General features: G+C 59.7%; 86 protein-coding genes, 1 tRNA gene and 2 pseudogenes (1 of these 89 running past the window's edge). 54 read left to right on the top strand and 35 right to left on the bottom strand.

Annotation, left to right across the window (positions count from 1 at the left end; translation table 11 throughout):
* From rplL to FYJ85_RS09300, 18 genes are all read left to right on the top strand, one after another.
* Positions 1-355, top strand: partial view of a 50S ribosomal protein L7/L12 gene (gene rplL / locus FYJ85_RS09385; RefSeq protein WP_106054171.1) — the 3' portion only. Its footprint begins 35 nt before the window's first position; 355 of the gene's 390 nt are visible here — the last part of the coding sequence; its start codon lies off the left edge, out of view; the stop codon is at positions 353-355.
* 364 nt (positions 356-719) lie between these two features.
* A complete protein-coding gene (gene rpoB, locus FYJ85_RS09380) occupies positions 720-4,541 on the top strand; it encodes a DNA-directed RNA polymerase subunit beta (protein WP_106054172.1) in 3,822 nt (1,273 codons plus the stop codon).
* A 21-nt stretch (positions 4,542-4,562) separates the two neighbouring features.
* Positions 4,563-8,957, top strand: a complete 4,395-nt coding sequence (rpoC, locus tag FYJ85_RS09375) for a DNA-directed RNA polymerase subunit beta' (protein ID WP_418393309.1) — start codon at positions 4,563-4,565, stop codon at positions 8,955-8,957.
* Positions 8,958-9,148: 191 nt separating this feature from the next.
* Positions 9,149-9,553 (top strand): 30S ribosomal protein S12, encoded by a 405-nt coding sequence (gene rpsL / locus FYJ85_RS09370; RefSeq protein ID WP_106054173.1) that lies wholly within the window; start codon positions 9,149-9,151, stop codon positions 9,551-9,553.
* A 40-nt stretch (positions 9,554-9,593) separates the two neighbouring features.
* Positions 9,594-10,064 carry a 30S ribosomal protein S7 gene (rpsG, locus tag FYJ85_RS09365; protein ID WP_106054174.1) on the top strand — a complete coding sequence of 157 codons (471 nt, stop codon included), beginning with the start codon at positions 9,594-9,596 and terminating at the stop codon, positions 10,062-10,064.
* Positions 10,065-10,082: 18 nt separating this feature from the next.
* Positions 10,083-12,197: an elongation factor G gene (gene fusA, locus FYJ85_RS09360; RefSeq protein WP_106054175.1), complete on the top strand. Its 2,115-nt coding sequence runs from the start codon at positions 10,083-10,085 to the stop codon at positions 12,195-12,197.
* A gap of 3 nt (positions 12,198-12,200) precedes the next feature.
* Positions 12,201-12,524: a 30S ribosomal protein S10 gene (rpsJ, locus tag FYJ85_RS09355; protein ID WP_106054176.1), complete on the top strand. Its 324-nt coding sequence runs from the start codon at positions 12,201-12,203 to the stop codon at positions 12,522-12,524.
* 79 nt (positions 12,525-12,603) lie between these two features.
* On the top strand, positions 12,604-13,260 hold the full coding sequence (gene rplC, locus FYJ85_RS09350) for a 50S ribosomal protein L3 (RefSeq protein ID WP_106054177.1): 657 nt from the start codon (positions 12,604-12,606) through the stop codon (positions 13,258-13,260).
* Positions 13,261-13,273: 13 nt separating this feature from the next.
* Positions 13,274-13,909: a 50S ribosomal protein L4 gene (rplD, locus tag FYJ85_RS09345; protein ID WP_106054178.1), complete on the top strand. Its 636-nt coding sequence runs from the start codon at positions 13,274-13,276 to the stop codon at positions 13,907-13,909.
* 11 nt (positions 13,910-13,920) lie between these two features.
* Positions 13,921-14,202, top strand: coding sequence for a 50S ribosomal protein L23 (gene rplW / locus FYJ85_RS09340; protein WP_106054179.1), 282 nt, complete (start codon positions 13,921-13,923; stop codon positions 14,200-14,202).
* 19 nt (positions 14,203-14,221) lie between these two features.
* Positions 14,222-15,052 (top strand): 50S ribosomal protein L2, encoded by an 831-nt coding sequence (rplB, locus tag FYJ85_RS09335; protein WP_106054180.1) that lies wholly within the window; start codon positions 14,222-14,224, stop codon positions 15,050-15,052.
* Positions 15,052-15,315 (top strand): 30S ribosomal protein S19, encoded by a 264-nt coding sequence (gene rpsS, locus FYJ85_RS09330; RefSeq protein ID WP_106054181.1) that lies wholly within the window; start codon positions 15,052-15,054, stop codon positions 15,313-15,315. The genes rplB and rpsS overlap by 1 nt, the downstream gene beginning before the upstream one ends.
* Positions 15,316-15,466: 151 nt before the next feature.
* The gene (gene lpdA, locus FYJ85_RS09325) at positions 15,467-16,864 is read left to right on the top strand and encodes a dihydrolipoyl dehydrogenase (RefSeq protein ID WP_106054182.1); all 1,398 of its coding nucleotides are present in this window, start codon (positions 15,467-15,469) and stop codon (positions 16,862-16,864) included.
* Between the two features lie 19 nt (positions 16,865-16,883).
* On the top strand, positions 16,884-17,564 hold the full coding sequence (locus tag FYJ85_RS09320; protein ID WP_158704109.1) for an IspD/TarI family cytidylyltransferase: 681 nt from the start codon (positions 16,884-16,886) through the stop codon (positions 17,562-17,564).
* Positions 17,561-17,965: a YraN family protein gene (locus FYJ85_RS09315; RefSeq protein ID WP_154418112.1), complete on the top strand. Its 405-nt coding sequence runs from the start codon at positions 17,561-17,563 to the stop codon at positions 17,963-17,965. Before FYJ85_RS09320 ends, FYJ85_RS09315 begins: the two co-directional genes overlap by 4 nt.
* Entirely contained in the window at positions 17,958-18,671 is a 714-nt protein-coding gene (locus FYJ85_RS09310; RefSeq protein ID WP_154418111.1) for a phosphoribosyltransferase family protein, read from the top strand. Before FYJ85_RS09315 ends, FYJ85_RS09310 begins: the two co-directional genes overlap by 8 nt.
* Positions 18,672-18,725: 54 nt before the next feature.
* Positions 18,726-18,802, top strand: a tRNA-Val gene (locus FYJ85_RS09305).
* A gap of 559 nt (positions 18,803-19,361) precedes the next feature.
* A complete protein-coding gene (locus FYJ85_RS09300; protein WP_154418110.1) occupies positions 19,362-20,618 on the top strand; it encodes a hypothetical protein in 1,257 nt (418 codons plus the stop codon).
* Positions 20,619-20,661: 43 nt separating this feature from the next.
* Here FYJ85_RS09300 and FYJ85_RS09295 read toward each other — a convergent pair whose 3' ends face one another.
* Entirely contained in the window at positions 20,662-21,480 is an 819-nt protein-coding gene (locus FYJ85_RS09295) for a helix-turn-helix domain-containing protein (RefSeq protein ID WP_106054187.1), read from the bottom strand.
* 122 nt (positions 21,481-21,602) lie between these two features.
* Between FYJ85_RS09295 and FYJ85_RS09290 the strand changes: the two genes are divergently transcribed.
* Positions 21,603-23,813 carry a pyruvate formate lyase family protein gene (locus FYJ85_RS09290; protein ID WP_154418109.1) on the top strand — a complete coding sequence of 737 codons (2,211 nt, stop codon included), beginning with the start codon at positions 21,603-21,605 and terminating at the stop codon, positions 23,811-23,813.
* Between the two features lie 10 nt (positions 23,814-23,823).
* Positions 23,824-24,717 (top strand): glycyl-radical enzyme activating protein, encoded by an 894-nt coding sequence (locus FYJ85_RS09285; protein WP_206213071.1) that lies wholly within the window; start codon positions 23,824-23,826, stop codon positions 24,715-24,717.
* Positions 24,718-24,727: 10 nt separating this feature from the next.
* On the opposite strand, the gene FYJ85_RS09280 is transcribed toward FYJ85_RS09285, so the two are convergent.
* Positions 24,728-27,064 carry a protein kinase domain-containing protein gene (locus FYJ85_RS09280; RefSeq protein WP_154418106.1) on the bottom strand — a complete coding sequence of 779 codons (2,337 nt, stop codon included), beginning with the start codon at positions 27,062-27,064 and terminating at the stop codon, positions 24,728-24,730.
* 146 nt (positions 27,065-27,210) lie between these two features.
* Between FYJ85_RS09280 and FYJ85_RS09275 the strand changes: the two genes are divergently transcribed.
* Positions 27,211-28,059 (top strand): ATP-binding protein, encoded by an 849-nt coding sequence (locus FYJ85_RS09275; protein ID WP_106054191.1) that lies wholly within the window; start codon positions 27,211-27,213, stop codon positions 28,057-28,059.
* Positions 28,060-28,109: 50 nt separating this feature from the next.
* Here the strand turns inward: FYJ85_RS09275 and FYJ85_RS09270 are convergent, their stop codons facing one another.
* Positions 28,110-29,405 carry an acetylxylan esterase gene (locus tag FYJ85_RS09270; protein WP_206213070.1) on the bottom strand — a complete coding sequence of 432 codons (1,296 nt, stop codon included), beginning with the start codon at positions 29,403-29,405 and terminating at the stop codon, positions 28,110-28,112.
* A 174-nt stretch (positions 29,406-29,579) separates the two neighbouring features.
* Here FYJ85_RS09270 and pepT point away from each other — a divergent pair, with 174 nt between their 5' ends.
* From pepT to FYJ85_RS09250, 4 genes are all read left to right on the top strand, one after another.
* Positions 29,580-30,803, top strand: a complete 1,224-nt coding sequence (pepT, locus tag FYJ85_RS09265) for a peptidase T (RefSeq protein WP_154418102.1) — start codon at positions 29,580-29,582, stop codon at positions 30,801-30,803.
* A 578-nt stretch (positions 30,804-31,381) separates the two neighbouring features.
* A complete protein-coding gene (locus tag FYJ85_RS09260) occupies positions 31,382-32,116 on the top strand; it encodes a prepilin-type N-terminal cleavage/methylation domain-containing protein (protein WP_154418100.1) in 735 nt (244 codons plus the stop codon).
* 24 nt (positions 32,117-32,140) lie between these two features.
* Positions 32,141-36,265 carry a glycoside hydrolase family 2 protein gene (locus FYJ85_RS09255; RefSeq protein WP_154418098.1) on the top strand — a complete coding sequence of 1,375 codons (4,125 nt, stop codon included), beginning with the start codon at positions 32,141-32,143 and terminating at the stop codon, positions 36,263-36,265.
* Between the two features lie 330 nt (positions 36,266-36,595).
* Complete coding sequence (locus FYJ85_RS09250; protein ID WP_206213069.1) at positions 36,596-37,705, top strand: LacI family DNA-binding transcriptional regulator; 1,110 nt, start codon at positions 36,596-36,598, stop codon at positions 37,703-37,705.
* 23 nt (positions 37,706-37,728) lie between these two features.
* Here FYJ85_RS09250 and FYJ85_RS09245 read toward each other — a convergent pair whose 3' ends face one another.
* Genes FYJ85_RS09245 through FYJ85_RS09235 form a run of 3 tightly spaced genes read right to left on the bottom strand, consistent with a single transcriptional unit; the run spans position 37,729 to position 41,636 of the window.
* Positions 37,729-39,789, bottom strand: a complete 2,061-nt coding sequence (locus FYJ85_RS09245) for a hypothetical protein (protein WP_154418094.1) — start codon at positions 39,787-39,789, stop codon at positions 37,729-37,731.
* Between the two features lie 21 nt (positions 39,790-39,810).
* Complete coding sequence (locus tag FYJ85_RS09240) at positions 39,811-40,476, bottom strand: type II secretion system protein (RefSeq protein ID WP_206213068.1); 666 nt, start codon at positions 40,474-40,476, stop codon at positions 39,811-39,813.
* On the bottom strand, positions 40,473-41,636 hold the full coding sequence (locus FYJ85_RS09235; protein ID WP_154418092.1) for a sialidase family protein: 1,164 nt from the start codon (positions 41,634-41,636) through the stop codon (positions 40,473-40,475). The genes FYJ85_RS09240 and FYJ85_RS09235 overlap by 4 nt, the downstream gene beginning before the upstream one ends.
* 224 nt (positions 41,637-41,860) lie before the next feature.
* Between FYJ85_RS09235 and FYJ85_RS09230 the strand changes: the two genes are divergently transcribed.
* Entirely contained in the window at positions 41,861-42,766 is a 906-nt protein-coding gene (locus FYJ85_RS09230) for a helix-turn-helix domain-containing protein (RefSeq protein ID WP_106054198.1), read from the top strand.
* On the opposite strand, the gene aroC is transcribed toward FYJ85_RS09230, so the two are convergent.
* The 3 genes from aroC to argB are packed head-to-tail and all read right to left on the bottom strand — an operon-like array spanning position 42,726 to position 45,224.
* Positions 42,726-43,781, bottom strand: a complete 1,056-nt coding sequence (gene aroC / locus FYJ85_RS09225) for a chorismate synthase (RefSeq protein WP_106054199.1) — start codon at positions 43,779-43,781, stop codon at positions 42,726-42,728. The two genes, FYJ85_RS09230 and aroC, sit on opposite strands and share 41 nt — an antisense overlap.
* The gene (locus FYJ85_RS09220; RefSeq protein ID WP_154418090.1) at positions 43,778-44,335 is read right to left on the bottom strand and encodes a shikimate kinase; all 558 of its coding nucleotides are present in this window, start codon (positions 44,333-44,335) and stop codon (positions 43,778-43,780) included. Before FYJ85_RS09220 ends, aroC begins: the two co-directional genes overlap by 4 nt.
* A gap of 1 nt (position 44,336) precedes the next feature.
* Complete coding sequence (argB, locus tag FYJ85_RS09215) at positions 44,337-45,224, bottom strand: acetylglutamate kinase (protein WP_106054201.1); 888 nt, start codon at positions 45,222-45,224, stop codon at positions 44,337-44,339.
* A gap of 317 nt (positions 45,225-45,541) precedes the next feature.
* Between argB and FYJ85_RS09210 the strand changes: the two genes are divergently transcribed.
* Together FYJ85_RS09210 and FYJ85_RS09205 are read left to right on the top strand one after the other, a co-directional pair.
* Positions 45,542-52,315 carry an Ig-like domain repeat protein gene (locus FYJ85_RS09210; protein WP_154418088.1) on the top strand — a complete coding sequence of 2,258 codons (6,774 nt, stop codon included), beginning with the start codon at positions 45,542-45,544 and terminating at the stop codon, positions 52,313-52,315.
* Positions 52,316-52,451: 136 nt separating this feature from the next.
* Complete coding sequence (locus FYJ85_RS09205; RefSeq protein ID WP_206213067.1) at positions 52,452-54,191, top strand: nitroreductase family protein; 1,740 nt, start codon at positions 52,452-52,454, stop codon at positions 54,189-54,191.
* 45 nt (positions 54,192-54,236) lie between these two features.
* On the opposite strand, the gene FYJ85_RS09200 is transcribed toward FYJ85_RS09205, so the two are convergent.
* Complete coding sequence (locus FYJ85_RS09200; RefSeq protein WP_154418084.1) at positions 54,237-54,539, bottom strand: hypothetical protein; 303 nt, start codon at positions 54,537-54,539, stop codon at positions 54,237-54,239.
* 194 nt (positions 54,540-54,733) lie between these two features.
* Between FYJ85_RS09200 and FYJ85_RS09195 the strand changes: the two genes are divergently transcribed.
* The 5 genes from FYJ85_RS09195 (at position 54,734) to FYJ85_RS09175 (ending at position 62,505) form a co-directional block, all read left to right on the top strand.
* Positions 54,734-56,704: a polysaccharide lyase family 8 super-sandwich domain-containing protein gene (locus tag FYJ85_RS09195; protein ID WP_154418082.1), complete on the top strand. Its 1,971-nt coding sequence runs from the start codon at positions 54,734-54,736 to the stop codon at positions 56,702-56,704.
* Between the two features lie 2 nt (positions 56,705-56,706).
* On the top strand, positions 56,707-57,042 hold the full coding sequence (locus FYJ85_RS09190) for a hypothetical protein (protein ID WP_154418080.1): 336 nt from the start codon (positions 56,707-56,709) through the stop codon (positions 57,040-57,042).
* Positions 57,043-57,300: 258 nt separating this feature from the next.
* On the top strand, positions 57,301-58,314 hold the full coding sequence (locus FYJ85_RS09185; RefSeq protein ID WP_154418078.1) for a LacI family DNA-binding transcriptional regulator: 1,014 nt from the start codon (positions 57,301-57,303) through the stop codon (positions 58,312-58,314).
* A 330-nt stretch (positions 58,315-58,644) separates the two neighbouring features.
* Positions 58,645-59,373, top strand: a complete 729-nt coding sequence (locus tag FYJ85_RS09180; RefSeq protein ID WP_154418076.1) for a prepilin-type N-terminal cleavage/methylation domain-containing protein — start codon at positions 58,645-58,647, stop codon at positions 59,371-59,373.
* A gap of 90 nt (positions 59,374-59,463) precedes the next feature.
* On the top strand, positions 59,464-62,505 hold the full coding sequence (locus tag FYJ85_RS09175) for a DOMON domain-containing protein (protein ID WP_154418074.1): 3,042 nt from the start codon (positions 59,464-59,466) through the stop codon (positions 62,503-62,505).
* 49 nt (positions 62,506-62,554) lie between these two features.
* Here FYJ85_RS09175 and FYJ85_RS09170 read toward each other — a convergent pair whose 3' ends face one another.
* A complete protein-coding gene (locus FYJ85_RS09170) occupies positions 62,555-62,935 on the bottom strand; it encodes a YgdI/YgdR family lipoprotein (protein ID WP_154418072.1) in 381 nt (126 codons plus the stop codon).
* A 579-nt stretch (positions 62,936-63,514) separates the two neighbouring features.
* Between FYJ85_RS09170 and FYJ85_RS09165 the strand changes: the two genes are divergently transcribed.
* Positions 63,515-65,095, top strand: a complete 1,581-nt coding sequence (locus FYJ85_RS09165) for a glycoside hydrolase family 5 protein (RefSeq protein ID WP_154418070.1) — start codon at positions 63,515-63,517, stop codon at positions 65,093-65,095.
* Positions 65,096-65,150: 55 nt separating this feature from the next.
* Positions 65,151-66,695, top strand: coding sequence for a glycoside hydrolase family 5 protein (locus FYJ85_RS09160; protein WP_206213066.1), 1,545 nt, complete (start codon positions 65,151-65,153; stop codon positions 66,693-66,695).
* A gap of 139 nt (positions 66,696-66,834) precedes the next feature.
* Here FYJ85_RS09160 and FYJ85_RS09155 read toward each other — a convergent pair whose 3' ends face one another.
* From FYJ85_RS09155 to FYJ85_RS09145, 3 genes are read right to left on the bottom strand one after another with little or no spacing between them, the layout of a single operon-like run.
* Positions 66,835-68,361: a glycoside hydrolase family 5 protein gene (locus FYJ85_RS09155; protein ID WP_206213065.1), complete on the bottom strand. Its 1,527-nt coding sequence runs from the start codon at positions 68,359-68,361 to the stop codon at positions 66,835-66,837.
* A 14-nt stretch (positions 68,362-68,375) separates the two neighbouring features.
* Complete coding sequence (locus FYJ85_RS23065) at positions 68,376-69,098, bottom strand: prepilin-type N-terminal cleavage/methylation domain-containing protein (protein ID WP_106054214.1); 723 nt, start codon at positions 69,096-69,098, stop codon at positions 68,376-68,378.
* A 16-nt stretch (positions 69,099-69,114) separates the two neighbouring features.
* On the bottom strand, positions 69,115-70,152 hold the full coding sequence (locus tag FYJ85_RS09145) for a GntR family transcriptional regulator (RefSeq protein ID WP_158704120.1): 1,038 nt from the start codon (positions 70,150-70,152) through the stop codon (positions 69,115-69,117).
* Positions 70,153-70,341: 189 nt separating this feature from the next.
* Here FYJ85_RS09145 and FYJ85_RS09140 point away from each other — a divergent pair, with 189 nt between their 5' ends.
* Positions 70,342-71,862 carry an alpha-L-rhamnosidase-related protein gene (locus FYJ85_RS09140; protein WP_154418062.1) on the top strand — a complete coding sequence of 507 codons (1,521 nt, stop codon included), beginning with the start codon at positions 70,342-70,344 and terminating at the stop codon, positions 71,860-71,862.
* A gap of 74 nt (positions 71,863-71,936) precedes the next feature.
* Here the strand turns inward: FYJ85_RS09140 and dxs are convergent, their stop codons facing one another.
* Positions 71,937-73,781, bottom strand: a complete 1,845-nt coding sequence (gene dxs / locus FYJ85_RS09135; protein ID WP_154418060.1) for a 1-deoxy-D-xylulose-5-phosphate synthase — start codon at positions 73,779-73,781, stop codon at positions 71,937-71,939.
* A gap of 165 nt (positions 73,782-73,946) precedes the next feature.
* On the opposite strand from dxs, the gene FYJ85_RS09130 reads away from it, so the two are divergent.
* Genes FYJ85_RS09130 through FYJ85_RS09120 form a run of 3 tightly spaced genes read left to right on the top strand, consistent with a single transcriptional unit; the run spans position 73,947 to position 76,342 of the window.
* Positions 73,947-74,483, top strand: a complete 537-nt coding sequence (locus FYJ85_RS09130) for an ABC-type transport auxiliary lipoprotein family protein (RefSeq protein WP_206213064.1) — start codon at positions 73,947-73,949, stop codon at positions 74,481-74,483.
* Positions 74,483-75,304 carry an MlaE family ABC transporter permease gene (locus tag FYJ85_RS09125; RefSeq protein WP_154418056.1) on the top strand — a complete coding sequence of 274 codons (822 nt, stop codon included), beginning with the start codon at positions 74,483-74,485 and terminating at the stop codon, positions 75,302-75,304. Before FYJ85_RS09130 ends, FYJ85_RS09125 begins: the two co-directional genes overlap by 1 nt.
* A gap of 18 nt (positions 75,305-75,322) precedes the next feature.
* Entirely contained in the window at positions 75,323-76,342 is a 1,020-nt protein-coding gene (locus FYJ85_RS09120) for an MlaD family protein (RefSeq protein ID WP_154418054.1), read from the top strand.
* A 140-nt stretch (positions 76,343-76,482) separates the two neighbouring features.
* Here FYJ85_RS09120 and FYJ85_RS09115 read toward each other — a convergent pair whose 3' ends face one another.
* Positions 76,483-78,114, bottom strand: a complete 1,632-nt coding sequence (locus FYJ85_RS09115; protein ID WP_177994438.1) for an alpha-L-rhamnosidase-related protein — start codon at positions 78,112-78,114, stop codon at positions 76,483-76,485.
* A gap of 123 nt (positions 78,115-78,237) precedes the next feature.
* Between FYJ85_RS09115 and FYJ85_RS09110 the strand changes: the two genes are divergently transcribed.
* On the top strand, positions 78,238-79,143 hold the full coding sequence (locus tag FYJ85_RS09110) for a helix-turn-helix domain-containing protein (protein WP_206213063.1): 906 nt from the start codon (positions 78,238-78,240) through the stop codon (positions 79,141-79,143).
* On the opposite strand, the gene FYJ85_RS09105 is transcribed toward FYJ85_RS09110, so the two are convergent.
* From FYJ85_RS09105 to FYJ85_RS09065, 9 genes and pseudogenes are all read right to left on the bottom strand, one after another.
* The gene (locus FYJ85_RS09105) at positions 79,089-79,832 is read right to left on the bottom strand and encodes an HAD family hydrolase (protein ID WP_206213062.1); all 744 of its coding nucleotides are present in this window, start codon (positions 79,830-79,832) and stop codon (positions 79,089-79,091) included. The two genes, FYJ85_RS09110 and FYJ85_RS09105, sit on opposite strands and share 55 nt — an antisense overlap.
* The gene (locus tag FYJ85_RS09100; protein WP_106054224.1) at positions 79,829-80,845 is read right to left on the bottom strand and encodes a phosphotransferase; all 1,017 of its coding nucleotides are present in this window, start codon (positions 80,843-80,845) and stop codon (positions 79,829-79,831) included. Before FYJ85_RS09100 ends, FYJ85_RS09105 begins: the two co-directional genes overlap by 4 nt.
* Positions 80,846-81,088: 243 nt before the next feature.
* Positions 81,089-82,834: pseudogene (locus FYJ85_RS09095) on the bottom strand (30S ribosomal protein S1); the annotation flags it as partial.
* Between the two features lie 282 nt (positions 82,835-83,116).
* Positions 83,117-84,553 (bottom strand): MATE family efflux transporter, encoded by a 1,437-nt coding sequence (locus FYJ85_RS09090; protein WP_154418048.1) that lies wholly within the window; start codon positions 84,551-84,553, stop codon positions 83,117-83,119.
* A 186-nt stretch (positions 84,554-84,739) separates the two neighbouring features.
* On the bottom strand, positions 84,740-86,272 hold the full coding sequence (locus FYJ85_RS09085) for a glycoside hydrolase family 5 protein (RefSeq protein ID WP_106054227.1): 1,533 nt from the start codon (positions 86,270-86,272) through the stop codon (positions 84,740-84,742).
* 16 nt (positions 86,273-86,288) lie between these two features.
* Positions 86,289-86,990 (bottom strand): prepilin-type N-terminal cleavage/methylation domain-containing protein, encoded by a 702-nt coding sequence (locus FYJ85_RS09080; RefSeq protein WP_106054228.1) that lies wholly within the window; start codon positions 86,988-86,990, stop codon positions 86,289-86,291.
* Positions 86,991-87,008: 18 nt separating this feature from the next.
* Positions 87,009-88,133 (bottom strand): glycoside hydrolase family 5 protein, encoded by a 1,125-nt coding sequence (locus FYJ85_RS09075; RefSeq protein WP_158704123.1) that lies wholly within the window; start codon positions 88,131-88,133, stop codon positions 87,009-87,011.
* A gap of 32 nt (positions 88,134-88,165) precedes the next feature.
* Positions 88,166-89,050, bottom strand: coding sequence for a glycoside hydrolase family 130 protein (locus FYJ85_RS09070; protein WP_206213061.1), 885 nt, complete (start codon positions 89,048-89,050; stop codon positions 88,166-88,168).
* 315 nt (positions 89,051-89,365) lie between these two features.
* Positions 89,366-90,172, bottom strand: a complete 807-nt coding sequence (locus FYJ85_RS09065; protein ID WP_158704124.1) for a helix-turn-helix domain-containing protein — start codon at positions 90,170-90,172, stop codon at positions 89,366-89,368.
* Positions 90,173-90,430: 258 nt separating this feature from the next.
* On the opposite strand from FYJ85_RS09065, the gene FYJ85_RS09060 reads away from it, so the two are divergent.
* From FYJ85_RS09060 to FYJ85_RS09035, 6 genes are all read left to right on the top strand, one after another.
* Positions 90,431-92,143 (top strand): acetylxylan esterase, encoded by a 1,713-nt coding sequence (locus tag FYJ85_RS09060; RefSeq protein ID WP_154418044.1) that lies wholly within the window; start codon positions 90,431-90,433, stop codon positions 92,141-92,143.
* 18 nt (positions 92,144-92,161) lie between these two features.
* Positions 92,162-94,339, top strand: a complete 2,178-nt coding sequence (locus FYJ85_RS09055) for a WD40/YVTN/BNR-like repeat-containing protein (protein WP_154418042.1) — start codon at positions 92,162-92,164, stop codon at positions 94,337-94,339.
* A 2-nt stretch (positions 94,340-94,341) separates the two neighbouring features.
* Entirely contained in the window at positions 94,342-95,808 is a 1,467-nt protein-coding gene (locus FYJ85_RS09050) for an NPCBM/NEW2 domain-containing protein (protein ID WP_154418040.1), read from the top strand.
* Entirely contained in the window at positions 95,805-96,416 is a 612-nt protein-coding gene (locus FYJ85_RS09045) for a type II secretion system protein (RefSeq protein ID WP_154418038.1), read from the top strand. Before FYJ85_RS09050 ends, FYJ85_RS09045 begins: the two co-directional genes overlap by 4 nt.
* A gap of 67 nt (positions 96,417-96,483) precedes the next feature.
* A complete protein-coding gene (locus FYJ85_RS09040; protein ID WP_106054236.1) occupies positions 96,484-97,173 on the top strand; it encodes a prepilin-type N-terminal cleavage/methylation domain-containing protein in 690 nt (229 codons plus the stop codon).
* 78 nt (positions 97,174-97,251) lie between these two features.
* Positions 97,252-99,132 (top strand): right-handed parallel beta-helix repeat-containing protein, encoded by a 1,881-nt coding sequence (locus FYJ85_RS09035; RefSeq protein WP_154418036.1) that lies wholly within the window; start codon positions 97,252-97,254, stop codon positions 99,130-99,132.
* A gap of 706 nt (positions 99,133-99,838) precedes the next feature.
* Here the strand turns inward: FYJ85_RS09035 and FYJ85_RS09030 are convergent.
* The 4 genes from FYJ85_RS09030 to FYJ85_RS09015 all read right to left on the bottom strand — a co-directional run bounded on the left by FYJ85_RS09030 (position 99,839) and on the right by FYJ85_RS09015 (position 102,189).
* Positions 99,839-100,252 (bottom strand): type II toxin-antitoxin system VapC family toxin, encoded by a 414-nt coding sequence (locus FYJ85_RS09030; RefSeq protein WP_154418034.1) that lies wholly within the window; start codon positions 100,250-100,252, stop codon positions 99,839-99,841.
* On the bottom strand, positions 100,249-100,515 hold the full coding sequence (locus FYJ85_RS09025; protein ID WP_154418032.1) for a DUF6364 family protein: 267 nt from the start codon (positions 100,513-100,515) through the stop codon (positions 100,249-100,251). The genes FYJ85_RS09030 and FYJ85_RS09025 overlap by 4 nt, the downstream gene beginning before the upstream one ends.
* Positions 100,516-100,759: 244 nt before the next feature.
* A complete protein-coding gene (locus FYJ85_RS09020) occupies positions 100,760-100,972 on the bottom strand; it encodes a hypothetical protein (RefSeq protein WP_154418030.1) in 213 nt (70 codons plus the stop codon).
* Positions 100,972-102,189 (bottom strand): ATP-binding protein, encoded by a 1,218-nt coding sequence (locus FYJ85_RS09015; protein WP_154418028.1) that lies wholly within the window; start codon positions 102,187-102,189, stop codon positions 100,972-100,974. Before FYJ85_RS09015 ends, FYJ85_RS09020 begins: the two co-directional genes overlap by 1 nt.
* A 719-nt stretch (positions 102,190-102,908) precedes the next feature.
* Here FYJ85_RS09015 and FYJ85_RS09010 point away from each other — a divergent pair.
* The 6 genes and pseudogenes from FYJ85_RS09010 to FYJ85_RS08985 form a co-directional block, all read left to right on the top strand.
* Positions 102,909-104,030, top strand: coding sequence for an MGH1-like glycoside hydrolase domain-containing protein (locus FYJ85_RS09010; protein WP_154418026.1), 1,122 nt, complete (start codon positions 102,909-102,911; stop codon positions 104,028-104,030).
* A 62-nt stretch (positions 104,031-104,092) separates the two neighbouring features.
* Positions 104,093-105,739 carry an acetylxylan esterase gene (locus FYJ85_RS09005; RefSeq protein WP_206213060.1) on the top strand — a complete coding sequence of 549 codons (1,647 nt, stop codon included), beginning with the start codon at positions 104,093-104,095 and terminating at the stop codon, positions 105,737-105,739.
* Between the two features lie 2 nt (positions 105,740-105,741).
* Complete coding sequence (locus FYJ85_RS09000; protein WP_154418022.1) at positions 105,742-107,970, top strand: family 78 glycoside hydrolase catalytic domain; 2,229 nt, start codon at positions 105,742-105,744, stop codon at positions 107,968-107,970.
* 178 nt (positions 107,971-108,148) lie between these two features.
* On the top strand, positions 108,149-108,547 hold the full coding sequence (locus FYJ85_RS08995) for a hypothetical protein (RefSeq protein ID WP_154418020.1): 399 nt from the start codon (positions 108,149-108,151) through the stop codon (positions 108,545-108,547).
* A 177-nt stretch (positions 108,548-108,724) separates the two neighbouring features.
* A complete protein-coding gene (locus FYJ85_RS08990; protein WP_154418018.1) occupies positions 108,725-108,883 on the top strand; it encodes a hypothetical protein in 159 nt (52 codons plus the stop codon).
* Positions 108,883-109,344 (top strand): annotated as a pseudogene (locus tag FYJ85_RS08985) (AAA family ATPase); the annotation flags it as partial. The gene FYJ85_RS08990 and the pseudogene FYJ85_RS08985, both read left to right, overlap by 1 nt.
* A gap of 112 nt (positions 109,345-109,456) precedes the next feature.
* Here FYJ85_RS08985 and FYJ85_RS24400 read toward each other — a convergent pair.
* The 6 genes from FYJ85_RS24400 to FYJ85_RS08955 form a co-directional block, all read right to left on the bottom strand.
* Positions 109,457-110,005, bottom strand: a complete 549-nt coding sequence (locus FYJ85_RS24400) for a tyrosine-type recombinase/integrase (RefSeq protein WP_420856469.1) — start codon at positions 110,003-110,005, stop codon at positions 109,457-109,459.
* Positions 109,932-110,711, bottom strand: coding sequence for a phage integrase SAM-like domain-containing protein (locus FYJ85_RS08975; RefSeq protein ID WP_154418012.1), 780 nt, complete (start codon positions 110,709-110,711; stop codon positions 109,932-109,934). Before FYJ85_RS08975 ends, FYJ85_RS24400 begins: the two co-directional genes overlap by 74 nt.
* Before the next feature lie 430 nt (positions 110,712-111,141).
* A complete protein-coding gene (locus FYJ85_RS08970; RefSeq protein ID WP_154418010.1) occupies positions 111,142-112,482 on the bottom strand; it encodes an ATP-binding protein in 1,341 nt (446 codons plus the stop codon).
* A 207-nt stretch (positions 112,483-112,689) separates the two neighbouring features.
* A complete protein-coding gene (locus FYJ85_RS08965; RefSeq protein ID WP_154418008.1) occupies positions 112,690-112,902 on the bottom strand; it encodes a DUF3791 domain-containing protein in 213 nt (70 codons plus the stop codon).
* Positions 112,889-113,383, bottom strand: a complete 495-nt coding sequence (locus FYJ85_RS08960) for a DUF3990 domain-containing protein (RefSeq protein ID WP_168963405.1) — start codon at positions 113,381-113,383, stop codon at positions 112,889-112,891. Before FYJ85_RS08960 ends, FYJ85_RS08965 begins: the two co-directional genes overlap by 14 nt.
* Positions 113,383-113,601, bottom strand: a complete 219-nt coding sequence (locus FYJ85_RS08955; protein ID WP_154418006.1) for a DUF3791 domain-containing protein — start codon at positions 113,599-113,601, stop codon at positions 113,383-113,385. The genes FYJ85_RS08960 and FYJ85_RS08955 overlap by 1 nt, the downstream gene beginning before the upstream one ends.
* A gap of 363 nt (positions 113,602-113,964) precedes the next feature.
* On the opposite strand from FYJ85_RS08955, the gene FYJ85_RS08950 reads away from it, so the two are divergent.
* On the top strand, positions 113,965-114,609 hold the full coding sequence (locus tag FYJ85_RS08950; protein ID WP_154418004.1) for a YagK/YfjJ domain-containing protein: 645 nt from the start codon (positions 113,965-113,967) through the stop codon (positions 114,607-114,609).
* 18 nt (positions 114,610-114,627) lie between these two features.
* The gene (locus FYJ85_RS08945; RefSeq protein ID WP_154418002.1) at positions 114,628-115,296 is read left to right on the top strand and encodes a hypothetical protein; all 669 of its coding nucleotides are present in this window, start codon (positions 114,628-114,630) and stop codon (positions 115,294-115,296) included.
* Positions 115,297-115,343: the final 47 nt, after the last annotated feature.

The following is a 115,343-nucleotide window of genomic DNA, read 5'->3' as shown; positions in this document are numbered from 1 at the left end:
GTATGTCGAGAATATGACCGTTCTGGAGCTTTCCAAGCTGGTCAAGACTCTGGAAGAGCGTCTCGGCGTGAGCGCTGCGGCTCCGGTCGCGGTTGCCGCCGCGGCTCCGGCTGCCGCTGCCGCTGCCGCCGAAGAAGAGAAGACCGAGTTTGACGTGATCCTCGCCGGTTTCGATGCCGCGAAGAAGATCGGCGTCATCAAGGTCGTCCGCGAACTCACCGGTCTCGGTCTCAAGGAGGCCAAGGATCTTGTCGAAGCCGCTCCGAAGCCGCTCAAGGAAGCGATTGCCAAGGACGAGGCCGAGAAGATCAAGAAGCAGCTCGAAGAAGCTGGCGCCAAGGTCGAAGTCAAGTAACTTTGCCTGGTTTTTCACGGCGGGGACGGATTTTTCGTCTCCTGCCGTTTTTCCGTCTCCGGACCGCAGGGTCCGCTTTCCGGTGGGACATGGTTTGATGTGGTCTTTTGTTGAAGCGGTTCCGCCACTGATTCGAGCCGGTGGATTTTTCGGCTCGCATCTTCTTTGAATTTCTGAAAAAAATCGAATATTTCCGAACTGCCGGTATGGTTTTTTCCCGGCAGGTCGGATTCTTTGTGTTTTGGCTATGGCGTTTTTCAGCAGGTTTGTGCTCAGACGGCCGGAACCGGCGGGCACCGGTTCCGAAAATCTTCTGAATTTTACAGATATTTTTTATTTTCACCTATAAAACAACAGGCAGGGTATGGCAAAAAGAATTAATTTTGGGAAACTCCGGGATGTTCTGGATGTGCCGGATCTGATCGGTCTCCAGGTGGATTCCTACCGCGACTTTCTGCAGCGGGACGTTCCGCCGGCCGAGCGGAAGAATCAGGGGCTCCAGGAGGTTTTTAACGAAATTTTCCCGATCGAGAGCTTCGACAAGCAGATGTCGCTCGAATTCGTCTCCTACGAGATCGGCAATGCCAGCGAGCTCAAGGGCGATGTCGTGGACTGCATCAAGGACGGCAAGATCTACGATGCTCCGCTCTATGTCGATTTTCTGCTGAAGGTCAACGGCGCCGAGATTCCCGAACGCGTCTATATGGGCGATATTCCGATCATGACCGAGCAGGGCACGTTCATCATCAACGGAGCCGAGCGCGTGATCATCAGCCAGCTGCACCGTTCCCCGGGCATCTGCTTCGAAAAGACCCGGCATACGTCGGGGCGGACGCTTTATTCGTACCGGATCATTCCGGACCGCGGCTCGTGGATGGATGTGCAGTTCGACATCAACGACTTCATTTTCATCTACCTCGACCGTCGCCGCCGCCGCAGGAAGTTCTACATCACGACCTTCCTGCGCGCGATCGGCTATCCGACCAACCGCGATATCCTGTCGGAGTGCTACGAGGTCAGGAAGTACACGGTTTCGCAGCTGCTGAAGCAGAAGGATCTCTCCGGCTTCTACACGATCGACGACATCACCAGCGATGACGACATCGTGGTGATCGATGAGCTCGTACAGCTGACTGAAAACCACCTGAAGCAGCTGATCGATGCCGGGATCAAGGAGGTCGAGCTCGCTTATGTCGCCGACGGCGACAACTACCTGATCGGCTGCATGCGCAAGGACCAGGTCCGCAACGAGGAGGACGCGCTGAAGGAGATCTACCGCCGCATGCGTCCGGGCGACCCGACCAACATCAACAATGCGAAGCTGCTGATCAAGCGGCTCTTCTTCGACAACCGCCGTTACGACCTCGGCGCGGTCGGCCGTTACAAACTGAACGAGCGGCTCAAGCAGGATATTCCGCTGACCCAGCGCGTGCTCGACCCGAAGGACCTGATGGCGGCGACGAAGATGCTGATCAAGCTGCGTCACTCCGGCGGCCAGGTCGATGATATCGACCACCTCGGCGCCCGTCGTGTCCGCACGGTCGGCGAACTGCTTCAGAACCAGTGCCGGGCCGGCCTGCTGCGTACCGAGCGCCTGATCCGCGAGCGCATGACGTTTGACGAGCAGAATGTGACGCCGTCGAAGCTGATCAACCCGAAGGCGTTCGCCGGCGTGATCCGCGACTTCTTCGCGCGCAGCCAGCTCTCTCAGTTCATGGATCAGACCAACCCGCTGTCGGAGCTGACCAACAAGCGCCGTCTCTCCGCACTGGGGCCGGGCGGTCTTTCGCGCGACCGCGCCGGTTTCGAAGTCCGCGACGTGCATCCGAGCCATTACGGCCGCATCTGCCCGATCGAGACGCCGGAAGGCCCGAACATCGGTCTGATCTCCTCGATGTCGCTTTATGCGGTCATCGACGAATACGGCTTCCTCGAAACCCCGTACCGCAAGGTGGTGGACGGGCAGGTCACCGACCAGATCGACTACCTGACCGCCGACAAGGAGGAGCAGTACGTCATCGCGCAGGCCAACGCCCCGCTCGATGAGAACGGCCGTTTTGTCCGTCCGACGGTCATGAGCCGCTACAAGAGCGAAAACGAGGAGCATCCGCGCGAAGAGGTTCAGTATATGGACGTTTCGCCGAAACAGCTCGTCAGCGCCGCGGCCGGCATCATCCCGTTCCTTGAGCACGATGACGCGAACCGCGCGCTGATGGGGTCGAACATGCAGCGCCAGGCGGTTCCGCTGCTGATGCCGGATTCACCGCTGGTCGGGACCGGCCTTGAGGCGCGCATTGCCCGCGACTCCCGCGCGGTGGTGGCGGCGAAGGCCGACGGCATCGTCGCCGAGGTGGTCAGCGATCACATCGTCGTGACGCCGGACGGCAATCTGCCGGCCGCCGATGCGCCGAAGGATTCGTACCAGTATTACCGGCTTTACAAATATCTGCGCAGCAACGCAGGCACCTGCGTGAACCAGCGGCCGATCTGCTTCCGCGGACAGGCCGTCAAGAAGGGCGACATCCTCGCCGACGGTGCGGCCACGCAGGACGGGGAGCTCGCGCTCGGCCGGAACGTGCTGGTCGCCTACATGCCGTGGTGCGGTTACAACTTCGAGGACGCGATCATCGTTTCGGAACGTCTCGTCAAGGAGGACGTCTACACCAGCGTCCATGTCGACGAGTTCGAGATCACCAGCCGGGAGACCAAGCTCGGCCCGGAAGAGATTACCCGCGACATTCCGAACGTCAGCGAGGATGCGCTGCGCAACCTCGACAGCCGCGGCGTCGTTTACGAGGGCGCCGAAGTGGTACCGGGCGATATCCTGGTCGGCAAGATCACGCCGAAAAGCGAAACCGAGCTGGCGCCGGAAGAGCGTCTGCTCCGGGCGATTTTCGGAGAGAAGGCGGCCGACGTGAAGGATTCGAGCCTGACCGTGTCGAGCGGCAAGGGCGGCATCGTCATGGACATCCGCACCGAGTACGCCAAGGACCCGGCCCGCTCTTCGATGACCCGGACCGAGGCGAAGCGTCAGGAGAAGATGATCAAGAACGATTACCGCGACATCTACAACGGCCTGATCGACGACCTGACCGCCCGGCTTTCGGACGTGATGCTCGGCGTGAAGCTGCCGTATCCGATCTTCGATATGTCGCCGGCCCGCGAAAATGCGGTGCTGATCAGCTCGAACCGGAAGGTCACCAAGAGTTCGATCCAGAAGCTTGCCGCGCATTACGACTGCTGGGGCATGGAGGACTGCGAGCTCAAGAAGACGCTGACCGGAATCATCGACACGTTTATTCCGCAGTTCGAGGAGAACGAGGAAAAGCGCCGCCGGCTCGGCGACAATATGGAGTATGCGGACGCCGAGTCCGGCGTCATCAAGCGCGTCAAGGTCTACGTCGGCTGCAAACGCAAGCTGCAGGTCGGCGACAAGATGGCCGGCCGTCACGGCAACAAGGGTATCGTGTCGCGGATCGTTCCGGTCGAGGACATGCCGTTCCTCGAGGACGGCACGCCGGTCGACATCATCCTGAACCCGCTCGGTGTGCCGAGCCGCATGAACATCGGCCAGGTGCTCGAGACGCACCTCGGCTGGGCGGCCAAGATGCTCGGCATCAAGGTGGCGACGCCGGTCTTCGACGGTATTCCGGAAGAGAAGATCGTAGAGCTCATGAAGGAGGGCAACGACGCCTTCACCGCGAAGGAGGGGCAGGATTATCACTGGGGCTTCCGCAAGGACGAAGCCGGCAAGTGGGTCTACGACGGCAAGGCCGATGTCTATGACGGCCGTACCGGCGACAAGTTCGATCAGCGTGTGACCGTCGGGCATGTGTACATGCTGAAACTCGACCACCTGGTTGCGAATAAGATCCACGCCCGTGCGGTCGGTCCGTATTCGCTGGTCACGCAGCAGCCGCTCGGCGGCAAGGCGCAGCACGGCGGCCAGCGGTTCGGGGAAATGGAAGTGTGGGCGCTCGAAGCTTACGGCGCGGCCCACAACCTGCAGGAGATGCTGACGGTGAAGTCGGATGACGTCGCCGGACGCGCCCGGATCTACGAGTCGATCGTGAAGGGCCAGAACGTTCTGGAGGCCGGCCGGCCGGAGTCCTTCAACGTGCTGCTGAAGGAGATGCAGAGCCTCGGGCTCGACATCCGTACCGTGAAGAAGACGGGCGAACATTAATTCGAGGAGGAATTTACCTTGATTGACAATACTTATGCTTACCGGGAGCTGCTGGGCAAGAGCTCGGCGTCTTCATTCGGTGCGGTTTCGATCAACGTTGCGTCGCCGGAAGTGATCCGTTCGTGGTCGTTCGGCGAGGTCAAGAACCCCGAGACCATCAACTACCGCAGTTTCAAGCCGGAAAAGGGCGGTCTCTTCTGCGAACGCATTTTCGGACCCACCCGCGACTGGGAGTGCAACTGCGGCAAATACAAGCGTGTGAAACACAAGGGGATCGTCTGCGACCGCTGCGGCGTGGAAGTGACCCAGGCCAAGGTGCGCCGCGAGCGCATGGGCCATATCGAGCTGGCCGTGCCGGTTTCGCACATCTGGTTCTTCAAGTGCATGCCGAGCCGCATCGGCCTGGTGCTCGACATGACCGCGAAGTCGCTCGAGCACGTGATCTACTATGAAGAGTACGTCGTGACCGATCCGGGCGATACGCCGCTCAAGGTCGGCCAGACCATGAACGAGATCGAATACCGCCAGGCGGTGGACGATTACGGCGACGCTTTCATGGCCGACATGGGCGCCCCGGCGATCAAGACGCTGCTGGAGCGCGTCGACCTGCCGATGCTGAAGGCCGAACTCGAGGTCAGCCTCGAGGGAACCCGCAACAAGGCGATTCGCAAGAAGCTGGCCAAGCGGCTGCGTCTCGTGGAAGGATTCATGAGCAGCAATTCGCGTCCGGAGTGGATGATTCTGACCGTTCTGCCGGTCATTCCGCCGGATCTGCGTCCGCTGGTTCCGCTCGAAGGCGGCCGGTTTGCGACGAGCGACCTGAACGACCTCTACCGTCGCGTCATCAACCGCAACAACCGCCTGAAGAATCTGCTTCAGCTGCGCACGCCGGAGGTCATCATCCGGAACGAGAAGCGCATGCTGCAGGAGGCGGTCGATTCGCTGATGGACAACGGCCGCCACGGCCGCGCGGTCACCGGCGCCGGAAACCGCGCCCTCAAGAGTCTTTCGGACATGCTCAAGGGCAAGCAGGGCCGGTTCCGCCAGAACCTGCTCGGCAAGCGCGTCGACTACTCGGGCCGTTCGGTCATCGTCGTCGGTCCCGAGCTGAAGATTCATCAGTGCGGTCTGCCGAAGAAGATGGCGATGATTCTGTTCGAGCCGTTCATCATCCGCCACCTGAAGGGACGCGGCTTCGCGCACACCGTCCGCGGCGCCAAGAAGATGATCGAGCGCGGCGAACCGGAGGTGTGGGACATCCTCGAAGAGGTGACTCTCGGCCACCCGGTCATGCTGAACCGCGCGCCGACACTGCACCGTCTGTCGATTCAGGCGTTCGACCCGGTCCTGATCGAAGGATCGGCGATCCGTCTGCATCCGCTGGTCTGCACCGCATACAACGCGGACTTCGACGGCGACCAGATGGCCGTGCACGTGCCGCTGTCGAACGAGGCGCAGATGGAGACGAAGCTTCTGATGCTTGCGCCGAACAACATCTTCTCGCCCGCGAACGGCAAGCCGATCGTCTCTCCGACGCAGGACATCACGCTCGGCAGCTACTACCTGACCTGCGAGCCGCGCAACAAGGAGAAAGCGAAGCTCTATCGCGACTTCTTCGAGGTGCTGTACGCGATGCAGTGCGGCTTCATCAAGATTCATGACGCGGTGCGCATCCCGAACCCGGACTACGGCAAGGATACGATCTACGGCGACAAGGAGAGTAAATTCCTCCTGACCACGCCGGGCCGCTGCCTGTTCCATGAAATCTGGGATACGCGTCTCGGGTTCTTCAACCAGATTGCCAAGAAGAAGGACCTCGGCCGCCTGATCAGCGATTCGTACAACATCGCCGGGCATGAGGCGACCATCAAGCTGCTGGATGATCTGAAGGACCTCGGCTACCGCCATGCGACGCTGGCCGGTCTCTCGATCTCGATTGCGGACTTGCAGGTTCCGGACAAGAAAGAGGAGATCATCGAAGGCGCCCGCACACAGATCGACAGTGTGCTCGACCAGTACAACAACGGTCTGCTGACCGAGGGCGAGCGTCATAACAAGGTCATCGACATCTGGACGCAGGCGTCGAACGCGGTGGCGAACGAGTTGTTCGCGCGGCTCGAAGCGGCCTCGCGGCGCGGCGAGATCAACCCGGTTTACGCGATGCTCGACTCCGGCGCGCGCGGCAGCAAGGACCAGATCCGCCAGCTGGCCGGTATGCGCGGTCTGATGGCGAAGCCGTCGGGCGACATCATCGAACGGCCGATCACCTCGAACTTCCGCGAAGGTCTGTCGGTGCTCGAATACTTCATTTCGACCCACGGCGCCCGCAAGGGTCTGGCCGACACCGCGCTCAAAACCGCGGACTCGGGTTACATGACCCGCCGTCTCGTTGACGTTGCGCAGGATATCATCTGCCGCGAGCAGGACTGCGGAACCACAAAGGGCGTCTGGACCAGCGCGATCATCGAAGGCGACGAGGTGATCCTGCCGCTGAAGGACCGCATCCTCGGCCGGTTCAGCGCGCAGGACATCCGCGATCCCGCTTATGCCGACGGCCGCCTGATCATTTCGGCCGGAGAAGAGTTCACGCCCGAGATCGTCGAGCTCATCGACAAGCGCGGCATCCAGCGCGTGCTGATCCGCTCGACCCTGACCTGCGAGACGCTGCGCGGCGTCTGCGTGAAGTGCTACGGCCGGAACCTGGCCAGCGACCGGCAGGCGAAGGAAGGCGACGCGCTCGGCATCATCGCCGCCCAGTCGATCGGCGAGCCGGGCACGCAGCTGACCATGCGTACGTTCCACATTGGCGGCACCGCTTCGAGCGCGTACAAGCAGCCGGTGATCGCGTCGCGTCATGACGGCGTCATCAAGCTGTTCAATGTGCGCACGATCAAGAACCAGAAGGGCAAGACGGTCGTCGTCAACAAGAACGGCTATGTGATCGTCTACGATCCGAATGTGGCGAAGGAGGCCGAGAAGACGGCCCGCGAACGGGCCCAGATCGAGGCGGAAGCGCTCGGTACGGTCTACAACAAGGATTACGACTTCTGGGGAGATGCGCTGAAGGAGGCCGAGCTCGACCGCTATGAGCTCGAAGCCGGTTCGGTGATCGACAAGAACGACGGCGACAGCGTGAAGGCCAACGAGGTGTTCGTGCAGTGGGAGGCGAACCACGTGCCGATCATCATCGAAGAGGCCGGTGTGGTTGAGCTGCACGACCTCGTGGAGGGCGTGACGCTGCAGAAGCAGAAGCGCGGCGGTTCCGATCAGGCCACGGTCATGGAACACCGCGAGGACCTGCACCCGCAGATCGTCATCAATTCGCCGGACGGGCAGTTCCTCGCGAACTATCCGCTGCCGGCCGGCGCAGTGCTGATGACCAAGCCGGGCGCGAAGGTCACCCCGGGCATGGTCGTGGCGCGCGTTCCGCGGCAGTCGGCCAAGAACAAGGACATCACCGGCGGTCTGCCGCGCATCGCGGAGCTGTTCGAAGCGCGTGTGCCGAAGGACGTGGCGGAGATTGCCCGCATCGACGGTTATATCGAGGTCGACAAGATGACCCGCGGCAAGCGCCAGCTGCTGATCCGCGATCCGGAGTCCGGCATGACCGAGGAGCACAACAACATTCCGCCGCACAAGCATCTGACCGTGAGCAAGGGCGACTTCGTCCGCAAGGGTCAGAAGCTGACGGAAGGTTCGATCGTTCCGCACACGCTGCTCGAAGTCTGCGGCATCCATGAGCTCCAGCGGCACCTGGTCGATGCGATTCAGCTCGTCTACCGTGCGCAGGGCGTCGAAATCAACGACAAGCACGTTGAAATCATCATCCGGCAGATGATGCAGAAGGTCCGGATCACCGAATCCGGGTCGACCGACTATCTGCCGGGCGAGCAGCTCGACCGCACCGAATTCGACCGGGTCAACCGTGAGATGATCGAGAAGGGCGGCAAGCCGGCGGAAGCCGAGCCGATCCTGCTCGGCATCACGAAAGCGGCCCTCGAAACCGAAAGCTTCATCTCGGCGGCGTCGTTCCAGGACACCACCCGTATTCTGACTGAGGCGGCGACGGTCGGCAAGGTGGACAACCTGAACGGCTTCAAGGAAAACGTGATCACGGGCCATCTGATTCCGGCCGGTACCGGCACGGAGATCATGCAGTCGATCCGGCTCAAATATCTCGGCACCGAGATCGAGCCGGAGCTGCCGGTGCGCGAGAGCGAGCGTTCGGTCGAGGAGATCGCCGCGGCCTGGCGGGAATCCGAGAACAAGAGCGATGCCGCCATCTTCGGAGACGAGGAGGAGGATTCGCTGCCGGACGAGGCGAAGGAGATGGTCGCCGAATTCGACGACGACGCGTTTGCCGATCTGGATGACGCCGGGCTCGACGATGCCGGGTTTGACGACGAAAACGAGTAAGCGCAGAGCGGTTCGCCGCCCGGATCCGGCAGATCCGGAGCGGCGGCCGGAATCCGGGTGCCGGAAGAAATTTGGCAAAAAAATCGGTAAGTGATTTGCAAAACCCGGTTTGCGGTATTATTTTATAAGTCTTTGATGTATGTTAAGTCTTTTATAATTCGATTGAAAATATAAGAAAGCAGGAATTTGTTATGCCGACAATCAACCAGCTGGTGCGTTTCGGACGCGAAGAGAAGGCGAAGAAAAGCAAATCGAAGGCGTTGAGCGCCTGCCCGCAGCGCCGCGGCGTCTGTCTGCAGGTGACGACCCGTACCCCGAAGAAGCCGAACTCGGCGTTGCGCAAGATCGCGCGTGTCCGTCTGACCAACGGGCAGGAAGTCACCGCCTACGTCGGCGGCGAAGGCCACAACCTTCAGGAACACTCGGTGGTTCTCGTGAAGGGCGGACGTGTCCGCGACCTCCCGGGCGTGCGTTACCACATCGTCCGCGGCGCGCTCGACAGCCTCGGCGTCGACAAGCGCCGTCAGGGCCGTTCGAAGTACGGCGCGAAGCGTCCGAAGCCGGGCCAGGAAGAGGCCAAGGGCAAGAAGAAGTAATCGATAGAGAACTCAATATCATAGATAGGGTGCGAAAGAGATGAGAAGACGCAGAGTTGTGAAGCGGGAGCTGATTCCCGACGTCAAGTACAATAGCGAGCTGGTGGCCCGTCTGATCAATACGATCATGAACCGCGGCAAGAAGTCCACCGCGCAGCAGATCGTCTACGGTGCGTTCGACGTGATTCAGGCGAAGAAGCCGGAGATGCAGCCGCTCGATGTGTTCCTGCAGGCGCTCGAGAACGTGAAGCCGAAGCTTGAAGTCAAGAGCCGCCGCGTCGGCGGTGCGACCTATCAGGTTCCGATCGAAGTCGATCCGGAGCGTCAGGTCGCTCTGGCGATGCGCTGGATCACGAGCTATTCCCGCGGCCGCAAGGGCAAGTCGATGACCGATTCGCTCGCCGGCGAACTGTTGGATGCTTTCGAGAACACCGGTTCCTCGATCAAGAAGAAAGAAGACACCTTTAAAATGGCGCAGGCGAACAAGGCGTTCGCTCATTACCGCTGGTAATCGCCGGGAACGAACACTATGAGTACCGACCAAGACAAAACCCAATATCATGAGTCCCCGAACCGCAAGCATGCGCTCAAGGACTATCGCAACATCGGCATCATGGCCCACATCGACGCGGGCAAAACCACTCTGACCGAGCGTATCCTTTTCTATTGCGGCGTGAACTACAAGATCGGCGATACCCACGAGGGTACCGCCACCATGGACTGGATGGCACAGGAGCGCGAGCGCGGCATCACGATCACCAGCGCCGCCACCACCTGCTATTGGAAGAATCACCGGATCAATATCATCGACACTCCCGGACACGTCGACTTCACGGCGGAGGTGGAGCGTTCGCTGCGTGTGCTCGACGGTGCCGTTGCGGTGTTCTGTTCGGTCGGTAAGGTCCAGCCCCAGAGCGAGACGGTCTGGCGGCAGGCCCAGAAGTATCACGTTCCGATCGTCGCGCTGGTCAACAAGATGGACCGAACCGGCGCCGATTTCGACGGCGTGGTGACCGAGATTCATACGAAACTCGGCGCGACGCCGGTTCCGCTCATGCTGCCGATCGGCCGCGAGGCGGATTTCAAGGGCGTGATCGATGTGCTCGAAAACAAGTGCGTCTATTTCGATGAGAAGGACAACGGCGTGACGATGACCGAAGAGGAGCCGACCGGCGATCTCAAGGCGCGTCAGGAAGCCGCTTACAAGCACATGGTCGAATGCCTGGCCGAAGTCGATGACGAGATCATGGAGATCTTTCTCGCCGACGAGATGCCGAGCCACGACCAGATCAAGGCCGCTCTGCGCCGCGCGACGCTGGCCGCGAAGATCGTTCCGGTCGCCTGCTGCACCGCGTTCAAGAACAAGGGTGTTCAGAAGCTGCTCGACGTTGTGGTCGATTACCTGCCGAGCCCGGTCGATATCTGGGACATCAAGGGAACCAACCCCGACAACGGCGAAGCGATCACCCGTCATGTCGGCGACCTGCAGCCGTTTGCGGCACTGGTCTTCAAGATCATGACCGACCCGTTCGTCGGCAAGCTCTATTACTTCCGTGTCTACTCCGGTGTCGCGTCGCAGGGCATGAGTGTCTACAATCCGCGCACGAACAAGCGCGAGCGCCTCGGTCGGCTGCTTCAGATGCACGCGAACCAGCGGGTCGAGCAGCAGGAGATTTTCTCCGGCGACATCGCGGCCGCGGTCGGCCTGAAGAACGTCACCACCGGCGACACGATCTGCCTCGAAGAGAAACCGATCGTGCTTGAGTCGATGGCGTTCCCCGAACCGGTCATCTCGATTGCGGTCGAGCCGAAATCGTCCGGCGACCGCGACAAGCTGTCGAAGGGCCTCGTCGCTCTGGCGGAAGAGGACCCGACCTTCCAGGTCCGTTCCGATGAGGAGACCGGCCAGACCATCATCTCCGGCATGGGCGAGCTGCATCTCGAGATTATTCTCGACCGCCTGGTCCGCGAATTCAAGGTCGAGGCGAATACCGGCGCTCCGCAGGTTGCGTACCGTGAGGCGCTGTGCGGCGCTTCCGATTCGAATATGAAGTTCGTCCGCCAGTCCGGCGGCCGCGGCCAGTACGGCCATTGTATCATCAACCTGATTCCGGGTGAGCGCGGTTCCGGCATTGTGATCGAGAACAAGGTTGTCGGCGGCAATATTCCGAAGGAATACATCAAGCCGATCGAGCAGGGCATCCGCGAAGCGGCCGCTTCGGGCGTGCTGGCGGGCTACTCGCTGATCGACTTCAAGGTCGAGATCATCGACGGTTCGTACCACCCGGTCGACTCTTCGGAAATGGCGTTCAAAGTCGCCGGTTCGATGGCGCTCAAGGATGCGGCGAAGAAGGCCGGCATCATGCTGCTCGAGCCGATCATGAAGGTCGAGCTGACCACTCCGGACGAAAACATGGGCGACCTGATCGGCGACATCACGAGCCGCCGCGGCACGATCGTTGAGATCAATGCCGGCGAAAACAGCTTCACCCGGGTTCATGCGAATGTTCCGCTGTCGGAGCTTTTCGGTTACGCGACGGCGATTCGTTCTCTCTCCCGCGGCCGCGCCTCTTATTCGATGGAGCCGGCGCACTTTGAAAGAGTTCCGAAACAAGTCCAAGACAAAATTGTGGAGAAGAAATAAGCTATGGCTACGGGAAAAACCCAGCGTATCCGCATCCGGTTGCAGGCTTACGAGCACCGGATTCTGGATCAGTCAGTCAACGAGATTCTTGAAACTGCGAAACGTACCGGTTCTCTCGTGGCCGGCCCGGTTCCGCTTCCGACCCGCATCGAGCGCTGGACGGTCAACCGTTCTCCGCACGTCGACAAGAAGTCGATGGAGCAGTTTGAGATCCGTACGCACAAGCGTATGATGGACATTGTCAACCCGACGGCGAAGACGGTTGATGAGCTCAAGAAGCTCAATCTGCCCGCCGGCGTGGATATCGCGATCAAGATTGGAGTCTAGTCGGTTCTGACTCCATAGATACCAAGGCCCCCGACCGATTGGGGGCACGTATCGAATGTTTCTCACGAAAGGAGAAAGTATGAAAGGGTTAATCGGTAAAAAGGTCGGTATGACGCAGGTCTACGACGAGAACGGCGTGTTGATCCCGGTGACGGTGATCGAAGCCGGTCCGTGCGTGGTGACCGATGTCAAGACCAGTGAGCGCGACGGCTACACGGCGATTCAGCTGGGTTACGGTCAGCGCAAGGCGAAGAATGTCACGAAGGCCCGTGCCGGGCATCTCGCGAAGGCGGGGCTGACCGGCGACAAGCTGCCGTCGGTGCTGCGCGAAGTGCGCATCTCCGAAAAGGACGAGGTCCCGGCGCTCGGCACTGAGCTGAAGGCGGATATCTTCGAAGCGAACGAGTACCTGGATGTGGTCGGCACGACGAAGGGCCGCGGCTTTCAGGGTGTTGTCCGCCGGTATCGTTTCGGCGGCGGCCGCGCCAGCCACGGCGGCGCCTGGACCCGGCGCACGGGTTCCATCGGCTGCTGCGAATGGCCGGGCAACGTGATCAAGGGCAAGCGCATGCCGGGTCACATGGGCAACGTTCCGCGTACGGTGCAGAATCTGAAGATCGTGCGTGTGATGGCGGAAGACAACGTCCTCCTGCTCAAGGGTGCGGTCCCGGGGGCGAACGGCGGCGTGTTGTTGATCCGGAGTGCAATCAAGAAGCAGCCGGGCGCGCAGAAGTAAGAGGGTGTGTAAAATGTCGAATACTTTAGATATCCTTGATTGCAAAGGTGCCCGGGTTGGCGAGTACGTCATTCCGGAAGGTGTGATCGAGTTGGAGAAGGGCGAACAGGCGGTTCATGATGCCGTCGTCGCGTATCTCGCGGGGCTGCGCGCCGGTACGGCCTGCACCAAGACCCGCGGTGAAGTTTCCGGCGGCGGTGCGAAGCCGTTCCGCCAGAAGGGCACGGGCCGCGCCCGTTCCGGTTCGAGCCGGAGCCCGGTCTGGGTCGGCGGCGGCACGATTTTCGGGCCGCGTCCGCGTTCGTTCGCCAAGAAGGTCAATAAGAAGGTTCTGCAGCTCGCGCTGAAGCGCGCGCTCTCGGAACGGATTGTCGAAGGCGATGTGGTGGTGGTTGACGCCGTCGCCCTGCCGGACCACAAGACGAAGAACGTCGTCGCCATTCTGAAGAACCTGAACCTTGCGGACAGCACGGTCATGATGTCGCTGCCGAGCCTGGAAGATCAGGCCGCGGTGGTGTGCGCGACGGGCAATCTGTCGAATCTGGTGCTTCGCAAGGCGGAAAATGTCAACGTTTATGAACTGCTTCGATTCGGCAAGCTCCTTTTCACGAAGGATGCCCTCGATGCGTTCATTCAGCGTCTGGCGTAAGGAGGTTTCCCATGAGAAGTGCTTTTGATATCATCATCGCACCGGTGGTCACCGAGAAGTGCAACGCGCAGGCGCAGGCCTCGAAGTATGTCTTCAAGGTGAAGACGGATGCCGAAAAGATCGAGATCGGCCGGGCAATCGAAGAGTTGTTCAAGGTCAAGGTCAAATCGGTGAATGTAATGAACTGCATGGGCAAGGCCCGTCGTGCCGGTCGCACCAATAAAATGGGGCGCCGCGCTGACTGGAAGAAGGCGATCGTCACCTTGTCCGAAGGCAGCATCGAGATCATCTAAATAGAGGGAGAATTAAAAAATGGCGGTTAAAAGTTTTAATCCCGTGACTCCCTCCCGGCGTCATATGGCGACGTTGGACTATGCGTCCACGATCACCTCGACCAAGCCGGAGAAGAGTCTGCTGAAAGGCAAGAAGGCGTCCGGCGGCCGCAATAACGCCGGCCGGATCACGACCCGTTTCCGCGGGGGCGGCAACAAGCGCCGTTACCGCATGGTCGATTTCATCCGCGCCAAGGAAAACGTTCCGGCCAAGGTCGTCTCGATCGAGTACGATCCGAACCGTTCGGCGAATATCGCCCTGATCTGCTATGCGGACGGCGAGAAGTCTTACATCCTTGCTCCGGTCGGGCTGAAGGTCGGCGACAAGGTCATGAACGGTGCGAAGGCCGAGCTGAAGCCGGGCAACTGGCTGGCGATCAAGGATATTCCGGTCGGCGTCAATATCTGCTGCATCGAGATGCAGCCCGGCCGCGGTGCGAAAATCGCCCGTTCGGCCGGCCAGGTTGCGACCCTGCGCGGCAAGGAAGAGACCTATGCGCAGATCAAGCTGCCGTCGGGTGAAGTCCGCATGATCCATGTGAACTGTCACGCGATGGTCGGTCAGATCGGCAACCTCGACCGCATGAACGTCAAGATGGGCAAGGCCGGCAAGAAGCGCTACCTCGGCTTCCGTCCGCATGTCCGCGGCGTTGCGATGAACCCGGTCGATCACCCGATGGGCGGCGGTGAAGGCCGCACCTCCGGCGGCGGCCATCCGGTTTCGCCGTGGGGTCAGCTGGCCAAGGGCAAGCGCACCCGCAATCCGAAGAAGACTTCGAAGAACTTCATTGTTGAGCGGAGGAAGAAGTAATGGCCAGATCGATTAAGAAGGGCCCGTTCGTCGACCAGTACCTGATCGACAAGGTTGAGAAGATGGGCAATCAGAAAGTGGCGATCAAGACCTGGTCGCGCCGCTCGATGATCATCCCGGACTTCGTTGGACACACGTTCAACGTGCATAACGGCAAGAGCTTCATTCCGGTGTTCGTGACTGAGAATATGGTCGGTCACAAGCTCGGCGAGTTCGCGCTGACCCGTACCTTCAAGGATCACGGTGTGGTTTCCGGCAAGTAATTATCGGAAGTCTGCATGAAGAAACCCCGCAACGGCAGAGGCCGAATGCGGGGTTTCTTTTTTTATCCGTTGTTTCCGGCTTGAACGCCGCGAAAAATGTGCTATCTTGTCTGTATGTTTCCGTAGACAAAACATCAGGGAGTGAGGAACCGTGGAAAAGTTTGATGTGTGTGTGATCGGCGCCGGTCCCGGCGGGTATGTCGCAGCGATTCGTGCCGGACAGTGCGGATTCAAAACGGCTCTGGTCGAGAAGGCGTTTTTCGGCGGTACATGCCTGAATGTCGGCTGCATTCCGACCAAAACGCTGATTGCGGGGGCGGAGGTCTATGCCTCCGCGAAACATGCCGCCGATTTCGGAGTTGAGATTTCCGGCGAGGTCAGGGCGGATTGGAAGAAGATGCTCGCGCGCAAGGACGAAGTCATCGGCAAACTCCGCAACGGGATCGCTTCTCTGCTCAAATCGGCCGGAGTCACGGTGTTCGGCGGCCGCGGCGAGTTTCTGTCGCGCCGTCAGCTGATGGTGGCTGCCGGGGAGGCGGCCGGCACGGTTATTGAGGCGGACAAGTTCATCATTGCGACCGGTTCTGATCCGCTGGTGCCGGGATTCATCCCGAAAGGCGACCGTATTCTGACCTCCACGGAGCTGCTGAGTCTGCCGAAACTGCCGAAGAGCCTGCTGATTCTCGGCGGCGGGGTCATCGGTTGTGAGTTCGCCTGTCTCTTCGCCGAGCTCGGCGTTGAGGTGACGGTCGTCGAAATGCTGCCGCAGATCCTGCCGCAGACCGACGGCGAATGCGCGAAGCTGCTGGCGAAACAGATGGCCGGGAAGGGCATCCGGATTCTGAACGGAACCCCGCTCACGGACATCAGATGCACGGCCCGCGGCGTCTCCGGCAAGGTCGGAGATGAGACGCTGAAAGCCGACTATCTGCTCGTTTCGATCGGACGCAAGCCGGTGACGGCCGATCTGAATCTTCCCGCCGCCGGGGTCAAAACCGATCAGCGCGGTTTTATCGAGGTCGATGACAGCTTCCGGACCAGCGCTCCGAACATTTATGCGATCGGCGATGCGGTCGGCAGAATCATGCTCGCACACTGGGCAAGCGCGGCGGCCGGAAATGTGGTCAATACGCTGCGCGGCAAGCCGGAGGAGTTCACCGGCGCGCTGACCCCCGGCTGCATTTTCACCTCTCCCGAAATCGGTACGATCGGCAAGAGCGAGGAACAGCTCAGGAGCGAGGGAGTCGCCTACAACGTCGGCAAATTCCCGTTTGCGGCACTCGGCAAGGCGATGGCGATGAACCAGACCGAAGGATTCGTGAAGATTCTCGCGGATGCGGAGAGCGATCAGGTGCTCGGCATCCATATCATCGGGCCGCATGCGACCGACCTCATCGCAGAAGCTGGTCCGGCCATGCTGATGGAGATCACCGCGAAGGAGCTCGGCCGCGCGATCCATGCGCATCCGACGCTCGGCGAGGCGATGATGGAGGCCGCGCATGCGGTTCACGGCGAATGCGCGCATATGCCGACCCGGAAGAAGCGCTGAGCTTTGTGCGGATTGTTGTATGGATGATCTGGCCGTTGTGATTGTGGCGGGCGGCTCGGCCCGTCGTTTCGGCGGCAACAAGCTGCTGCTGGAGCTGGACGGCCTGCCGCTGTTTCTCCACTGCGTGAGGCGTTTTCTCCCGGCGGCGGCGCCGGGCTGCCTGGTGGTGGTGCATCCGCGTGGCGGCGGGGATGAATTCCGCCTGGCGGCGGAGCGCTTTTTGCCCGATGCCCCGATCGTCTGGACGGCGGGCGGCGCATTTCGCTGCGCTTCCGTTCAGGCCGGTCTGGCGGCGATTCCGCTGCGCGAGGGGATTGTTGCCATTCACGACGCGGCGCGACCGCTGGCGTCGGTTTCGCTGCTGGAGACGCTGGCGGAGGAGGCGCGGCGGAGCGGCGGCGCGATTCCGGGCAAGCCTGTGACCGATACGCTCAAGCGCAGCGACGGAGGCGGGATGATCGCCGGAACCGTCAGCCGGGAAGGGCTGTGGCGGGTGGAAACCCCGCAGGTCTTCGATCTGTCCCGGCTGCGTGCCGCTTATGCGGCCAATCCGGAGGTCGATTTTACCGATGATGCCGGTGTTATGGAGGCGGCTGGTTTCCCATGCCGGGTGGTGCATAATCCGGAGGAGAACATCAAGGTCACCTATCCGGGCGATATGGCGTTGCTGAACCGGCATTTCCCCGGGAGGCGGCAGTGAAGCTTGCCCGCGCGGCCCACCTGGTGCTCGGCCGCCGCGGCGAGGAGGCGGCGGTGCGTCTGCTGCTGGCAAAGGGTTACACGATTCTGGCCCGCAACTGGCGGATCCGTTCCGGCGAACTGGACATCGTCGCCCGTGACGGCAGGACTCTCGTCTTTGTCGAAGTCAAGACGCGCCGCCGTTCGGGATTCTATCGGCCGGGCGACAATCTTTCTCTCCGGCAGATGCGCCGGAATTTCCGCGCCGCTCTGTTTTACTGCCGGGTGATCGGGAAGCCGCTGCTGCCCGGCCGTTTCGACCTGATCGAGGTCATCGCCTCTCCGCGTATGATCCGGAGCATCGTGCATCGCTGCAACTATCTTCCGCCGCTGGAACCGGGAGGAAAGCGTGGACGTGCGTGAATTGCTGAAACAGGTCTCCGCCGGGCTCAATCTGTTTCCCTGCCCGGTCTGCCGTCGCGGCGACGGCGGCGGGGAAAACCGGTTCTGCCCGGAGTGCGAGAAGGAGATGCACCGGATCGAAGGGACCCGTTGTCGAGGTTGCGGCGGCGAACTCGACACGGCGCTTGCGCTCTGTTCGGTCTGCATTGCCGCCGAACCGCGTCCGTGGGTCGGGGCGGCGGCGGTTTATGAGTATCGCGATCTGACGCGGCAGGTCATTCACCGCTTCAAATTTTTCAACCATCCGGAATTGGCGCGCCCGTTCGGGATCCCGGCGGCGGAACGCATGCGGCGGGAGGAAAGTTTCCGGGCCGATCTCGTGGTTCCGGTTCCGCTGCATATCACGCGCCATTTCCGGCGCTCCTTCAATCAGGCGGCTCTGTTTGGCGGCGTTGTCGCGCGGGAGCTCGGGATTCCGCTCTGCAATGCGCTGATCCGGATCAAGCGGACCAGACATCAGGCGAGGTTGAGCAAAGAGGCGCGGCGGAAGAATCCGCACGGCGTTTTCGCCGTCGGCAAGCCGGAGGCGGTTCGCGGGAAATGCATTCTGCTGGTCGATGATGTGTTCACCACCGGCGCCACGCTGGCGGCGGCCGCCGCGGTTCTGCTCAAGGCCGGTTCCGGACCGATTTTCGTTCTGACCGCCGCTCGGACGCCGCGTTACTGATTTTTTTCCGGGTCAGCTTGCGCGGCGGCGGAATGTGTGATATATTGTCAAACCGGGCAATTAGCTCAGTTGGTTAGAGCGTCACGTTTACACCGTGAATGTCGGCGGTTCGAGTCCGTCATTGCCCACCATCCTTCGCTCGACGAAGTCGAGCTACGGATGGCAAGCCATCCTTTTCCGCGAGCGAAGCGAGTGAAAAGGATGAGCGCAGACAGGAGTACCCGCAGGGGAAGGATGTCCTCCATAGCGCGCAGCGCGTCGGAGGACCGGCAAGCCGCCCTTTCCCACGGGCGAAGCGAGTGAAAAGGATGAGCGCAGACAGGAGTACCCGCAGGGGAAGGATGTCCTCCATAGTGTGCAGCGCGTCGGAGGACCGGCAGGCCGTCCTTTCCCGTGAGCAATCTTACACTTGCATACTTCGCTCTCTATCCCATCCCGTTGAACGCTATATCGCCGTTCTTTCCCGCGAGCGAAGGTAGTCATCATGTTTTACCCTCGTTGCGGAACCGTTTTTCGTCCGGACTGCGGACGGCAGCGTGGCTGGCTGTACAGCTGGTTTTTTCGATTCCGCAATTCGGGAAAGCAGGAGACCGCAGGCGGCGGCATCTTTTCCGGCGGGCCGCTTGTAAAGCCGGCGGAATGGCGTTATTGTAACTTCCGTCGCCTTACGATGATGGAAAGGAGGACCAGATGAATGTCGGTTTTTGTGTTTCCATGACTCCGCGCCGGCTGCTGTGTTTCGCAGGCAAGTTCAATCTCCCGAAAATCGTCTCCCGCATGGAGGCCCTGGCCGCGCAGCGCGGCTGCGGCATCAAGCGGCGCGAGGAGGACATCGCCGTTCATTTCTGTCCGGAGGGCGATCTGGTTTTCCATCCGGACGAGGAGGCGCAGATGCTGAAGGGAAGTGCCGACAGCTCGATCGCCGGGCCCGGCTTCCATGCGGCGGCGGCCGACTTCTGCAATGCACTGGCCGGCGAGGCCCGCCTGGCTGCGGTTTATGAGCCCGGCGACCCTTACTGCGAGAGAGGCGATTTCGAAGCTCTCCGGCGCGCGGTGTTCCTGCCCTTTCTGGAGGAACTCCTGACGACCATTGAGATCGAAGGCGGCCGGCGGAGCGAGGCGATCTGCTTCGCGTGGCCTGACGATTGGTACATGCTCGCCAATGCGCCGGAGAATCACTGGTATTGTCCGACCGGTTTGTTTCCCTGTTCCGTCAAGGCCCTGTTCGACCGGGAGCCGATGGCGTTTCTGCAGGATTTCTTCATCTGGCCGAACCGGGAGAAGGACACGGTTTATCTGCGCAACCTGGCTATGAGCGACGCCTGGACCCGGTGTGCTTTCCATGCCGGCGACCCGCTCTGCAAAGAGATTTGCCGGAGTCTGGAAAAGGTGGCGAAAGAGGACCCGCTGCTGCCGTTTCCCCGGAAGCTTTACCTCGAACTGTGCGGAATCGTCGGGCGCACGCCTGTTGTGCCGGAGGAAATTCCGGAGGACACCCGGTTCGAATCGGTCGGTTTCCGCAAATTTCCGCTGCTGGCCCCGATCGGCAACTGGGAGATTCTGATTCCGGGTGGTTTCCGGCGCGAGGAGCAGAAGGACGGCGCGATCCGGCTGGTCGAACCGGATCGCTGCATTGCGGCGAGCAGTGCCGTCTGTCAGGTTTCGCCGGACGAAGAGGAGGAGTTCCGGACGCGGATGCTCGGCAGGCGCATGAGCCAGCACCCCGACAAGGTGTTCATGGAGAACGTCCTGCTCGGGCCGGACTGCCGGGCCGAACTGTTCCGGGTGAACGACTGGGAGCATCCGTTCCTGCTTGAGTGCCGCAAAATCGAACCGGGCGGGAACCTGCTTTCGATCATGTTCAACTTCAAGACGCGCAGCGAATACGAATGGGGGCTCGACATCCTGAAAACCGCCCACTGCCGCGATGCGGTGGAAGAGGTGTGATGTCCGGTCCGGTGCCGGGGATCGCGAGAGGTGGCGGAGCCGTTCAGGGCCGGTACTGCCGCCGGTAGAGGCCGGGAGAGAGTCCGCTCTGTTTCCTGAAGAAACGTGAAAAGACGAATTCACTGCTGAATTCGAGCTCGGCGGCGACTTCGCGTGCTGTGGTATGCGGACGGCGCAGCAGCTCCGAGGCGCGGCGCAGCAGTTGCCGGTCGAGAAAACGTTTCGGCGTGATTCCGGTGTCGGCGGTGAATCTTCGCGTGAAGGTTTCGCGCGGCATCCGGGCGATTTTCGCCAGCTCCGCGACGCGCATTCCGGCCGTGCAGCGGGCCGCGATATGGTCGAGTACGGCTGCGTACGGCGCAAAGCGGGCCGCGAGGTCGGGCGGTGTCTCCGCACTTCCGTCGAGCATGTCATATACGAATGCGAACACGTGCTTGCGCAGTTCGACTGCAAGCAGCAGCTGCCGGTCGGAGTCGAAAATTTCGACCAGCCGGGCGACCAGCTCCGGCCGGTATTCGCTGCGGATGTGCTTGTACATCGAAAACAGTTCCACGCCGGAATGGAGTTCGAGGCTGAACTGGATCGAGACGAAGAGCGTCCGGTCGTCGAGCCGGACCTGCGCGGGCAGGTAGGCCGGAATGAAGTAGACGGTTCCCGGAATCAGCGGAAGCTTGTCGTCCCCGCAGCGGATGAAGTTCTCCGCTCCGTTCGGGTTCTCAAAAATGCCAAGCATCCGGTTGACGGAAAGCGCCTGCGGCGTCGCCGAAAAGACCGGGTATGCCCCTTTGGCGAAATGGGTCAGCGTCAGGCTGATTCGGTTGCTCAGCCCGTAAATTTCATCCCGGTTCCTCAACTCCGCCATCACATGCCTCCCGCTTTGGATAAAATAGCATGAAAATCACAAAATGCAAAACTTATTCCGTTTTCCGCCATTCTGTTTCCGGTGCGGCGCGTGTATAATAAATAAAAAAGGAGAATGCTGCCATGACATATCGCACCTTCGAACAGGATCTGCCGTATCTGCTCGGCAAATTCCGGAATCCGTCTTTCGATCCGGCGACCGGTCTCGACAATGAGACGATCAGAAGAGACATCGGACTGCTCGCGCGGGAGCTGGCCGGGGAACCGCGTCCGGTTGTGAAAGCGCGGGCCTTCGAGTATGTGACCCGGAACGTCCGGATCGATGTGAACCCGCACGACTGGTTCGTCGGCTTCGGCTGCTGGGACCGGGACGACCGGCCGCTGACCGCGCTGATTTATGGCTGGAGCGAAGAGGCGGACCGGGCTTCGCCTGAGCTGACGGAGCTGCGGAAGCTCTGCGAACGTACCGGCGCTACGGCGATCTGGAAGGACTTCGACCACTCCGTGCCGGATTGGGAGGCCGTCTATGAGCTCGGCTTTCCGGGGCTGCTCGACCGGGTGCGGCGATATCGCCGGCGCCACGCGGAGCGCGGCACGCTGACGCCCGAGGCGGCCGCCCGTTTCGACGGCATGGAAATCGCCTGCCGCGCGGTTCTCGAGATGCTCGGCCGGTTCCGGAAGTATGCGCTTGAGCACGCGGACGGCAGTGAACGGGTCGCTGCCGTGGCGGAGTGCCTCGGCGCGCTGATTTCCGGCGCACCGCGCAACACGTTCGAGGTTCTGTCGCTGATCTATCTCTTTTTCATGTTCGGCGAACATATCGACCGGTATCAGGTCCGGTCGCTCGGCAACCTCGACCGCATGCTCCTGCCGTATTTCCGGCGGGACCTGGCGGAAAAGCGGTTCACCGAAGCGCAGATCCGCGAATTCATCGGCTACTTCCTGATGCAGTGGGCGTCGATCGACAACTACTGGGGCCACCCGTTCTATCTCGGCGGAACGAAGGCCGACGGCTCCACGGAGATCAGCGAACTTTCGCACCTGATTCTCGAGGAGTACGACCGGCTCGGACTGCATACGCCGAAAATCCAGATCAAAACCGCGCCGAATACGCCGCCGGAGTTTCTGGACCGTGCGTTCGACATGATTCGGCGCGGGCACAACAGCATCGTGTTCGTCTGCGAACCCGGCATCGCCCGCGCGATGGCGGCCTGCGGCTTCAGCGCGGAGGAGGCGCGGACCTGCGACATCCGCGGCTGCTACGAGTTCGTGCCGCGCGCACTCGGCAATACGACCGGCGTCGGGCACCTGAATATGCTGAAACCGATTGAACTGGTACTGAACGACGGCATCGACCCGCTGACCGGAATCGCATTCGGGGAGAAGACCGGCCCGCTCGACCGGCTCCGGACCTTCGACGATTTTCTGGCCGCCTACTTCCGGCAGCTCGACCGGATCATCGAATTCAACATCCGGTGCGTGGATGATTTCGAGCGGACGCTGCACGAGATCAACCCGGCGCTGCTGTTCTCCGCGACAATCCGGCACAGTCTCGAGACGGCGCGCGACGCATTCTCGGACGGGTCGGTCTACAATATTTCGTCGATTCTCGAAGCCGGGTTCGCCTCCGCGGTCGATGCGCTGACGGTGATCCGCAGCTATGTCTACGAGCGCCGGGAGCTGACGCCTGCCGAACTCCGCGACATCCTGAAGGCCGACTGGAACGGCCATGAAAAGCTGCGGCTGCGGATTCTGCGCGACGGGAACAAGTACGGCAACGGCATCGAGGCGGCGGACCGCCTTGCGGCGGAGCTCGCGCGCCACGTATCGGAAAGGATCAACCGGCGTCCGAACGCGCGCGGCGGCTTCTACCAGGCGTCGGGCCACTCCGCCCGGCAGTTCATCTGCCTCGGGGAGAAGACCGGCGCAACGCCGGACGGACGCCGTTCCGGAGACGAAATGTCGAAGAATCTTTCTCCCGTGCAGGGGGCGGATACGAACGGCGTGACCGCACTGGTGAAATCGCTTTCGCGTATCGATCCGGCCTGGTATCCGGGCGATTATCCGCTCGACGTGATGATGCATCCGGCCACGGTTCGCGGCGAGGACGGGCTCGCCGCGATGCGTGCGCTGCTCCTGACCTATATGCGGTTGAACGGCGTGGCGATTCACTTCAACATCTTCGATGCGGAGACGCTGGCCGCCGCTCAGGAGCACCCGGAGAACTATCGCGGACTGCAGGTCCGGGTCTGCGGCTGGAACGTGCTGTTCACCGATCTTTGCAGAAAAGAGCAGGACGCATACATCGAGCGGGCCCGCTGCATCAGCGAGTAGGGAGGGGGAGATGCGGGAAGGAATCATCTGCGACCTGAAACGCTTTGCGGTTCACGACGGTCCGGGCGTGCGGAGCACCGTGTTCCTGAAAGGGTGTCCGCTCCGGTGCGTCTGGTGCCACAATCCGGAGAGCATCCGGCGCGCGCCGGAGCTCGGAGTGCGGTTCCACAAATGCACATTGTGCGGCGAATGCGCCCGGGTTTGCGCCTGCCACCGGATTGCGGACGGGAAACACCGCTTCGGCCGCGAGAGCTGCACCGCGTGCGGAAGGTGCGTCGGGGCTTGCCTGTTCGATGCGCTTGTGCTGTACGGAAAGCGCGTGACGCCGGAGGAGACGGCGGCGGCCGTGCTCGAGGACCGGGCGTTTTACGAAACCTCCGGCGGCGGCGTGACCGTTTCGGGCGGCGAACCGCTGCTTCAGGCCGCCTTCTGCGCGGAGCTCTTCAGGCTGCTGAAACGGGAGTGCATCCATACGGCGGTGGATACCTGCGGGGAGGTTCCGTGGAGCGCGTTCGAAACCGTGCTGCCGGTGGCCGACCTGTTCCTGTTCGACTTCAAGCATCCCGATTCGGAGGCGCACCGGCGGCTGACCGGCAGCGGCAACGGGCGGATCAAAGCGAATCTGCTGCGGCTCGGCCGGAACGGCTGTCCGGTCGAAATCCGCATTCCGCTCATACCGGGCCTGAATATGGAGGATGAGACTTTGAAGCGCAGCGCGGAGTTCCTGGCCGGGATCGGCACGGTCACGGCGGTCCGGCTGCTGGCTTATCATTCGCTTGCGCGTTCGAAATACGAAGCGGTCGGGCGCGCCGACACGATGCCGCGGGCCGGGAGCCCCGGCGATGACGCGATGCGTCACGCAGCGGAGCTGATCGGCGGTTTCGGGCTGCGGGCAATGGTATGAGGCCGGCCGCTCAGCGGCGGAAAAAGGCCAGCAGATTGCGCATGTCGAGCTTTTCGATATAGAACCAGTTGACCGAGCGGATGTGGCAGAAGGTGTAGACCGTTTCGTTTCCGTCGGGCTCCTGGATGGTGACGACTCCGAATTTCCGCTTTTTCATATCGTCGAGAACGGCGAGGTTTTCGAGCTGCTTGAAGACGACCTCATCGTCCGGGCTCCGGTAATTCGACCGGGCGATGTCGGCGAAGTCCCTGGTGGTGGAGACGATGATTCTGCCGCCGTCGTCCATGATCGCCTTCTCGAGCACGTGCGGGCCCGCGTTGCCGGAGGAGTGCAGCTCCTCGATCAGTTCGTCCAGAGAGATATCCACCGCGCAGACCCCGTTGCCGCGCCCGTCCGGCATGCGCAGCGGAACCGAACAGGAGATGACCAGTCCGATCTGCGGAACGCTGTCGATATAGGGGCGCGACCAGACGGCCCGTTTCTCCTTCCAGGCATCGGCCGGAGGAAACCAGATGCGGCGGCGCGGATCGTAGCGTTCCGGGAAGCCGTTCCCGGCCGGATAAGCCGCGTACAGCCCGTCCGGGAAGCCGAAGAGAACCCGGATGATCGGCGTGCCGTCCCGGAAGGCGGCGGTTTTGAGTTCCTCCAGATTCGAATCCGTCACGCGGGCGTTGACCGGGCTTTCGAGAATCGTCTGCAGCAGCCGGGGAATGTAACGCGAGATCGGCTCGAGGCGGCGTTCGACGCTTTCCGGGTTCGTATCCGGAGTCACATTGTAGGCGATGCTTTCCGGGTCGATCCGGCCGTGGTGAAAGACGGAGTCGATCAGTCCCGGCGCACCGGGACGGCGCAGCTCGGAAACCGCGCGGAACGCATGTTCTTCCCCCTTTTCATGATGCGGATCGTACTTCAGCAGGTACCGGATATCGGCGGCGAGCGAAGCGGTCATCAGTTCGAGTTTCGAAAACTGTTCGTCGAGCAGATGTCCGGCATGGGTGCTGCGGGAGTAGGCCGCGCCGAGGGCGTAGTCGCGCGAACGGAGCTCTTCGGAGAAACGGAACTCCCGGTAGAGCGTGAAGGCGAGGGCGCCGACTCCGGCCAGCAGCGCGCAGAGCATCAGGACCAGCGTCAGCCGGCGGTGCAGGTAGCACCAGCGGACCAGCTTCATGGCCGGATTGTCCGGCCTGGCCGACACCGACAGCCCCATCAGATAGCGCCTCAGATCGCCGGAAAACTCCCTGATCTCCTGGTAACGCTGCTTCGGGTCCGGGGCGAGCGCTTTGCGGATGATCGCCTTCAGGTCCGCGTCGATCGGCGCATGGAAACGGTGTTCGAGCGGCTCCATCCGGCCGTCGGCGATGTTCGCCAGAACCTCCGATACGGAGTTGCCGGTGAAAGCGGTTTTCAAAGTGGCGGCTTCGAACAGGATTGCGCCCATTGCGAACAGGTCCGCCCGCTGGTCGCGCAGCTCGTGCCGGATGACCTCCGGCGCAAGGTATTGCGGTGTTCCGCAGAAATCGTCCTCCTGCGGAGGTGTTTCGGCCGCATTCTCCGTATGCCGGATGCGCCGGGCGATGCCCCAGTCCATGATGTAGGTTTCGCGGAATTCGCCGATCATGATGTTCGACGGCTTCAGGTCGCAGTGCATGACGTTGCGGCTGTGCGCATATTCGAGCGCATCGCAGACTTTGAGCAGGATGTCGAGGCGGGTGCGCAGGGCTTTCTTTTCGTCGAACGAGTTTACGCCGTCGAGCCGGTAGTGCGTGCAGATCTGTTCGAGGTAGGCCTTGAAGGTCTGCCCCTTGACCAGCTTCATCGCGAGGTGCAGCCCCGCTTTCCGGTCGGAATTCAGCGTGTAGATCGGCACGATCGCCGGATGGTCGAGCTGGGCGGTGACCCGCGCTTCGGAGAGGAAGAACCGTCGCAGCCGCTGGTTTCCGGAAAGTTCGCCGCGCAGCGACTTCAGGGCGACCAGCCGGTTCAGCCGGCGGTCGAAACCGTGAAACAATTCGCCCTGGCCGCCCTCCGCGAATTTTTTTCCGACGTCGTAGCTCTCCTCGAGCAGTTCGAGGCTCTCCTCGTCGCCGGAGAAATCGACCTCCCCTTCGGCCGGGTGATCCTGAAGCTCCTCCATGACGGAGTTGACGTCGCGCCGTTTTTTCAGCTGGAAGAAACGGGTCTTCGGCGAAGCGGGGAGGGCGGCGGGTTTTGCGGGGGGAGGCGTTGCGCCGGGTTCCCCCGTTTCCGTCCGGGGAAGGAGAATGGTACGCTCTTCCGGCTCGGAAACGGGCGTCCGGGTCTCCTGCTGCTCCGTCCGTTCCGGCGGCTGGTTGTCCGTATGAGTCATGGCTTTTCACCCGGAGGTTGTTGATCGATCAAAGCAATATAATCCGCTGTCTTCGAAAAATCAATGAAACTCCCTTGATTTTACCGAAAAGCCGCGTATATTGTTAGTGAATGATAACAAACCGTAATAAAAGGAGGGCCATGCGAATGAAACGGAAAATCATAGAAATCGACGAAAAGCTCTGCAACGGCTGCGGAAACTGCATCCCGAACTGCCCGGAGGGGGCGATCCGGATGATCGACGGCAAGGCGCGGCTGGTCAGCGATCTGTTCTGCGACGGTCTCGGCGCATGTCTCGGGGAGTGTCCGCAAGGCGCGATCACGATGACTGAACGCGAAGCCGCTCCCTATGACGAACGGCTGGTCATGGAGCGGATTGCCGCGCAGGGAGCCAATACGGTCAGGGCGCATCTGCACCACCTGAGATCGCACGGCGAACAGGAGCTTCACCGGATCGCGGTCGAATATCTGCGGGAAAAGGGCATACCGGTTCCGGAAGAGGCGGCGGAAGAGACGCTCGGGCGCGGCTGCCCCGGCACTCTGGCGAAGGCGCTGACGCCGCGGAAGCCGGCCGCCGCCGTTCCGCCGGAGGAGACGCCGTCGGCTCTGCGGCAGTGGCCGGTACAGCTCCGGCTGCTGAATCCGGAGGCTCCGTATTTCGACGGAGCCGATCTGCTGGTGTCGGCGGATTGCGTGCCCTGCGCGATGGGCGGCTTCCACCGCGAGCTGCTGGATGGAAAGATTCTGGTCATCTTCTGCCCGAAGCTCGATGAGGATACGGAGGAGTATGTGTCGAAGCTTGCGGAGATCTTCAGGCGCCACGACATCCGCTCGGTTACGGTTGCCCGCATGACGGTGCCCTGCTGCGGCGGAACCGTCGCGATCGTCGAAAAAGCGCTCGAATCGGCCGGCAGGCGGATTCCGCTCGATGTCCGGATCATCGACCTGAACGGAGAGCCGGTCCGGGAAGCGCGCCGGACGCCGGGGCAGCTGTAAAGCCGGAAAGCCGGAACGCCGGCTTTTCGTGCGTACCGGCATACAGCGGTTTATTTTTCTCTCACGATGCGTTGCGGATTTTTCGGCATGTATCCGTGGGTCGACCCCTGCACCCAGGTGATTTTTTTCGGACTTTCGATGCTGTTGTAGAGGATTGCCACGCCGGATGGCGCGCAGGTGTAGTCGCCCAGGCCTGCCCGGGTGATCTCCACCGGACACCTGATCCGCTTTGCGTGGTTGACCGCATCGTAGTAATCGAGCGGACGCCGGTATTCCGGGTGCCAGCCGTTCAGCCGCCCGAGTTTCGCCGCCCCCGCCAGATCGCAGCACCACGGAATATCCGCCTTGCAGCCGGTGACGTCCGGATCGAGCCCCGCTCCCCAGATCGCCTGGAGCCCTCCCTGGCTGCCGCCGGCGACTTCCAGCCGGACGCCGTCCCACTCCGGCAGCGCTTTCAGGAATTCAAGCGAACGCAATACTCGCAGCGCCATGCCGTTGAAGTAGGCGCGTTCCGGATCGGCGTTCTGCTTTGGGTCGAAGGCGTAAGAGAATCCGTTGGATTCGATCGCCCGCGCGAATCCGGCATAATAATCGGCGTCGCGGTTTAATTCGAAGCCGTGCGCGTTCACGTGAAACACGATGCAATCCTCCGGTCCCTGCTGCGGCGGATTCTGTTTTTCGACACCGTATCCGGCAAAGACCGCGCGGACGGGCAGCGACCGCTTCCGCGCCCCGGCGGGTACGGTCAGGTAACCGGTGACCGGGCGCGGCCCGGCGCAGTCGACGGTTGCCGCGTAGACGGTCACGTTTTTCAGGGGACTCGTCTGCTGTTCGAGCCGGTACTTCAGCGGAACGGCGGCGAGGCGCGCTTTCTGCCTCCTCCAGAATGCGTCGAAATCGGCAATCTCCGGCAGCCCGGCGAGCTTGTCCGGTTCGACTCCCGCGCCGCCCTCGAAGCCGCAGTTCATCGGCTGCCCCCAGTTGTTGCGGGTCGGCAGCGGCTTGCCGCCGGCGTCCAGCAGCGTCGCCGTGATGCGGACGAATCCGGGCCGGTCCAGCGAGGTGCGGAGCACCAGAGGACGGGCGGAGACCCGCTCCCGGCCGCGCTCGGTCCTGCCGTCGTCGCCGGAGCGTTCCCAGGCCAGGAAGTAGTCGCCTTCCGCCTTCTGCCCGCCGTAATCGGTTCGGATTTCAAAGATGATCGTTTCTCCCGCCCGGTAACTCAGCGGGTCCCGGTCGGTGACGCCGGTCACCTCCACCCGGGCCGGATTGAGCGCGGCTCCGGCGCCCGCGAAAACTGCGGCGGACAATAGAGCGGCGGCAGCCGCCGTGACGGAATATTTCATGCGTGCCTCCTGAAGTTGACGGGAATATAGGTCCGGAATTCCGGCTTTCAACCGCTTTCTTTCACATTCCGCAAAAATGGGACCGGATTGTACCGGGCCGGGCGGTTGCGGACGGTGGAAAACGGCGTTTTCGGCGGTATAGTAAAAGCAAAAACGAATGGAGGAGGTACCATCATGAAAACCGTTTCGGAACGAATGCTCGAATATGTCCGGTTCAACACGCAGTCGAACGATTCCACCGGGCGGCATCCCTCCACGCCGGGGCAGCTTGAGTTCGCCCGGCATCTTGCGAAGGAGCTTCGGGAGCTCGGCGTCGAGCGGGTCCGCGTCTCCGAATTCGCCTATGTATTCGGCGAAATTCCGCCTTCGGCGGGCTGCGGGGAGGCTCCGGCCCTCGGGCTTGTGGCGCATATGGACACCTCGGCCGATGCTCCCGGCGACAACGTCCGTCCGCAGCTGGTCGAGTACCGGGGCGGCGTCATTCCGCTCGGTGACAGCGGCCGCACGCTTGATCCGGCCGTTTTTCCGGAACTGAACCGCCTGACCGGGCATACGCTGATCACCACGGACGGCACCACGCTTCTCGGCGCCGACGACAAGGCCGGCATCGCGGAGATTCTGACCGCCGTCGAACGGGTTGCCGCCGGAGATCTCCCGCACGGAAAGCTCTGCATCGGCTTTACGCCGGACGAGGAGATCGGCGAGGGGCCGCTCCATTTCGACGTTGCGGATTTCGGCGCCGATTACGCCTATACCCTCGACGGCGGCGGCGCCGGGGAGATCGAGTTCCAGAACTTCAACGCGGCGACGGCGACCTTCGAACTCCGGGGGCGGTCCGTCCATCCCGGTTCGGCCAAAGACGTGATGATCAACGCCCAGAAGGTCGCGTTCGAGCTTGATTCCCTGCTGCCGCAGGATGAGGTTCCGGAGAAGACGGAGCGCTTTCAGGGGTTCTATCACCTGGTTCACACTTCCGGCAGCGTCGGGAATGCCCGGCTGGTCTATCTGCTGCGCGACCACGAAGCCGCTTCGTTCGAGGCGCGCAAACGGCGTATGCGGGAGGCGGCCGAGACGCTGAACGCGAAATACGGCGCCGGAACCGTCGTGCTGACCATCAAGGACCAGTACCGCAATATGGAGGAGATCATCCGGCAGCATCCGTTTCTGATTGAAATCGCGGAAGACGCCGTCCGTTCCGCCGGGATCGAGCCGGTCATCGTGCCGATCCGCGGCGGCACCGACGGCGCGACGCTCTCCTTCAAAGGACTGCCCTGCCCGAATCTCGGGACCGGCGGTTACAACTTCCACGGCGAATGCGAGTTCGCATCGGTACAGGAGATGGAGAGTTCGGTCCAGGTCATCCTGAACATCATCAAGGCGTTTGCAGGCAAAAAGTAACGCCGCTGTTCCGCTGGGGACGGTGCGGCGGTCCGGCTCCGCGTATTTCAATGAGAACCGCCGGGCGGGATAAGATGGCGCAGGCCGGTAAATAATCGAATTTTTTCGCGGAATGCTCTTGACAATTCCCGCTGTCTGAGGTATAATTATAGTGTCAGTATACGATACGTAATCAACTTCTATTCGTGTCGCCCGGGAAAGGAGACGGCCATGAATCGACGCTTCAGGTCAACGGCATCTCCGGGAAACCGCGTCGGCGGGAATGTCCACCGGTCAACGATGATTCTGTATAATACCGGGTATGTGAAATGAAACAGCATTGCCGCCCGGCAAAAAAGCGCGGTATGCGCCGCGCAGCGGATGTGAACGCAGCGGAGCGAAGGCTCACCGCCGCGGGCGGCAAGGGGGCAGCCCACGGGAAATGAAAGCCCGGCACAGAGTAAGAAATGGGGGGCGGGGGAAATGTATTCCCCCCGCGAATCCCACGACAATGAAGACGGACGAGACCAGGAAGAGCAGACGGAACATTTCTGCCGCCAGAGGACGAATAAATTCATTTAACCAAAAGGAGTTACATCATGACAGGCCGCGCACGGAAACATCATATACCCCCTATTATGCGCAAACCGTTCACCTTGATTGAGCTGCTGGTCGTTATTGCGATTATCGCGGTTCTTGCCGCCATGCTGCTGCCCGCCTTGAACCAGGCGCGCAGTGCGGCCAAGACGACCAAGTGCGTCAACATCCTGAAGCAGTTCGGCTCGGCGGGGGCGATGTACGCCGCCAACTGCGACGACTGGTGGATGCCGAGTCTGGTCGGCGATTTCCAGTTTCCGCACGGCTCCTACTTCGGCAATGATATGTTCCGCTCGCTGCTCGGCATTCCGGGCATCTACCAGATGGACCCGATCAGCGATGCTTTTCCGACCGGCCTGATGTGTCCCGACTCCTTCGGAGCGCAGGAGGCGAAAAACGGCTGGGGATTGATCTACAGCTCTTACGGCTACACCTATTTCGACGTCTATGGAAATTCCGGGGCCTACAAGGTTTCGCGTATCAGACGCCCCTCCGCTTCTGCCGCCTGGTCGGATGCGTTGGAATACCTGATCTGGAATCCGAAGCTGCTCGATTACCTGAGCAACGGCGAACGGTCCGGCTCCGGGCAGATCGCCTACCGCCACCGCAGCCGGAGCAACTTCTGCTTCTTCGACGGCCATGTCGCGCCGCTGGGCGGCCCCGAAGTCGAAGCCGTCTGGGGGGCGGACCCGAATACCGCTCCCGACAGCTGCATCAATATGAATTTTTACCGCTGAAAGACCATCAGGAGAAAAGAGACGATGACGCATAAAATCGCCGGCTTCGCCAGCCTCGCCTGTTTCGCTGCGCTGCTGACCGCCGCCGCGGAACTGCCGCCCTATCTGCCCGCCCCGCATCAGTACAGACGGGCCGAAACCGTTCCGGCGGCCGAACTTGTCCTGCCGGACGGTAAAAAACGGCTCGGCGACTTCATCCGGAAACGCTCGCTGAACGGCGTCTGGAAGTGCTCCGGTCTTGAGACTTCGGACCAGCCGATTCCGGCGGATGCCGGGCAGGATCGCCGGTACGCCGCGCCGGAGTTCGACGACTCCGGCTGGGACGACATCGCGGTGCCGCTGAACTGGTATCTGAAATATCCGGAAAAGCAGACCACCGTCACCCCTTACGTGCGCGGCTACTACCGCACGAGTTTCGACCTGACGCCGGAGGAATTGCAGAACCGGCGCGTGCTGCTGAATTTCGACGTGGTCGGCTACGACGCCGACGTTTTCCTGAACGGCGTCAGGATCGGCGGCCACCACGGCGACTTCACCCCGTTTCGGCTCGACGCGACCGAAGCGGCGAAAGCGGGAAAAAACGTGCTCGCCGTGCGCGTTTTTTCCGACAACGGCCCGACTTTCGGCGTGCAGCACAAGGTCGACCGCACCTACGGTTCGCAGTGGGCGATCCACAATATCAAGGGCGGCATCTGGCAGGATGTGACGCTTTCGCTCGAACCGCAGCTTCGGGCGGAACGGCTCACCGTGACTCCCGACCTTGCCTCGTCGTCGGTCTCGGTCGACTGCCGGGTCGTGAATCCCGGTTCGCGGCCGGTCACGGTTTCCGCCGCAGGCCGGGCGGTTTCGGCGATGAAGCGGGAGGCGGGAGCCGTTGCGGGCGAAACCTCTCTTGCCGGACTGACGCTGAAGCCGGGCGTCAATGACTTCACGCTGACGGTGCCGCTGAAAAATCCGCGGCGCTGGGGCGTGGCTTCTCCGTATCTGTATGACTTCCTCCTGACGCTTGCGGGCGAGGACGGCGAAATCATATCCGCCGCCGCCGCCCGGTTCGGTTTCCGGGAGTTCCGCATTGCGGACGGCCGGTTCCTGCTGAACGGCGAGCCGATCTATCTCTTCGGGGAAAATATCCCCGCGGTGGATTACGGCGGCACCGGCGCATCCGCCGCTGAAATGGAGCGGAAACTCGAAGCGTTCCTGCTCGGCTACCTGAATCACGGCTATGTCATGGTGCGCAACGCCCATATGCCGATCGTGCCGAAGGCGCTGGAAATTGCCGACGAGTGCGGCATCATGATCTACAACGAATGGAGCTGGTGTTTCACCAACTCCATCGAGCCCGACGCATTCGCCCGGGTCAATTCGCAGGAACTGGAGGAGTTTTTCCACGCGACCGGCAACCACCCGTCGGTCACAATGTGGTCGCTCGGTAACGAGGTGATCCACCGCAACCTGCCGCAGGTGGTTCGCGAGATGGACCGGCAGGTCGCGCTGATCCGCGCGCTGGATAAGCAGAAGCGTCCGGTCGGCTCCTTTTCCGCCTCCGGGAGCTGGCCCTCCTACGGCGAGGAGCGGCTCGACACCGATTTTCTCGACATCCACACCTACACAGCGCTGTCGCAGCCGTGGACCCGGCTGCCGGAGGAGTTGGAAACGCTTCGGCAGGGAATGCTCCGCATCTACGGCGAAAAGGAGCGGCTCTCGCGGCCGCTGGTCTCGTGGGAGAACGTCGGTTTCTCGTGGGGTATCTATCCCGATCCGAAGTTCCGGGCCGGTTTTCTCCAGGACTATCTGGAGTATGCGTCCCGCCCGACCAACTGGGCCAATCCGAACGGCATCGGCTTCACCGGCTGCGTTCCGCTCTTCAAGGCGGTCGGTTCCGATTTCTGGCTTTGGGCGCAGGCCCGGTATGGACGACGGATCTTCGAACTTTATCGGCTCAATCCGCATTTCACCGGCTTCGCGCCGTGGTTCAGCAATCCGGGGCTGGCGGCGGCGACGCTCTGGAATCAGCAGCTGCTTCCGTCGCTGCATACGGACAACCTGCTGTTTCCGGGCAACCTGTTTTCCGGCCGCGCCACGCCGTGGACTCTCACCGTGCATAACGCCGGAAACCGGGCCTGCCGCAATCTGACCTGCGATGTGGAAATGGTTGCCGAAAAGGACGGGAAAATCACGCCGGCCGCCTCCTTTGAAATGGACGGCCCCGCCGCACAGCAGCGGAGTTCCGCCGATGTCGTCCTGACGCTCCCCGCGCTGGAACCGGGCCACTACCAGATGCGCCTGACCTTGCGGGAAAACGGCCGGACCGTCGGCCGGAATTATTACGATACGTTTGTACAGGACCCGGCGGTGCTGACCCGCTCCGTCCGGGCGAAGCAGCCGGTTTTCCTGCTCGATACCGGTGCCCCCGGCAACGTGGCGGCGATGGCGCGGATTCTCGATGCGCACCGGATCACATTCCGCAAAGTCGCTTCCATCGCGGAACTTCAGGAGCCCGGCCTGCTGATTGTGCCGCCGGAGGTTGTCGAAGAGCAGCAGCTCAAACTCGCGGATTCCCCGGAGTTGAACCGTTTTCTCTCCGAACTCGGCGGAACGCTGCTGGTGATGGAGCAGAAAAATATCAAAAGCACGTTTCCCGGCGGGCTGGCGCTCTCCACCGCCGCCAACACCTTCGTCGACCTGGTGCTGCCGCAGCATCCGGTGTTCCGGGGGCTGGACTACCGTAACTTCGACACGTGGAACAACGCAGCGAACGGCGATACGGTGAACAACTCCCTGCTGCCTTTCACCCGGAACGCGGTTGCGGCCAAAGGTCCGATGCTCGGGAAACTGGACGTCGGCATGGCGCTCGCGGAGGCCGCCGAAGGCAAGGGGCTGCTGCTGTTGTCGCAATTGAACGCGGTCGCCGGCCGCGATTCGGACAGCGCTGCCGCGACTTATCTCGCCAACCTGCTCGACTACGCCTCCGGAGCCGTTCCCCGTCGCGACGACGTGCAGTTGCTTGCGGAGGCCGTTTCCAACCGCTATCACGCAGTTCCGGAGAATCTGGTGTTTCTCGATCTCTCCACCAAAGCGAATGCCGGTTTCCGCGACGAAACCGCCAATGACGGCAAAGGAGGCTGGACCGATCAGGGCAGCCAGGATTTCCGTACCATGCCGACCGGTATTCAGGAGGCTGGCGGCATCCGGTTCCATATTCTCGATCCCGAGCGCAACGGCGGCAGAAGCTGTCTGGTGCTGCGCGGCTCCGAACGCCCGCGTTTTCCCGCCGCGATCCGGGAGATCCCGGTGGGGCAAAAATTCTCACGGCTCTTCTTTCTGCACACCGCCGCATGGGGCGGACAGGGCAAGGCGGGTGCTTACCGCATCCGTTACGCCGACGGAACCAGCATCGATTATCCGCTTGAAGGCGGCGTGAACATCGGCGACTGGTGGAATCCCCGCCGCCTGCCGGAGGCGAAAACCGGCATCGTCCGCCCCAATGGCGGCGGCCACGAGGTTGCGACCTGGGTTGCCGAGTGGGAGAATCCGAAAACCGACGTTGAAATCCGTTCCATCGACTTTCTCTCCGCCGCCGAGACGCGCGGCAGTGAGATCGACTGGCTGCCGACGGGCACTCCGGTTCCGGTACTGGTGGCGGTGACCGGCGAGAAATCCGGCGAACGGCTGCTGAATATCACTGCGCCGGAGCGGCTGCGCCATGCCGGCGGCACGATGGAGGTCGGCAGCACGGTTCCGGGGAAAGTCACGGCCGCCGACTTCGGCAAGGACAACACGCTGACGGTGGAATTCGCCGATTCGCCTGCCGGCGAGGTTCCGGCGGCGCTGCTGGTCTACGACAAGGCCGGTGCTGCGGGGCCGTACCGCTATCTGACTTTCCTCGCGAAATCCGCGACGGACGAAACCGTGCAGTTCCTGTTCCCCCGCGACGACTGGCAGGCGAACCTCTGCGGCGAAGTCGCGCTGAAGGGGGACGGCCGCTGGCACAAGTACCGGCTGGATATCGAAACCCGGATGAAGAACACCGGCGGCTTCACGTTCGACCGGCAGCGCGGCGAGCTTTTCCTCTACTACCGCTCCATGCGCCTGCCGGATATTCACCGGCCCGCGATGAAATTCGAATTGAAGGAGGTCATACTGGAGTAAGTCGTCGTTTCATGTGCGGTTTCGGCGGAAAACTTGACAAATTCCGTCGGGGCCGCTATTTTACCAGTCAGCACCGTGCGCAGGTTTTTATCACGGCGGACGGCTTGCCCCGTCATTTTCAGGACCGTCCGGCCCGGGCGGGTTCCGGCGGCGCGAAGTTTCCGGCCGTCGGAGACGCCCGGCGGCGAAGCAGTTCGCTCAGCAGTGAAATCGATGATTCTGCACGGAGCGCCCGAGGCGGAGCTTTCCCGGGGGGGTGTTTCACTCATGAAACTTGTACGCGATGCCAGTTGTGAAAGATATGTTAATTATGGAAAGATCATAAAGCGAATGGAAGCCGAAACGGCCAAAATCAACATCAACACCATCGCCAGATTGGCGAAGGTCTCCACTTCGACGGTGTCGAGCTTCATCAACGGGACCGAGGTGTTTCCGTTCTCGCCGGAGACGCGGCTCCGCGTGAAGGAGGCGATGCGAGAGCTGAATTACCGGCCCCACATCGGCGGCATCCTGATGCGCCGGAGCGCCCAGCGGCGCGGCAAGGTCGGTTTCGTAATGGGGGAGGACTGCTGCCAGCCGGTGCTGCGCACGGCGGCGAATCCGCTGGTGCAGCGCTTCCTGTGCGATCTGGAGGATGCGATCAATACCCGGCTGAATATGTCTCTGGAAATTCTGCGGATCGACGGCGAGGATTCCCGCAGCGTCTGGAACACACAGCTGCTCGAACTGGATTGCCTGATCAATTTCGGGCAGCTGAACAATCTGATGTGCGATACGCTGTTCCGGCGCAACCTGCCGATGATCGAGGTTTACTCCACCGGGGAGGTTCGCCGTCACGGCGATTTTTCCGGCATCGATGCCGAGTTCGATTTTCTGTTCTGGCGCAACGACTGCCAGATCGAGCGGCTGTTTGAACATTTTCATGCGATGGGAAAGCGCCGTTTCCTGTTCATTTCAAGCTGCAACATCAAGGCGCTGCGTCCGGATTTCTACGGCTACGATGCCGAAATGAAGCTGGAGGGTTTCAAACGGGCGCTGGTTTCGCACCCGGACTGTTCCGGGCGGATTCTCTCCGCGAAAAACGTGAACGACTTCAATATGTTCCGGGAGTTCGAGCTCACCCGCGAGTTGCTGCGGGAGAACCGCGACGCGCTCGAAGCGGCGGAAGCGGTGATCTGCCACAACGATATCGTCGCGCAGGGAGCGGCCTCCATCGCGATGGAATTCGGACTGCAGCCGGGCCGCGACCTGGAACTCTCCGGCGAGGGGGATTTCCGGGAATTCCAGTACTGGCATCCGAAAATCACTACCAGCAGCGTCGACTACGCCCGGCTGACCGACCGGATCTGCGAACTGATTGAGCTGCGCCGGTCCGACCGGAAGAGTCCGCCGCGGAAGATTGAAATCCCCACGCTGCTGATCACCCCCGGCCAGGCCTGAACTCCGGTTGACGATGTACGGTGTTACCGCCTGAATTCCAGCGCGGTCATCGAGGCCGCCGGGAATTCGTGGACGAAGCTGCCGGAGACAGGCGTTACGGTGACCGGGCGCGGTCTGGTGTCCGCGGCGGTTTCGGGAGACTCCCCGGTCAGGACGACGCCGGAACCGGAAAACGCATCGAAGTTCTTGAGTTTCAGTTCCGCCTTCAGGGCGTTCTCCGGGTCTTTGTTGAACACCACGAGATAGAGGGTTTCGCCGTCGGCGCTGCGGCTGGCAAGCGCGGTCAGCGTCCGGTAGGCGGGGAACACCGGCTGGGTTTCCACCGCGAATTTCAAATTGCGGATCTCGGCCGTTCCGGCGAGCGGTGCGGAGACGCCTTCCACGCGCAGCAGCACTTTCGATCCCGGTGTGTCCGGCAGCACCTGGTACTTGCCTGTAAAGTGTTTCCACTCCGTTGCGGCCTGAATGCCGGGGACCGACACCGCCGAAGCGGTCTTCTCCCAGCCGCGGCTGTCGACCATGCCGAGGCCGACCGCGCCGGACGGGCGTTCGCCCGGACGATCCGGCGTGTATTTCGCGTCGAAGGAGATGAGATAGCTGAATGCATCCCCCTGCGGGATATGTTCCGGACGCGGCAGTTCGGCGAATTCCGGGTAGGCGCTCCTGCCGTCGAAGTTGTCGAAACGGATCTTGATCTCTCCGGCACCGTTCGCCGTGATGGAAATACCTTCCGGGAACCCTTTGCCGGAGACGGCTCCCGGTTCCGCTTCCCCGGCGGCTTCCGGAGATTGCATGCGCTCCCCGCGCGAAATGGCGAGTCCGGGCACTGCCGCCGCCTCCCGGCGCGGAATGTTCTCCAGGCCGGTTTCGACGAGTTCGCTGCCGGTGTATTTTCCCCAGGTTTCGATGAAGGAGACCGGCGCGCGGCGCAGGGTGATCTCTCCCTTGTCGTTGCTGACGAAGCTGCCCCAGTAACCGTTGATGACCTGCCAGTAGTTTGCGCACAGCATTCCGTTCTCCGGCCGCAGCCAGATGCGCTGCAGGTCGGCGTTCATCAATCCGGCCAGATAGCTGAAACGCCACGGATACGGTTTGTTCCCGGTCGAACCGATGTTGAACTCCGTCATCGCCAGCGGCAGCTCGCGGCCGGTCAGGGTGCGGGCGAGGTCGCGGTAGTTCTTCAGCCGCAGTTCGACCTGATCGCCGTAGGCGAGAACGGCGGCCAGCGCCTCCTGCGGCGTCTGATCCGCGATGCGCGGCGCGTAGAAGTGAACCACGATGAAATCGGCGGCCCTGCCGGCTTTTTCGAGCACGGTGCGGTTCCACGGCGAATCGTGCAGCTCTCCGGTTCCGGGTTCCATGACGATTCCGAGCTGCACGGCCGGATCGATTTTGCGCATGGCCGCGGCGCAGGAACGGAAGTAGGCCGCGTATTCCTCCGGCGTATAATGGCGGCGCGGAACGAGGTTGTGGCTGCCGTGATTGCTCTCGTTGCCGAGCTCGAAGTAGCGGACGCGGTATGGTTCCGGATTCCCCCATGCCGCCCGTTTCATCGCCCACGGATGCTCCGGAACCGCCGGGGCGTTCAGATACTCGACGAGTTCCGCCATATGCTTCGGCAGCTCCTCCGCGGGCAGCGCGTAGTCGGTCATCGTGATGATCGGTTCGGCGTCTAGCTCCCGGCAGAGCCGGATGTATTCGTCGATGCCGAATTTCCAGTCTTTGCGTTCGGACAGCGGGCCGACCGCCTGCTTCCAGTTGTAGTTGTGAGCGAGGCAGCCGCCGGGGTAGCGCAGCATGCCGATGCGCATCTCCCGCAATTTGCGGACGATGCCGGGGTGCGGCCGGTTCGCCGCCGGGTCCCAGGTCCCCTCTCCCTGCGCCACGCCGTGCGGATTGATCGGTGCGGAAAACGGGCGGTCGAAGATGCCGCGGTCGTCGGCTGCTTCGATATTCGCGCCGAATGCCAGCGGATTGACCGGTCCGACCGGTTTTGCGGCATCGACCGTGATTCGGGGCATTGCGGCTCCGAGGGAGAGTGCGGCGGCGCAGAGCGCCGGTAGAATCAACTGTGCTGCATTCATAAAGCGGTTCTTTCTCCTTGATCAGAGGGTTGACTGGTCTTTCGCGTTCCAGTGGCGGGTCCAGAGCACCTTTGAGCCGCCGAGATTCAGGTCGTCATCGATCCGGAACGCGATGTTGTCGACGTTGCCGCCCAGAAAGAGATAGGTACCGAACGTTCCGTGCGTCCACTGCCCGTCGGTGTCGCCGGCGGCGATCGAGAAGCCGAATTCGATGGATTTGCTGTTCCGGAAACACTGCAGCTGCGCATCCGGCTGGCAGGCGAGCGAAATCAGCTTCGACGGCGTGTTGCGGACCTGACTGACCGCTCCGCGCAGGCAGGAGGCGGCCGCGTCGGACCAGAGATAGCCGTTGCAGCGATAGCTTTTCGGCGAAAACTCCTTTGCGGTCCGGACGATCGTGTCCTTCGGGCAGCGCAGCAGCTTCACATTGTCGGCCTCCTGGACATAGCCGCCTTTCAGCAGCCAGTGTTCCCACGACCGGCTCGCCTGCGTTGTTTCGGGCAGGCGGTTGCCGTTGTCGTCGGCGTACATCTGGATCGTGGTTCCGATTTGCTTCAGATTCGACTTGCAGCTGATCGCCTTTGCCCGGTCGCGGGCCTGGTTCAGCGCAGGCAGCAGCATCGAGGCCAGAATCGCGATGATCGCAATTACGACGAGCAGTTCGATCAGGGTAAATTTTTTCATCATGCCAACTCCTTTATTTGTTCGCCCGTTGTCGGGATTTCCGTATTTTCACCGGTTCGGTTCCGCAGTGCGCTGATGGTTTGCGGCGGGCGGGGCAGCACGCCTTTCCGGACATCGTCCGGGGTGAATTCCGCCAGCAGGATCTCGCCGTCTCCGTACCGGTCGCGGTCGTAGACGCAGAGAATGGCGCCGTTGCTCTCTTCCGTGAAATCCGGATAGGAGACGCCGGTGCGCGGGTCGATCATCATTCCGGCCGTCCAGCTTTCGCCGTCATCATCCGAGAGGTACGCCGTCAGCTTTTCGCGGACCGGGCTGAAGGGCACCCCACACTGATGGTTGATCAGCAGCAGCGAACCGGACTTCAACCGGCGCAGCGCGAAGCGCGACCCCGGTCCGCGCAGGCGCGACCGCTGCGGCGGGGTCCAGCTTTGTCCGCCGTCCGTCGAGCGGCTCTCCGCGATGCCGTACAGGGTCCGGATCAGCATCAGGAGCGATCCGTCGCGGCGTTCGACGAAGAGATGTTCATCGAAGAGCCGCCCTTCTTCGACCCGGGCGAGCCCGCGGCGCCGGAAGCTTTGTCCGCCGTCCGTCGAGACGAAGAGATTTGCTCCGGAGACGTCGCGCAGCGATTCCGGCAGTTTTCCGCCGCCGATGCCGTCCCCCCAGACGGAAACCGGCAGCAGCCAGCTTCCATCCGAAGCGATACAGGGCTTGTTCAGCATGATTCCGTCGCAGAGCCGTTCCGGCCGCGTCCAGTTCGGAACCGGTGCGTCGGGCTCCGCGCAGACGCTCTGCCAGACGCCGTTGACCCCGTCGGAGACATCCTTGCCGGTCTCCCGGCAGCGGGACTGGCTCCAGAACAGCCGCAGCTTTCCGGCCGGGTCCAGCCAGAGTGCGGCGTCGAAGCAGCGGATTTCGCGTCCCGGGTGGACGACGCGCAGCACAATCGGCCATTCATTGGGATTTTTCGGGTTCCGGCGCGCCAGCATCAGAAAATTCTGCGGTCCTTCGCCGTCGCCGCCGCCGTACCAGACGGCGAACCGGTTCCCGCCCCGGGTGGCTTCGATGCCGGGGATGCCCTGAAAGCGGAACGGCTCATCCGGCGCGCCCGGCAGGAAACGCGGCGGAAGCAGGGGGGAGTTCAGACGGTCGGCATCGTCCATGAATGATTGTCCTTTCTTCGTATTCTGATTTTCACGTCACTCAATAGTATACCCCGGACGCTCCGGAAAAGCTTCCTGAATAACCGCATATTATTCCATTATTTTGATATTTTGGGGAATTTGCATTTTGCGGCTCCGGCGTCTATATTCTGTTGACTGTGCGAAAAATAAGCGGCGGCGCCGGTGCGGGCCGGTTATGCGCGATATGGAAGGAGCATTCTGCGATGAACGTTCTGCACTGGGAGGAGCTCTGCTTCCGTTCCTCCTCCATTATGAAGCTGTTCAGGCACCAGTTGCCGAACGGCGGGGAGATTGAGGAGCACGAGCACGATTTTCATGAGATTTTCTGGGTGCTTTCCGGCGAAGGCGTGCACGAAGTCAACGGCGAGCGGACCCGGCTCCGGCACGGCGACCTCGTCTGGATCCGCCCGCGCGACCGCCACCGTCTGACCGCCGTCAGCCGGAAGCCGCTGCAGTTCTGCAACCTTGCCTTTCCGGCCAACATCATCGCCGGGCTGATTGCCCGTTACGAAGAGTTCCGTTACTATTTCGGCGGGGACAACCGGCAGCCGATCATGATTCCGCTGTCGGAGTCGCTGTTTGAATGGCTCGAACGCGGTGCGGCCGGGCTGCGGAATTGTCCGGATTCCCGGCTCGCGCTCGATCGTTTTCTGATGAACCTGATCGGAGAACTCGCCGCGATGCGCATGAATCCGTACCGGAGCTGTCCGCCCTGGCTGCAGGAGGCCGCCGCCGAACTCGAACGGAACCCCGAACACTTGAAACTCGGCAGCCGCGCGCTCGCACTGCTCGCCGGGCGCACTCCCGAACATGTCGCGCGCGAGCTGCGCCGTTTTGCGGGCATGACGCCGAGCGAAGCCGTGAACCGCGCCAGAATCGATTACGCCGCGCGGCTTCTGACCGGCAGCGACCTGACGATCACGGAGATCGCCTACCAGTGCGGCTTCGGCTCCCTGAGCGGCTTCTTTCCGGCGTTTCAGCGTTTCTGCCGCGAAACGCCGCTCGAGTATCGCCGGGCGCACCGTAATTTCGAGCAGAGCTGCTGCCCGAAAAAAAGCGGATCGGTCTTTACAGCCGGGCGCAGCGGTTCTGCAGGAGCGCGTCGATGAGGACGAGCGCGGTCATCGCCTCGACCACAGGCACCGCGCGCGGCACGAGACACGGGTCGTGGCGGCCGTGAACGCTGATCGTGACGGCGCTGCCGGCTTCGTCGATGGTTTTCTGCTCCTTCGCAATGGAGCTGGTCGGCTTCATCGCGGCGCGGAAGAGGATCGTGTTTCCGTTCGAAATCCCGCCGATGATGCCTCCGGCATGGTTGCTTGTGAAGCCGTCCGGCGTGATCGGATCGTTGTTGACGCTGCCGCGCAGGTCGGCCGCCGCGAAGCCGGAGCCGAATTCGATCCCCTTGATGCCGCCGATCGAGAGCACGGCGTGCGCGATGAGGGCGTCGAGTTTGTCGAACACCGGTTCGCCGAGTCCGGCCGGCACGCCGTCCGCCCGGCATTCGATGATGCCGCCGACGCTGTCCATTTCAGCCTGTGCGGCGCGGATGGCCGCGATCATCGCTTCGGCGGCGTCGGGGTCGGCCGAACGCACGATGTTCGATTCGACCGCCGCGAGGTCGACCTTCGCCGCATCGACTCCGCCGAGCCGGAGGGTGTAGGCCTGGATGGTGACGCCGTAATGGGCCAGCAGCTGTTTGGCCACGCTGCCGGCGGCGACGCGCATGGCGGTCTCGCGTCCGGAAGAGCGTCCGCCGCCGCGGTAGTCGCGGATTCCGTATTTCTTGAAATAGCCGTAATCGGCGTGGCCGGGGCGGAAACAGGTTGCCAGGTTGCCGTAGTCGCGGCTGCGCTGGTCGGTGTTGCGGATCAGCATGGCCAGCGCGGTTCCGGTCGTGACGCCGTCCATGACTCCGGAGAGGATTTCGACTTCGTCGGCCTCTTTCCGCATTGTGCTGACTTTCGACTGCCCCGGGCGGCGGCGGTCGAGGTCGTGCTGAATCTGTTCCGGGTCGAGCCTGAGTCCCGCCGGAACGCCGTCGATGATGACGCCGAGTCCGGGGCCGTGCGATTCTCCGAAGGTGGTGACCCGGAACAGGTGTCCGAAGGTGTTTCCGCTCATTTGCTGTATTCCTTTTCTATGGCTGATGCGAGTCTTTCCGCGACGGTTTCGGCCGGCTCCTCCGTTTCGATGCCGAAGGGGAGCTCGGCGAATGCCCGGAACTTCGGTTCGCGTTCGCGGCAGATCCGGCGGAATTCGGCCTCCGGGTCCGCGCTGCCGGCGAGGAAGGGCGGCAGGCCGCGGCGCAGGATGCGGGGATAGGCGATTTCCAGCTTCAGATCGAGCCAGACGCCGAACCCGAGCTTCCGCAATGCATCCGGTGAGAGAAACGGATTCGCCACGACTCCGCCGCCGAGCGCGATGACGCGCACGCTTCCGCCATCGGCCAGTGCATCGATGACTTCCGCTTCGAGACGCCGGAACCCCTCTTCCCCGAGTTCGCGGTAGATGTCGCGGAAACCGGCGGAGCGTTTGTGCCGCACCGCGAATTCCGCCTCGAGTTCCGCATCGGTGTCGAGGAACGGCACTCCCCAGCGCCGGGCCAGCAGCCGGCCCAGCGTGGTTTTGCCGCAGTGCTTGATGCCGGCGAGGACGACCGAGCGTGCCGGGACCATTTTACATGACCGAGTCGGGGCGCACGATCTGGGTGCCGACGCCGTGGTCCGTGAAAATTTCGAGCAGCAGCGTATGGTTGATCCGGCCGTCGATGAGGTGGACCTTGTTGATGCCGGAGTTCAGCGCTTCGACGCAGCTCTTGATCTTCGGCAGCATGCCGCCGGAGAGGACCTTGCGCAGCACGAGCCCGTCGATCTCGTCGGTGCGGATGGTCGGGATGACCGAATCGGGATTCTCGCAGTCGGCGAGCACTCCCGGCACGTCGGAGAGGAAGACGAGCTTGCGCGCGTGGATCGCCTCGGCGATCTTGCACGCCGCGATATCGGCGTTGATGTTGTAGACCTGCCCGTCGATGCCGACGCCGAGCGGCGTGACCACCGGGGTCAGCCCGGCCTCAAGCGCCTCCATGATCGGAGCGACATTGACAGCGGAGATTTCGCCGACGAAACCGACGTCCTGCCGTTCGCAGGTCACCGGGTCGACGGACTTCGTGCGCACGGCGTGCAGGATTCCCTTGCCGGAGAGCCCGATCATCTTGCCGCCGTTTTCGTTGCCGAGCCGGACCAGCGCGGCGTTGACCTGGTTGTGGAGCACGTCGTCGACGATTTTGATGGTTTTTTCGCAGGTGTAGCGCAGTCCGTTGACGAAGCGGACCGGGATGTCCTGCTTCCGGAGTTCGGCGGAGATGGCCTTGCCGCCGCCGTGGACGACGATGGGGCGGATGCCGATCGCTTCGAGCAGGACGACGTCGCGCATGGTGCTTTCGACGAGGCCGGGATCTTCCATGGCGCTGCCGCCGAACTTGACCACCATGATCGAGTTGCGGAATTTCTGGATGTAAGGCAGCGCTTCGATGAGCACGTCCGCCTTGCCGATCAGTTCTTTCATGTTTCTTCGATCCTCTTGCTAAGAACTTGTAAATGAAATCGTCGGATAATATAGCTTGTTCCGGAGCTTCTGTCAATGATGTAAACGGGGATATTGACACGAGTTAGAGAAAAAATCGTCCCGCTTTCCGTTTTTTTTGGAAAAAAAGTTTTTTTTATCGGGAAAACGGTTGAAAAACAATCTCACCATGCTATTATTACTGTTGGATAAGTATAACTGTATCAAAAAATCAAACAATCTCTTTTAACCATTGAAGGCAGAAAAGAAAAATGTTGAATGAATTAATCACGAGTCCATCTTCCGGTTGGATTGAGGCGGTGGGAAATCTCGTTTTCCTCGATGCGTCGGATTACGATTATGGTGCGAGCTGGTATTACAGTTATGCCGGGAATGGTAACGGCTATTATACAGCCAATGATCCGAAACCGTATTATACACCGATTCATATGCGTGACGGCAGCCGGGTGACGCTGGGCAATACGGCTAACGGGGGTGTCGTTAATGATGGTCAGGACTACAATCTGCGCGTAGATGGACATAACATCCAGGGAGCCACTTCGACGGTTTATTTCGAGGGTGCCGGCGAGTTTGACTTTTCGCCGGTGACCGGTGCCGGCAAGCTCGGCCGGGTGGATGAGATTGCCCCGCAGACTCAGGCCATTATAACGTCGAACGTTGCTACTACACTCGATACGAGTTGGGGAAAATTCAACAATTCGATCATTCCCGGGTCGCAGGATGTGAGCTCTTTCGGCGTTCGCAGCACCGGGGCGATGACGGTCGTCAGCGATATGAGCGCCGTTTTCAAGACCTCGAGCCAGTTGACCATGATCCCCTTCGGCGACCATACCAACAATCCGCCGTCGCCGTACGTCGATTCGTGTTCGAACAACACCGCGAATGCTGCGGCTTTCCGGGTCGGCAGTATGAAGATCGACAATAATTTCACCGGCAGCCTGGTTTCGGACAACGACAATTTCAAGGCCAAGAACTACAATACTGCCGCCATGAACGGGAATGTGGTGGGCGCTTATGGCATCTGGTCCGACGGTGCGGTCTCCATTGCCGGTGTTTTCAGCGGCAACATCCATTCCCAGGCCAACGGGACGAATCTGGTCAATAATTATCTGGCGGGAACGGACCCGGCCTCCAGCGTCAAGGATGCAAATGTCGCAAAAAATGCGTCGGTCAACAACAATAAAATCAACTCCATCGGCATCAAAGGCACCGATATCGTCTTCAATGAATTTGCGGCAGCGGAGGCCGGAACACCCTCGATTCATACCGAGGTGGACGGAGTTCGGTTTGTCGCGACTTCGGTTGGCGGCGACGGTTCTTCATCTTCCGTGACCGGCAATGATATCACGTCAGTCGCCATTGACGGAACGAACGTGACGTTCAACGGCAAATTCCTGGGACATCTCGACGGTGTGATTTCCGATATCGCAGTCGGCGAATTCGGCGGCAACAGCCATACGTGGAGAGGAAACTCCTACAATTTGTATGGGATCCGGGCTTCCGGCAGCATCACTGCAAACAGCAATTTCGATGGAGCTATCACGCTGAAGGTTAACGCTCCGGATAATCCAATGCAGGATTCTGTTGTCGACAGTAACGTCTATGGCATGTATGCGACTTCGATCACCGTTACAAACGGTTATCTGCGGAGTGATATCAACGTTCATGTTCTGGATAATCTCAACTGCTCCAACAGTGACGATTATATTTGCGGTGTACGGGCTGATACAATTACGGCGGCGGCTTTTGACGGTACCATTACGGTGACCAATAACCGTTACCTCGCGGTCGGGGTCGGGTTGCTGGCTATGAAATCGTTCGAGAACGGTAATGACGGCAGTTTCGACATCACCGGTGATATCACGGTTTCGCGTTACGGATCGAACGGAGCCCGTTCAGTCGGCATCATGGGCAGTACCGGCGAGGATATGAATATCCGTATTTCCGGCAATGTGATTTCGGACCAGTATGCCGTGTTTGCCGGAAGATACCATTCCGGAGATGTCGGTATTACCCGCTACAATACGGATGACCGGGTGGAAATTGCGGCCGGGGCGTATGTTGTTGGGGCGATTCAGCTTTACAACGGTCAGAATTCGACTGTGATCGACAGCAATGCCCGTGTGGAGGGAGATCTGAATGCCAGATTCGGTACGAATAACGTCGAGTTCATGCTGAACGATTTTGCGATGGACGGCGTGGGAGTAGTCAGCGGCCTGGAAGATCAGGCGATTCTGGTCAGCAACGTCAACCTCGACTCGTCCGTGCACTTCACCGTCAACTTGAACAACGTCGATCTGAGCAACGGCAAGCGCGAATTCAAGCTCTATTCCGGCGACATGAAGGGTTGGGATTCGCGTATCATCAACTTCAAGTATCAGGGAATTTCCGGCCGCATCGATGCGAAAGGCGGTTCCTACGAGCAGGACGGTTTCCGCATCTATTGCGACATCAACAGCAATAACGAGGTCGTCTTCACTGTCGAGGAGCTTCCGCCGGATACGAGCGTGCTGTCGCAGCTCGGCGGGCTCACCCAGACGTTCGACAAGGATGCCGGAACCGTGACTCTGGGCTGGAGCACCACCGGCGGCCAGGGCAGCTATGAGGTCGAGTACCGGATCATCGGCGGCAATTCGTCCGGCAAGACCATTGTCCAGTATGTGAGCGGGAACAAGAACAGCATCACGCTCTCGAACATCGAAGCCGGGCAGACGGTCGAATGGCGTGTCCGTCAGAACATCGGCAGCGGCGACCGGACCAGCGTCTGGAGTGACGGTAAGGACGTTGCCATGGTCGATCACACCTATGTTTACGACAAGGTGCAGAATCCGGATTTCGAACTCGGCACCTCCTCGCAGTCGGCCGTCAGCCGGCTGAACTGGGAGCCGGGTGAAGAGTATTCCGAAGGGCTCAAGGGGTATGTGGTCCGTTATTTCCAGAAGAAGGAATATCAGAGCGGCACGATCGATTGGGATAACGTCGCCTATATGGAGAAGTTCGTCACCAGCCCGACGTTGCTGGTCACCGGCCTCAACAACCTGGAATACTTCTACTGGCAGGTTCAGGCGGTTGATCAGGTTGACTCGAACGGCAACTGGATCCTCTCGGATGAGAACTGGGTGGATGGACAGATCTTCAAGGTCTATGACGACGACACCACCGCGCCGTGGTTCCTGAATGGAGAGGAGGCCGTTTCGGAAGGCGTTGCCTGGGTAAGGCCGGCGGACATCACCGATACTCATACCATGAATCCGACCCTGACCTGGGAAAGCGCGATCGACGACCGTTCCGGCGTGAGCCGTTATACGATCCGCTTCCGCAAAGAGGGCGAGACCGAGTGGAAGTCGATCGATATTCCGGTGACGGACCAGAGCAAGACGAGCTATTCGTTCAATCTCGCGCAGTGGATCAAGGAAAATCCCTGGGCCGGATATTCCCTGCTCGAAAACGGCACCTATGAGTGGGAGCTGCGGGCTGTCGACTATGTCGGCAACGAGTCGGAAGCGTTGAAGGGCAAGTGGGTCGGCGATAATGCCGCGCCGGCTTTGCGCGCGGCTGACGTCACTGTCTCGTCTTCGTGGGCCGGCGGCAGCAACGAGGACACCGTGCTGACCGTCACCGTCAACTGGAAGGCGGCGGAAGAGGAGCAGGGCGGTTCGGGGCTGCTTCGCTACGAGCTTCAGTACCGGCTTGCCGGCAGCGAGGGCGACTGGACCAAGGTCGTCATCAGCGTGACGGACGATCTGAGCTGGAGCGGAAGGCTCGCCAACGGCGACTGGGAGTATCAGCTCAATGCGTTCGACGTGGCGGGCAACAAATCCACGACCGTCACCGGGACGTGGCTCGGCGACAATGTCGCGCCGGAATTCACCGATGCGACGGCGATCAAGGCAGAGAATGAATATGATCTGGCGAGCAAGACCAATACGCTGGTATTCAACTGGTCGACTGCTCTGGACAACTCCACGACGCGTCCGAATTCGGGTGTCGAGAAGTATGTCATCTCCTTCACCGACAAGCAGGGGAAACTGCATACTTACGAAGCGGGGGCGAACCAGACCAGCCTGACCCTCACGGTCGGCAAGGGGATGCAGCTGAGGGATCTGGAAGACGGCTCCTACTCGTGGGATGTCACCGTCTACGATAAGGCCGGCAACAGCACCACGGTCAACGGCGGCGAATTCCTGATCGACACGACTGCTCCGCAGGGGTCGTTCACCGGAATTCCGACCTTCCACGGCGAGGTGACCTACACGACTTCGACGGAAAGTTCCACCGGAGGCCGGATTCCGGGCTTCGGCAGCCCGCCGTCCGAGTCGGGTGAGACTACCGTTGTCGAGACGGTGACCGATGTCTGGGTCGAATTCTCCTTCCCGGGGAATTTCACGGACAACAGCAGCGGCGTGCAGTATGTCGTTCAGGTGTCGAACAACGCCAAGTTCACCGGCGACCGGACTTACGAGTTCGTCACCAGCGAGCAGACGCTGCGGCTGGACAGCACGAACGGCTTCGGCGTCGGCAGTCTGGCCCAGAACAAGGAAGTCTACTGGCGCGTGCAGGCCATGGACTCGATGGGCAACCGGACCGGCCTCTGGACGCAGGGCGAAGGTTTCTACTTCATCGGTGACCAGATGACCTCTTATATCCGTGACGTGACGATTCCGACCAACATCGAGTCGACGTCCACGATTACGGTGAAGGGCAACCAGGTGGAACTCGGCTGGTCGGCTTCGTATGACCTCTTCGGTGTGGAGTGGTATGAAATCCGTTATACGGCGAAGGGCGGCAAAGCGATGACGGTGCGGGTCTCCGCCGTGGATGTTTCGACGGTTCTGACCATCAAGGACGACGGCGAGTATTCCTGGAGCGTCCGCGCTGTGGACTATGTCGGCAACACCAGCGAATGGACGAAGGGCAGCAGTTTCATCGTGGATATGACGGCTCCGGCCATCATCCGGGATTTCACCGTCACTTCGGCGGAGGCGTCGAAGGATATCAGCTTCTCGTGGTCGGTTCCGTACGATGCGATGGGCGTGGCCGGTTACATCATCACGATCCGCAAGGCGGTCGGGACCGGGTACACCACGCAGTATCATTACATTTCGGACCCGAAGGCGACCAACGTCACGCTGTATAATCAGGAAGACGGTGATTACTGGTTCTCGATCCAGGCCTACGACAAGGCGGGGAACCTTTCCGGTTCGAGCAGCGAGAAGTACGTGTATGTCGATGCATCCGCCGACGCGGGGAACGACTTCAACACCGCCACGCAGCTGGCCTGGGGCACCTCGGAAAAGCAGAGTGTCGGCGGGACGGATGTGAAGGACGTCTTCAAAGTCACGCTGGACGGAGCCGCCCAGCTGGCGATCAGCATCAGGAACGTGCTGAATCTCGGCGGGAAAAATTCCGGCGTCAAGGTTACGATTTACAATTCGGACCTGAAGAAGCTCAAGAGTTACACGGTCAAGCCGGGATCGCAGGATCTGCCGCTGCTGCTGTGCGACGTCGCTGCGGGACGCGATTACTACATCGAAGTCGTTTCCGCCGATAAGAAAACGTCGGCGAAATACGAAATTTCGGCGGATCAGCAGTTGTTCCCGGCCAAAACCGGCAACGACAGCTTCGAGACGGCGAAGCAGGCGACGATCACGCTCGATGGAAAGGGCAGCGGCAGCTTCCGGAATGGCTGGGTCGGCTTCGGCGACGCGGTTGACTTCTATTACATCGACGCGGCGGCAGCCGGTTCGATGACGGTTTCGCTGAGCAATGTCACGGCCAAGCTGAAGGTGACGCTCTACAACGAGCAGGGCAAGAAGCTCAAGAGCGTGACGGTCTCCGGCGACAAGGCGGTGTTCGAAAACCTGCTGGTTCCGGGCGCTGCGTATCTGTCGGTGGAGTCCGGCGACAAAGGCAAGGGCAAGCAGAACAGCTACTACGATATCTCGATCAGCGACCAGTACTTCCCGACCGAGACCGTGGCGAACAACAGCTTCGAAGAGGCCTACCGGAACAACCGGGTTGATCTCTCTTCCGGCAGCGCGAAGGTTTCCGATTGGGTCGGCTACGGCGACGCGGTCGATTACTACTATCTCGGCGCGAGCGGCCCCGGCGAGATGACGGTGACGCTGAGCAATGTCACGGCCAAGCTGAAGGTGACGCTCTACGACGAGCAGGGCAAGAAGCTCAAGAGCGTGACGGTCTCCAGCGACAAGACGGCGTTTGAGAAGCTGCTGGTTCCGGGCGCTGCGTACCTGTCGGTGGAGTCCGGCGACAAAGGCAAGGGCAAGCAGAACAGCTACTACGATATCACGATCAACGACAAGTACTTCCCGACCGAGACCGTGGCGAACAACAGCTTTGCCGAGGCGGAGGAGATCAAACTCTCCACCACGGTCAATACGAGTATTTCGGGCTGGGTCGGCTATCAGGACGGCTATGACTACTACAAGCTCATGGCGACCGGTCCGGGCAGCTTCTCGATCTCGATCAACGGCGTCGATCCGGACAAAAAACTCAAGGTCAGTCTCTATGATGCGAATCAGAAGAAGATCAAGACCTGGAGCGTCAAGGGATCGGATATGCTGTTCTTCGACAAGGAGCTGCTGACCGGGCAGACCTATCTGGTCGTGGAGTCCGGCGACAAGGGCAAGGGCAAGCAGAACAGCGACTACTCCATCAGTGTTGCGGTCAATGAGTATTTCCCGAAGGGCGATACCGGCAACAACGAGCTTGCTGCGGCGCGGACCGTCAACTTCGACTCCGCCACCGGCACGGCGGCGCTGTCGAACGAGTGGGTCGGCTACGGCGATGCGAAGGACTTCTTCGCATTTGAGCTTGACTCGGCCTCGAAGGTCGATCTCGATCTGAATTACTACAACAAGGACCTGCGGTTCGGTAAGGATGTGAAGATCAACCTGTACGACATGGCCACCGGCAAGAAGATCAAGCTGGACGACGCCTTGACCTCGGTCGACATTCTGGAAGCCAATACGAAGTATGCGGTTTCGGTTGAAATCGCAAACGAGAAAAAGCATTGGACCGGCTACGACCTGGCGATCTCGAAGCTCGCGTAACAGGCGTGATGCTGTCAACCCTCCGGCGGATTTCCGTCCGGAGGGTTTTTTCATGCCCGGAAAATTCCGCGGAAAAGCGGATGACGGAGTTGAAAAATACGATGGGGCGGGTAGGTTATATCCGGGAGGAGTGAGGTTGAAGAAGATCCGATCCATATTGCTGTCGCCGCCGGGAAGGCGTTGCGGAAATTTGGTTTTCGCCGTATTGGTGCTGGCCGTTTTCTGGTATGCTCGAAACTTGCGCAATGCGGAAATTGCCGCACCGGCGCCGGAGACTTCCCCGAATATTTTGTCGACGAGCCCGAAGTATGACCGGATCGCCGGTTTCGGCGGCCCGGTGCCGGCCCGGATCGTTCTCGACTCCGCGTCCGGAAAAATCGACCGGATCGAGTTCCCCCCGAATGCGGAGGACCCGGAATACTGGCGGCAGGTCCTCGCCTCCGGCGTATTTGACCGATACCGGAATCTGACCCCCGCCGAAGCGGCGGCGCTGCCGATCGATGTCGTGACCGGCGCAACCTTTTCGTCGCGCGCCGCACAGGAGACGATCCGGGAGCGGCTGGCCGAAGCTGCCGCCCTGCCGCCGCCGGTTCGTCCTTCCATTCGCTGGAACCGGACCGATGCGGCGGTGATTCTGCTGCTGCTCGGCAATCTTTACTGGTTTTTCCGGCCGCTGCGCGGCCGTTACCGGCAGATTCAGCTGACGGCCAATCTGTTTCTGCTCGGTTTCCTGGCGCATGGCGGGCTGTCGCTGGCCCAGGTTGCGGGGTGGGTCCGGAGCTCGCCGCATTGGACCCTTTCGGTTCCGCTGCTGCTGTTTTCGGCGGTGATTCTGCTGGCGCTGGCGCGCGGGAAAAATTTTTACTGTTCCGGCGTCTGTCCGTTCGGCTGTGCGCAGGAACTGACCGCGAAGCTCGGTCGTGCCGTCGGTGTGCCGCAGCGGCCGGGGTCGTTCCGGTTCGGTTCCCGCCTGCGCCGGATTGTGCTCGGAGCGACTGTTCTTGCGTTGGTCTGCGGTATCCCGTTTCTGCCCTATGAGCCGTTTCCGGCGTTCGCGCCCGGTGCGTCGTGGTGGATGATTCTTTCGGCGTTCCTGCTGGTCGCGCTCTCCCTTTTTCGGCCGCGGCTCTGGTGCCGCTGGTTCTGCTCCTGCGGCGCGCTGCTCGATTTTTTCTGCCGCACAGATTTGAAACCCAAACCGTTGGATGGAGGTACCAAAATGAATTTCGAACGAGTTGTGATTCTGGCGCTGCTGTTGCTGCTGGCGCTGGCATTGATCCGTCCCGGAGGGGCGGCGGCTTCCGGCGGCGGCACTCCCGTGGAACCGGAACGGCGGCCGGATGTGCTGGAGGTCATCCACTCCCGCAAAAGCGTCCGTGCATACACGAAGGAGCCGGTGACGCTGCCGGAGCTCGAAACGCTCGTCCGCGCCGGATTTGCGGCGCCGACCGGAGCGAATGCACAGCCGTGGGCGTTCATCATCGTGACCGACCGGGCGAAGCTCGATGCGCTGGCTGAGGTCATGCCGTACGGGAAGATGCTGAAGAGTGCGCCCGGCGCGGTTGTGGTCTGCGGTGTTTCGTCGCAGTTCCGCACCGGCGAGGCGCGTGAAATGTGGGTGCAGGATTGCTCGGCTGCGACCGAAAACATTCTGCTGGCGGCCGAAGGAACCGGCCTCGGCGCGGTCTGGCTCGGTGTTTTTCCGTACAGGGAGCGTTCCGCCGGAGTCGCTTCGGTACTCGGTTTGCCGGACGATATCATCCCGTTCAGCATCGTTTCGGTCGGCCGGCCGACCGGCGTGGAGAAGCCGAAGGACAAATACAGGCCGGAACGGATTTTCCTGCAGCAGTGGGGCCTGCCGTATCCGGTGAAGTGAGGGATGCGGAAGACGTATCTTCCGCATCCCGATCGGCTTGCGCCCTCAGCGGCGACCGCCGTGCGGCCGTTCGATGATGACCGTCCGCTCAATGACGGCCGGTCGCGGCGGGCGGTCGAACCGCGGCCGGCGGCAATGATGGCGCGGCGGCGGTGGAGGGCACCAGTTCGGAGGCGGAGGCGGCGGCATCGGCCGGCATGGGCGCGGGCTCAACACCTGCACGATTCCGCCGACGATGGCCCGGGTGATCTGTACGCCGTCGCCCGGTCCCCGGTCCCGTGCTTCGGCCCCGAACGCCCCGGCGGCAAGCACTCCCGCCAGCAGCATGACTTTCAAGCTCTTGTTCATATCGGTTGCTCCTGTTTGAATGGTTGTCTGGTTCCGTATCCGATCGGACTACACCGGATATAACGATAATTCGGAATTTAATATTATATTGGTTTTGTAAATATTTCTCGTTTTTTCTTGTTCCGGCCGGCGGCAGACGGATTGACGCAGTATGTTCCGCAGGTTATTTTATCAATGGAAAGGAAAAGTGACCAATGCGATTATTCGGAGTGATGCTGATCATGGTTCTTCTGACGAATCTCTTTGCCGCCGATGCCGATTTACGAAAAATACGCGAACAGGCCGCCGCCTGGTTTTCCGGCAGCGGCACTGCGTCGGAAGCGCGGCGGGCGCTGGAAACGCAGCAGCCGGACGGTTCCTGGCGGGATGTGAATTACGCCGACCGGAACCGCGGCCACTGGGCGCCGCGCCGTCACCTGAGCCGTGCGGTCGTGCTTGCCGCGGAGTACCGGCGCGGCAGGGAGAAAGGCGCCGCCGACGCAAAACTGCGCGACGCGGCGGTGAAAGCCCTCGGCTTCTGGGCGGCCCGGGATTGCACGAGTCCGAACTGGTGGCATCAGAGCATCGGAACTCCGATGGAGCTCTGTTCCGCGATTCTGCTGCTGGGGGACGGGCTTCCTTCGGAGGTGCTTGCGGAGCTGAGACCGATTCTCGACCGTTCCGAACCCGGCATGACGGCGCAGAACCGGGTCTGGCTGGCCGGCATCCAGCTTCTGAAAGGGGCGATTTTTGAACAGCCGGAATGGGTCCGGGAGGGGGCGGATGCCGTTTCCGCAGAGCTTCACGTCGCCGCGCCGGGCATGGAGGGCATCCAGCCGGACTGGAGCTTTCACCAGCACGGTCCGCAGCTTCAGTTCGGCAATTACGGGCTCGCCTATTTCAGCGAGATGACGAAATGGCTCGCTATTCTGCACGGAACCCGGTTTGCGCTGCCGGAGGAGAAGGCAGAGATCCTGACTTCGTACTATCATCATGGTCTGCGCTGGGTCCTGTTCGACCGGCAGATGGATTTCAGCGCCTGCGGGCGGCAGATCAACGGCGGACAGGTGCGGGCCAAGTACCGTTCGGTGACCGGAACGGCGGCCCGGCTGAACCGGGTGCTCGGCGTCCGGCATCGGGTGACGGAGAATGATTTCCGATTCTCCGGCAGCCGGTATTTTCCGGACAGCGACTTCTATGTACAGCGCAACGGCGGCGATTGTTACTGGTCGGTCAAAATGAGTTCAAGCCGCACGGTTCCGAGTGAAACGGTCAATTCCGAGAATCTGCTCGGCCGCCTGGCCGGGCATGGCGCGACCATGTTTATGAGCGGCCGCGGCGAGCTGGTCGATATCGGCGCCCTCTGGGAGTGGCGGCAGATTCCGGGCGTCACCTCCGTGCAGGACGATTCTCCGCTTGTCTGCAAAAATCCGGGACTCCGGAACAAGTGCGGCTGGGTCGGCGGCCTCTCCGACGATGAAATCGGCTTCTGCGCGATGGATTTCGATAACGGGGAGGTCGCGGCGAAGAAGAGTTTCTTCTTCTTCGGGCCCGGGATGATCGCGGTCGGCAGCGATATCCGGAGCGGCGTCGATGCTCCGGTTGTCACGACGATTGCGCAGATGCGCACCGATGAGGAGGTGGCCGTTCACCGGTTCGGCGACTTGGAGGGGACCGAGGTCGCCAACGGGGCCTTTCTCTACCGGATTCTGAAAACCGACGGCAAGCTGAGCGCCGGGAGCGAGGAGCGGACCGGCAACTGGAAACGGGTCACGGAAGCGCTGTCGGATGCCCCGGTCAGGGGACGGATTTTTACGTGCGCCATCAATCACGGCCGGAAGCCGGAGAACGCATTCTACGCCTATCAGGTCGTCTATCTGCCGCAGGCGGCGGAGTGTTCCGCGAAGCTGCTGGAAACCGGTTCGGAGTCGATTCATGCCGTCGCCGGAAAAGACGCGGTCATGGCCGCCTTCCATGAAGCGGGAACGGTCACTCTGCCGGACGGTACGGTGCTTGAGGCGAAGCAGCCTGCCCTCGTGATGCTGCGGAACGGCCGGATTTATGCCGCCGATCCCGGCCGGAAGCGGAAGATTCTCGACGTCGTGCTGGCCGGCCGGAAGTACCGGCTTCCGTTTCCGCAGGGAGCGGAGGCCGGCCGTACGGTATCCGTTCCGGCCGAGCGGTGATCATGGCGGAAGACGGCAACACCGGCATTGCAAAGGTCGCGGTCTTTTTTCTGACCGCCTGGTTCGTCGCCTTCCTGTTCGGCAGTCTCGGAGAGGCGTTCCTCCGGCGAGGATGGGGTGACATGTTCCGTCTGCTGCCGCTTCTGACCCGTCTGGCGGTTAACGGCGGCTATTCCGGGATCATGATTTTTTTCACGGTGGCCTGGGTGGCCGCCTGGCTGATTCTCGACCGGCGCGGCAGCGTTTCGGCCTGCCGGATTCTGCTGGCAGCGGCAGTGTCGGCGGAAGCTGCCGCCTTGTTTGTCTTTTTCCTCTGCATTGTGCGCATCATCCTTTGACGCGGAACGGGCCGAGAAGCCGAATACCCGCGTTCCGGCGGAATTCGCGGTTTTGCCGCCACTGAGTCCCCAACATTTCCGCCTGATGTCCGTCCGGCTCCTGCTGAGGCGGCTTTTAGCTTTAAAAATATATGTTTACTTTAAATATTAAAATTGAAAGAAAATATAAAGTTTTTTCAAAAAACGGTTGACAAAACGGAGATTTTCTGGTATAATTATATTTGTGAAACAAAACGAAATCGGAAAGGGCCGCGCAAAATGGCGGGGAAAGCTTCACCGGCGATGAAAATGGCGGATATCGCCGAACAGCTTGGTATCAGCACGGTTGCGGTCTCCCTTGCGTTGCGTGGTTCGCCGCAGGTATCGAAAGAACTCCGGAGCAGGGTGGCCCGGATTGCGGCGGAACACGGATTCCGCACCCGGCGCTATCCGCAGCGTCGCGGCAGCTCCGCCGCCGGAACGCTTCAGGGCAGGATTGCGGTGGTGAAGGGCAGCTATTTCAGCGACAGCGACCCGGTGGCGGCTTTGATCCGCAGCAGCGTTCTTCAGCGGCTGAATGAGCGGAAGGTTCCCTTTGAGGTGGTTCCGTTCGAACGGCTTGAGGCGGAACCGGCGCTGCTGGACGACTGCCGGGGGATTCTTTCGGACTACTCCTGCAAACCGGAACAGTGCCGCCTGTTTGCCGGTCATCCCCATGCGTCGGTCATGAATGAAGAGCTCGGCATCGGGCCGTGGGACCTATATAAAGCCAACGATCTTCAGGCGGGGGAGCTGGCGGCGGAATATCTGATCGGTCGCGGATTTGCGCAGACTCTGCTGGTTTACGGGGAGCCGATGTCGTTCCGCCCCGAGACGAACCCGCGGCTCCAGGGATTTCGCAACCGCATGAAAACGGAGAGGATTCCGGTGACGGAGCTGCGCTGCGATTATGCGGAAAGCTCCGGCAGTGTGACCGGGCGCTTCAAAGCGTTGCTCGACCGGTTCGGGAACCGTCTCGGCATCTTCGCATTCAACGATTTGCTCGCCTACCGGATCTGTCTGACGCTCGACTTTCTCGGCCTGGTCCGCCGCCCGGGCGAACTCGAAATCATCTCCTGCGACAACACTTTTCTGCTGAAAGGGTTCAATCCCCCCGTCCCGGAGGTCGATCTGCATATTCAGGAGATTGCATCGCGTGCCGTCGACGGCTTGCTCTGGCGGATCGAGAATCCGTCCGCCTGTGCCGCCGACCTGCTCGTCCGCCCCGGCCTGGTTGTCGCCGGGGAAGAATAAGAGTCTTATAATAGTTAGTATGTTATGTAAGCGACACCTGGTGCCATTTACGTAATCCATTTCTGTTCAGCCGATTATCGCCTGCACTGGAGTTGCCGGCCTCTCTTCCGGTCTCCGGCGGCGGCTGTATTCCGGCCGCGTTCTGTCCGCAACGTCTGCATGTTTTGCCCGGAGCTTCGTGGGGGAATATCTTTTCTCTGCGCCCCATTTCTTACGCTCATGCGGCGGGTATGTCATCGTGCAGCGTTTTCCTCCTGCCGCGCTTTTTTGCCGGGCGGCAATGAATTCGCCTCCGCTTCACTTATTAACTATTATCGGACGGAGGAAATCATGCAAAGAAAAGGTTTTACGCTGATTGAACTGCTGGTCGTTATTGCGATCATCGCGATCCTGGCTTCGATGCTGCTGCCCGCATTGAATCAGGCGCGGGAAAAGGCGCGCAGCTCCGCGTGCATGAACAACATGAAGCAGATGGGAATGGCATTCCGGCTCTATGTCGATGACAACGACGACTTTCTGGTTTTTCAGGATAACGAGGGCGGCAGTTTCAGGGCCTGGACGCAGCGCATCCTGAGCGACAAGGATGCCACCCGCTATGCGGCATGGGAGACGGCGCAGTGTCCGTCCGACGCAAAAAAAATGCTCTATACCGCCTGCTTCGGCATCTCCGGCATGGCGGAATACAATTATGACGCCGATTATACCGGCAACCGGGATATGGGCAACGGCGTCGGCAAAGGCGACTATATCGGCCGGAATTTCCTCGTCAGGCATGATGGCCGCAATGATATGCGGTTTTACAAGATCGGCCGGTTGAATCATCCCTCCGACACCATCTCCTACGGCGATACCTACAACACTGCTTACCAGAACGGCGCCTGGTATTTCACTCCTTCCGCTTACAAGGAGTCGCAGGAGATCGGTTTCATGCGGCGGCATGCCGGGCGCGGCAATGTCCTCTTCTATGACGGGCACTGTGTCTCCCTCGATAAGAGCGGACTGCGTGCCACGGGTTCCGCGGTGACGGTTTCCTACAACTCGGCAGGCGGGAAAGAGTAGGTTCTCCATCTGTATTGATCTGCCGCCGTCCCGCTTCGGCGACGGGCAGGCGGCCGGCATCTGTTTTATCCAGCATAATGTGAGGTATTCATGAAAATTCATTCCTGCGTTCTCTGTGCCGCTCTTCTGTTCACGGGGCTGCTTTCGCCGGCCCGGGGAGAAGCGGCGATGGCCGAAGCCCGGGTGGCCGATCCGCTCGACGGCGGCGAGTGGAGCTTCTCCTGCGGCCCGGAATATCCGGGTGCGAAAGGTTCATTCGAAATCAAGGACGGCAGGCTCCTGATGAATGCCGACTTCCGCGGCGGCGGCAGTTATGTCGCAGTTCAGCGAAAGCTGCCGGTTCCGGTCGAGATCGGGAAACTGAATTTCACGGTGAAGGGCGTTGCCGGCAATGTGGCTGTGCGTTTCTTCGATTCGAGCGGCCAGACCCACCAGCATTTTTTCAAGGTCGCGGCGAAGGATGGCGAACCGCGCAGCTTCTCGGTCGCGGCGAAGGGTTCCCCCGAACACCACTGGGGCGGTCCGAATGACGGCAGGTTCACGGGGCCGGTCACCGGTTATGCGCTGGTTGTTCACAGGGGGGATCTGGGAGCGAAGCAGGGGGCGGTCGAGTTTTCCGGCATCTCGGTCGATACCTCCGATCCGCGCATTTATGCGCTCTCATGGAGTGTTCCGTCGCCGGAGTCGCTGTTTCGCCGCCCCGGCGATGAGACGCCGGTCGCAGTCCGGGTTTCCTTCCGGACGAAGCGGGTTCCCGGAGACTCCGGTTTCGTCTATTACGATTACTCCGGCGGCGAGTGCCTGACCGGCAATGCCCGTTACGACGAGGCTGCCGGTCTGCTGCTGGCCCCGCCGCCGCCGGGACGCGGATTTTACGAGCTGGCCTATCCTGAATTGAAAATTCGCATCGGCGTGGCGGTTGACGATGCGCCTCCGGCGAAAGCAGACGAATATTTCGCTGTGGACGGCTCGTTCAGCTGGGGCGGCAAACCCGGCGACGAAGCCGGCATCCGCAGTTATCTGCGCATTCTGAAGGATAACGGCATCGTCTGGAACCGCGACCGGCTCAGCTGGAAAGGGATCGAGCCGCAGGCGGAGGGATTCGATTTCGGCGGCCGTTTCGGCCTCTATCGCCGCCTTGCGGCGGAAGAGGGGATTAAAACGCTCGATACGTTTCATGACGCCCCGGCCTGGAGCGGCGCCGACCCGCGTCATCGTGATTCGGTCGGACCGCATGCGAACCTCTATCCGGAGGACCTGCTTGCGGCCGGTCGCGGCCTGGCGACGATCGTCGGCTACTGGAGCGACACGGTCGATGCTCTCGAGGTCTGGAACGAGCCGGATATCGGCTTCGGCAACCACTTCCCGGCAGCATACGTCACGGCCTTCACCAAAGCGGTTTCGCGCGCCTTTTCCGAACGCGGGCTGAACCGGCTGGTGGTCGGCGGCGTATTTGCGAACACGCGGCCGAATACCGGCTTTTACGATACCTATGTCCGCAACGGCCTGCTGGACGACTCCGACGTCATCAGCTATCACTCCTATGCCGACACGCCCGCCATGGAGCAGGAGGTCGCCGCGCTGCGCGCCGTTGAAGCGAAGTACGGCTACCGGCCCGGCATTCCGCTCTGGATTACCGAATGCGGCAAGCCGTGGCCGCGCGGCGGCTACCGTTCCTCCGTGTCCGGCGACATCAACAGCGCCGCCGAGATCACCGGCAAGGCGGTCGAACTGCGCGCGCTCGGACTGGAACGCTTCTTCGCATTCGAGTACAAGTATTATGACGAACGGCAGAACAACTTCGGCATGATGGACGACAAGTATACGCCGATGCGGTCGATGGCCGCTTACGGACACCTGGCGCGCGTTCTGGCGCATCGCGGTTATATCGGGGACCTGAAGGGAACCGAGGCGGTCCGCGCCCGTGTTTTCGAGGGTTCCGGCGACCTGGTCGCCGTTCTCTACTGCGGCGTGGGGGAGAACCGCCGTACATCGCTTGCGCTGCCGGCCGGTCTGCCCGTGCTGCGCGCCGCCGGCGCGGACGGACGGCCGTTTGAGGTGCGCGGTTCGCAGATTCCGCTCGGCGACGGAATCGCCTATGTATATTTGCCGAAGACGGCGCGAAGCAGGTTCGTCGATGCCGGAACCGGCGCGATGAAGCTTTATCGCATGGCGAAAGAGTACAAGCCGGTTCCGCGTGCCGCAAAGCCGCTCGTGCTGCAGCCGGTTGGCGATATCAGCGGTTTTCTGGTCAACACGTACGGCTTTTATGTGAGATCCGGCGAGATGGAATTCAAGGTGAAAATCAATAACTTCAGCGGGGAGGAGATCGTATTCCGGCCCGGAATCGAGCTGCCGGAGGGAGCGAAGCTGCTGGCCGCGCCGGAAGAGACGGCCGTGCCGCGGCGCGGGAGCGCGGTAGTCGGATTCCGCATCTCAATCGACCCGGCGGAGACGCCGAAGCAGTTCCGCACGGTCGTACTCAAGGACCGGGGCGGGATGGCGACCCCGATCGCCTTTTCGGTTCGGCCTTACCGGGTGGAGACGGTGAAGGCGCGCCCGGCTTCTGCGATGGGGGATGAGGGCGGCTGGCTCGACTTCGGCGGCCAGCAGCGCTGGACGACCTGGCCGGGCGGCGCGATGTCGCCGAACATCGGGGCAAAGCTGCGTGTGTTCTACACGCCTGGAGAATTGATCATGCAGGTGAAGGTTGACGACCCGTCGCATCACAACAGCCACGGGGCGGAAGAGGCGTGGCGCGGCGACTCTGTCCAGCTGACCCTCCAGCAGCGCGGTGCGGACGGCATGCCGCCCGCAGCCAACCCGCGCTGGAACGAAATCACGGCGGCGAACTGCCGCTCCGGCAACGCGCTCTTCCGCCATATCGGATCGCCGGCCGGCCTGCTCGGCGCTTCCGCGCTGGATTTCCGGCACGACGGAGCCGGTTCGTTCTATGAGCTCCGGTTCGATGCGAAGGAGCTCGGCCTTGTATTGAAGCCCGGTTCGAAGATCGGTTCGGCGGTGCTGGTCAACAGCGACTCCGGCCGCGGCCGCGACGGATACCTGTCCTGGGGGAGCGGCATTGCGGACGGCAAGAGCGATCGGCTGTTCAACCTGATCGAACTCGAATAGTCCGGCAGGCCGGAGAGGAAATGCCTCTCCGGCTCTGATGTCCCGGGGATTACCGGCGGGCGGGGGCTTCGAGGATCAGCGAAAGAACCGGGCGCCCTTCGCCCTTGTCGATGACCTTCAGTATGTTTTTTTCATACCGGAAGCTGTAATAGAAACTCCACTTCTTCAGGAGCTCCGTCTCCATATCCGGCGTCAGGACGCCTTCCGGCGACAGCGAATAGCCGCCGGCCCAGTCCCAGAACGCGAACGGTGAAGGATTCTCGGCCGGCGTCGTGATGTGAAGGAAGATCAGGTCGTTGTTGACGAGGGCGAAGTCGTCGCGCCCGGCGGCGGTGTAGCGGCCCTCCGGCAGGCGCGGCGACGTGCAGCCCGCGAGCGTCAGAAGGGTGATAAGGGCGAACAAACCGGCGAAAATTCGTTTGGCGGTCATCTGGCGTATCCTCTCTGCATCGAAAACAATAACGGGTAACTGTCCGATAACTGTAATGCATTTTTTGAAAAAGTCAAGGCGGCGCGACCCGTTCCCGGAAAAAACGCCGAATTTGCGGTTTGCGGTTTGACATTTCATTTTCCGCGCGCTATAGTGAATTCATATCCTGGGTTAACATGGTAATCGAAACGTTTTCGATGAAAGAGACGGCATGTTGATGCCATCGAAATATTAACAATGCCTTTCTCGGAGGTGTGAGTACGGCGGAGCCGCACGGAACACCGCAGAGCGGGGCTCCCGGAGAGTGTCATCCGCCGCGCAAATGCTGTGGATGACAAGCCCGACTTGTCCTCCGCAGCCTCGGCGAAGGAGGAAGGGTGGCAACTTTTCGGAAAAATATTAACAATGCCTTTCTCGGAGGTGTGAGTACGGCGGAGCCGCACGGAACACCGTAGAGCGGGGCTCCCGGAGAGTGTCATCCGCCGCGCAAATGCTGTGGATGACAAGCCCGGCTTGTCCTCCGCAGCCTCGGCGAAGGAGGAAGGTGGCAACTTTTCGGGGAACAAAGGAGGTCATGTCATGCGGTTCAAACGGCTTTTCACCCGGACATTCAAGCTTGCGGCCTGCGCCGCGGCGGGAGTGTTCGCATTGTCCGTGGCGGCGGAAGACGCGCTGCCGCCGGCGATCCCCGAATTCAGCGGTCTGGCGAAGGCGAAATGGAGTCTCGGCAAGTACGGCAGAGAATCCGCAAAGGACGGCAGGACCTTCCTGACCGTCACCGTTCCGGCCGACAGCCCCGATAAGAGCGGCATGAACTGCGCCGAAACGCAGGTCGACCTCAGCAAGTTCCGCGGCGAATCGCTCTGCTTCATGATCCGGGTACGGGCGAAGGACGTCTCCACGCCGAGACAGAGCTACAACGGCGTCAAGTTCATGCTGAACTACAAGGACGGCGACGGCCGGGAATTCTGGCACCATCCGTCGAATCTGAAGGGCACCTTCGACTGGCGGGAGACCAGTTTCACGGTATCGGTATCGGACTCCGCCGGCAAGGGCCGGCTGCAGCTCGGGTTGCAGGACAGTTCGGGCGAGGTCGAGTTCGATCTCTCCACATTGCGGGTCTTCCGGCTCTTTCCGCGCGTCAACCAGAATTACAAGGTGAAGTACCCGAAGGAGGTTGCCGAGACGCCGGTCCTGCGCGGCGTGATGTCTCCGCACACCTTTACGGACGACGATCTCAGGACGCTGCATGACTGGAATGTCAAGCTCGTTCGCGCGCAGATCACCCGCGACTGGGGCAAGTCGAACACCGACCGCGATCTTGCCGAATACGACAAGTGGCTGAACGGCAAGCTCGATCACCTCGAGGACGTGTTCAGGCGCGCCGAGAAGTACGGCATCAGGTTCGTCATCGACCTGCATTCGCCTCCGGGCGGCCGCGGCGAGGACCGCAACATGACGATGTTCTTCGACAAGAAGTATGCCGATCACTTCGTGAATGTGTGGGAACGCATCGCGAAGCGGTTCAAGGGCAACCCGTCGGTCTGGGCCTATGATCTTGTCAACGAACCGTTTCAGACCCGTCCGGCCAAGTACGATTACTGGAACATCCAGCGCATGGCCGCCGAAGCGGTCCGCCGGATTGACCCGGATACTCCGATCATGATCGAATCGAACGACTGGGATTCGGCTCCGACCTACTCCTATCTGTCGCCGCTGGCGATGGACAATGTGATCTATCAGGTTCATATGTACGCTCCGGGCCAGTTCACGCACCAGTTTGTCCACAATGCCTTCGGGGAACAGGGCAGCAAGGCCGACCTCATCAAATATCCCGGCATGATCGGCAGCGAGAAGTGGGATAAGGAGATGATCCGGAAGCACCTGAAGCCGGTGCGCGATTTCCAGCTCCGGCACAACGCCCGCATCTACGTCGGCGAATTCTCCGCCATCGCCTGGGCGCCGGGCGCGGCCGACTACATCCGCGACTGCATCGACGTTTTCGAGGAGTACGGCTGGGATTGGACCTACCACGCCTTCCGCGAATGGGACGGCTGGAGCGTCGAGCATGAAGGCATGCCCGGCAGGCTCTCCCCCTCGAAAGGCAACGACCGCAAGGACGCGCTGCTCGAAGCGTTCCGGCGCGGCGTCGAAAAATAACCCGTCAACCGAGGAAGGCCGTTTTTGTGGAACGGCCTTTTTTATGGAGGAAACCATGTTGAAAAAACTGTTTTCGGTTTTTGCCGCGATGGTGTTCGCGGTTGTGACGCTTCCGGCCGCCGAGGCGCGGCTGCGGCCGGTCGGCCCGGAACTTTCGAAGCTGGAGTGGAAGCCGGCCGGCGGATACAGCCGGATTGAGACCGTCGACGGCAGGAGCGTGCTGGTCACCGACGTCCCGAAGGACAAAGCGTCCGGACACCACTGGTTCGAGCGGGAGCTCGACCTGAAACCGTATCGCGGCAGAACCATCACCTTTTTCGTCCGCTACCGGTGCACCGATGTGTCGAAACCGCCGCAGCCGTACAACGGCGTGAAGTTCATGCTGGCCTACAAGCCGGGGCCGGAGGCGCCGATGCAGTGGCCCGGCTCGAACGGCGCATTCGGTTCGACCGACGGCTGGCAGCCGCTTGCGTTCAATGTGACGTTCCGCGATACGGCCGAAACCGGCGTGCTGTCGCTCGGATTGCAGGACAGTTCGGGACGGATCGAGTTCGACCTCGATTCGCTTCAGGCCGGAATCCTGTTTTCGCCGGAGGACCGGGTCAACCTCGATTACAAGGTCAAATATCCGGAGCGCATCGCGAATCATCGCCGCCAGCGCGGCGTCATGTCGCCGGGAACCATCCGCCCCGAGGACCTCAAAACCCTGAAGGAGTGGAATGTGAATCTGATCCGCGCCCAGCAGACCCGCAACTGGGGAGCGATCGGGACGGAAGTCGATCTCGCCGAGTATGACCAGTGGCTGAACGGCAAACTCGACAACCTTGAGAAAGCGATGGATCAGGCGAAGGAGTACGACATCAAATTCGTCATTGATCTGCATACGCCGCCGGGCGGCAAGATTTCGAGCAGCAACATGCGCATGTTCTTTGAGAAGAAGTACGCCGACCATTTCATCGAGGTCTGGAGACGGATCGCAAAGCGGTTCAAGGACCATCCGCAGCTTTATGCCTACGATCTCGTGAACGAACCGGTGCAGGCGATGCCCGCGCCGTACGATTACTGGAATCTGCAGCGCATGGCCGCCGAGGCGATCCGGGAGATCGACCCGGATACGCCGATCATGATCGAGTCGAACGAATCCGACCGGCCGCAGACCTATCCGTATCTGTCGCCGCTGGCGATGGACAACATCATCTACAAGGTTCATATGTATTTCCCGCTGACCTACACACACCAGCGGCTGCGCGGCGAAGGGCCGTCCAGCGTCTATCCCGGCGTGCTCGAAGGGGAGAAGTGGGACAAGGAGAAAATCCGCGAAACCCTTCAGCCGGTGCGCGACTTCCAGCTCCGCCACAACGCGGAGATCTACGTCGGCGAATTTTCCGCCATCGCCTGGGCGCCGGGCGCGGAGAAGTACATCAACGACTGCATCGAAATCTTCGAGGAGTACGGCTGGGACTGGACCTATCACGCATTTCGCGAGTGGTCCGGCTGGAGCGTCGAGCATGAAGGGACGAATCCATCCGACCTGAAGCCCGCGAAGGAGGATACCCCCCGGAAGAAGGTCCTGCTGAAGTATTTCAGCCGGAACCGGTAAAAGCTGAAGGAAGCTCCTCTCTCCCCCGGGAGCGAGGCATCTCGGAGGCAGGTGAGAACGGGAGGTTTTTCCCTTTCTGAATAAAAAACGGCCCCCGCAAATGGAGAAATCCCGTTTGCGGGGGCTTGGATTGTCCGCGCTATTCGGCGGTGTTGCGCGAAAAGTATTTGAGCAGCACGCGCTTGCGGGCGTTGTCCGGTGACGGGCGCATGGAGACGTGGCTTTCACCCTCATGTTCGAGGCTCCAGCCGTTCCATTCCCGGAAGGCGTGGTAACTCCAGTCCCAGCCGTATTCTTCGAAGATTTCGATGCAATCTTCGAGATATCGGTCGGCGCCGGGCGCCCAGATCACGGCGGAGAATTCGCCGACGTAGATCTTCGCGTTGTGGCGGAGCTGGAAGTCGCGCACCGGCTGAAGGGTTTCGCGGATTTTCTCCTTGTCCCACACAGTTCCGTAGATCGATCCCGGATAACTCCGGTACGGTTCGGGCGCTTCAACCCCCTGGTGAGTGAATCCCGTCGGCATATACATGTGGACCTCATAGATCACATTGTCCATCGCCAGCGGCGACAGATACGGATAGGTCTGCGGGCGGTCCGCCTCGTTCGATTCGATTATGACCGGGGTGTCCGGATCGATGGCGCGGACCGCCTCCGCCGCGTTCTTCTGGGTCGTCCAGTAGTCGAACGGCGCGGGCGTCACCTGCGTCGGTTCGTTGATGAGGTCGTAGGCCCAGACGGCCGGGTGGCCCCTGAACCGTTTCGCGATCCGTTTCCAGACTTCGATGAAGTGGTCGTGGTACTTTTTGTCAAAGAACATGAGCATGTTTTTGCCGTCGGTGGAGCCGCCGGGCGGGGTATGGAGGTCGATGACCGCTTTGATTCCGTACCGCGCCGCAAGGTCGAGCTCCCCGGCGAGCCGGTCCAGCCGGGCGTTGATCCAGCGGTCGTAATCGGCGAGGTCGAGTTCGGTTCCGAGCCTGCCCCAGTTGCGCATGAGCTGGAAGCGGACCAGATTCACGTTCCACTCCTTCAGCGTTTTGAAATCCTCTTCGGTCATGCGGTGCGGCGACATGACGCCGCGGCGGCGCGGGCCGCCGGCGATCTTCTCCGGGTAGCTTGCTTTGTAGTCGAGGTTGACCCGGTCCTGCGGGCTGAACATGACGAAAGTCCGGAGCGAATCGAGGTCGAATTCGACCCGGCCGGAGCTGCTTTCAAGCCCGAGCACGAGCCGCCCGGAGTGCGAACCCGGTTCCGGCGGTTCGATGACGACGGAGATTTCGCCCCAGTCGCGGCTGTTCCAGAGTTTCTGCGGGTGGCACCAGAAATGGGCGCCGTTGCCGCCGACGTAGTCGAGCATGAATTTGACGCCGTTCCACGGTTCGAGCGGCGGCGTGACGCCGCTCCAGCGGCAGCGGACCGACATGGTCACGCGCCGGTCGAGGAACGGCGTAAGATCGACCGGCGCGGTCAGCCAGTGCTGTCCCTTTTCGGAACCTTCCGGCACGTCGATGACGGCGATGCGGCGCCCGTCGACGGTTTCGATCCGTCCGGTGCCGTCCGTGCTTTTCCACGGCAGGGCGGCGTAATTGCCGCCGACCGTCTCCCGGGCCGCCGCCGGCAGCAGCGCCGAGAGCACGGCGAGAGTGAAAAGAAGCTGTTTCAACCCGGGTCCTCCCTTTACTGCTGCGCATACTGGATGTTGGCGGTGCCCCAGAAGTAGCGGGGGCTGGTCAGGTCGGGCGTCCAGCCGTCGGCCGGGACGTCGTTGCGGGACTTCCATTCGGAGTGGCCGTCGGCGAAGGTCACGTTCGCGCCGTTGCCGTGCTTCCACCAGACGCCTCCGGCGGTCGCGTTGCCGGAGAGGTCGGCGGCGTTGGCCGCGCACGGCGTCGCCCAGGCGATGGTCCGGTCGATGTCCATCAGCATCATGCGCGCGGAGGGTCGGCGGATCGAGGCGGTTTTGCGCATGATCCGGCCGCCGCCGCCTTCATAGGAGGCGTAGTGGCGGTTGATGCCGTAGTGGCGCGACCCGTCCGGGTTCGGCATTCCGTCGGCGCCGGCCGGGCAGGCGAAAATGCCGTAGGGCCGCTTGAGCTGTTCGTCGTAGAATCCCCAGTCTTTGATCTCGGAACCCGGCATGTAGAGCATCATCAGCATCGACTGCCATTTGCCGTTGTTGGCGGGCTTGATGTTGCCGTCGTCGTTCATGACGATGCCGTTGTTCTGGTCGGTGTACATCTGCACATAGGTGCCGAGCTGCTTCTGGTTGGAGGTGCATTTGATGGTTTTGGCCCGGTCGCGCGCCTGGTTCAGCGCGGGCAGCAGCATCGAAGCCAGGATTGCGATGATCGCAATGACGACCAGAAGTTCGATCAGTGTGAATGGTTTCAGCGGTTTCATGAGAACTCTCCCTTGGTTATGGATGGTGCAACTTGATTTTTCTCGGAATCCGGTGGTCCCTGCGGGGGCCGCCGTCGATCTCCGCAAAAAGCTGGCTGCAGGCGGTTTCCGCCAGAAGCTCGTATTCATGGCCGACGACCCAGCCCCGGAAGTCGGGTTTCCAGACCGAGGACTCCCCGATCAGGCGGCAGCGGTCGAAGTCGGGCCGGCGCTCCCGGAGAACCGGCTCGATGTCGCGCAGCATGCCGCCGACCGCATAGATCGCCTCGGGCATTTCGAGCAGGTCGAAGATCGTGTGGAGACGGTCGGCCATACCGGGATTGCGCAGCACGAGCAGCCTGTCGTTGAACGGCGTTCCCGATTCGGAGAAGGCGCGGCGCAGCCCGGCGATCTGCGGCATATCGGGCCGCTTGGCGATGACGACCGGCGACCGGCGTCCCTCTCCCAGCAGTTTCCGGCCGACCTGATACCCCTCGAGCTCCATGTCGTAACTGATGCAGGAGTGTCCGGCCCGCGGATCGTTGACGGTGACCGCCGGAACGGTCAGAGCCGCGAAGAAAGCGTCCGCCGCGGCGGACGGCGCGAAGTCCGGCCCGAGCCAGATCAGCCCGGTCATGGAGAGAAACGCGAGGCTCTCCGGCACATGGCCGGCCGTGTGGAACAGATTGATCGGGTACAGCAGTTTCCGGCCCGACGTGATCCGGCGCCCGACGGCCGACAGGAGATCCCACAGAAAATTCTCATAGTAGATCTGGCGCCCGTCGGCGGCCAGCACGCCGATGACTTCGGTCTTTTCGCGCAGCCAGCCGCGGTCAGGGTTCGTAAAAAGCCCGATTCCGGGCTTTACGGTCAGGTAATCGTCGTCGACAAGCTCTTTCAGCGCGCGCTGGACCGTGGCGGTGCTGACCTTGAAGAAGCCCGCCATCTCCCGCATCGAAGCCAGCCGCTTCGGTGCACAGCCGGACTCCAGCACCGAGTCGATCACGTATTTCCGGATCTGCTGATATTCGGCCGGAGTGGAGTGTTTGGTGATTTTGAGCTTTGGTTGTATCATTGTTAAAATACTGTTAGATTTGTTCTGGTATCTCATGTATACACATAAGATACACTTATATTATACCAAAAAATTTTAAAATGTCAAGGCAAAAATGTCAAGAAATGGTGAAAAGAACTTGCCGGGACGGTTTTGCAGGGCTAGTTTAAACAGAATGTCGGTGATAATGAAACAATCCGGAGGGTCGGAATGAGAGATTGGGATCGTCGTGCCGAATGGCTGGAACGCGCGGAATCGCTGAAGCCGGAGCTTGAACATTGGGCCGTGGAGCCGCGGGCTCTGGTGGAGCCGGAATTCTGTGAGGACGCCTGGCAGAAGTGCCGGATGCGCGACCTCGCGCCGGCCGCGGCTTTGCGGGAGCGTGCATTCGGCGGCGGGGACTCCTTCACTGTCGATTTCGGCGAAAGCGTGGTCGGGCGGCTGCGGCTCCGCATGCGTCCGGTCGGCAGGAACGATTCGCCGCTGCGGCTGCGGCTGACCGCGGCCGAACTGCCGTACGAGGCGTCGGCGGATTTTTCCGGTTATCACGGCGGCCTCAGCCGGGCGTGGCTGCAGGACGAGGTTGTGAACTTCGACATCCTCCCCGGTGAATTTGTGCTGCCGCGCCGCTATTCGTTGCGGTATCTGAAAATCGAAATCCTCTGCGTCGCCGAGCAGGTCGTTTTCGACGCGGTCGAGGTGATCGCCGAGGCGGCGGTGCGCGATTTGCCGGAGCCGCCGGCGGCGCTTTCTCCGGAACGGGCGGCGATCGACCGCGTCGCCCTGCGGACGCTCCGCAACTGCATGCAGACGGTCATGGAAGACGGCCCGAAGCGGGATCGGCGGCTCTGGCTCGGCGACCTGCGGCTTCAGGCGCGGGCCAATGCGGCGAGCTTCCGCCGCTTCGATCTCATCGAGCGTTCTCTCCTGCTGCTGGCGGCGGCGAGCGATGACGACGGGCGTGTTCCCGGCTGCATCTATACCGAGCCGGAGCTGCGCCACGGCAACGATACGGTCGACTATGCGCTGCTCTTCGCCCCGACGCTCGAAGACCTGGTCCGCGAAACCGGGGATGTCGAGCTCGGCAGGGATTTGTATCCGCTGGCGGTCCGGCAGTACGAGCTGTTCCGCCCCGGAATCGATGCGGACGGACTGGTCCGGTACGACATGGAGGGCTGGGCATTCATCGACTGGGCCGCTTTCGACCGGCAGATGCCGATGCAGGGGGTCGCAATCTACAGCCTGCGGGCGCTGGCGCGCCTGGCGGAGCGTTTCGGCTATGCGGAGGAGGCGCAGCTCCGCCGCGCGGAAGCGGAGCGTCTGGCGCAGGCGCTCCGGCGGTTCCGTTACGACGCGGACCGGAAGCTGATCCTCTCCGGACCTGAAGGCGAGGTCTCCTGGGCCGGGCAGATCTGGCCGATCCTGGCCGGAGTCTTTACGCCGGAGGAGGCGCGTGAAATCCTGCTGGCGGTCGAACAAGTTCCGGGCGCGCAGCGTCCGGTTACACCGTATATGCACCACCATTTGCTCGAAGCGTATTGCTTTGCCGGCCTGCGCGAAAAGGCGGAGGCGTGGATCGATTCGTACTGGGGCGGCATGGTGCGGCTCGGTGCGGACACCTTCTGGGAAGTCTATGTGCCGGGCGACGATTTCCTGTCGCCGTACGGCGACGCCCTCATCAACAGCGCCTGTCACGCCTGGAGCTGCACGCCGGCCTGTTTCCTGCGCTGACTCCGGCGGCGTTGCGGCGGCGGGGAGGCGTTTCGTCCTCCCTCCGGCGGACGCTTCATGGCGTCATTTCCGGTTCATGGCGCGGCCGTTTTCCGCACGGTTTCCGCGATCGCTTCCGGCGTCAGGCCGAACTCGCGCCGCAGGCAGCCGACTTTTCCGTGCGGAACCGGCCGGTCGGCCGGCCAGCCGAAGTGCAGGATTCCGCCATGAGGCGTTCCGGACAGCGCTTCGTCGAGCGCCGTGCCGAGTCCGCCCGAGAGCACATGGTCCTCGATTGAAATGGTCGTCCGCCCCTCGGCGAGCTTCCGCGCCAGTTCCGCGTCGAACGGAGAAAGGAAGCGCGCGTTGACGACGCAGCAATCCATATTGAGCAGTTCCGCCGCCGCCAGCGCCGTGTCGACTTCGGGCCCCATGGCCCAGATCACCGGCCCCGCACCCGCCCGGACCACATCGGCCCGGCCGAACTGCAGTTCCGGCACGCAGGCGCCGGGCGGCACGTTGCTGCCGCCGCGCGGATAGCGGATAGCGACCGGCCGCTTCAGCTCGTAGGCGAATTCGAGCATTCTGCGCAGCTCCGCTCCGGAGCGCGGCGCCATGACGGTCAGGCCCGGCAGTGCGCGCAGGAAACCGAGGTCGTAGATGCCGTGGTGCGTCGGTCCGTCTTCGACCGCCCCGGCCCGGTCCAGCGTGAAGATCACCGGCAGCTGCGGCAGCACCACGTCGTGATAGACGCAGTCGAGCGCCCGCTGCATGAAGGTCGCATAGATCGCGCAGATCGGCCGCAGGCCGCCGATCGCCAGCCCGGCGGCATAGGTCACCGCATGCTCTTCGGCGATGCCGACGTCATGAAAACGGTCCCAGTGCGCTTCCGCGAACGGAGTGAGCCCCGTACCGTCTTTCATGGCCGCCGTGATCGCGTGGATCTCGGGGTGGCGAGCGGCCAGCTCGACCGCCGCTTCGCCGAACACGCTCGAGAAGGACGGTTTGCCGGACGAGGCGATTGCGCCGGTCGCCTTGCAGAAGCCGGGAACGCCGTGGTAGCGGGCCGGATTCTGCCGTGCATGTTCATAGCCGCGCCCCTTTTCGGTTGTGACATGCAGGAGCACGGGGCCGGCCTGCTGGCTTTCGAGGTGACGCAGGTGATAGAGCAGATCCGGAATCGAATGACCGTCGATCGGCCCGATGTAACGGATGCCGAGCTCTTCGAAGAGCCCGCCCGGCAGGATCAGGTATTTGACCGTCTCCTCAAACCGCCGGATCATCTTGTGCAGCGTTTTGTGACGCGGCAGCGAAAACAGCAGCCGCTTGGCGGCGGTTTTGAACCGGTTGTAAAAGCTCCCTGATATAATATGGTTCAGCGACCGGGCGAGGCCGCCGACATTCCGCGAGATCGACATTTTATTGTCGTTCAGGATGATGATGAGATTTTTCCCGCCGGCGTGGGCGTTGTTGAGCCCTTCAAGCGAAATGCCGCAGTTCAGCGAGCCGTCTCCGACCACCGCGATCGCCTTGTGCGGGTTCGACGCGGCGCCGAGCGCGGTCGAAATGCCGAGCGCGGTCGAAATCGCGGTTCCGGCGTGCCCGGCCACGCTCGCGTCGAATTTCGACTCGCGCGGATGCGGGAAACCGGCGCATCCGCCGAATCGCCTCAGGGTGCGGAAGAATTCCCGACGTCCGGTCAGTATCTTATGCGTGTAGGCCTGATGACCGACGTCGAATACGAGCGAATCGGCCGGGATGTCGAAAATATAATGCAGCGCAATGGTCAGCTCGACCGTGCCGAGGTTGGCGCCGAGGTGGCCGCCGTTTTCGCTGACCGTGTCGATGATGAGCTCCCGGATCTCCTTCGCCAATGCGCAGAGCGCGTCAGGCGGAAGTTTTTTCAGGTCCGCCGGGGAATCGATTTGTTCCAGATACATTCCGCGTAATCTCTCCTGAATGCGGATTCCATTCCACTATTATTCCTGCATAAAATACCATCGGAATACGTGTTTTACAATCTCCGCTTCTTGAAATTCGCGCGCCGGACGGGTATTTTATTAATGGAGGCCGGTCTGTTTTTAACGAAGGGGGAGTCCGGGATCATGAAATCGCTCGTTGTTTTCGCCGCATGTCTGGCGGTGTTGCTGTTTTCCGGCTGTTTTTTCGAATCTTACCGGCCGGTTGGGGAATTCGATCTTACGCTCGAAAAGGCCGAAAAGACGGGTCGTGCGCTCCGCATGCTCGAATTCCGCAACGATTCGACCGCCGGGAGCCGGATGCAGTCGCGCGACGCCTCCGGCCGGGTCATCCGCGACCCCTACAACCGCTGGGCATTGCCGCCCGAACAGCTGGTCGCCCGCGCGTTGAATCTTGCACTGCGGCCGGATTCGGAGTCGGCCGTGCCGGTCCCCGTAGCCGGAACGCTCGAGGTTTTTGAAGTGGACTCGGCGCGGAAGGAGTTCCGTCTGGCCGGCAGCTGGTCGCTGCCGGACGACCGGAGGGAGTTCCGCTTCGATTTCTCGGTTCCGGTCGAGGAAGATTCCGCCGAAGCCGTGGCCCGGGCCGCCGGCGTGGCGGTCGGCCGGCTGGCTGACCGTCTTGCGCTCTGGAGCCGCACCGAACTCGGGGATGTCCGGTAATGGACGGAATCAAGCGCGAACGGTCGCTGCGGGAGCTCTGTCTGCAGATCGCCGACTCGTCGATTGCGATGTGGAACGAGTTCTTCGGTTTCCTCGGCTTTTCACACCAGCTTCTCCGTTCCACCTCGCAGTCGCTGCGGCACCCGCGGCAGCTGAAGTGGCGCAGCGTCTGCTATTATATGGACAGCTGCGGTTCCGATGCGATGCCGATCATCGCGCTGCTCGGGTTCCTGATCGGCGTCATCCTCGCGTTCCAGGCGATTGTTCAGCTCAGCCGCTTCGGCGTGGACAATTTCGTGGTGAACCTGGTCGGAACGGTCATTGTGACCGAGCTGGCGCCGCTGGTCACGGCGGTCGTGCTGGCCGGGCGTACCGGCTCCTCCTTCGCCTCCGAGCTCGGGCTCATGAAATCGCGCGAGGAGCTCGATGCGATGGTCACGCTCGGACTCGATGTCGGCCGCTTCGAGCTTGTTCCGAAGCTCATTGCGCTGATTTTCGTCATGCCGGGGCTGACGATCATATCGGATGTCTGCGGCATTGTCGGCGGCATGTTCATCGTCTGTTCGATGCTGAATACATCCATCGCGGAGTATCTGAGCAAGACCTTTGAGGTCATCCAGCCGGTCGATCTTGCGCAGGGGATCGTCAAGAGCATGCTGTTCGCGGTCATCGTCGCCGCGGTCGGCTGTTGGAAAGGCGTCAGTGCCGAACGTGATGCGCAGGGGGTCGGCAAGGCGACCACGGGCGCGGTCGTCACGTCGATTTTTCTGATCGTGGTCACCGATGCCGCCATGACCGCGCTGTTCAGTTTTGTAAGTTAATCACGGGAATATCGAATCATGAATGAAGCAAATCGGTTGAAACTCGGGGGATTCCTGCTGATCTCGATCGCTCTCCTCGTCATCGGTTTCATTTCGGTCGGCGTCGGCAAGCTGTTCGAGCCGCGCTACCGGGCCATGACGGTCCTGAACACGTCGGTGGAGGGGCTGGCGGTCGGTTCTCCGGTCAAGTATCTCGGGCTCCCGGTCGGCAAAATCACCGCCATGACCATGCGCCAGAAGGACGGCTACATCGCGGTTTACTTCGACATTTTCCCGTCGGCGGTCGAACAGGACGACGATCTCGCCGGAGACTATGCGCCGGGCGGCACGAACTTCGCGACCGTCATGCGCAAGAAGAATATGAGCTGCTTCATCAACGCGGCCGGCATCATGGGCGGCGCCTATCTTGAGCTGTCGGTCAGCGATTCGCTGCCTCCGGCGATGCCGCATCTCGACGTCCAGCCCGGCGACGGCGTCATCTACATCCCGTCGCGTCCGTCGCACATCGGCAATGCGATCCAGAACATCAGCCGCATGCTGGACGAACTCGAGAAAGTCAACTTCATCCAGCTCGCCGACAAGCTGAATGAAACGCTCGACAACATGAGCGAAATCCTGAATCGCGGCGAACTCAAAAGCACGTTGAACAACATCAATCAGATCTGTTCGAACCTCGAAACTTCAAGCCGGCGGCTGCAGGCCGCGCTCTCCGAAGAGAACGTGCAGAAGGTCAATCGCGCGATCGACAACCTCGATGCCGGAATTCTCTCGCTGCGCAAGTTCGGCGACAGCCCCGAGCTCGGCACCATGGTCAGAAGCCTGAATACGTTCCTGACCGACGCTTCCGCCGCGATCAAAAAGGCCGAGGCGGGCGGCGCAAAGCTCAGCGACGACGCCGCCGCATTGAAGCTGCGGCTTGAAATGACCCTGACCCGTCTCGACAATTCGCTGCGGCAGCTGCAGGAGTTCACGCAGAACGTCGAAAACGACCCGAACCAGTTCGTGAAGGGACGTCAGGAGAAGCCCGTCCTTCCCTGATCTGACTGTGCGGCGGGCCCCCCGGCCTGCGGGCTCGCTGCCGCCTTTCCCGGGTCCTCATATCCGGGTGCCGGCCCGGACATTGCCTGAAAACGTGCCGGAACGGAGAGAAGTTGAGACGTTCTCATGCGACATCCGGACTAAACTTCACGGACCTCCTTCGGAAGCTTCAGGAGCCGTCGCTCCTTGTTGCCGATTTTGCGGACCGAAAGCTCGATTTCACCGAAGGGCGTGGGCTGGCTCCCCTCGACCCGGGTGAGCCCGCCGAGGCACGGTTCGATTTTGGCCTGTACGAACCCGGGGGCGGCGGGACGGATGCCGAGCACCTTTTCGGTCAGGAACGCGGCCGGTCCGCCGGCCCAGCCGTGGCAGAGGCTGTGGCGCAGCCCCGTGTAGCAGTGCTTGCCGAAATCGCCGTGGATATCGTCCTTGCCCGGAACCGGCAACTGGTCGATGCCGTAGGCGTTGCGCGTCCACTCCAGATCGAAGTCCTCCCAGAAGGTCGTCGCGCCGAAGTCGAGCATGCCGCCCCAGTAGCTGCGGATCACGTCGAGCGCGCCGGCGACATCGCCGGCCTCGGCGCGGGCCAGCAGCACGAAGTAGCCGTAGAAGGTGCTGATGCCGTGATCGGGCCGGTTCCGCATGATTTCGTCGTTCAGCTTCCGGGCGTCGCCGACGCCGCCGAGAATCTGCATCGCCGCGGCGATCTTGTTGCCGCGGCAGTCCGGCGCGACCGTGCGCAGCTTCGAAGCCGCCACACGGCAGCGGAGCGCGAGGCGCGGATCGTTCAGCTCTGAAGCGAGATCGGCGCCGCAGTCGAAGGTCCAGGCCAGCAGCCCCTGCAAACCGGCGTGTTTGAGCGTATCGTCATCGGCCGTCGACCAGTCGAGAAAACGCCATTCGGTCAGCGCCTCGGAGCCGTCCGGGGCGACGCAGGCCAGAAGCCGGTTCAGCAGCTTCGAGAGTGCGCTCTTCTGCTCGCGCAGATAGGCGTAATTGCCGCGGTAGAGATAGAAGTCGCGCTGGCAGATGACCCACCAGCACGAATAGCTCGACGCGGTGTTCATCCATTTGTCGTCGGGGGTGTGGTCGCGGACGAAGTCGAGGCTCTTTTCGACCAGGGCGGTTTCGTCGAATGCCGCGAGGATCGTGCGGATCTCGGGATAAAGGTCGCCCATCCAGACCAGCCGGTCGCGCTTGACGCCGTCGTAGATGTAGTCCTGGCAGTTCAGGTGAACGGTGTAGGCGCCGACCTCCCAGATGCGGTTCAGCCGCTCGTCGTCGGAGAGGAAGGTTCCGCGGTACTCCCAGTCGCGGTAGATCGCGGTCGCGACGACGCCGATCAGCCGGACTTCCGGCGCGTCGGCAGGAATTTCGAGCCGGACGAAGCGGAAGGCGGTCTGTCCGAAGTTGACCTGCCCCAGCTGCGGCAGCGAAAGAAGTTCCTGATGGATCGCGTGATCCTGCGTCGGCGTGCCCAGCGTCTCCGACACCGATTCGCCGAAGGTGATGCGCGCCCGGGAGAGCTTCATGCAGCCGGTGGTGACGGTCAGCAGCCCGTGCAGTTCGAGGCCGAAATCGAGAATGATCTCTCCGCCGGGCGGCAGAACGCACTCGCGCGGATTGAAGTGTACGAAGCTCTGAGTGTGCACTCCGTCGAGCAAAGCGGCGGAATCCGAGACGCCGGCCGATTCCCGGACGACCCGGACCGGCGGCACGAACCTGCGGACCTTGTCGTCCGCAACGGCATTGGCATAGGCGATTTTTTTCATACTGTTCCCGTTCATATGGTCCCGATGCGATTGTCACGCACCCATTATAAATCCGGATGACGTAAAAAACCTTGATAAAATTATCAGTGTATGGTATATTATGATCAAAACCGGAACTATTCAATGAACAACGATGGAATTACACTGATCGACCGGAAGGAGGTGCTGCCCGGCCTTCCGCTGCGGATTTTCAATTTCCGCCAGCCGAACGAGATTCCGCACGAACATAACTTTCATGAGCTCGTGCTTGTCCGGCGCGGGCGCGGCGTCCATCTGACCGAAAACGGCGAGAGTCCGATCCGGCGCGGCGACGTGTTCCTGATTCCGCCTGGCGTCATGCATACTTACAGCAGCGTGGAGTCGCTCGAAATCGCGAATGTGCTGTTCGTCCCGGAGGAGCTCCGGCTGCCTGTCTCGGAGCTGGCCGAGACGGAAGGATATCACCTGCTCTTTCCGCCCGTCCGCCGGTTTTCCGGCGGCGGTTCCGGGCTGAACCATCTGGCGTTGAACGATTCCCAGCTTCGCCGGGCGGAGGAGGAGATGAGCGCGATGCTGATTGAGCAGCAGCACCGGAATCCGGGCTGGAGCTTCTTCCTGCAGCTTCACTTCATGGCGCTTCTCGGTCTGGTCTGCCGGGCGTATCCCGAAAGAACCGGGGCGAGCGAGGACGAATTCGATCGATTGTCGCAGGTCACCGATTACATCGAAGCCCACTATGCCGAGCCGTTGACGCTCGACGGACTCTCGAAAATCGGCAGCCGTTCGAAATGCACGCTGATCCGGATGTTCCGGCGCGCCTACAACTGCACGCCGATCGGCTATCTGCTCGAGCTGAGGCTTGAACGCGCCGCCGAACTGCTGCGCGACACCGCGCTGACGGTCACGGAGGTCGCCATGCGCTGCGGTTTCTGCGACAGCAACTACTTCACAAAGCTCTTCTCGCGAAAATACCGGATGCCGCCGCGCGAATACCGTCAGGCGCGGTTCGACAGAAAACGGACCGCTTCGGGCAGCTCCGAAAAGTTGTAGATAATGTAGTCCGGCTCGGCGCCCGACTTGCGATGGTCGCCCTGGTTCGATTTGAAAAATACGGTCCGGATGCCGAGCCGGTTCGCGCCGAAGACGTCGCGGTACATGTCGTTGCCGACAAACAGCACTTCGGAGGGAGCCAGATCCATCTTGACCAGCATGAGTTCGAACATCCGCTTATCCGGCTTGCGGTAGCCGAGGTCGCTCGAAATCAGGACCGGATCGAAATAACCGGCCAGCCCGGCTGAACGCAGTTCGGGGAGCGCCCAGAGGCTCTGCCCGTCCGAAAGCGCCGCAAGCCGGTAATCCTCGCGCAGCTCGTCCAGCACGCGCCGGACATCGGGATAAGGCTCGAGCCGGAAGCGGGAGGCGGCGCGGAAGAGTTCGGCCAGCACCTCGGGCAGCACTTTCCGCTTCGGCTTCGGCAGCGCATGCGTGAATGCCGTGGCGTGCCGGTCGACGATTTCCGCAAAAAGCGCCTTCACATCGAACTCGGGGTACTCCTCCGCGCTTTCGCGGCGCTGCCGTTTGTTGATCTCGAAATAGAGCCGCCGGAGCTCGTCCGGACTCAGTGCAATTCCCTGGTAGTCGAGAAAGTTGGAGAGGACGCGGTAGATGTTCTCCTCCCCCTCGTTGGTCAGGATGTCGATGACGGTCCCGTTGATGTCGAATATCAGTCCCCGGATCACAGATACCACCTCCTCAGACATTGTTTCGCTTCATGGATCAGCCGGAGCCGGTAATTCCAGTCGAGCCAGGGGTTCCGGGCGATGCGCAGCAGCGTCGTCCCCATATAGAACGGCACCCGGCGCGTCGTCTGCTCGAACGTCCGCTCCCGGTCCGGAAAATGGCAGGCGTATTCCCAGAGGAAGTGGCCGATGAACGGCTCGGCCGCGTATTTGTTCCCGGTCATCAGCAGAAAGAAGTGCATGAGCTCCGCAGCGACCCGCCCGGTGTCGAACACCCGGTCGGCGCGCTTGAGCCGTTCGAGGTCGAAGGAGATGACCGCAAGGCCGTCCCCGAACAGGAAATTATCCGGCGTGGCGTCGCCGTGCACGAACACCTGGCAATCCTCCCACATCTTCGGCTGTTCCCGCCAGCGGTCGCGCAGATAATAAAGCTCGTTCGCGCCGTTGGCGCCGATCTGGTTCTGGAACTGCAGCCGCCCGGTCAGCGAATCCATATACGCCGCCGCTTCATTGAAATCGATCCTCCAGCCCGACGCCGTATTGTTGTGGAACCGGGCCAGGAAGTAGGCGAGCGCGGTCAGCTTCGCATAGAGCAGACCGCTGTCGCGGTTCCGGATCGCCCGCATGATGATGCTGCTCAGCAGTTCCCCGTAGCAGTATTCGATCACCAGCAGCCGGTTCAGCCAATCGTTGCGCCCGAGCGGACGGGCGATGTAATGCGGGCTGCCGGAAAAGCCGCTGCCGTGCATCATTGCGAGGTTGTGGTATTCGCGTTCGAGTTTCCGCGAAGCGGCGGCCGGGTCGCGTTCCCGGTCCGACAGGAAAAATTTGCCGATTACCAGCGTGCCGCGATGCTTCTCTTCGTACAGATAAACGGCGTTCGACCCGTGCAGCTGGAAGACACGGTAATCCGGATGATTCAGGAAGCCGCCCAGCTGCGGCTGAATCTCATGCTTCAGGTACTGAAAAAGCGGGTCCCGCTCCGGCAGGTGCCCCAGATATTTTTTCCACATGTCCGCTCCCCTGGCGTCCGGAACGGCCGGAGGCCGATCGGCTTCCGCAATTCCGGCTCCTCTCTCATTGACTCGTTCCCTTCAATATAGCCATTCCCCGGATGAAATGCAAATCATTCTCAAATGAATAACAGATGAAATTCTTGCAAAACCGGTGTCCCGCCGGCCCGGAACCGCGCGGGAAGGAAATAAAAAAGACCGGTCGAACTTTCGTTCTCCCGGCCTTTCGAGGCGATTTTACGCTCAGTCGAGCTTGAGGCCCGCGAGGGACTCGCTGCTGAAGACTTCGCCCATGTCGACCATGGCTTCGCCCGGCTTCAGCGCGGCGGTGTATTCCTCTTCGGCCGCCTTCAGGTCCTCGTCGGAGAAGTTTTCGCCGACCGCCTTGATCGAGAGACCGATCCGGCGTTCGTCGGTATCGACCTTGATCACGCGCGCTTCGACTTCGTCGCCGACGTTCAGGACGTCCTTGACCTTCTCGACATGGTCGCGGCTCAGCTGCGAAATGTGGATCAGGCCGTCGATCTTGTTGGAGAGCTCGACGAACGCACCGAACGCCGCGATCTTCGTGACCTTGCCCTTGACGACGTCGCCGACCTTGTAGAGATCGTTGATGCTCGCCCACGGGTCGGACTCGGCCTGCTTGAGACCGAGGGAGATGCGCTGCTGCTCCGGATTGATGTCGAGAATCACGGCCTCGACCTCCATGCCCGGCTTCAGGACCTCGTTCGGATTGTTGATCTTGCGGGTCCAGCTCATGTCGGAGACGTGGATCATGCCGTCGATGTCGTTCTCGATTTCGACGAACGCGCCGTAGCTGGTCATGTTGCGGACCTTGCCCTTGATGCGGCGGCCGACCGGATATTTCTCGGCCAGGACTTCCCACGGATTGCGCTCCTTCTGGCGCAGGCCGAGCGAAATCTTGCGGCTGTCGCGGTCGATGTCGAGCACGACGGCTTCGACCTCGTCGCCGATGTTCAGGACATCGCTCGCCTTGCTGACGCGCTTGGTCCAGCTCATTTCGGAGACGTGGATCAGGCCCTCGACGCCGGTTTCGATCTCGACGAACGCGCCGTACGGCATGATGTTGACGACCTTGCCGTTGATCTTGCTGCCCTTCGGATACTTCGCGACCACGTCATCCCACGGATTGCGGGTCTTCTGCTTGAGGCCGAGGGAGACGCGCTCCTTCTCCTTGTCGATGCCGATGATGACGACTTCGAGTTCCTGACCGACCGAAAGCACCTCGGACGGATGCGAGATCCGGCCCCAGGAGATATCGGTGATGTGCAGCAGGCCGTCCACGCCGCCGAGGTCGATGAACGCGCCGAAGTCGGTGATGTTCTTGACCATGCCCTTGCGCAGGTCGTCGACCTTCATTTCGCTCAGCAGCTTGCTGCGCGACTCGCGGAGGGACTCCTCGAGGAGTTCACGGCGCGAAACGACGATGTTGCGGCGGTCCTGATTGATCTTGATGATCTTGACGTCGAACTCTTTGCCGATGTAATCGTCCATATTGTGCACCGGGCCCACGTCGAGCTGCGAGCCGGGCAGGAAGGCCGGGAAGCCTTCGACATCGACCATGATGCCGCCCTTGACGCGGTGGCGCATGAAACCTTTGACAACATAGCCTTCGCCGTATTCGGTCGTGATGCGGTTCCAGGCCTTGATCGAGTTGGCCTTTTCGAGGCTGAGTTCCGGCATGTTGTTGCGGTTTTCGATCTCTTCGAGATAGACGTCGATCTTGTCGCCGATCGCGACTTCATCGAACTTGAGGAACTCAGATGCCGGAACGAAGCCCTCGGCTTTGTAGCCGATGTCCACGAGCGCGCCGTCCGGACGCTTCGCGACAACCGTACCTTCAACGATCTTGCCCTTGTTGAAAGCATTCGTGCTTTCGGCGGACGCCAGAAGCTCTTCCATCGAGCCCGGGATGTTCGAGAAGTCCAGGAAACTGTCCGCGAATTTGTTTTCTTCTGCCATGTTGTTTTGTGTTCTTGTTTTTGTTGGTTACCGGTTAATATTATCCCCCGAATCCCGGCGCGAATCGCCGACACCGGGGGCCACATTCTGTTAAAATACCCTTATCTCCGGTAAATTGCAAGCAGTTATGGCATTTTTTTCAAAAAAATCATCTTTTTTTGACCGGATTTCGGAAAAAGCGCAAACTGTTTCTGTTCAGGAGATACGCGATATGTTTCCGGCAAAACGGTCCGGACGGTTCCGGAGCATGGCCGGTTCCGGAAATCCGCTCCGGGGCAAGGGGTGCGGTCAGGCTGTTCCGGCGGCTTCGAAGGACGGAGCTGCCGGGGTTTTTTCCGCATCCCTCTGCGCGGCGGCTTCCGCCTCCATCTGACGGAGGACCGCAAATTCGCGCACCAGCAGGAGAAAGATCACGGCGGCGGCCAGGCCGTCCGCGATCGGGGCCGTCGCCCAGACGCCGTCGAGCCCGAAGAATCGCGGCAGGATGAGGATGCACCCGAGAAAGCAGAGCCCGTTCCGGAATACGGTCAGGAAGATCGTCTTTTTCGGCCGCCCGGTCGCCTGGAAGAAATTCGAGCCGATGCAGAAGATCGGCCAGAGCGGGAACAGCAGGAAGAAGATCCGCAGTCCGTGCGACGCCATCGGCACCACGCCGGGGTCGCCGTTGCAGAACCAGCCGACGATGACCGGCGCATAGAGCATGACCGGCACATAGAGCAACAGCGTCGCGCCGCCGCTCATCAGAAACGCCCCCTTCAGCGTCTGCGCGACGCGGCGGAACTGCCGGGCGCCGTAGTTGTAGCCGACGATCGGCTGGTAGCCCATCATGACGCCGAAGGTCGGAATCATCAGCAGCATGATGATCGTCGAAATGCAGGTCATCGACGCGACGGCCTTGTCGCCGCCGTTCCGCAGCAGCGTCGTGTTGATCAGCGCGTTCAGCACGGAGTTGATGCTCTGCAGAATCAGCGGGGAAAGTCCGATCGCGCTCATTGCCGTCAGGTATTTCCAGTCGATCCGCAGATTCCGCCAGTGCAGCGTCAGGTAGCGGAACGGCCCGACCGAAAAGTGCCAGAACATGAGGACGGTCGACAGCACCTTTGAAATCCCGGTCGCCCACGCCGCCCCGGCGATTCCCCAGCCGAATTCCATGATGAAGAGGTAGTCCAGCCCGATGTTCACAAAGCAGCCGGCCGCGATATACCACATCGAGAAGTTCGGGCTGCCTTCGGCGCGGATGATGTTCGTCGTTCCCATCGACAGGAAGTCGGCGGCCATGAACCAGAGCAGGATGCGGAAATACTCCGCCGCATACGGATAGGTGATGTCGCTCGCACCGAAACAGTAGAGCAGCGGCTTCAGGAACAGGAAGCCGAGCAGTGTGGTCAGTGCGCCGCCGACCAGAAAAATCATGATCACGTTGCCGAGAATCCGTTCGGCCCCGGCCTTGTCCTGCTCGCCGAGCTTCAGCGACACGAGCGTGCCGCCGCCGATGCCGAACATCATGCCGACCGCGATGAAGATCATGAAGAGATAGAAGGTGATTCCGACGCCGGCGATTGCGTCGGTGCCGAGCTTCCAGCTGATGAATACGCGGTCGACGACATTGTAGATCGTAAACAGAAAATTGCTGATGAGCGACGGAATGCTGAAACGCAGCAGCAGCCGGAAAATCGACTGCGTGCCGAGTTCATGCGTCATTTGTTCGGAGAGTGAAGAAGCCATAACGGGTTGATACTCATACTTCCTGAAGCGGCGAATCCGGTGCTGCACGAAGAGTTGCGCTGCAGCTTCAGGCCCTGCGGCGGGTGGCGACGTGCATCAGAAAACGAAAATCCGTAATATAGCACGTGTTTTCGTTTTATCAACCCTGCGGCTGCACCTGTTTCCCGTTTGTTCCCGGAGGCGCCCTCACTCGCGGTTGCGCTCGAAGTACTTCTTCAGCACCTGCTTGCGCGGCGAATTCTCAACCGGGAACTGGTTTTCGAACACGCCGCCGTGTTCGACGCTCCAGCCGGTCCACTCCCGGAATGCGTGGTAGGTCCAGTCCCAGCCGTACTCCTCGAAGATCGAAATGCAATCCTCCAGATACCGCTCCGCGCCCGGCGCCCAGGCGATGGCCGAGAATTCGCCGATGAAAATCGGAACGTTGTATTTCAGCTGGAAATCGCGGACGACCTGCACCGTCTGCCTGAGTTTGTCGCGGTTCCACTCCACGCCGTCGATGCTGCCGGGATAGACCACCCGGCTCTCCCGCCCCGCCGCCGTGATTCCCTGGTGGGTGTAGGTGTGCGGGCTGTAAATGTGGACGCTGTAAATGATGTTCGGCAGATTGACCGGGCGCAGCGTCTTGAGTCCGGCCGGTCCGCCGCCCTTGGCGCTCTCGATGATGATCGGCACCTCGGCGTCGATGGCCCGGATCGCCTTCGCAGTGCGCAGCGCCAGCCGGTTCCACTCCAGCGCGCCGTCCGGTTCGTAGACGTAGTTGTCTTCGCGCGGTTCGTTCAGCAGGTCGTAGCCGTAGATCATCGGATTGCCCTTGTAGCGCCGGGCGATCTTCTCCCAGGTCTCGACGAAAAGATTCTGGTTCGGAACATCCCAGCTCAGCTGGTTCGTCAGGAACCGGTCCTGATTCGTGCCGGGGCCGCCGTGCAGGTCGATCGCGACCTTCACGCCGTACTTCTTCAGGGCTGGCATGACCGCGTCGAGCTTGTCGAGCTCGGCGTCGAGCCAGGCGCGGTAGAGTTCCGGCGTGCTGGTGTCGGCCTTGCCGCGCAGCAGCTGCCAGCGCAGCAGGTTGCCGCCGAAATCGAGCGCGAAGTCGCGGATGTCCGCCTCCCTGAGATCGTAGCCGGACATCATGCCGCGGTACTTCGTCCGGGTCGGCAGCGGAGCGGCGGGCGGCACGAACGCCTCGGTTTCCCCGGTCGGCACCAGCGTGATCTTCACGTCATCCATATAGAGCGTTCCCTGTCCGTGCTGGATGCCGATGGCCAGAACCGCCTTTTCTACGTCGGACGCGGCCTGCGCGAACACCTGGAACTTCCGCCAGTCATAGGTTCCGTGCACCTTCTCCTGCTCGGAGTGGCTGTTTTCGCCCGGACTTTGCAGATTCAGCATGAGTTTCGGCCCCATGTAGCCGGGGGACGGCTTGGCGATCTTCTCCGCCTTCATCATCGCCTCGACCTGAATCGCCCGGCCGCGCAGTTCGGCCGGATCGATCGGAATCAGCAGCCAGCTGTCTCCCACCGTATCGCGGTGAAAGCGGATGCAGCCGCTGCCGCCGGCGCCGCCCTCCGGCACGAACGAAATCCCATCGCCCGGCCCGTATTTCGCCACCGCCTCCGGCGTATCGAAGCCCTCCGAAAAAACGACGTCGTCCGCCGAAAAAACATGAAATACCGCCATCGTCAGCAACACCATCGCCATTCCAGCTTTTTTCATATGCACCCTCACTATGTTACCGGTAAATCGTCTGGGAAAGCAGAAAGCCCGCAAATGACTCCGTCACAAAACGGGTGTACTGCTCCGCCGCCGCATGCCCGTCGGCGAACAGGTAATTGGATTGATTTCCGTGACGGAACCGGTCAACCCTGCCGGGTGCCGTCATGGCCTCCCAGCCGGACCATTTTTCATCAAACGCATTGCCTCCGTCCGAGGAATTCCCCACCCGCGAATATTCCGCCAGCGTCACCCCCTGGGACGGCTGCCGGAAACGGCCGAGCATACGCGGCGCTTTGGTTGTTGCCCCGGGATATTGCCAGCTGCTTCCGCCGACATTCCCGATTGCGTTGTTATAAGCGTAATTGCCGTTGTAGGTATAATTGTTCGCATACGTTTCAATCTCTTTCGAGGAACCGCAATTCAGCACCTTGTCGTATCGGACCGTCACCCCGTCCAGTTTCGAAAGCCCGAGATGAGGCGCGAGAGTCTTGCTCCAGTAATTGGCCTCATTGTTAAGGCGCACGAGCGGCAGAAAATCCCGGTTGTCCCCGGCATAAAGCGACAATGCCTGCCCGATCTGTTTCTGGTTGTTGATGCAGTTGGCGGCCTGCCCCCGGCTTCGCGCCTGGTTCAGCGCCGGCAGCAGCATGGAGGCGAGAATCGCGATGATCGCGATCACTACGAGCAGTTCGATCAGAGTGAATGGTTTACGGGACATATTTCTGTATTCCTTTCCTTATAAAGATTGATTCTGTTTCCAGTAACCGGTGAGCACCTGCAGCATCGGGGTGTTTCTGCCGCCGTCCCCGGTGCCGGCCGGCGGGTCATCGGCGGAGCAGGTCGGGTTCCAGCCGTTCCATTCGTAGTAGGAGTGGAAGGTCCAGTCCCAGCCGTTTGCCTCGAAGAGCTCGATGGCGTCCTTCAGCCAGCGGTCGCTGCCTTCGGCCCAGCGGATGACGCCGAACTCCCCGACGAAGATCTTCACGCCGTGCTTTTTCCGGAATTCGATCACGTTCCGCATCGACTTCTCCAGCATCGCCTTATCCCACAGTTGCGGCTTGTTGTCGGAGAAATTGCGCAGCATGCCCGGATAGGGCCTGCGGAACTCGGGCTTCCGGTAGCCGCCGATTCCCTGATGCGTGTAGCTGTGCGGATAATAGAAGTGGAACGAGTAGACCAGCCGGTCGCCCGCAAGCGGCTCGATCTCCTCGAACGCCTGGTCGGGCAGCGACCACGGCGGCGGTTCGTAGATGATCCAGGTGTCGGGGTCAACGGCCCGGATCCGGTCGACGGTCTCCTGCGCGAACCGGTCGCGCCACACTCTGGCGTGATGTCCGTTCGGCTCGTTCAGGATGTCGTAGGCCAGCACCTGCTTCTCATTCCTGTATCTGCGCGCGAGATGCTCCCAGACCGGGGCAACATTGGCGTAATACCCTTCGTCGCCGTCCTTGAAACGGAGCATGAAGTCCCCCTGGCGGCCGACCACGTTGAACAGCGCCGGAACCACATAGATGTTGTACTTCTTTGCGAACCGGACGACCTGCTCGAGCCCTTCGAGATTTTTCCGGTAGGGCAGCATGGGGTTGTCGGCCGGAACCGGCGGCACCGGGTCGCCCGCCTTGACGTCCCACGGCGACTTGCGGTCGACCGAGAAGGCGACCCGGACCACATTCACGTTCCACTCCGCCAGGCGCCGAAAAAACGCCTCGTCGAGAAATCCCGATTCCGTCGGGACGCAGATCGCGGTATCGATTCCGCGCAGCCGGAATTCCGGCCACGGTTTGCCGGCTTCGGCGGCCGGCAGCACGGTTCCCGCCGCGAGCAGGAAGGCCGCGGCCATGCCGGACATCATCGTTTTCATGCGCATACTGTCTTCTGCTTTCGCTGATTCCGTTATTTGCCCGAGAAAAACCGTTCCGCGGTCGGGTTGCCGACACGGCAGGCGGCGACCAGGTCGTCGAGCTTCGCCGTGGCAAGGCCGATGCAGGTGTCCGCCGCGCCGTAATAGATCCGCACCGTGCCGTCGTCCTCGAGCAGCGCGTTGCAGCCGAACGTCACGTTCATGACCCGGCCGAACATTTCGTAGGGCTGGTCCGGCCAGAGCACCGGCAATCCGCCGCGTGCGATGATGCGGGAGGGGTCCTCGAGGTCGAGCAGCATCACGCCGAGCCGGTAGATGAATCCGTTGCAGGTCAGGTCCACGCCGTGATAGATGACCAGCCACCCTTCCGGCGTCCGGATCGGAACCGCGCCGCCGCCGATCTTGTGGGAATCCCAGCAGCCGGGGCGCGGCGTCATCAGGACCTTCGTGTCATTCCAGTTGCGGAGGTCGTCCGAATAGCTGATGCACATGTCGCAGGGTTCGCACTCGTCGTCGCCCATCGGGCGGTCGAAGCGGACGTACCGGCCGTTGATCTTCTCCGGGAACAGGACCGAGTTGCGGTTGTTCCGCCCGGTCTCGGCCTGTTCGATCCGCTCGAACACGCGGAAATCACGGGTCCGGACCACGCCGGTGCGGACGCCGCGCCCGGGCGCCTGGCTCGCGTACATCAGAATGTACTCTCCGTCGATGAAGGTGATCCGGGGGTCGTAAATGCAGTTTTCGGCTCCGCTCTCCGGCGCGGGCCAGCCCGAAATCGGCTTCGGATCAGGCGTGAAATGAATCCCGTCCCTGCTGCGGGCGATCCAGAAAACGATCGGCGTGGCGGCGGTGGCGGCGTCGACGATCAGCAGATACTCCCCGTTGTACCGGATCGCTCCCGGATTGAAAACATACATGATGTCCCCCGGAAAAGCCTGCGGGCCCAGGACCGGATTGCCGGAATACTTTGTAAAAACCATGTAAATACCTCTTTCATGCGTTGCATTTGGCCGTCGTCGTCCCGGAACGGCCGTCATACGGCATCGTTCCGAATTCTTTATCCTTTGTAATTATAGATAAAAACACGAATAACGCCAATGATTCCGGCAACAAATACCGTTCTCTTTTTTACATATTTTTACATGGAGTTTGCAGACCGCCCGTTCCGGCCGGACCGGCTTGCTGCGTCGGCGGCAAAATCGGCGGACTGTTTTCGGGAGAGGTGCTTTGCGTCATTTGATCAGGTTCAGGGGGGTGTGGAAGAAATCCCGGTACGGCGCCTGGGCTTTCCGGCGGAATTCCGAAGGAGAGAGCCCCGTGTAGGATTTGAATTTGGCGGAGAAATCGAATACGGAGCAGTAGCCGAGTTCACGGGAGATGCTCTCGATCGAACGGTAGGTCTGCGCCAGCAGCGATCTGGCGGCCGCCGTCCGCCGCTGAATCCGGTAACGGTTCGGTGAGATGCCGATCCGGTCCGTGAAAAGCTTGCGGAACCGTTCATAGCCCCAGCCGTTTTTGCGGCAGAAGGCGTGCAGATCGCGGTTTTCCGCAAAGTTCGTGCCGAGGAATTCGCAGCCGCGATGAATCATATCCTCCTCCTCGCCGCCGCCGCGGGTCTGCCGGACGCAGTCGGCCGCGAACGTGCAGAGCTCCATGGCGCACTCCAGCAGCGCATCTTCCGGCGCGGTTTCGAGCCGGTTCAGCAGCATGTCGAAACGGGCAAACCATTCCGGGGACGGATCGAAATATCCGGTCAGGTTGTCGTCGCGGAGCGAAAGATAGTTCCGGAAGAACGGCCATGCGAAGTTTCCGAGATGGAGCCAATATTCCAGCCAGCCGCTTTCGGCGTCCACCCGGATCAGGTGCTCCAGCTCCGGCCGGCGCAGGAAAACGGAACCGGCGCCCAGCGGATAACGCTGTCCCGTGATGCTGTTTTCATAACAGCCGCTTCCGCGGGCCAGCCAGGAAACGGAGAAAAAAGAAAAGCTGGTCGGAGTCGTAATCCGGTCACCCGGTTCCGGTTTATTCTGTATTCCCATTCCGATTCTGTCGTTGCAGTTCCGGTTGGAGCGAAAAACGATCCGGGTCGGAATGTCAATACCGGAAAACGTATTTTCATTTGCCATATTACACAATCCTTTTCCCTTGTTTTTTGCTCGATATCAGGTCATAATATTAAAGTAGCACTTGTTGAATAAAAATTCAAAAGACGTAAAATAAAGCAAAAAACGATGGATTGATATCGAGCGTTGCTTTTTCGGAATCATTTGCCATAAAATAAACAGGAGAGTTGAGGCATGAAGAAATCCTTTCTTTCATTTCCTCTGGCTGTATTGCTGACCGCGGCGGGACTTTCGGCCGGTGAGAAACTTTATCAGCCGGAATTGACGCAGCAGGTTCAGCCGGGGGCCGGCCGGTATTTCACTGGAGAGGGGGACACGGCAGTTTTGAATTTTTCGGCGTCTGACATCGGCGAAAATACCGTGGACATTCCGGTCGATCCCGCGCTGCTGGCGGGGAAGACGGTGACGCTCTCCGGTGAAATCTCCCAGGTGAACGTTTCTCCCGGGCCGCACCCGTGGAACGGCGTCCGGCTGGCGCTGAAGCTGGTCGATGAAAACGGCAGACGGGATATGCCGCAGGTCTCCACCCCGGCCGGTTCGGCGGACTGGACGACGCGCCGGGTTTCCGTCAAGGTCCCGGAAAACCTGAAGTCGGCGGCGATCGTGCTCGGGCTCGACTGGGTTGTCGGAACCGCCCGCTTCCGCAATATCGCCGTCACCGAAGAAGCGTTGCCGGATTATGCCGCCTGCACGGTCACCGGTTCTGCCGACCGCACCGATGTCCGGTACCGGCCCGGCGAGGAGATGCGTTTCTCCTTTCTGCTTCAGGAAGACGGCAGGCCGGCGGCGGGAAAGCTCCGCATCACCCGGTACGGCGACGACGGCAGAACGGAGACGTTCGATATGGAGACGAAGCCGGGCGTTCCGGCTGTCTGCCGCACCTCGCTCGATCAACCCGGCTTCGTGATGGTCAAGGCGGTGCTGCTCGACCGGGATGGGAAAACCGTCAACCGCTCCTGGGCGAACCGCTCCTGCCCGGTGGAGTTCGGCCTCGGCGCCTGCGTCGCTCCGGAAGCACTCAAGCAGGGCGTCCCCGAACCGGCCGACTTCGATGCGTTCTGGCGGAAGGCGAAGGTGGAACTGGCCGCCGTCCCGATGCGGGTGCAGGAAAAGAAACTCGTCAGGGAAACGGAAATCTCCCGGGTTTATGACGTCAAGGTTGCCGCCGTCGGCAAGCGTCCGGTTTCCGGCTGCCTGACGGTTCCGAAAGACGCGAAGCCGGGCTCTCTGCCGCTGTATCTTCATTTCCACGGTTACGGCGTGCAAAGCGCGGAAGTCGTCGAATCGAAAGACGCAATTCACTTTTTCATCAACGCCCACGGCATCGAGAACGGCCGCGAACCGGAGTATTACCGCAATCTGGCAAAGGGCGAACTCAACGGTTACGGTTTCAAAAACGATGAAAACCGGCAGCCGGATACCTGCTATTTCAAGAACATGATCCTGCGCAATCTGCGGGGGCTGGAGTTCGCCCGCTCCCTGCCGGAATGGAACGGGAAGGAAACTTACCTTCAGGGAGGCAGCCACGGCGCCTTCCAGACGATGGCGGTGGCGGCTCTTTCCGACGGGATCACCGGCTGTGAAATCGGTATTCCGTGGCTCTGCGACCTCGGCGGCGTCGAAGTCGGGCGGCTGCGCGGCTGGCGGCCGGATTACGCTCCCGGCCTCGGCTACTACGATACGGTGAATTTCGCGTCGCGGGTCAGTTGTCCGGTCACGATCACACATGCGGGCCTCTCGGACTGGATTTGTCCTCCCTCGGGTGTCTGGGTACTTTTCAACAACCTGAAAGGCAAGGCCTCCATGACCATGTATCAGGGGCTGGACCACGCTTGGTATCCCGGCTACAGCCACGACACGGCTTCCCGCCACACCTATACGAAATAACGAAAGGGTTCCAACCAGATGAAAAACACTCTCCTCCTTGCCGGTGCCGGCCTGATGTGCGGTCTGGCGGTCAATGCAGCCGCCCCGGCGCCGGAGCTTCCCTGCCGCTGGGAGCGTCTCAATCTCGACGGCGGCGGCTATATCGGCAGGATCGTGACCGATCCGAACCGTGCGGGCCGGGTTTACTGCCTTTCCGACAAGGGCGGCATTCACCGCAGCGACGACGGCGGGAAAAGCTGGGTTATGAAGAATCGCGGCTTTTTCCGGGAGACCCACTACGGTGTTTCCGACCTGGTGATCGACCCGAAAAATCCGGACCGGCTCGTGGCGGCGGTCGGCAATGCTCCCTGGGCGTGGAAATTCTGGTATCCCGGCGCCGTGATGGTCAGCAGCGACGGCGGTGAAAGCTGGAAAGAACGGAAAATTCTGGGCTTCCCCGGCGAAGGTGAACCCGGTAAAGGCTGGGGCAACCGGCTCAATTTCGCGCCGGACGGCACGCTCTATGCGGCGACCTTCCATCAGGGGCTTTGGAAAAGCCCTGATGCGGGCGACAACTGGGAGTTCGTGGGATTTGGAGACAAATTCCTGACCAACGTGCTGACCGACCCGGACGATGCGAATCGCCTTCTCGTTTCGGCACGGGAACTGCCGCTGGACTCCAACCGCAGCGGCGGTCTTTACGAGAGCCGCGACGGCGGAAAGAGCTGGAACCGCCTGCTGGAACAGAGTGTGACCAGCCTGGATCGTGCCGTCTATCGGGCGGATTGGCTGCTGGCCAACTGCGGAAAGGAAGGAATCCTCTTTTCCGAAGACCGCGGCAGAAACTGGCGCGCTCTTCCCGTGCGGCAGGAGATGACCCGTTTTCATCAGGTGAAATTCCAGCCGGGCCGCAAACCGCGCATCTGGGCGACTGTGCCGGGCGAGGGTGCGCATCTCTATTATACGGACGACTTCGGAAAAAGCTGGATACAGCCCGCCGCAGATTTCAAACAGGCGCTCCGGTATCCGAGTGACTGGTATATGGCCGCCCGGAAATGGACGCGCTTCAGCGCCCTGAACGGCGTCTACGAGATCACGTTCGACCCTGCGGATCCCGACCGGATTTTCGTCGGCGATTTTTTCACGGTATGGCGCAGCGACGACGGAGGCCGGCATTTCACTGCCTGTCCGCACGGCATCAATACTTTGTGCGTGTATCAGGTCGTCGTCGATCCCGTTGACGCGCAGACCATTTATGTGAATACCGCCGACCTCGGGCTGTTCAAGAGCACCGACGGCGGCCGGACCTTCAGCTGGCCTTTCCGGGATGATAAGAAGACCGGAGACATGCTGATCAACGAGACCAGCCGGCTGCTGATCGCCGGCAGCGATCACCGCAAGCTGGCGCTGACCATGACCATCGACTGGCAGAACCCGACCGTGAACGGCTTTTACGTCAGCGCCGACGGCGGCAGGCATTGGCAGGAGAAGTCCTCCGGGATTCCCCGGCAGGACAGCTTCCTGACCGGACTGGTTTCGCTTTCCAGAGACAATTCGGAACTGCTCGCCGCCTGCGGCGGCAACGCGAAGACTTCCGGAAACGTCTATTACACCCGGAACGGCGGCGGCAGCTGGGAGGTTTTCGCCCCAGGCCTGCCGCAGGGCAGACTCTTCGGCGACAACTGGTCGAAAATGCCGAATTTGGCGACCGACGGCGTCAATATCTATACGGCGACTGACCAGGGGATATTTCATTGCGACCGCCGGGAGAGGCAATGGCGCCGGATCGGGACGGACGCCTTCAAGGGCCTTGCCGTCCGTACGATCGAAGCGATTCCCGCCGCTCCGGATTCGCTCTGGGTGGGAACCGACAACGGTCTTTTCGTCAGCCGCGACGCGGGGAAGAGTTTCACCAGAGCCTCGCAGCCGGGCATGGAAATGTGTCAGGGGATCGCGGTGGACCCGAAGAATTCCAGCCGCTGGTTCGTCGCGGTGGCCGCTCCGTGGTGGACGAGCCATAAGAATATTCCGGGTATTTACCTGACCGTTGACGGCGGTGTGAACTACCGGCGGCTGTCCGATATGCCGGGTGAAGGGATGGCGTGGCGCCTGACGCTCGATCCGCACGACGGCAACCGGCTTTATGTCGGCACGAACGGCATCGGCGCGTGGCGGGCGGTCATTGCGGAAAACGGCTCCCCGGACACGGCAGAGTGAAAATGTCGATCAAACGGAACCTCTTTCTTCTCACGGTGATGACGGCAGTCTGCTGCGGCCTTTCCGGCTGCGCGGCAGGGGAGTGCATTCCGATGGCGGGAGTGCCGTATTGCGACAGTGAAATCCGCAACGGCAGTTTCCGCAGCGGCGTGACGCTGCGCGCGGCGGGAAGGGAGGTCGCGGACGCGGTCTGCGTCGATTCCTACGGAAGCCTGGTCTACGATCTCGGCGGTATGGCGGACTCCTTTTCCGCCGAGGCGGGGATCGATGAAGAAGCATACCGGGATGAAGTCCGGCTGGATATCATCGTGGACCGGAAGCTGAAAGAGAGCATCCGCTTCACCCGTGAAGCGCCGCGCCGGCGGATTTCCGTTCCGCTGGCCGGGGCGCGGCAATTGGAGCTTTCCGTGCAGTACGGGCCGGACTACAGGGCGCAGACGCTGTGTTTCGCCGAAGCGTATTTCCGGGTGCGTGACCGGGCGGCGTTTCAGGAGCATCTGGTCCGCTGCCGCAACCGGGCCGATATGGCGCGCGAGCTGCCGCCGGGGCCGTTGCCGCCGCTTCCGGCATGGAAAGAGGTCAAAGTCGAACCGTTCGTCTGGCGGGAGCGTCCTGCTCTCCGGATCGGCAACGGGGTGCTTGAATACGAGATCGTGCCCTCGTTCGGCGGCAGGCTGGTCGGTTTCCGGCGGGCCGGCGGGGAGAATGTTCTCGAGCAGCCCCGGCATCCGCTGCCGGCGGATCTGCGGCGCGGACGCAGCTATTACCGGCAGCACACCCGCTTCGCCCGTTCGGAACCGGCGTGGTACTTCCTGCCCGGCGAAGACCTGCATCTGTTCGGGCCGTATGAACTCCGCTTCGGCGAGGAGGGCGAGTGCATCCTGATCTCGCGCCCGAGCCTTTTCCTCCTGCTGCGGACGGAATACCGGTTCCGTCTGCGGCCGGGCGGCGACCGGCTGGAAGTGACGACCATTCTGCACAACCTCGGGGATTTCTCCCGGCCGTGCGGCATCTGGAGCGTTGCGGTCCTGCCGACGGAAAGCATCGATAAACTGGAGCTGCCCGGTTCCACCCGGCACTCCGACGCTCCGGCGGAAGCGGCGCAGTATTGGATAAACGACGGAAACTCCGCTTTTCTGCGGGTTGCCGATATCCCGTTTGACCGGTTGGAGAGCGTGGAACGCAAAAGTCCGGGACCGCGGCAGACCATCCGGGCGCATCTGGTTTCCGGTGACGTTTTAGCCGTGGAGGCAGCGCCGGAAGAACATGGCGCCGAATTTCCGAATCATGTCTACGCGGCGCGGCAATTTACGGAATTGGAACATCATTCCGCGATTGCAGAGCTGCCTTCCGGCGGGAAGATCACGCTGCGGGAACTCTGGACATTGCGGACAAAGGGAGATGACAATGTAAAAGAAAAGTCAGACCGACGGCAGACATATTTCAACAGATCCGGGAGAGAAGAATGAAGAACAGATTTTTTACACTGATTGAACTCCTTATTGTAATTGCGATCATCGCAATTCTTGCGTCCATGCTGCTGCCGGCCCTGAACAGGGCCAGGGAAAAAGCGAACGGCACATCCTGTCTCTCGCAATTGAAGCAGCTGATGACCGGCAATATACTCTATGCCAATGCCTACGACGACTATTGCGCCGGTTATCAACAGAATGTGGACAATATTTATCTCGGCTATGCGGTCGGGTATCAGCTGCTGGTTGCCAGCGGCCAGGAGCACAAAACCACTCTGTTTCGCTGCCCTTCCGACAAACAGTATTGGGAATCTCTGAACGATAATTTCAACGGCCTGCCGGCCACCAGTTACATCTGGGGAAGAGCCGATTGGCAGTGGAACGGCAGCGGAATGTCTCAGACACCGACGGTCACAAAGGTCAGCCGGGTCAGGGAACCCTCGAAGTATTACCTGATCGCCGACAGGGGAGCGGAAAAAACAGATATCGGCGAAGCGGTTTCCGCACTGGCTCACAACCTCGCTTACAATATCTCGTTTCTTGACGGACACGCGGCAGGTTGCAGATTTCTTGCGGGAGTTTATTGGAAAGATCGGAATTACTGAATATGTCGGGTATCGGAGGTTTCCTCGATACGATATTGTCATATGAACGCAGAGATAAGGAAAAAGCATGAAAAGAACTCTCTTTACATTGATTGAACTTCTCGTTGTGATTGCAATCATCGCGATTCTCGCGGCCATGCTGCTGCCGGCGCTCAACAAAGCCCGGAGTGCGGCCAAAACCAACAACTGCATCGGCAATCTCAAGCAGATCGGCCTCGGGATTGCCATGTACTGCGGCGACTATAACGACCGGCTGCCTCCGACCGCTTATTCGCTGGGACGGTGGCCCGGCAACCCTAACCAATATGAGACCGACAAAAACGCCGCCGGACTGATGCTTGTCGCCAAAACAGGTTATCTGGGGAGCGCCGCAGGCAGTTCACTGATACCGGAAGCAGACGGTTCCGACCGGCCCGCGGTCCTTCAGTGTCCGGCTTTCCCCGAAGCTTTTTCCAAAGACAACGCGGGGCGGATTCATTATGACTACTGCCGCGACAGTTATTCCGACGGAATGGGGGCTTTTGTCTTCAAGCGGCTTCCTGCCTACCCAAAATGCCGCCGTCAGGTGCTGGTATACGGATGTTGTTCCGGGACGATCATGAACTACGATCCGGATCACCATTCCGGCTTCAGCACCATGGTCCGGGCAGACGGTTCCGCGGCCAAATACGCCCGGAGGGAGGTCTGGAAGGGCGAAGCGTGGTATCCCTTCTGGAGTCCGATGGGGAGCGTCCTCGAATACGTGGACTCCTTGTAAGCGGCCGGTTCCGCCCAATACGAATCTGTACGATAATACGGCAGCAGAAAAATATGCCGGGAAAAGCATCACCGATCCATGAAGAAAACGATCACCATATCACAATTGTTTCCTGCGGAGGTTTCCGCGTGGGATGAAGACGAAAAAGAGCGCCGGGCCGCCGCCGGGCGCGAAGTGCTGGAACGGATCAGGCGCGCCGGGCGGAACAGCTCCGGCACGGTCCGCATTCCGCCCGGCGACTACCGTTTTCCGGGCCGGGAGGGAATATTGCTGGAAAACCTGCGGGACATCTCTCTGGAAGCGGAGGGCGCGACCTTCTGGTTTTCCTCCGAAGTCACGGCGGGCGTACATTTCCGCAACTGCCGCAACGTCCGGCTTTCCGGCCTCGCCCTCGATATGGAGGAGTTGCCGTTTCTGCAGGGAACTCTGCTTGACGTCGGAGATGTTCGGCTGGTGATCCGGCTGGAGGAGTACTTTGTCCGCCGTTTTCACGGACAGCGGGATCAGGATCACTTCCGGCTGATGTTTCTCGATGCGGCGGGCGAGCATGAGATCGACAATCTCGACTTCATTGTTCCTCGGGAAACACTCTCTTTCGACGCGGCGGGCAATCTGCTGGTTCCGGTATCGGAACCGGTCGCCCGCCACTGGCGCTACCAGCTGCGGGTGCCCCGTCCCGGCGACCGTATCGTGCTGGGAATGCGCCATGAAGGCGGCATGCTGCTGGTCGACGGCTGCGAAACCATGTGCTTCGAGGCGGTCACGGTCTACGCTTCGCCCTGCTTCGCGTTTTACGAGAGCGGCCACGGCGGGGGAGGCAACACTTACCGCCGCTGCCGGCTGATCCGCCGTCCGGGGACGGACCGGCTGCTGGCCTCCGCCGCCGACTGTTTCCACTCGATGAACCAGCGGCGCGGACCGCTGATCGAACAGTGCGAATTTTCCTGGGCGATGGATGATCTCGTGAACATCCACGGTTATTTTCATGTGGCGGTGGAACAGCTCGCCGAAGATGAACTGCTGATCGTCACCCCTTTCGGCACCGGTCTGCGGCCCGGTACGGAACTGACTTTTTTCTCCGCCCCCTATGGACGGGAGAAATTCCGGGCCGCGGTCGCCTCCCGGCTGGAGATCGCCGGGAGCGAACAGGAGGGATTGCGGCGGGTCAGGGAACTTTACGGCCGGAGATTCGGGATGGTCCTTCAGAATTTCCCCGGCGGCTCTTTGTGCCGGATCCGGTTCGACCGGCCGCTGGATACGGAACCGGGCGACTTCGCGTGCGACTATGACAGCTGCGGCTCCGGCGCAGTGCTGCGCGATAACGATCTTCACGACTGCCATGTGCGCGGAATCCTGCTGAAAGCCGCCGACTGCCGGATCGAGAACAACCGGATTTCACGCACGGCCCTCAACGGAATCATCCTGAAGCCGGAGTTCTTCTGGCTGGAGGGTCCGATGCCCCGGAATATCGTGATTCAGGGCAATACCCTGACGGACTGCGCTTTCGGGCATACCGCCCTTGCGGCGATTCTGGTCATGTGCGGCTGCTGTGCGCCGCCCGCAGACCGGATCACGCCGGTCGTCAATGCGGAGAATATCACCATTTCAGGCAATGAAATCCGCAACTGCAACGCTGGTTCGGGAATCGCCGTTTTCAACAGTCGGCATCCCCGGGTTTCGAACAACCGGATCTTCCATCCCTTTTCCAATCCCGCCGCCATCGGCCGGCTGGATGTCAGCAGCCGGCTCGATTTTTCCGGAAAGGAGTTGTCCGGGGAGGAGATTTCCCGGCTGCGGGAGTCATACAGTGCGATTCTGTTTCTCGGCAGTGACGCCATCGAGTGCCGGCACAACAGCCTGACCGATCCCGGACGGCGCTGCCGGATGATCGTATACGCCGGGCCCGGCTGTTCCGGCTGCGGAGAACAGACCGATGCGGCAGCAGACCGTGGCCTTTGAGTTTTTAAGGCTATGCGTCATGAAAATAAAGCGCTTCCGGGGGGAAGGGCCGTCCGGTTCCGGCGGAAGAGGGCGCAAAGTGCCTGAATCCTGCCGCCTGCGGTTGAAAAGGCGGCGTCATCGTGACTTTTCGCTCCACGGAACTTTCCTCGCTTTCCTGAATTCAGAGCTTGTGATGACTGTACGGTGAAGCATCTGAACTGCACGGAACTCACTCCAAGGTTGTCCGGCGCACTTCCGGCCGGGCAGACACGAAAAAAACCGCTCGGACTTTTCCTGAGCGGCTTTAAACTTCAAAAAACAGTGAAGCTGGTGTGAACTGACCAATTCCATATTCTGAGCTTGAAATATGGTCTGACACGTTCTCTTTCAAGAAGCCGTTCTCCAATTTAGCTTTTTGATTCCCGAACGCTTCAACCTGCCTGAAAAGGCACCTTTCGGCACTTTCGAGTCTCCAAACGGTACTGTTTGACGCCTCGTTTTCGATACCGTTTCAGGGGTTTTTCCTGCATGAGACTCCCAGTTTGTCCATCAAGAGCGAAAATAGGAAGAAAATTTCAAAATTCCCCCTTTCAACAGCATCGCAATCAAGTATCAACGGTACCGATGTGGCACCCTGTCTATAATGAACCCGGCACATGTTACGGTGCCGCTTTACTATAGATGTTATTTCGCTAAAATCAAATCGTCTCCCTGAAATCCGAACTTACAAATTCATTTCCAGATAATCGGCGGGTGACAGAACCGGAACTTCATCCTTCGGGAAATGGCTGGCATCGCGCGTAATGATGCAGGTTGCTCCGGCCGCGACTGCGGAATGGAACTGGATCGCATCCTCGAAACCCTTGTGCGACAGATCGGCGGCAAGGCGCAATATTTTTTCGTCCAGAGCAGCAACAGTAAAAATGTTCAGCACAATCCGCACCGCCTCCAACGCCTTGTTCTTCCCGATATGCCGGGAAAGAATATAATGCAAGTTATTCAGAGAAATCGCCGAAACGATGCCTTTGACTTTGCCGGACTCGCAGCCGGCAAAGACTGCCGCCGCCGGTTCCACGAAAGATTCCCGATTCAAAAAGACATCCAGCAGAATGCTGGTATCGATGAATACCTTCTTCATTTAAGGCCGTACCTTTCGTCAAGAATATCTTTCAGCTCATCGCGATAATCCCAATTCTCCGGCACCGGGGCGGTTCCGGCCGCGAGCGCCAGAGCGCGCTTGGTCATCGGCGGCAAGGGAGTTTCCCTCTGTTTGCTCTCCTCCAAGGTGGCGATATAACGCGAAAACATCGCGGACACGCTCGTCTTTCTCAGCTTCGAGATTCGGCGGGCCTTGGCGATCACTTCCGGGTCAACGCTCAATGTCAGTTTTGTCGTTGCCATGATAATCCTTTATACGTATTATTTTACAATAAAATATACGTGTAATTTTCGAAAAAATCAAATTCGGCAGAATTTCTGTTGAAAGTCCGCTTTTCGACGGACACAAGTGCTGTCTGGACGGATTTCTGTTGCTTCCTTTCGGACGATTCCACTGTCCAAACGGACAGAACTATGGTTCAGCCGGACACGACAAATCGGACATTTTCCCTCAAAAGTCCGTGTCCGCCTGGCAAAAGACCGAAATCTATAAGAGGTGTTCGACGAAGTTGTCAGGCATCATTGGATGGGTGAATGCATCCAGCCGAAAAGGTAATTCATTTTCATCGGAAATGCGATAACCGATCGCTCGATACCCCCGTTGAAGAGAAATAAGCTCCTGCTCCAATGCAATTCGTTCCGTCGCGATTTCGGTTAATCGCTTTTCAATCTCTTTGATCTTTTGCGACAGGATGTCCATCAACCGAGCAGCCAGTCGATGAGATTGACGATTTCAATGCCATCCTCGTTGGTCAGGAAACTCCGGTCCATGGTCAAAACCGTTTTGGGGTAATTGTCCGAAATCTTCCGCAGCGGTTCCAGTTCACGGGCGCGGGTTTCGTCACCGAGCATGGTTTCCGTGACCTGAATATAATGTTTTTCCGTTTGGTTCGTCGCAATGAAATCCACTTCCAACGATCCTATTTTGCCGATGGAAACCGTGTAGCCGCGCCGGAGCAATTCCAGATAAACGAGATTTTCCAGAATGTGCCCCCGGTCGGCATTGCGGTAGCCGAGCAGCAGATTGCGGAAACCCATATCCACGATATACCATTTCGACAGCGTTTTCAGCAACTCCTTGCCCTTGATGTCATAACGGCCCGCACGGTAAAAAATGAAAGCGTTCACCAACGCATCGACATACCCCGAAACCAGCCCGGCGGAAATGCCTTTTTTCGCTTTGGGCAGATTGCCTTCCGCTTCCAACACCCCGGCGACGCGGTTGGCGCTTGAAGTATTGCCGATATTGTCGGCGAAGAAACGGCATACCTTATCCAGCAGGTCGGAATTTCGGATTTCCAGCCGCTGATAGATGTCTTTCAGTACGGCGGAAGCGTAAATACCTTCCAGAACTTCATGAATCTGTTTTTCATTGAAATCGAATTCAGCCAGGCCGGGAAAACCGCCGAACCGGAGATAATGTTCAAATTTCGTCTCCGCGGAAACAAGTTCCGGAAAGGTATGGAAGTCCAGAAATTCCCGGAAAGAGAGCGGCAGCATTCTGATTTCAACATAGCGTCCGGCCAGATAAGTCGCCAGGTCCGACGAGAGCAGATAGGCGTTTGAACCGGTGATGTAGATGTCGGCGTCCAGCTCCACCTGAAAGGAATTGATCGCCTTTTCCCAATGCTCCACCCGCTGAATTTCATCAAGGAACAGATAAAACTTCCCAGTGCCGGCTTTTGCTTTCTCCATCACCTGATTGTAAAGCTCCCGGTAAGTCATTCCATCGTATTGAAGCGATTCGAAATTGATTTGGAGTATCCGCCCCTCCGGAACCTTCTGCTCTTTCAGATGCTCCACAAAAAGCTGAAGCAAGCTTGATTTGCCGCAACGCCGGATGCCGGTCACAACTTTGATGACGCTCTTATCCCGGTACTTTTGCAGTTCTTTCAGATACAACGGACGATTTTTCATACTCCCTCTATTTTTAAAAGTATACATTCAAAACTTTTGTTTTTCAAGAAAAGATCATGATATATGTCAAAAATATTTGTTATCGGTCTCCCGCTGTTTCTCGGGATAGAGGAATAGCAGAAAACGCAGTTTATTCGATGTCGGTCTATGCAAAAAAAGATTGGATACCATTTCTGCGGATGTACCTAACTCCGCAAATGAGAAAGCAAGGCAGCCGCATGACTATAGTTGCCGGCCGTCCTCAAGTTCTTCACCTGTCCGATACGGAATAAGTGTAATATCCATAGCTTTCTCCATAAACCTTCGCTTCTGTCGGCATGTCCCGCATGCCAGACGAGGAAGAGGAAAGTTCATCCCTCCTCATCCCCGCTCCGGTTGCCCTATATTATATCGGTAATCCCATTGGTAAAAAAGTACAGAAGAGAATCATCTCATAGCAACCAACTCTGAATTGAAAGGTTATACTATGAGGAATCCAATCAAACCGCTTGCCGTATACCAGGATTTACCAGTGCTAACACCGAGGATGGGGGAACCGTATCCATATTACGTCAATTATCTTGATCGTAACCGTGAATTGCTGAGCCGCATGCTGGAACGGCATTCCCAAGTCCTGTTCTTCCGTATGGATTTGCGCTTTCCGGACCGTATCCTTTGGTACAACGAGAAGGAACTTTTCTCTCGCTTCTTAGATCAATATCGGAGGCTGCTGGTCAGTCGTGAACTCGATCCGCAATACATTGTTCGCATGGAGCGGAAGACGGGAATTTATCAAGACGGCGCTTGAAGCAATTGAAAATACCCTGGATCAATTGATTCGCGGCGAGTTTGACGAAAAAGACGGCCTGTTTCGCGGCGGAGCATGTTTTCAGGACGGAATTGCGGCATATCCCGACAAATTGGTATCCCGTCAGCGTAAAAGCGGCATTATCGATTGCGTTTACGATCAGCCCCGGCCGGAATTCCTTGCCGGCAAGGGGATTGGGCTTCCCTGCAAGGCGCTCTCCACCAATTGCCTGTATCTCGCGGCGTATGAAGTTGCGGATCATATGCGCAAAGAATCCGGATTGCCGGAACGCTGGGCAAAAGAAAGTTCCGGGCTGCGGAATCATATCAATGAAAAGTTCTGGAATGACGCGGCGGGAACTTACCGCTATCTGCTCGATGCGGATGATCCGAATCCAGCCCGGCAGGAGGGCCTCGGGCATGCTTTCGCGCTCTTGTTCGGGATCGCCGGCGGGAATCGCGAAGAAAAAATGATCCGCAATATCCACATCACTCCTCAAGGGCTGCCGTGCGTCTGGCCGCAATATGAAAGGTATGGCGGCACGAAAGGTGTTTATGCCAGGCATTCCGGGGTGATATGGCCCCAGGTCTGCGTCGCCTGGTGCGAAGCTCTTGCCCGGGCGGGATACCGCGAAATGGCTTTTGACGAAATGATGAAGCTGGCGGAAAAAGCCGCCCGCGATTATATCTTTTCTGAAATCTATCATCCGGAAACCGGATTGCCTTATGGCGGAATTCAGGAAGACGAGGCAAGGGGAATAGTCGAATGGCTGTCATGCCGCCGCCAGACCTGGTGTGCCGGCGGATTCATCAATATGGTTTTGAACGTTTTTCCGGGAGTCCGATATTCGCCTGCCGGTTTGGCTTTCTCGCCATACCTGCCGGAAGGAACCGATGAAATCACATTATCGAATTTTCCCTACCGCCAAAGCCGCCTGAATATAACGGTCAGGCGGCACACAAGCAATCAGTTGCTGGTCAATGGAAAAGAATCGGAAATGATCGACTCTGAAATCAAAGGTGCAAACGATATCACAATCAAGGTGAAAAAATGAAAATAAAAAGTATCGTACTCTCGTTATTCTGTCTTTCCGCGCTTGCGCTTGGGGCGGAATTGATGAGCCAACAGGATTTACAGGCGACATGGTTCAAAGACAACCCCAACTACAAAGTGGAGTTTTCCGCGGAAAAATGCACCGCGGCCTGTCTGAAGAACGAGCGCCGGGCCCTGGCGGTCCAATCCCGTTCCATCACCGGCGTCAAACCGGGAGAGACCTTCAAGGTTTCATTCCTGGCTCGCGGAACGGTGAACAATCTGGAATTTTTCCCTCAAAGCAATGGAAAAAACTGTAGTGACCAACAAGGTCTTTTCCGGGTTTTCGATGACTGGAATCGTTATGAAGCAACCTTTACAATTCCCGAAGACTGCAAGACATTCAGCTGTGTGATCTATGCGTGGAATCAGGAGGGATTTTTTGAAATCAGGGAGTTCTCCATCCGGCCGTCCACCGCTGAAACCGACAATCAGGCTGCCGGGCTTGACACTCAAAAAATCACGATCAACGGAACTTCCGATAAAGTGCTCTATGAGCCCGGCGAACAGATGAAGTTTTTGATCGAGCCCGATTTCGGAGGGCAGTCCGTTCCTTCCGAAACTTATTCCGTCAAATGGCAGCGGATCGGGGAGGACGGAAAACGCGCCACCGGCAAGGAGCCGTTCGCGCCCGGCAAGCCGGTTGTCATCACAAGCAGTCTCGACACTCCCGGATTTGTTCGTATCGTCGCCTACCTGGCGGACGGCAAAGGGCGGATTGTCCAGAAAAAAAATCAGGCCGGAAGACCGGAAGATATCTGTTTCATCGGCGGCGCCGGCGTTCAGCCGGAAAAACTTCAACCGGCGGTCGAAGAACCGGCGGATTTCGATGCCTTCTGGGCGAAACAGAAGGCAAAGCTGGCCGCAATTCCCGTCAAGTACAAAATGGATCAAGTCGGCTCCAGTAAAAATGTTGATATCTATGCTGTTTCCGTCGATTGCGCCGGTCCGCGTCCCGTAACGGGATACCTCACGGTTCCGGTCGGCGCAAAGGAGAAATCGCTCCCCGCCTACGTCTCTTATCACGGCTATGGAACCAACATTCAGGTTCCTCCGAAAGACGGACCGGGCAACCGGCTTCGTTTCGAGGTCAATGCCCACGGCTATGAACTCGGCAAAGACAAAGCCTGTTACGACGATTTCTTCGCGAAGATCAAGTCGAACGGAGCGATTTACGCGTTTGACCCGAAGCAGAATTCCGATCCCGAAACCGCCTATTTCAACGGAATGGCTTTGCGCGTCATGCGTTTGCTTGAGTTTATAAAACAGCTGCCGCAATGGAATGGGAAAGTTCTTTCCGCTTCCGGAGCAAGTCAGGGCGGGCTTCAGACCATCTGGGCGGCCGCGCTGGATCCGGACGTCACGGACGCGGTTTCCATCATCACCTGGTGCTGCGACTTGGCGGGGCCGGCCCGGGGGCGCCCCGAGGGGTGGCGGCCCGCTTATGTGCCGGCGCTCAACTATTACGACGCTGTTTTCCATGCAAGACGCGTCAAATGTCCGGTCGATATCGCCCGCGCCGGTCTCGGCGACGATATTTGCCCGCCGTCCGGTCTTGCGATTCTTTACAACAATCTCGGTTCCGCGAAAAAGAAGATCAGCTGGGTCCAGGGCTCCACGCACGGATTCGTGCCGGAAAAAGCCCAGTCCTTTCTCGTGGAACAGAAATAAAAATGATCCCCTGCGAAGAAACCCGTTCGTGGCACGCCAGCTGGATTTCTGCCGGTTTCTGCCATCTCAATTGGCAGTCTCCGGCATTGCCCGCGCCCTATTTCCGCAAGGAATTCAACTGTTCCGCCCAAGGCGAAGCCGTTCTTTATCTTTGCGGACTCGGGTACTATGAGCTTTATCTCAACGGCAAAAAGGTGGGAGACCGCGTTCTCGATCCCGTGGTGACGCAGTACGACCGCCGGGCGCGCTACGTCGAATACGATTTGACCGGCTTGCTGAAGAAAGGAAAAAACGTCATCGGCGTGATTCTCGGCGATGGCTGGTACAACCCTTCCACCGCCGACTGCTGGCATTTCGACAAGGTCTCCTGGGCGGACTACCCCAAGCTGATCTGCGAGCTGGAAATCGATGGAAAAACCGTCCTGGCCAGCGACGACTCCTGGAAATGCCTGCGCCGGGAGGGGCCGATCACCTTCAACGCGCTCCGGAACGGTGAATTCTACGACGCGCGCAAAGAGCTGCCCAACTGGAGCTCGACCGGTTTCGACGATTCCGGTTGGGAGAACGCGGAACTCATTCCCGGCCCCGGCGGAGTCCTGACTTTGCAGACCATGCCGCCCTGCAAGGTGACCGGCACCGTCAAGCCGGTGCGCACCTTCCCCGCCGCCAACGGCAGCGTTATTTACGATATGGGGGGAGCTTACACCGGCTGGGCAAGGATCAGGGTGAGGGGGGAAGCGGGAGCGGTAGTAAAATTGCGTTACTCCGAACTCCTCAACGCCGACGGCAACAATATCGACACGTCGAATATCGACCAACTCGTGAAGAGCGGCGAGTTCCAGACCGACCGCTACACCTTGAGCGGCAAAGGCGTGGAAGAGTGGGAGCCGCGCTTCGTCTATCACGGCTTCAATTTCGTGGAAGCGACGGTGGAATCGGGCCTGGCGGAGATTCTCGAAGTCGAAGGGCGGCTGGTCCGTACCGCATTCGACTCCATCGGCGGCTTCGAGTGCTCGATGCCGGAACTGAACCGGCTTCATCAACTTACCCGGCGCAGCTTCGAGGGCAACTTCACCGGCATTCCAATCGACTGTCCCCACCGCGAGAAAAACGGCTGGACCGGCGACGCGCAACTCGCCTGTGAAACCGGGCTGTTCAACTACGGCCTGGCCGAATCCTACGCCGCTTTCATGCAGACCATGGCGGATTGTCAGCGCCCCAGCGGCCAGCTGCCCGGCATCGCTCCGACCGGCGGCTGGGGGTTCAACTGGGGCTCCGGCCCGGTCTGGGACGCGGCCTTCATCGTGATTCCCTGGAATGTTTATCTCTATACCGGCAACCATTCGCTCATCGAGATGAATTACGAGCCGATGCTCCGGTATATCCGCTACCTCGGAACACTCGCCGACCGGCGGCATATCGTCAAATTCGGCCTCGGCGACTGGTGCCATTGCGACCCAAGCCGGATGGTGGACGCTTGCGTTACTTCGACCGCCTACTACTTCTATCTGACGACGCTCATGGCGAAGTGCGCCCGGCTGCTCGCCAACCGCGAGGATGCCGACGAGCTCACCGCTCTTGCCGCCGAAATTGCCGCCGCCTTCAACGACGCCTTCTATCACGGCGACGGCACTTACGCCAAAGGGGAGCCGACCGCCGGGGCCATCGCGCTCGAATTCGGCCTCTGTCCGCCAGTGGAGCGTCGCAAGGCCGCCGCGCAGCTCGCAAAGCATATGGAAACTCGCCGCTGCCGCGCCGACTTCGGCATCGTCGGCGCCAAGTATGTGCCGCGCGCGCTGGCGAACAACGGCTACTTCGATACCGCGTTCCGGGTGCTGACGCAGCCGGGCTATCCGGGCTGGATGCACTGGCTCGACCGGGGAGCGGGCGGCCTCTGGGAGCACTGGATCGGGACCGCGTCGCGCAACCATATCATGTATGGCGACGTCGCGGCGTGGATGACGCAGTTCCTGGCCGGAATCGTGCCGGATGAAAAACATCCGGGCTTCTCCCGACTGACGTTGCGCCCCTTCGCCGCCGAAGGCGTCGATTTCGTCAAAGCCGCCTACCGCGTTCCGGCCGGTGAGATCAAAGTCGAGTGGGAAAAGCGGAAAGGCTCCTTCTTCCTGAAGACCCGTTTGCCGCGGAATCTGAAGGGCGTCGCCCATCTGCCCGACGGTTCCCGGCAGGAGCTGGTGGGAGGCAACGGCAGTTTTCACTGTCCGCTCTGATGGCGGTCGCCAATCGGAGTGAGTAACCTTTTCCGTTTGCGGGAGGTTATGTTTCGGTTGGTTCCCGATACATTTGCGCTCCTGCGATAGCAATCGCAAATCGTCACTTGATAACTGACAATTGCTATTTCATTCAAAATTATTTACAACAGTAGATGTGAATAGAAGGACTTGTACGATGAAAGTATGTACGATTGAGAAACTGTCAGATTTTTTAGAAACACAGTTCGTTTCGACAGACAATATTCCTGAGGATACTGCCCGGCGTGATTCAGTCTGTATGGAGGCACGTGCATCTTTGCTGATTGAGGCGAACTGTACCGGCGAGCGCTTTCCTGCGTTCATGAAGTGTGGACGCAGGGAGGACTCCTGTTGGATATTTCCTTTTCCTCAACCTTTTGCCCGGCAATTGACACATTCATTTTCTGATGGCAAAGTCAATCTGGAATGGAGCTTTCGTGAATTTGAAGTAGGCCATGGCCAATTCGTCATCGATTCTCTGGGGCATACCACGGAACGTTGGCGGTTGAAAGTTTCTCCTGACTCTTCAGCCCGCACGAAAGTCAATTTGAAGTAACATTCCAACTGGAATGGGAATGGTTGTACGATTGATCAAAGTAACTCCGAATTAGCTAATGACTTCGCGCTGATTCATCGGAATTTTCATTGGACTTACCGTTCCCGTTTCAAACTTTGTTCCGAATTGGATTGTTACCGAAACCGGAAACCGGAAGTCAAACCGGAAAGTCTGCTTTTGTTGGAGAACGATACCGATTTCGAGGTCCAGTATCAAAAAGCGGTGGAGTTTATCCATTCCAAACCGGCGGAGTGGTGGGAAAAAGAAAACTCCAGCGGTGAACAATCCCGTTTGATCGAAAAGGAAAAAAATCGCTCACGGCAATCAGTTATGTAATGCATCCCATTCTGATTCGAGGGGAGGTCACAATGCTGTATGCCAAAGAAAAAACAGGAAAGAGTGCTTTGACGTACAGTATTGCAGCGCGAGTTGCCGCCGGAAATAGTGCTGCAAGTAAAATGGTAGTTCCGGAGCAATGGTGGGCAGCTAAAGGAAAACATAAGGTTTTGTATTTGGATTTTGAGAACAAAGGGAATATAGGCAATAATCAAACAAAATTTCAGGATGCCTATTTGCCTGATGCAGCGAATTGTCCTGATTTGCTGATGAAGGATATGAGTGGCAGCGACATCGATTGGACGCTTCCTGCACATCATCAGAAGTTGCTTGACATGATTGACGATGCGCAAAACTCCGGAACACCGGGAGTTGATGTTGATCTTCTGGTTATCGACACGTATTCCGCATTTGTTCATGGGGAAACTCCGCAAATACCGAGTAATTTCAGAGATCTGATGAATAAACTGCGAAGCAGGAACATTGCCATACTGATCGTTCATCACGTGAATCATGAAGGTGAAGCAAAGGGCTTGAAAGAAAAGTGCCAGGGGTTGGCGCTTTCTCTGAAACTTACCTGGACAGATGTGGCGCAGGAGGATTTGGAAGATCCTGTAACATTTGAATATGGGGATGACCGTTGCGGAATTTCCAAAAAGCTGAAGAAACCTTTCCAACATGCGTGTAGAATTTGCTGACGATTTCGGAATCGGCTCCGAGGATGGAAAGGACCGTTGCCTGTGGCACCCCGGCCTCAGCACAATAGGACGCGAACAAATGCCGTAGCGAATGGAAGCCGTAGACCGTCACCTTTTTATCCCTGCCGGGAACGGCCACGGACGGCTCCAAGCCGATCCAGCGGATTACCCGGAGCATGTCGATGTTCACGAGGTTGTTGCCGACGTTCTTGCCGCGAGCGTCGGTCTTGTTGTAACGTGCGGCAATATTGGGACAGACGTAATCGGTTTCTCCGGCCTTCCACGCCAAAGCACCCTGCAGAACCTCCAGCAGCTTCGGTGCAATCGGAATCGTCACTTCCTTGCCGGTCTTAAACTGCTTCACCCATATCCGCTTCAGGTTGAAATTGATTTTGTTCCAACGCAGCAGTACACAGCCTTTCATCCGCTGGCCGGTAAACATGCCGAGATAGTAACCCCCCCCGGACTTCCGATTTGTTCATGACCGTGTACTTGTCGTCGTCAAGGACAGCCTGCAACAGTTGTTCCTGCTCCCGAGTGAAGGAAAGGCGGCGAACATCCTGTTCACGCTCTTCACGCTCCCGTCGCAGTTGCGTTGCGGAGTGAAACGGATTGCTGCCGCTCCAATATTCCCGGAGAACATGAAAGACACGGCGGATTCGCTTGATTTTACGGTTATGGGTGGAAACGGCGATTTTCTGGTTACGCATATATTCGGCGTACTGTTCTCCAATTTCCGGGGTAATGTCACGTATATTTTTCTGCGGATCATTGAGCCAATCCAGAAATTCCTGAAATGTGGCGCGGTAGGATTGGGCTTCCGCAACAGTTGCGGGAGTTGCACGTTCCGGGCTCTTTTCATAGACTGCCCACGCCTCGGAGAGCAGCAGATTCTTTTCCGGAGTGATAAGGCCGCGTGCGTGCTGCACATGGGCGGCAATAATCTCCGTAGAGGTCGCTTTCAGCAGCGGAATTTGCTTGTTGGCCTCTTTCAGAGCTTCTTTCTGGTTCCGGGTTTTGAGGCTGATCACCTTACGTGCTCCGTTGATCTGAGACCGGAAGCAGTAGACGCCGCCTTCCTCTTTCTGATAGACGGTTCCGATGTCGAGTTTAATTTTCTGGATGGCCATTTTCGATCCTTTCTTACGAGAGCACCGGATTTAGCCAATATAGACGTGTTTTGACAAAAAGAAAGCTCGAAATGGTACTTTGTGGTACCGTTTTGAGCTTTTTAACTTCAAAAATGGTGGAGCTGGTGGCTGTGTTCGGGCACTCCGATTGCGCCTCAAAATCCCGTGTTTTTAAGCATTCCAAGCTCAAGTTTGGCACTTTATAGCACTTCTTCCACAGGTTTCCGATTTCCCTTTTATGGGGAAAAAACGGGGAAAATCCCTTTTCCCGGGGAAGAAATGGGGAACTTTTGCATGCCAATCAGCCAATCTCCAAACCGGGAATCAAACCTGCTTCCCTGTCAATTTGAAGATAAATAAACATACCATTTTTCAACGTTTTTTCAAGTCAAAATGGGGAAGAAACGGGGAAGAAAAGCGGTATTTATAATCACATCTCTCCATTCTTATTATTCCATGCTTCAACATGTAAAAAATCATGAAATCGATGGAGCAGATATAACGGGACATTCAGCAGGCCGTCATCCAATTTCAGGTTCTGCATGGAAAAGCGGAGAGCCTGCTTGGGACGGTACTTTTCACGATAGCTTTTAAGGCTCTTGGCTTTGACGTTCAATCCTGATTTCACTTCAATCGGCACTACATCGACAGAATCCTGTATCACGAAATCCACTTCTGCCAGATTCCCGCTGGTCCAGTAATGAATGGGAGAAAATCTCATGGTAACGAGTTGCTGAAGTACAAAGTTTTCTGCCAACCGCCCCCGGTATTCACGGAAAATATCCGGATTCACCAGAATGGAAGCCGCCGGTATCTCCGCCAATTTCCGGAGCAATCCTACATCAGCAAGATAGAGTTTGAAGCTTTTACGATCCTCGTAAGCACTTAATGGTATCTCCGGTTTCTCGATCCGGGTAATCCTGTGAATCAAGCTGGCACTCTCCAGCCAGCGCAACGCATCTTCCAAGTCTTTTGCACGTGCTCCATTTTTCACCTCTCCGTAAATGAACCGGGCGTTTTCACGCGCCAGCTGCTGCGGAATCGATTTCCACAACAAGAAGAGTTTTGGAATATCTCTGACCGGAGCATGTTTGGAAAAGTCCAGCTCATACGTTTTCAAAATATCTTCCAGAATATTCTCCGCTTGCGAAAGATCATGATTCGACAGGTAGGATTCAAGCACGGCAGGCATGCCGCCGATGGTCAGATATTCGTTCAAATGTTTTGCCAGACGCTCTTCGAATATTCCTGGAATCGGTTCGGGCGAAATAAGTGAATTGGTATATTCAAACAACGATGAATCCACTGTCTGCAAATATTCTGCAAAGCAGCATGGCGTCAACTCCAGAAAATTTACCTTACCCACAGGGAAACCATCCGTTGCTGCAAGTGCGATTCCCAGCAGGGAGCCTGCGGCAGCGATGTGGTATTCCGGAGTCTCCTCACAAAAATATTTGAGTGAGGTCAACGCCCGGGGACATGCTTGAATCTCATCGAAAATGACCAACGTCTTGCCGGGCTCTATTTTCTGGTGCGCCAGCACACCGAGCTCAAGCAGAATTCGCTTAGGATCAAGCTCACCAGAAAAGACTTCTCCTAAACGATTCTGCCGCTCGAAATTGAAATAGGCAGTGTTTTCAAAATGTTGCCTGCCGAATTCTTGAAGAATCCAAGTCTTTCCACATTGCCGTACTCCTCGCAGAATCAATGGTTTTCGATAAGAAGAGCTTTTCCAAGCAATTAAATCTTTCAGAATGAATCGCTCAATCATTTCCATAATCTCCCGGTTTTCTTTTACGGCAATATAGTATCACACAATCTATTTTTCAAACACAATACATATATAAAACGAGATTAATATTGCAAAATTGGCACGAATAACAAAAAATCCAATACATGAATCAGACGAAAGAACGTATAGACAGCGAAGTATATTACGCTTTCTATAACTTGAAGGAATGGATTTTTTAAGAATCAGTTATTTTGCAGACTGAAATTCGAGTTTCAGTTCATCTACAATATACTGATCGCTTCGACAGTGCAGATCGGCAATTCCATCGCGCAGTTCCTGATAGGTTTCTGAACGATAGAAAAACTCCAGCGCCTCATCAAGGGTAAGCTGCATCTGTTCTGCGAACAACACAACAATCCGGGCATATTTCTTCTGCAATAGAACGCTATTGGCTTCCATCAGACACCTCTTCGGATGATTGGAATACCAGAAGCCGATCCATCAAATCCTGACGGCAGATACAAATCTGGTGATTCGGCTTTTCAAATTTCAGTCGCCCCAATGCCTCCTCTTCGGAAATCAAACCATCGAAAAACAGTTCCAGCGTGTTGAATACCTTATCATTAGCCACTCCACCACGAATAATGTCGTAAGATTCCGATGCTTGCCCGCTCCGGTTCTCCATAATGAAACGCAGCAAGGAAGAATCGTATTCCGGGAAATCCTTTACCCGAAGTTTCCCCAACGCATCGGAACTGTCATCGAAAACATATGTGTTGACGACGGCTTTCTTGCCACGTCGTTGCCAACGCAACGCCCATCTGACCGCCTGTTCCCGAAGCGGAGTGATATAAAAGCCTTTTCCGAAGTCAAGGGTTTGCCGCGAAAACGAGATATCCGGCTTGCGGATTTCAATAAAAGAACCATGATACACTTCGATCACGGCAACACCCCGCGTTCCCGCATCAATGACAGAATGTCATCGACTATATACTGCTTGCTTTGCGTATGAAGCACATCAAATGAAGGAATCAGATAGGTATTCAGAATATCGGATTGTTTCGCAAGCATATCGTACACTCGGTTGCCGGGTAAGTGCAGTCTCTGTGCAACTGCCTCAATACAGAAAATAGCAAATTCAAGAGCGGACTTACTCATGCGTCAAACCTCGATAGTTTCATTTACTTAGCATCAATATAGCACACAGTTTGAAGAATGCAACATTGTAGCCTCAACCTCTTTGATTCTTCATGTTTTGTTGGGAAGCTGGTAAATATGAATTAATTACCTGATTGCGTCGTATATCATATGCGGGGAATAATCCGGTCAAAGTAACATCTACGCTGTGCTGGAGATCGTGGTTCAAAAGTCTCTGCACCAGCAGGCATGTTTCACGCTATCAAAAACAGGTTAATTGGTAGTACCTATATGAGCCCCCTGTGAGGGCTTTAGACATCACAGGGGGCTCATCCCTACAGAAAGAGAAACAGAATAAACAGTAAGCAAGAGAAAGACAACAGCATGAGAAACGAAAGAATCACCTACGAAGACCAGTACCTGGGACATCCCATCATGACCGATAAAGCCAGACAGCTTGGCTGTAAGGAATCGATATTGCAGAAGATCGATCAACTGATGACCGACATGAGCAACCGTCACAGCAAAGTCTACTTCATGCGATATGATGTCCGATTCCCCCAAGGCTACGGGCATCCGAATGACAACGAACTCTTCAGCCAGTTTCAGGAGAGCTTCATCAAGAACCGTAAGAGAGCAGGTTACGACCCGGCGTATATCGCAGTCCGGGAATGTTCCAGAGAGAAACATCAACATTATCACGTTGCTTTGATGCTGGACGGACACAAGACCCAAAGCATCCACGACCATATTCAGACAGCGGAACGGTTGTGGGAGAAGACGCTGAACCTGTCTCCGAAGCATGATGACGCAGGACGGGCAACCAGCTACGGACTGATTGACGATTGTATGAGGAACCGGCAAGGTCAGCCGCAGGAGAACGGCGTCATGCTCCGCAAGGATGATCCCGAATATGAACGCAAATACGACCAGTGTTTCCGACGTTGCAGCTACCTCGCCAAGGTCAACCAGAAGGACTCCTCACCCAAGCACCAGCGGGAACTATTCTCATCCCGTATTCAACATTAACATTGAAAGGCAATCATCATGACCGAACAAGAACTGAACGTATTCCTCGATCTGGAATGGAACTGTGCAGCTTTTACTCCCGAAGAGCCATCTGTTTCCGCTCCGCTTTCACTGAAGCAGTGGGCACGCATCATCTCCCGACACCCGGAGCTTCAAGAGTTTTGTCCATTCTCCGAGTTTACCCCGGACGAGTGGCTCATCGCTCTTGAAAAGCAGCCAACGTTTGCATGGCGGTGTACGTACTGGAATGATTTCACCCCCGTTAAATGGCAACGTCTGTTACAGCATCAACCGACCTTATTGCATTACTGCGAGATACCGGATCATCCGGCTATACGGAGTGGGTTACTGGCGAGCGATAGTTATTTCAGCACAGATATCGACACGCATGACTTCACTCTGGGCGACTGGTTCTGGGTCGTCAAGCATAATCCGAGCACGTGGTTTCAATGTCCCAGCCGGGAACAGTTCACGAAACCGATGTGGTGGAGCATCCTTTACAGTTCCGCAGAGCTGCTGACGGCCTGTCCATGCCTTGATCAATTCAGCGATGAGGACTGGCGCAGACTCAATATCCTACCGAAGTTGAAGTCACGGATACGCAACAGCGAGCAGTTCCGGAAGCTGATCGATCTGGTCAGGCATCCGTTCCATCATCTCAAGTTCGATGACGACCTGTCGCTGTAGTTCCGTAAATGGGGCGATATGATCCCTGTCCCAGCAGGGATCTGAAC

This window comes from Victivallis lenta (genome assembly GCF_009695545.1).
Taxonomy (GTDB): Bacteria; Verrucomicrobiota; Lentisphaeria; order Victivallales; family Victivallaceae; genus Victivallis; species Victivallis lenta.
The sequence above is the reverse complement of the archived record's forward strand: the minus strand, read 5'-3'. Positions and strand labels throughout refer to the sequence as shown.

Coding starts and splice junctions, on each gene's coding strand:
- FYJ85_RS09200 (WP_154418084.1), bottom strand. CDS start 54,539: ATGAACAAGAGCTTGAAAGTCATGCTGCTGGCGGGAGTGCTTGCCGCC.
- rplC (WP_106054177.1), top strand. CDS start 12,604: ATGAAAGGGTTAATCGGTAAAAAGGTCGGTATGACGCAGGTCTACGAC.
- rplW (WP_106054179.1), top strand. CDS start 13,921: ATGAGAAGTGCTTTTGATATCATCATCGCACCGGTGGTCACCGAGAAG.
- rpsG (WP_106054174.1), top strand. CDS start 9,594: ATGAGAAGACGCAGAGTTGTGAAGCGGGAGCTGATTCCCGACGTCAAG.
- FYJ85_RS09140 (WP_154418062.1), top strand. CDS start 70,342: ATGAGAGATTGGGATCGTCGTGCCGAATGGCTGGAACGCGCGGAATCG.
- FYJ85_RS08995 (WP_154418020.1), top strand. CDS start 108,149: ATGAAAGTATGTACGATTGAGAAACTGTCAGATTTTTTAGAAACACAG.
- FYJ85_RS09045 (WP_154418038.1), top strand. CDS start 95,805: ATGAAGAACAGATTTTTTACACTGATTGAACTCCTTATTGTAATTGCG.
- FYJ85_RS09280 (WP_154418106.1), bottom strand. CDS start 27,064: ATGACTCATACGGACAACCAGCCGCCGGAACGGACGGAGCAGCAGGAG.
- FYJ85_RS09035 (WP_154418036.1), top strand. CDS start 97,252: ATGAAGAAAACGATCACCATATCACAATTGTTTCCTGCGGAGGTTTCC.
- FYJ85_RS08970 (WP_154418010.1), bottom strand. CDS start 112,482: ATGATTGAGCGATTCATTCTGAAAGATTTAATTGCTTGGAAAAGCTCT.
- FYJ85_RS09065 (WP_158704124.1), bottom strand. CDS start 90,172: ATGGGAATACAGAATAAACCGGAACCGGGTGACCGGATTACGACTCCG.
- FYJ85_RS09180 (WP_154418076.1), top strand. CDS start 58,645: ATGCAAAGAAAAGGTTTTACGCTGATTGAACTGCTGGTCGTTATTGCG.
- FYJ85_RS09220 (WP_154418090.1), bottom strand. CDS start 44,335: ATGGTCCCGGCACGCTCGGTCGTCCTCGCCGGCATCAAGCACTGCGGC.
- FYJ85_RS09030 (WP_154418034.1), bottom strand. CDS start 100,252: ATGAAGAAGGTATTCATCGATACCAGCATTCTGCTGGATGTCTTTTTG.
- rplB (WP_106054180.1), top strand. CDS start 14,222: ATGGCGGTTAAAAGTTTTAATCCCGTGACTCCCTCCCGGCGTCATATG.
- FYJ85_RS09170 (WP_154418072.1), bottom strand. CDS start 62,935: ATGACCGCCAAACGAATTTTCGCCGGTTTGTTCGCCCTTATCACCCTT.
- FYJ85_RS09110 (WP_206213063.1), top strand. CDS start 78,238: ATGAACAACGATGGAATTACACTGATCGACCGGAAGGAGGTGCTGCCC.
- FYJ85_RS09260 (WP_154418100.1), top strand. CDS start 31,382: ATGACAGGCCGCGCACGGAAACATCATATACCCCCTATTATGCGCAAA.
- rpsS (WP_106054181.1), top strand. CDS start 15,052: ATGGCCAGATCGATTAAGAAGGGCCCGTTCGTCGACCAGTACCTGATC.
- FYJ85_RS09125 (WP_154418056.1), top strand. CDS start 74,483: ATGGACGGAATCAAGCGCGAACGGTCGCTGCGGGAGCTCTGTCTGCAG.
- FYJ85_RS09185 (WP_154418078.1), top strand. CDS start 57,301: ATGGCGGGGAAAGCTTCACCGGCGATGAAAATGGCGGATATCGCCGAA.
- FYJ85_RS09015 (WP_154418028.1), bottom strand. CDS start 102,189: ATGAAAAATCGTCCGTTGTATCTGAAAGAACTGCAAAAGTACCGGGAT.
- fusA (WP_106054175.1), top strand. CDS start 10,083: ATGAGTACCGACCAAGACAAAACCCAATATCATGAGTCCCCGAACCGC.
- FYJ85_RS09300 (WP_154418110.1), top strand. CDS start 19,362: ATGAATGTCGGTTTTTGTGTTTCCATGACTCCGCGCCGGCTGCTGTGT.
- FYJ85_RS09145 (WP_158704120.1), bottom strand. CDS start 70,152: ATGATACAACCAAAGCTCAAAATCACCAAACACTCCACTCCGGCCGAA.
- FYJ85_RS09175 (WP_154418074.1), top strand. CDS start 59,464: ATGAAAATTCATTCCTGCGTTCTCTGTGCCGCTCTTCTGTTCACGGGG.
- FYJ85_RS09235 (WP_154418092.1), bottom strand. CDS start 41,636: ATGGACGATGCCGACCGTCTGAACTCCCCCCTGCTTCCGCCGCGTTTC.
- FYJ85_RS09025 (WP_154418032.1), bottom strand. CDS start 100,515: ATGGCAACGACAAAACTGACATTGAGCGTTGACCCGGAAGTGATCGCC.
- FYJ85_RS09120 (WP_154418054.1), top strand. CDS start 75,323: ATGAATGAAGCAAATCGGTTGAAACTCGGGGGATTCCTGCTGATCTCG.
- FYJ85_RS23065 (WP_106054214.1), bottom strand. CDS start 69,098: ATGAAACCGCTGAAACCATTCACACTGATCGAACTTCTGGTCGTCATT.
- FYJ85_RS09240 (WP_206213068.1), bottom strand. CDS start 40,476: ATGATGAAAAAATTTACCCTGATCGAACTGCTCGTCGTAATTGCGATC.
- dxs (WP_154418060.1), bottom strand. CDS start 73,781: ATGTATCTGGAACAAATCGATTCCCCGGCGGACCTGAAAAAACTTCCG.
- FYJ85_RS09245 (WP_154418094.1), bottom strand. CDS start 39,789: ATGAATGCAGCACAGTTGATTCTACCGGCGCTCTGCGCCGCCGCACTC.
- FYJ85_RS09255 (WP_154418098.1), top strand. CDS start 32,141: ATGACGCATAAAATCGCCGGCTTCGCCAGCCTCGCCTGTTTCGCTGCG.
- FYJ85_RS09080 (WP_106054228.1), bottom strand. CDS start 86,990: ATGTCCCGTAAACCATTCACTCTGATCGAACTGCTCGTAGTGATCGCG.
- FYJ85_RS09290 (WP_154418109.1), top strand. CDS start 21,603: ATGACATATCGCACCTTCGAACAGGATCTGCCGTATCTGCTCGGCAAA.
- rplD (WP_106054178.1), top strand. CDS start 13,274: ATGTCGAATACTTTAGATATCCTTGATTGCAAAGGTGCCCGGGTTGGC.
- FYJ85_RS09055 (WP_154418042.1), top strand. CDS start 92,162: ATGAAAAACACTCTCCTCCTTGCCGGTGCCGGCCTGATGTGCGGTCTG.
- FYJ85_RS09285 (WP_206213071.1), top strand. CDS start 23,824: ATGCGGGAAGGAATCATCTGCGACCTGAAACGCTTTGCGGTTCACGAC.
- FYJ85_RS09250 (WP_206213069.1), top strand. CDS start 36,596: ATGGAAGCCGAAACGGCCAAAATCAACATCAACACCATCGCCAGATTG.
- FYJ85_RS09165 (WP_154418070.1), top strand. CDS start 63,515: ATGCGGTTCAAACGGCTTTTCACCCGGACATTCAAGCTTGCGGCCTGC.
- argB (WP_106054201.1), bottom strand. CDS start 45,224: ATGAAAGAACTGATCGGCAAGGCGGACGTGCTCATCGAAGCGCTGCCT.
- FYJ85_RS09085 (WP_106054227.1), bottom strand. CDS start 86,272: ATGAAAAAAGCTGGAATGGCGATGGTGTTGCTGACGATGGCGGTATTT.
- FYJ85_RS09190 (WP_154418080.1), top strand. CDS start 56,707: ATGGCGGAAGACGGCAACACCGGCATTGCAAAGGTCGCGGTCTTTTTT.
- FYJ85_RS08945 (WP_154418002.1), top strand. CDS start 114,628: ATGACCGAACAAGAACTGAACGTATTCCTCGATCTGGAATGGAACTGT.
- FYJ85_RS09075 (WP_158704123.1), bottom strand. CDS start 88,133: ATGAAAACGATGATGTCCGGCATGGCCGCGGCCTTCCTGCTCGCGGCG.
- FYJ85_RS09230 (WP_106054198.1), top strand. CDS start 41,861: ATGAACGTTCTGCACTGGGAGGAGCTCTGCTTCCGTTCCTCCTCCATT.
- FYJ85_RS09195 (WP_154418082.1), top strand. CDS start 54,734: ATGCGATTATTCGGAGTGATGCTGATCATGGTTCTTCTGACGAATCTC.
- FYJ85_RS08950 (WP_154418004.1), top strand. CDS start 113,965: ATGAGAAACGAAAGAATCACCTACGAAGACCAGTACCTGGGACATCCC.
- rpsL (WP_106054173.1), top strand. CDS start 9,149: ATGCCGACAATCAACCAGCTGGTGCGTTTCGGACGCGAAGAGAAGGCG.
- FYJ85_RS09275 (WP_106054191.1), top strand. CDS start 27,211: ATGAAACGGAAAATCATAGAAATCGACGAAAAGCTCTGCAACGGCTGC.
- FYJ85_RS09050 (WP_154418040.1), top strand. CDS start 94,342: ATGTCGATCAAACGGAACCTCTTTCTTCTCACGGTGATGACGGCAGTC.
- FYJ85_RS09000 (WP_154418022.1), top strand. CDS start 105,742: ATGATCCCCTGCGAAGAAACCCGTTCGTGGCACGCCAGCTGGATTTCT.
- FYJ85_RS09295 (WP_106054187.1), bottom strand. CDS start 21,480: ATGGCGGAGTTGAGGAACCGGGATGAAATTTACGGGCTGAGCAACCGA.
- FYJ85_RS09020 (WP_154418030.1), bottom strand. CDS start 100,972: ATGGACATCCTGTCGCAAAAGATCAAAGAGATTGAAAAGCGATTAACC.
- FYJ85_RS09160 (WP_206213066.1), top strand. CDS start 65,151: ATGTTGAAAAAACTGTTTTCGGTTTTTGCCGCGATGGTGTTCGCGGTT.
- FYJ85_RS09060 (WP_154418044.1), top strand. CDS start 90,431: ATGAAGAAATCCTTTCTTTCATTTCCTCTGGCTGTATTGCTGACCGCG.
- FYJ85_RS09130 (WP_206213064.1), top strand. CDS start 73,947: ATGAAATCGCTCGTTGTTTTCGCCGCATGTCTGGCGGTGTTGCTGTTT.
- aroC (WP_106054199.1), bottom strand. CDS start 43,781: ATGAGCGGAAACACCTTCGGACACCTGTTCCGGGTCACCACCTTCGGA.
- FYJ85_RS09270 (WP_206213070.1), bottom strand. CDS start 29,405: ATGAAATATTCCGTCACGGCGGCTGCCGCCGCTCTATTGTCCGCCGCA.
- FYJ85_RS09320 (WP_158704109.1), top strand. CDS start 16,884: ATGGATGATCTGGCCGTTGTGATTGTGGCGGGCGGCTCGGCCCGTCGT.
- FYJ85_RS24400 (WP_420856469.1), bottom strand. CDS start 110,005: ATGAAAGGCTGTGTACTGCTGCGTTGGAACAAAATCAATTTCAACCTG.
- FYJ85_RS09005 (WP_206213060.1), top strand. CDS start 104,093: ATGAGCCAACAGGATTTACAGGCGACATGGTTCAAAGACAACCCCAAC.
- pepT (WP_154418102.1), top strand. CDS start 29,580: ATGAAAACCGTTTCGGAACGAATGCTCGAATATGTCCGGTTCAACACG.
- FYJ85_RS09090 (WP_154418048.1), bottom strand. CDS start 84,553: ATGGCTTCTTCACTCTCCGAACAAATGACGCATGAACTCGGCACGCAG.
- FYJ85_RS09040 (WP_106054236.1), top strand. CDS start 96,484: ATGAAAAGAACTCTCTTTACATTGATTGAACTTCTCGTTGTGATTGCA.
- FYJ85_RS08975 (WP_154418012.1), bottom strand. CDS start 110,711: ATGGCCATCCAGAAAATTAAACTCGACATCGGAACCGTCTATCAGAAA.
- rpsJ (WP_106054176.1), top strand. CDS start 12,201: ATGGCTACGGGAAAAACCCAGCGTATCCGCATCCGGTTGCAGGCTTAC.
- FYJ85_RS09115 (WP_177994438.1), bottom strand. CDS start 78,114: ATGAAAAAAATCGCCTATGCCAATGCCGTTGCGGACGACAAGGTCCGC.
- rpoB (WP_106054172.1), top strand. CDS start 720: ATGGCAAAAAGAATTAATTTTGGGAAACTCCGGGATGTTCTGGATGTG.
- FYJ85_RS09070 (WP_206213061.1), bottom strand. CDS start 89,050: ATGTATGTTTTCAATCCGGGAGCGATCCGGTACAACGGGGAGTATCTG.
- FYJ85_RS08955 (WP_154418006.1), bottom strand. CDS start 113,601: ATGAGTAAGTCCGCTCTTGAATTTGCTATTTTCTGTATTGAGGCAGTT.
- FYJ85_RS09100 (WP_106054224.1), bottom strand. CDS start 80,845: ATGTGGAAAAAATATCTGGGGCACCTGCCGGAGCGGGACCCGCTTTTT.
- FYJ85_RS08965 (WP_154418008.1), bottom strand. CDS start 112,902: ATGGAAGCCAATAGCGTTCTATTGCAGAAGAAATATGCCCGGATTGTT.